We start from the raw sequence: 111,087 nt of genomic DNA on the forward strand, positions 1-111,087 counted from the left end.
GACCAACACCGGCAGCCGCGGCGCGCTGTTCGACACCCCCATCCTCAACCAGCCGCAGGTCGGCATGCTCGGCACCGGCTCCGTGGTGAAGCGCCCGGCCGTCATCGACGACCCGGAGCTGGGCGAGGTCATCGCGGTCCGGTCGATGGTCTACCTGGCGCTGACCTACGACCACCGCCTGATCGACGGCGCGGACGCCGCCCGCTTCCTCGCCACGATCAAGCACCGCCTGGAGGAGGGCAACTTCGAGGCCGACCTCGGCCTCTGACCTCGGCCTCTGACCTCGGCCTCTGACCTGGGCTCCGGGCTCTGGGACCCCGCCGCGCCGGCACGGCCGGCGGGGTCCCGCCCGTCCGGGGAAACGCGGGACCTCGTAGAGAATCTCAGCGTTCACCGGCGCCGCCCGCCTAGGGTGGTGGTATGAGGGTCACCGTCACGGGCTCGTCGGGCCTCATCGGCTCGGCGCTGGTGCAGTCATTGCGGGAGGACGGCCACGACGTCGTCCGGCTGGTGCGGCGGGAGCCCGCGCGGAACGACGAGGCGCGCTGGTCCCCGGCCGACGGATGCGTCGACAAGGAGTCCCTGGAGGGCGCGGACGCCGTCGTCCACCTGGCGGGCGCCGGAGTCGGCGACCGGCCGTGGACGAAGGCGTACAAGGAGAAGATCAGGGACAGCCGGCTGGCCGGCACCCGGACGCTCGCCGAGGCGATCGCGGCGGCGCACCCCCGGCCCCCCGTCCTCGTCTGCGGGTCGGCGATCGGCTACTACGGCGACACCGGCGGCGCGGAGGTCGACGAGCAGTCCCCCATGGGGCGGGGGTTCCTCGCGGCGCTCGTCCGCGACTGGGAGGCGGCGGCCGCCCCGGCGCGGGACGCGGGCGTCCGGGTCGTCCACCCGCGTACCGGCGTCGTGCTGACCCGCGACGGCGGGATCCTCGGGCGGACGCTGCCGCTGTTCCGGCTCGGGCTGGGCGGCAGGCTGGGCGACGGCCGGCAGTGGACGAGCTGGATCTCCCTCGCCGACGAGGTCGCGGCGCTGCGGTTCCTGATCGACCACGAGATCGACGGGCCGGTCAACCTCACCGCGCCGAACCCGGTGACGAACGAGGCCTACACGCGGGCGCTCGGCGGCGTCCTGCACCGGCCGGCGCGGCTGGCGGTGCCGCGGTTCGCGCTGCGGGCGGCGCTGGGCGGGTTCGCCGACGAGGGGCCGCTGATCAGCCAGCGGGTGCTGCCGCGGCGGCTGGCGGACGCCGGGTTCCGGTTCGCGCACGAGCGGGTGGACGAGGCTCTCGCCGCCGTCCTGTGAGTCCCAAGATTCGTCAAAGTCCCGGCCGGCCCCATGCGGTAGCCATACGGTGACATTGGGAGACCTTGGCTCAAGAGGAGAGTGAATGAGCACCGACGGACAGCCGCACATCCTCGCGATCGGCGGGGGCACATTCGTACCGGACGGCCGGGGCGGCGCCGCCCCCAGCCCGCTGCTGCGCTACGCGTTCGACCTGACCGGGCAGGACCGGCCGCGGGTCTGCTTCCTCACCACGGCGGTCGGCGACGGCGCGGAGTACGTCTCCCGCCTCTACGCCGCCTTCGCCTCGATGGACGCCGAGGTCAGCCATCTGGCGCTGTTCCCGATGCCGAACGTCCCCGACGTCCGGGCGCACCTGCTCACCCAGGACCTCGTCTACGTGTCGGGCGGCAGCGTCGCGAACCTCCTCGCCGTGTGGCGGCTGCACGGGCTCGACGAGATCATGCGGGAGGCGTGGCAGGAGGGCGTCGTCCTGTCCGGGCAGAGCGCGGGCGCGCTGTGCTGGCATGTGGGCGGCAACACCGACTCGTTCGGGCCGGAGCTCACGCCGCTGACCGACGGCCTCGGCCTGCTGCCGTACTCGTGCGGCGTGCACTACGACAGCGAGCCGCAGCGGCGCCCGCTGCTGCAGCAGCTCGTCGGCGAGGGGACGCTGCCGGGCGGGTACGCGGCCGACGAGTCGGCCGCGCTGCACTACGTGGGCACCGAGTTCGTCCAGGCCGTCTCGTACCGGCAGGACGCGGGCGCCTACCGCATCGAGCCCGACGGGCCCGGGAAGGCGAAGGAGTCCCGGCTGGAGCCGCGCCTGCTCGCCGCCCTCTGACGGTCGTCCGGCCGCTCGCGGCATAAGCTGGCCGGGTGAGCGATGTGGACGTACGCGAGCTGGTGGTGGTGCACGCGGGGTTCGGCGAGGCCGCCGTCCCCTACGAGGCGGGCTGGGATCTGCAGAAACGCACGCACGCGCTGCGTGTGGACGACGCGATCCCCGACACCGTCCTGCTGCTGGAGCATCAGCCGGTCTACACCGCGGGCAAGCGGACCGAGGCGCTCGACCGGCCGTTCGGCGACCCGGGCGCCCCGGTCATCGACGTCGACCGCGGCGGCAAGATCACCTGGCACGGCCCGGGGCAGCTCACCGGCTACCCGATCGTCCGGCTGCCCGACCCCGTCGACGTCGTCGGCTACGTGCGGCTGCTGGAGCGGATGATGATGGACGTCTGCGCCGGGCTGGGCCTGCCGACCCGCACCGTGGAGGGGCGCAGCGGGCTGTGGGTGCCCGGCGCCCCCGACCGCAAGATCGGCTCCATCGGGATCCGGGTGGCGCGGGGCGTCGCGATGCACGGCTTCATGCTCAACTGCGACAACGACATGGGCTGGTTCGACAAGATCGTCCCCTGCGGGATCAAGGACGTCGGGTCGACCAGCCTCAGCCGGGAACTCGGCCGCGACGTCACCGTCGCCGAAGTCGTCCCGCTGGTCGAACGGCACCTCGCGGCGGCGCTGGGCGCGGCGGAGACGTTCCACCGCACCACGGCGCAACTCGGCGTCTGAGCTGGACGGGTCGGGCCGGCCTCGCCCTGCCCGCCGTCCTGGCGGCCCCCCGCACCGCCGGTGCTCCGCCGGGGGCGCCGGTCAGGCCATGACCTTGTAGACGGCCTGGCCTTCGGCGGCGGCCGCCTTGAAGAACTCCGTCAGGCCCTCGTAGGCGGGCTTGAAGACCTTGTCGCGGGCGGCGCCGTCCAGCCTGCCCGCGTCCTGCACGCCTGCCTTGACCATCGCCGCCGGGTCGTACCGCCCGGCCACCCTGCCGAACGGGGTCGCGGCCAGATGGTCGGCGGTGGGCTTGACGCGTTCCGGCCCCAGGTAGATGACGTCCATGCCCAGCTCGTCGGCGCCGTCCTCGGTGAGCAGCCGGCCGCCGCACACGACGTCGGCCTCGGGCTGCCGCCCGTCCCACGGGTCGCCGGTGACGAGGTAGTGCATCGCCTGCCACGCCCAGCCGATCTCGAACAGTGCCGGCGCGCCGCGGCGGCGCCAGTCGGCGGTACCGAAAATGTGGCGGGCGATGCGGCCGGGATCCGGCTCCCCCTCCAGCACCGGCGGCACCCTGAGGTACGACATTGCCAGACCCACGGCGGTCCTCCTGCTAACGCTGTTGCGTGACGACAGGGAGTCACCCTAGAGAGATCCACTGTCGACCATGGCCGAAACACGCGAATACGCCAGTGAAACGGGGTACTGTCATACGTTCGAGATCGCTCCGATACGGCATTGAGGCCCTGCTCGCCGGGGGGCCGCGGGGGGCGTCCCGGGCGGTGTGCCGCACCGGAGATCGCGACGTAGTCTGGGACCCGTGACGACGGTGACACCTGAGGGACGCAAGCTCCTGCGCGTCGAGGCGCGCAACAGCCAGACCCCGATCGAGCGCAAGCCCGAGTGGATCAAGACGCGGCTGAAGATGGGCCCGCAGTACCGCGAGCTCAGCGGCCTGGTGAAGTCCGAGGGCCTGCACACGGTGTGCCAGGAGGCCGGCTGCCCCAACATCTACGAATGCTGGGAGGACCGGGAGGCCACGTTCCTCATCGGCGGCGACCAGTGCACCCGGCGCTGCGACTTCTGCCAGATCGCCACCGGCAAACCGGAGGCGCTCGACCGGGACGAGCCGCGCCGCGTCGCCGAGTCCGTCGCGAAGATGGGCCTGAAGTACGCGACCGTCACCGGCGTCACCCGCGACGACCTGGAGGACGGCGGCGCCTGGCTGTACGCGGAGACCGTCCGGCAGATCCACGCGGCGATCCCCGGATGCGGCGTCGAGCTGCTCATCCCGGACTTCAACAACGATCCGGAGCAGCTCGCCGAGGTCTTCTCGTCCCGGCCGGAGGTGCTCGCGCACAACATCGAGACCGTTCCGCGGATCTTCAAGCGGATCCGGCCCGGGTTCCGCTACGAGCGCTCCCTGGAGGTCCTCACCAACGCCCGCGCGGACGGCCTCGTCACCAAGTCGAACCTGATCCTCGGCATGGGCGAGACCCGCGAGGAGGTCTCGCAGGCGCTGCGCGACCTGCACGAGGCCGGCTGCGAGCTGGTGACGATCACCCAGTACCTGCGGCCGAGCCCCCGCCACCACCCGGTCGAGCGGTGGGTGAAGCCGGAGGAGTTCGCGGAGCTGTCGGCGGAGGCGGAGGAGATCGGGTTCGCGGGCGTCATGTCCGGGCCGCTCGTCCGGTCCAGCTACCGCGCCGGCCGCCTCTACAAGCAGGCGATCGAGGCGCGGGCGTAGCCGGGGTTGTCGGGTCGGGCGGCCGACCCGACTATCCTTGGATTCATGTCGAAAAAGCCCACGGACGGTGCCCAGGAGCGTCCGGGCCGTCTCAAGCAGATCCGCATGGTCGCCCAGGTGCTCCGCCAGGCAGACCCGAAGGCCCTGCCGATCGTGGTCGCCTCGGCGATCGGCACCCTGGTCGTCGTCATCGTCGTCGGGCTGATCGCCGGCCAGCTGTGGTTCTTCGTCCCTCTCGCCGTCCTGGCCGCGGTCGCGGTCGGCATGATCGTCTTCGGCCAGCTGGCGCAGCGCGCCCAGTACAAGGTGATCGCCGGGCAGCCGGGCGCGGCCGCCGCGATCCTGAAGAACATGCGCGGCAACTGGGCGGTCACCGAGGCCGTCAGCGGCAACCGCAACCTCGACATGGTCCACCGCGCGGTGGGCCGTCCCGGCGTGGTGCTGGTGTCGGAGGGTCCCCGCAACCGCGTCGGCCCGCTGCTCGGCGCCGAGAAGAAGCGCATCTCCCGCGCCGCCCAGCAGGTGCCGATCTACGACGTGCAGGTCGGGGACGACGAGGGCCAGATCCCGGTCAGCAAGCTGCAGCGCCACCTGATGAAGCTGCCCCGCAACCTCAACAAGGGTCAGGTGGCCGAGCTGAACGACCGGCTCCAGGCGCTCCCCCGGTCGATGCAGATGCCGAAGGGCCCCATCCCGAAGGGCGCGAAGATGCCGAAGGGCCCGAAGCCGAAGATGCGTTGAGCCGATCCGCCGGGGAAGAGCGCCCCCGCGGGGGCGCTTTTCTCGTCCGGTCTAGATGTTGACGACGATCGTCCCGGCGGCGCGGTCGTGCAGGCCCCGGTAGTCGCGGTCCCAGAAGAGCGCGGGGAGGACGAGGAGCAGCAGCGCCGTCCTGGCCAGGCTCCGGCCGATCCCGACGAAGGACCGCCCGTCCAGCCGCGCGACGCGGATGCCGCAGAGCCGCTTGCCGATCGTCACGCCGAGGAACGCGGTCAGCACCCACGCCTGCACCCCGAAGATCCCGAGCGTCGCCATGCTGCGCTCGGGCGGATCCCACCCGAGCCCGCGCGCCAGCAGGCTCGCGACCAGCATCGACAGGCCCCAGTCGACGAACAGCGCGACGAGCCGCCGGCCGTAGGAGGCGACGGCGCCGCTGCCGCTCGCCGGCAGCCCGAGCCGCTCGCCGGGCCGGCCGAGGTCGGCGCCCGCCGCCCCCGCGCCGCTCAGCCACGTCTGCGTCCACCGGGGGCGGGCCGCCTGCTGCCGCCCCTTGCCACTGCTCATGGCCCCTACGCTATCCCGTCCCCCGGGGCGTTCCGCCGGACCTGCGCCGCACCGGCCGGGAGTGACGCGTAACACAGCGGAAACATATGGGACACGGCCGGGAAACGGCGCCGCCGTAGCTTTCCGGAGTAGCCGAGATGCGCCTTGAGGAGGCCGGATGTTCAACAGCGCCGAAGAGGTCCTGAGCTATATCAGGAACGAGGACGTGCGGTTCGTCGACTGCCGGTTCGTGGACCTGCCCGGCAAGATGCAGCACTTCACGTTCCCCGTGGAGAGCTTCGGCGAGAGCGTCTTCACCGAGGGGCTGATGTTCGACGGCTCGTCCGTCCGCGGCTTCCAGGAGATCCACGAGTCGGACATGCTCCTGCTCCCGGACCCGTCCACCGCCGTCGTCGACCCGTTCCGGCAGCACAAGACCCTGAACCTGAACTTCTTCGTCCACGACCCCCTCACGGGCGAGCCGTACAGCCGCGACCCGCGCAACGTGGCGAAGAAGGCGCAGGACTACCTGCGCGGCACCGGCATCGCCGACACCTGCTACTTCGGCCCCGAGGCCGAGTTCTACATCTTCGACGACGTCCGCTTCGAGACCAGGCAGAACGCCGGCTACTACTACCTCGACTCGGTCGAGGGCGCCTGGAACACCGGCCGCGAGGAGCCCGGCGGCAACCTCGGCGCCAAGCCCCCCTACAAGGGCGGCTACTTCCCCGTCCCGCCGATGGACCACTACACCGACCTCCGCTCGGAGATGGTGTCGCAGCTGCTGAACGTCGGCATCCACGTCGAGATGCAGCACCACGAGGTCGGCACCGCCGGCCAGGCCGAGATCGACTTCCGCTTCGACACCCTGCTGAAGACGGCCGACCAGCTGCAGCTCTACAAGTACATCGTCAAGAACGTCGCGCGCGCCGCCGGCAAGACCGTCACGTTCATGCCGAAGCCGATCTTCGGCGACAACGGCTCCGGCATGCACTGCCACCAGTCCCTCTGGAAGGACGGGTCCCCGCTCTTCTACGACGAGGTCGGCTACGCGGGCCTGTCCGACAACGCCCGCTACTACATCGGCGGCCTGCTGAAGCACGCCCCGTCACTGCTGGCGTTCACGAACCCGACCGTGAACAGCTACCACCGCCTCGTCCCCGGCTTCGAGGCCCCGGTCAACCTGGTCTACTCGCAGCGCAACCGGTCGGCCTGCATCCGCATCCCGATCACCGGCTCGAACCCGAAGGCCAAGCGCGTCGAGTTCCGCGTCCCGGACCCGTCCTGCAACCCGTACCTGGCCTTCTCCGCCATGCTGATGGCCGGCCTGGACGGCATCCGCAACAAGATCGAGCCCGCCGAGCCGGTCGACAAGGACCTCTACGAGCTGCCGCCCGAAGAGGCCCGCGCGATCCCCCAGGTCCCCGGCAGCCTCCCCGAGGTCCTCGCGGCCCTGGAGGCCGACCACGACTACCTCCTTGAGGGCGGCGTCTTCACCCCCGACCTCATCGAGACCTGGATCACGATGAAGAACGAGTTCGAGATCGACCCGATCCGCCTCCGCCCGCACCCCCACGAGTTCGAGCTCTACTACGACATCTGATCGGCCAGAGGCGCGCTGACGTGGCATCACGTCAGCGCGCCTCTGCCTGTTTCCGGCTCTGTTCCGCTTGGGCGCCGCCGACGTCGTCACCGCCGCCCTTCCCGGGGCCGTCAGGGGGTCGGGGGGTGGGCGGACGGGAAGCGGGGCGCGCGCTTCTCGCGGAGCGCGGCGGCGCCCTCGACGACGTCGGGGCCGAGGAAGCCGAGCATCTCGTACGCGGCGGACTGCTCGAAGATCGGACCGGCCATGCGCAGCCAGCCGTTGAGGGCGCGCTTGGTCCAGCGGATCGCCGGCTGCGAGCCGGCCGCGAGCGTCTCCGCGACGCGCAGCGCCTCCGGCAGCACCTCCGCGCGCGGGACGGCCTTGCTCACGAGGCCGATCCGCTCGGCCTCGGCGCCGTCGATCATCTCCCCGGTCATCAGGTAGTAGCGGGCCTTGGCCATGCCGACCAGCAGCGGCCAGATGATGGCCGCGTGGTCGCCGGCGGCGACGCCCAGCTTCACGTGCCCGTCGCCGATCCTGGCGTCCCGCGCGCAGATGGAGATGTCGGCCATCAGCGCCACCACCGTCCCCGCGCCGACCGCGACCCCGTTGATCGCCGAGACCACCGGCTTCTCGCAGTTGACGATGTTGTAGACGAGGTCGCGCATCTCCCCCAGCATGTGCGACACGCGGTCGTGGTCGCCGGTCATGCGCTCCACCATGCCGAGGTCGCCGCCCGCGGAGAACGCCTTGCCCGCGCCGGTCACCACCGCGACCCGGGTCTCCGGGTCGGCCGACACGTCCGTCCACACGCGCGCCAGCTCGGTGTGCATCCGCTCGTCGGCGGCGTTGTACTTCTCCGGCCGGTCCATCGTGATCAGCAGGACCCCGTCCGCCGGCCGCTCGAACCGCAGGTGCTCGTACTCCGTGTACTTCATCGCTCTGTTCCTCCCTGAGCTCATCGCCGGACCGCCGCGGACACCGGCGGCCTGCCCGGTCACGAAGCCTGCCTCGTCGGACCCCGGGGACGCCACCACGCAAGGGTCCATGACTGCGAACTCGCGAGCCGCGGTGCGGAGTATTCTCCCGGCCGGGACATCTAGTGGTGGCGGCGCTGCGGTCGGGGCGAACGCCCGCGGCCGCAGTGATCCCCTGTGAGCCGCAGGAAGAGTGGATCGGCGAGGGAACGGGATGACGGACGAGGCCAAGGACGTCCTGCGGGGCGGGTACGCGCTGCTGGACGCCGCGCGCGACCTCGTCGCCGACCACCGGCGCGCGCTCGCGGAGGTGCACGCGGCGCTGGCGCCGCTGCGGGCGGAGGCGGCGCGGGAGCAGCTCGGGTCGATCCCGCTGGCGCGGCTGAAGGACGTGACCGACGGGCGGCTGCGGCTCGGGCCGCTGGAGGAGGCCGGGTTCACGAGCGTCGCGGACGTCCTGGCGGCGGCGCCGTACCGGCTCCAGTTGCTGCCGGGCATCGGGCCGCAGACCGCGCAGCAGCTGCACGCGGCGGCGGGCAGCCTGGCGGAGGCGGCGGAGCGGTCGGCGACGGTGCGGATCGACGTCGAGCGGCGGGACGAGGCGATGACGCCCGTCGTCGTCGCGCTGCAGCGGCTGGTGAACGCGGGGCCGGAGCTGCCGCGCGCGCGGATCGCCGCCGAGGAGGTCGACGAGCGGTTCGCGCCGCTGGTGCACGACGCGCGGCCGGCCGGGTCGTGGTGGCGGCGGCTCATCGCCGGGCAGGCGAAGCGGGAGCGGGCGCGGCAGGCCATCGGCGAGCTGGCGAAGGCCCTCGACGGCGAGGGACGGCGCGGCACCAGGCTGCTGATCTCGCAGGCGTCGGTGGATCTGCTGCGCCCCGACGCCTCCCCGGACGAGGCGTGGATCGACTTCGAGCTGCGCGCGTCCGACTACCAGACCCTGCTGGCCGAACTGGCGGCGCTGGACCCCGAGCGGGGCGCCGCCGAGGGGTTCCTGCCGGGCGACCTGGCGGCGCGGGTCAAGGCGCAGCCGCTGGACGACACCCACCGGCGCGTGTCGCTGCGCGGGTACCAGTCGTTCGGGGCGCGGTTCGCGCTCGTCCAGGGCCGGGTGATCCTGGGCGACGAGATGGGATTGGGTAAGACGATCCAGGCGATCGCCGCGATCGCCCATCTGCGGGCCGGGGGCGCCACGCACTTCCTGGTCGCCTGTCCCGCGAGCGTGCTGATCAACTGGGTGCGGGAGATCGAGACGCGCAGCACGATGGCCGCGCATCCGCTGCACGGTCCGGGACGTGCGGCGGCGCTCAAGAAGTGGGCCGGGGACGGCGGCATCGCCGTGACGACGCTCTCCACCCTCCACTCCCTCGACGTTCCGCCGGATCTCCAGATCGGGATGTTCGTGGTGGACGAGGCGCACTACGCCAAGAACCACGAGACCCGCCGTGCGCAGGCCGTCGCCCGCTGGTGCCGGCGGACCGGGCACGTCCTGTTCCTCACCGGCACGCCGATGGAGAACCGGGTGGAGGAGTTCCGCAGCCTGGTCGCCCATCTGCGGCCCGAGGTGGCCGAGCAGGTCCGGCCGAGCGACGCGGCGGTGGGCGCGCGGGCGTTCCGGTCGGCGGTGGCGCCGGTCTACCTGCGCCGCAACCAGCGGGACGTGCTCGTCGAGCTGCCCGAGGTCGTGCACGTGGACGAGCTGGAGGAGTTCAGCCGGGCCGACGCGGCGGCCTACCGGCGGGCGGTGGCGGACGGCAACTTCATGGCGATGCGCCGCGCCGCGTACGCCGTCCCGAAGCGGTCGGCGAAGCTCGACCGGCTGAAGGAGCTGGTGGACGAGGCCGCCGAGAACGACCTGAAGGTGGTGGTGTTCTCCTACTTCCGGGATGTCCTGGCGACCGTCCGGGCCGCGCTCGGCCCGGAGGCGCGCGGCCCGATCGCGGGTGACACCCCGGTCGCGCGGCGGCAGGAGATCGTGGACGCGTTCACCGCCGAGCCGGGGCACGCCGTCCTGCTGGCGCAGATCCAGGCGGGCGGGGTCGGCCTCAACCTGCAGGCGGCGTCGGTGGTGATCCTCTGCGAGCCGCAGGTGAAGCCGACGATGGAGGCGCAGGCGATCGCCCGCGCGCACCGGATGGGGCAGGTCCGGACGGTCCAGGTGCACCGGCTGCTGACTCCGGGCAGCGTGGACGAGCGGATGCTGGAGATTTTGCAGGTCAAGTCCATGCTGTTCGACCAGTACGCGCGGCGCAGCGATCTCGCGGAGCGGACGCCGGACGCGGTGGACATCTCCGAGCAGGCCCTCGCGCGGCAGATCGTCGCGGAGGAGCAGGAACGGCTCGGGACCTAGCGCCGGTCCCGAGCCGTCGTCGGCGCGTCAGCTCCGCAGGAAGTCCAGCAGGTCCTGGGTGAAGCGCTCCTTGTGGCCCGGCACCAGCGCGAGGCCGTGCGAGGCGCCCTCGTAGACCTTCAGGGTGGCGTTGGGAATGATCTGCGCGGTCTTGCGGGCGGTCGCGTCGATCGGGACGATCTGGTCGTCGTCGCCGTGCACGACGAGCGTCGGGATGTCGAACTTGCCCAGATCCTCGGTGAAGTCGGTCTCGGCGAACGCGGTCACGCAGTCCACCCCCGCCTTGATGCTCTCCTGCATCGCCATGAACCAGAACGCGTCCCGGTTGCCCTGGGTCGCCGCGGAGCCGGGCCGGTTCGCGCCGAAGAACACCTCGGAGGTGTCCTTCCAGAACTGCGACCGCTCCGCCAGGATGCCCTTCTTGATGTCCTCGAACACCTGGGCGGGCACCCCTTCCGGGTTGGCGTCGCTCTGCATCATCACCGGCGGGATCGCCGACAGCAGCACCGCCTTGGACACCCGGCTCGTGCCGTGCCGGCCGATGTAGCGGGCCAGTTCGCCGCCGCCCATCGAGTGCGCGACCAGGACGACGTCCCACACGCCGAGCGCGTCGATCAGGTCGCTCAGGTCGTCGGCGAACGTGTCGAAGTCGTAGCCCCGCCACGGCTGGGACGAGCGGCCGTGCCCCCGGCGGTCGTGCGCGATGGCGCGGTAGCCGGCGTCGGCGACCGCCTTCAGATGGTCGTCCCACGCGTCGGCGTTCAGCGGCCAGCCGTGGCTGAAGATGACCGGCTGCCCCTGCCCCCAGTCCTTGTAGTAGATCTCCGAGCCGTCGCGTACCTTGATGTGACCCATCGGTCCCCCCGAAGCGATGATGTCGTGCATTCCGGCGGCGGCCCGGTCTGCGGCCGCCCTACGCCGCGCGTACCCCGTGACCGCCCGTGAAACGCGGATCGGCCGGGGAAGAACGCGCCCGGACGCCGTGTTCACGTGGGCGGACACCGGACGATCAAAGGGGATGCCATGGCCGAGGTCAGGGTGGAGCGCACCGGGGACGGGTTCCAGGCCGTCAACGCGCGGGGTGCGAAGGTCGCCATCGGCGACGGGGACACCGAGGGCGCCTTCACTCCCGTCGAGCTGCTGCTGGCGGCGCTCGGCGGCTGCGAGCTGGTCACCGTGGAGCCGCTGACCGCGCAGCGCGGGCACCGGATGGCGCGGCTCGCCGCGACCGTCCAGGCCGACAAGGTCGCGACGAGCACGCTGGGCACGATCACGGTCGCCTACGACGTCGAGCTCCCCGAGGGCGACGAGAAGGCGGAGGACGTGCTGAAGGCCGTGGCCGCGCGCGTCCACGAGAGGTACTGCACGGTCGGCGAGGCCCTGCGGGAGCCGAAGAAGGTCGAGCAGATCGTCTAGCCGCAGACGGCGCCGGCGGCGGGCAGCGCGCCGCGCAGGAGGTAGGCGTTGACGGCCTCGCGGACGCACGGGTCGCCCGTGTCGTAGGCGCCGTGCCCCTGCCCGCGCAGGGTGAGGAGCGTGGCCCTGCCGCCGAGTTCCCGCGTCAGGGCGGGCGCCCACGCGTAGGGGGTGGCCGGGTCGCCGGTGGTGCCGACGACGAGGATCGGCGCGGCGGACGGCGCCGACACCTCGCGGGCCGCCGCGTCGCCCGGCACCGGCCAGCCGGTGCACTGGAGCAGGCCCCACGCCATCGACGTCCCGAAGACCGGTGAGGCGTCGCGGAACTTCGGCAGCAGCCGGCGGACGTCGGCGGGGATGGGGCGGTCGGGGGTGTCGGCGCAGGTGATGGCGGTGTTGGCGGCCGACAGGCTGCCGTACGTGCCGTCCTGTCCGCGGCCGTTCCGGGCGTCGGCGAGCATCAGCAGCAGCGACCCGTCGCGGCGTTTCAGCGCGTCCACGAGGCCCTGGGCGAGGTACGGCCAGGCGTTCCGGGAGTACAGCGCGGCGGCGACGCCGGTCGTGCCGAGGCTCTGGGTGAGTTCGCGGCCGGACGAGGTGGGGAGCGGCCTCCGGTCGAGCCCGGCGAGGATCCGGCCGGTGGACGCGGCGACCGACGGGCCGTCCGCGCCGAGCGGGCACGCCTTGCGGCCGAGGCGGGCGCAGGCGGCGGCGAAGCCGCCGAGGGCGCGCTGGAACGCGGCGGCCTGCTGCAGGGCGAGGTCCACACTGCCGATCCCGGTGTCGACGGCGCCGTCGAGGACGGCCCGTCCGACGGAGCCGGGGAACTGGTGGGCGTAGACGCCGCCGAGCCAGGTGCCGTAGGAGATGCCGAAGTAGCGCAGCTTCCCGTCGCCGAGCGCGATGCGGATCATCTCCATGTCGCGGGCCGCGTTGACGGTGCCGACGTGGGGCAGCAGGTCGCCTGAGCGTGCCTCGCACTGCCGCACGTAGCCGGCGCGGGCGTTGATGTAGGCGGTCTCCTCGGCGGTGGTGTCGGGGCTGTCGTCGATGGCGGCGAGCTTGTCCAGGCTGCGGTCGCTCACGCACCGGACGTGGGTGCTGCGTCCGACGCCGCGAGGGTCGAAGCCGATCAGGTCGTACCGGGTGCGCAGGTCGCCGTACCGGCCGGCGACCTGCGCGAGGGTGTCGACGCCGGCGCCTCCGGGCCCGCCGAAGTTGAACAGCAGCGAGCCGATGCGGTGCCGCCGGTCCGTCGCCGGCACCTTGACGAGGGCGAGGCCGATCTTCGCGCCGGACGGCGCGGCGTAGTCGAGCGGCACCCGGAGCGTCGCGCACCGGAGGCCGGCCGGCGCGGGTCCGGCCCCCGGCGGCGGGGACGGCAGCCCGGTGCAGCGCTTCCAGGCCGGCGGCCGGACGGGGGGCGCGAGGACGGGCCGGGTCAGGGACACGGTGCGGGACCTGCTGATCGCCGCGCGGGGCGCGCGGGCCGTCGTGTGCCGCTGTCCAGTCGTTCTTGAGAGGGAGATCAGTCCGGAAACGGCCAGCGCAGCGGCGGACAGCAGCGCAATGCCGGATATGGCCCGATACTCGACCATTCGTCCCCCTGTTCGAGTCGCGGGGGGCGATCGGGACCTACCCAGGGCCTCCTATGCTGACTCCTGATCAACTCCATAGGCTCCGCGCGAGGGAAGAGTGAGGAGGGATCCGCCCGGCGTCCCCGAGGCCCCTCCCCCGAAAGTCCGGATGCCGCATCAGGGTCGTACTACTCAAGGCTGAGATGAAGACCATTCATTGCGGTGATCTCATTCAGGGGGCCCCGAGGCAAAGATAGGTAGCATGGCTCAACCCGCCCCCCCAGCAGCCCGCAGAGGCCAGGCCGCCGCGAGAATGCGGTACCGGGTGGTCACCGCGCCACCGGTCTGGCGTGAGCTCCTGCTGGTGGTCCTCTTCTACACCGGGTATACGCTGACGCGCATCGTCCTGGTTCAGGACGGCACCGGCCCGGCGTTCGCCCACGCGGAAGAGATCCTGCGCTTCGAGCAGTACCTGGGGCTGGACGTCGAGCTGCACCTCAACCACACGCTGCTGGCCGAGCCGTGGCTGGCGCGCACCGCCAACATCTTCTACGCGACGATGCACTTCATCGTGACCTTGGGCATCGTCGTCTGGCTGTACCGCTACCGGCCGCAGCACTACCGGTGGCTCCGCGCCTCCATCATGATCGCCACCGGGGTGGCGCTGATCGGCTTCTGGCTCTACCCCCTCGCCCCGCCGAGGTTCCTGCACAGCGAGGGCTTCGTCGATCCGGTGACCGCGCTGCACTCGCTCGGCCTGTACGCCAGCGACGCGTCCGGGAGCCTGACCAACCAGTACGCGGCGATGCCGTCGATGCACGCCGGCTGGTCGCTGTGGTGCGGGATCATCCTGGTCAGGCTGGCGACGCAGCCGTGGGCGAAGATCCTCGGCGCGCTCTACCCGGCGACGACCGTGTTCGTGATCCTGTCCACCGCCAACCACTACGTCCTGGACGCGGTGGCGGGGATGGCGCTGATCGGCGGCGCGCTCTGGGTGTCGTGGCTGCTCTACATGCGCTGCCCCGCGCCGCTCATCATCGCGCGGGCCCGCATCTTGCACCGGCTCGCGCAGCGCACCGGGCGCGGCGCGAGCCGCTCCGGGGCGGCCGGGTCCGCCGCCACGTGCCGGGCCAGCCGGCCGTGACCGGCGTACTCGCCCGGTAGTACGCCTACGACTCTGGTAGTAGTCCCTCACTCCGCCCCGTAGAAGACCCGGTCGACGACGGCCCGCGCGCGGCGGGTGTGCCGGCGGTAGTCCTCCAGCAGGTCCCCCGGCCCCGGATACCCCAGGACGCGGGTGACGGCACTGCGCTCCCGGCGGTGGTCGGTCGGCAGCAGGTCGGACGCGCGGCCCCGCACCAGCATGATCGAGCCCCTGATGCGGGTGGCCAGGCACCACGCCTCCGCGAGGACCTCGGCGTCGCCGGCGTCCAGCAGCCGGGCCCCGACGGCGGCGTCCAGCGCGTCCAGCGTGCGGGTGGTGCGCAGCCCCGGGACGTCGTGCGCGTACTTGAGCTGCAGGAGCTGCGCGACCCACTCCACGTCGGCGAGGCCGCCCGGCCCCAGCTTGGTGTGCAGCCGCCGCTCGACGCCGCGCGGCAGCCGCTCCGACTCCATCCGCGCCTTCAGCCGCCGGATCTGCCGGACGGCGTCCTCGCCGATGCCGCCCTCCGGCCAGCGGACCGGGTCGATCAGCGCCCGGAACCGGTCGCGCAGCCCCGCGTCCCCGATCAGCGGGTCCGCGCGCAGCAGCGCCTGCGCCTCCCACGGCTCCGACCAGCGGGCGTAGTACGCGGCGTAGGACGCCAGCGTCCGCACCAGCGGGCCCTGCCGGCCCTCCGGGCGCAGGTTCGGGTCGATCTCCAGCGGCGGGTCGGGCGCGGGCAGCGCGAGGAGCCGGCGCAGCTCCTCGGCGACGGCGTGCGCGGCGCGCCCGGCGGCCGCCTCGTCCGCGCCGGGCAGCGGCTCGTGCACGAACATCACGTCGGCGTCGCTGCCGTAGCCGAGCTCGTGCCCGCCGAACCGGCCCATCGCGACGACGGCCAGCCGGGTCGGCAGCGGCGACCGCGACTCCATCTCGATCTTGTTGACGGCGGCCTGCAGCGCGGCCTCGATCGTGACGGTCGCGATGCCGGTGAGGGCGTCCCCGACCGCCCGGACGCCGGCCAGGCCGAGCAGGTCGGCGACCGCGACCCGGAACAGCTCCCGGCGGCGCAGCCCGCGCACCACCCCGACCGCCTCCTCCGCCGGCCGGCTCCCCTCGGCATGCCGCCGGACGGCGGCCAGGGCCTCCGCGCGCAGCGCCTCCTCCGGGCGCGGGGCCAGGTCGCCCTCGCCGCCGAGCAGCGCGACCGCCTCGGGGGCGCGCAGCAGCAGGTCGGTGGCATAGCGGCTGGAGCCGAGCACCCACGCCATCCGCTCGGCGACCGTCACCTCGTCCCGCAGCAGCCGCAGATACCAGGGCGTCGTGCCGAGCGCGTCGCTGACCTGCCGGAACCCGAGCAGCCCCGCGTCCGGGTCGGGCGCGTCGGCGAACCAGCCGAGCATCACCGGCAGCAGCGTCCGCTGGATCGCGGCCCGCCGCGAGACGCCCGCCGACAGCGCCTCGATGTGCCGGAGCGCGCCCGCCGGGTCGGCGTAGCCGAGCGCCTCCAGCCGGGTCCGGGCGGCCTCCGGGGTGAGCCGCGCCTCCTCCCCCGGCAGCCGCGCGACGGCCCGCAGCAGCGGCCGGTAGAACAGCTTCTCGTGGATGCGGCGGACCTCGCGCGCGTGCCGCCGCCACAGCGAGGTGAACTCCCCCACCGGGTCGGTGCGCAGGCCGAGCGCCCGGCCGAGGCGGCGCAGGCCGTCCTCGTCGTCCGGGACGAGATGGGTGCGGCGCAGCCGGTGCAGCTGGACGAGGTGCTCCACCCGCCGCAGGAACCGGTACGCCGAGGTCAGCGCCGCCGCGTCGTCGCGCCCGACGTAGCCGCCCCGCGACAGGTCGGCGAGCGCGGTGAGCGTGCCGCGGGCCCGCAGCGTCTCATCGGCGCGGCCGTGCACGAGCTGGAGCAGCTGCACCGAGAACTCGACGTCGCGCAGCCCGCCCGGCCCCAGCTTCAGCTGCCGCTCGGAGTCGGCGGTCCGCTGGTTCAGGTCGGCCTCGACGCGGCGGCGCATCGCCTGGACGTCCTCGACGAAGCTCTCGCCCTCGGCCGCCTTCCACACGATCGGGGTGATCATGTCGACGTAGCGGTCGCCGAGATCGGCGTCCCCGGCGACGGGGCGGGCCTTCAGCAGCGCCTGGAACTCCCACGTCTTCGCCCACCGCTCGTAGTAGGCGCGATGGCTGGCGAGGGTCCGCACCAGCGGCCCGGCCTTGCCCTCCGGGCGCAGCGCCGCGTCGACCTCCCAGAGCGCGCCCTCCTCGGTACTCGCCGAGCACGCCCGCATCATCGCCGACGCCAGCCGCGTCGCGGTGCGCAGCGCGGCGTCCTCGCCCGCCACCCCACCGTCGCGCGGCTCCGCCACCCCACCGTCGCGCGGCTCCGCCACGAAGATCACGTCGACGTCGCTCACATAGTTCAGCTCGCGGCCCCCGGCCTTGCCCATGCCGATCACGGCGAGCCGGCACGTCCCGTGCTCGGGGACGCCGGCGCGGGCGATCGCGAGGCCCGCCTCCAGCGCGGCGGCGGCGAGGTCGGCCAGCTCGGCGGCGACCTCGGCGACGTCCGCCGCGCCGATCAGGTCGCGCCCGGCCAGCGCGAGCAGCCGCCGGCGGTAGGCGACGCGCAGCGCGACGAGGGAGTCCCCGCCGGCCACTGGCTCGTCCGCGGACGGGTCGGCGCCCACGGCGGCCAGCAGTTCCGCGCGGGGGTCTCCCTCCGGTGGCGGTCCGTCGCGCAGCACCCGCCAGTGGTCCGGGTGCCGGGCCAGGTGGTCGCCGAGCGCGGCGCTCACGCCGAGGACGGCGGTCAGCCGCTCCCGCGTCCCCGGCTCGGCGGCGAGGGCCGCGCGCAGCTCACCGGCCACGCCCTTCTCCTCGGCGGACGCGAGCAGGCGCAGCAGCCCGTCCAGCGCGAGGTCGGGGTCGGCGGTGCCGCCGAGGGCGTCGAGCAGCTCATCGGCGGGACGCGACCCGGTGCCGCGCTCGGCGTCCCGCAGCAGCCACTCGGCCCGCGCCGCGTCGGTGAAGCCGAGCCGCGCCAGGCGCCCGGCAAGTGAGGAGGAACGGCGTTCGGGCGTCCGGGACTCGGTCACAGGTCAACCGTAAACCGGAGGGGCGTCGAGCGGTGCTCGTCCGTTGAATGGCGGTGGGTGGGGGCTGGAGGACGGGCGTCGAGCGGTGCTCGTCCGTTGAATGGCGGTGGGTGGGGGCTGGAGGACGGTGGTCAGAGCACCGCCAGCAGCCGCTTGCGCTCGAACTCGGTCACCTGCCGGCGGTAGTCCTCCCACTCCTGCCGCTTGTTGCGCAGGAAGAAGTCGAACACGTGCTCGCCGAGGACGTCCGCCATCAGCTCGCTGCGCTCCATCGCGTGGATCGCGTCGTCGAGGTCCTGCGGCAGCGGCTCGATGCCGAGGGCACGCCGCTCGGCGGGGGTCAGCGCCCACACGTCGTCCTCCGCGCCCGGCGGCAGCTCGTAGCCCTCCTCGATGCCCTTCAGCCCGGCGCCGAGGATCGCCGCGAACGCCAGATAGGGGTTCGCGGCGGTGTCCAGCGACCGGAACTCGATGCGGGTCGAGTGGCCCTTGTGCGGCTTGTACATCGGGACGCGGACGAGCGCCGACCGGTTGTTGTGCCCCCAGCAGATGTAGGACGGGGCCTCTCCCCCCGCGCCGGCGGCCGACCCGACGTTGCCCCACAGCCGCTTGTAGGAGTTGACCCACTGGTTGCACACCGCGGTGATCTCCGCCGAGTGCCGCAGCAGCCCGGCGATGAACGCCCGCCCGACCTTGGACAGCTTGAACTCCGCGCCCGGCTCGTAGAAGGCGTTGCGGTCGCCCTCGAACAGCGACATGTGCGTGTGCATGCCCGAGCCGGGGTGCTCGGTGAACGGCTTCGGCATGAAGGACGCGTTCACGCCCTGCTCCAGCGCGACCTCCTTCATCACCAGCCGGAACGTCATGATGTTGTCGGCGGTGGTGAGCGCGTCCGCGTACCGGAGGTCGATCTCCTGCTGGCCCGGGGCGCCCTCGTGGTGGCTGTACTCCACCGAGATGCCCATCGCCTCCAGCATCATGATCGCGTTGCGCCGGAAGTCGTGCGCGGCGCTGTGCGGGGTGTGGTCGAAGTAGCCGCCGGAGTCGGCGGGCTCGGGCTCGCGGCCGTCCTCCGGCTTGTCGTTGAGCAGGAAGAACTCGATCTCGGGATGGGTGTAGAAGGTGAACCCGAGGTCGGCGGCCCGCGACAGCGCCCGCTTCAGGACGTAGCGGGGGTCGGCGAAGCTCGGCGTCCCGTCCGGCATGAGGATGTCGCAGAACATCCGCCCCACGCCGGGCGACTCCGAGCGCCAGGGCAGCACCTGGAAGGTCGACGGATCCGGCTTGGCGATCATGTCGGCCTCATAGACCCGGGCGAAGCCCTCGATCGCCGACCCGTCGAAGCCGATGCCCTCGCCGAACGCGCCCTCCAGCTCGGCGGGGGCGACGGCCACCGACTTCAGGAACCCGAGCACGTCGGTGAACCACAGCCGGATGAAGCGGATGTCGCGCTCCTCCAGCGTGCGGAGCACGAACTCCTGCTGACGGTCCAATGCCTTCTCCCTCGGTACTGCCCTGCCGGTGTCATGGGGCGGGGGGACGCATGCCGGCCGCGAGAGACGGTCCGGCTACCTCGCAGTATGCCCGGTCGCTGTTACCGCGACGTTACGTCCGGCCTTTCCCGCTGACGGGAAGATATCCGACTACTCGCCCTCCCCGATCCGCGCGGCGGCCGGATCGAGGACGCGGGACAGGAACGTCCTGGTCCGCTCGTGCGCCGGATCGGCGATCACCCGCTGCGGCGGGCCCTCCTCGACGACCACGCCGCCGTCCATGAACACCACCCTGTCGGCGACCTCCTGCGCGAAGCTCATCTCGTGGGTGACGACGAGCATCGTCATCCCCGCCTCGGCGAGAGAGCGCATCACGCCGAGCACGTCGCCGACCAGTTCGGGGTCGAGGGCGGACGTCGGCTCGTCGAACAGCATCACCTCCGGGCCCATCGCCAGCGCGCGGGCGATCGCCACCCGCTGCTGCTGGCCGCCGGACAGCTGCGCCGGATAGGAGCCGACCTTGTCGGCGAGCCCGACCCGCTCCAGGTTCTCCCGCGCGATCTTCTCGGCCTCCGCCTTGTCCCGCTTCAGCACCTTCCGCTGCGCGATCATGACGTTGCCGATCGCCGTCAGGTGCGGGAACAGGTTGAAGGACTGGAACACCATGCCGATGCGGCGGCGGACGGCGTCGATGTCCACCTCCGGGTCGGTGACGTCGGCGCCGGCGACCCGGATCGTTCCGGCCGACGGCTCCTCCAGCAGGTTGACGCAGCGCAGCAGCGTCGACTTGCCCGACCCGGACGGGCCGATCACGCAGACGACCTCGCCCCGCTCGACGTGGAAGTCGATGCCGCGCAGCACCTCGTTCGCCCCGAACGACTTGCGCAGGCCCGTGATCTCGATCGCGTTCGCGTTCGTCCCCGTGTCGAGGGTCGTCATCGCTGCCCCCTGCGCTGCCGCGCCTCCAGCCGCCGGGCCAGCAGGCTCAGCGGGATCGTGATGATCAGATAGCAGATCCCGGCCACGATGATCGGGGTCGTGTTGCCCTGCTCGCCCGCGAGGTCGCGGCCGAACTTGGTGAGCTCGCGCTGCTCCAGCGTGATGCCGAGGAACAGCACGAGCGAGGAGTCCTTGCAGAGCAGCACCAGCTCGTTCGTGAGCGGCGGGATGATGATCCGGAACGCCTGCGGGATGATGATCGACCGCATCGCGCGGGCGCGGGACATGCCGAGCGAGCGCGCCGCCTCCATCTGCCCCTTGGGGACGGCCTCGATCCCGGCCCGGATCGTCTCCGCCATGTAGGCGGTCGCGGCGAGCCCGAGCGCCAGGCCCGCCTGCCCGGCGGCGCCGCCCGGGATGTTCGTGCCGGGGAAGGCCAGCGGCACGCCGACGCCCACGAAAATGAAGATCAGCAGCAGCGGCAGGCCGCGGAAGATCTCGATGTAGGTGGTGGCGAACCACCGGTACGGGGCGACGGACGACAGCCGCATCAGCGCCACGACCAGCCCGCCGCCGAGCCCGAGGCCGAACCCGACCGCGGTGTACACGGCGGTGTTGCGCAGCCCGACGGTGATGATGTCGGGGAACAGGCTCTTCGCGACCTCCCAGTTCGCGAAGTTGAGCCGCAGGGTGCCCCAGTCGGCCAGCAGCACGACCAGGACCACGACCAGCGCGAAGACCCCGTACTGCCCGCCGAGCGACAGCTGCCGGCGGCGCCGGCGGGACATACCGCCCGGCGCCGCCGCCCCGATCGGCTCCGCGGTCACGAGCCGCCGCCGGCGCCCGCGGGCATCGGACCGATCCACTTCTCGTAGATCTTCTTGTAGGTGCCGTCCGACTTGGCCTGCGCGATCACCTGGTCGGTGAGCTTGACCAGCTCGGGGTTGTGGCCCTTGCGCATCCACATGCCGTACTGCTCACCGGTGTTCAGGTTCGCGACGATCTCGTACGCGGAGTTCGCCGGGTCCTTCAGCCAGCCCTTGACGACCGGGTCGTCCTGCACGATGACGTCGACCTGGCCGGTGCGCAGCCCGTTGAGCTCGGCGTTGGAGTTGTCGAACGAGCGCGGGTCGAAGCCCTTGCCCTTGACGTAGTCCTCACCGGTCGTGCCCGCCTGGGAGCCCAGCTTCAGCTTCTTGGCCTTCACGTCGTCCAGCGAGGCGACGCCGCCGCCCTTCTTCGCCATCAGCGACTGGGTGGCGTCGAAGTACGGGTCGGAGACGTCCATGAACTTCACCCGGTCGGGCTTGATCGTCATGCCGCCCATCTGGATGTCGCACTTGCCGGCGTTCAGCGCCGCGCCCGTCTTCATCGTCTCGAACGGGGTGTCGACGACCTTCTGCGTGACGCCGAGCTTCTTCGCGACGAGGTCGATGATGTCGACGTCGAAGCCGACGACCTTGCCCGACTTCTTGTCCTCCGACTGGAACGGCGGGTACGGCAGGTGGGTGCAGGACGTCAGCGCGCCCTTCTCGATGAGTTTCACGCCCTGCACGGTGGCGCCCTCGTCGCCGCCGCACGCCGACGCCGTCAGCGCCAGGGCCGCCAGGCCGGCGCCCAGTGCCCATCGCACGGTCCCTCTGGACACTCTTCCTCCTGTTTTCGGCGTGTTGCTGATCAACGAACTATCGCATGCCGCACCGGCACCCGGCAGGGGCCACCGGACGGGACGGACATGACCGCTCCCGGAGATCCGTTTCCCGGAAATTGACGTGGCGATCATGGTCGCTCGACGAAGTGATCATTAGCGTGGTCAGTGCCGTGGACATCTCTCTTCTTCTCTCGATGAGCGACCGGGTGCCCGCGCTGGCGACCCCGTCGGCGATGCACCCGGAGTCGTGGCGGCTGTGCGCGCAGGTGGAGGCCTGGGCGCGCGGCCGAGGCCTGGTGCTCGGGGATCCGGACACCTCGCCGCTCGGCCGGGCCCGCTGCGAGCGGCTCGCCGCCCGCGTACTGCCGTCCGCCGACCTCGCCGGCGTGGACCTGTTCGCGCGCTGGCTGGTCTGGACGCTCGCGCTGGACGACACCATGGACCATCCGCCGCTCGCCGACAGCGGCAGCGCCGTGCACGCGCTGTACGACGACCTGCTGCGCGCGATGCGGCGCGGCCACGCCCGGCCGGGCGCTCGGCCGCTGGAGGCGGCGCTGGTGGAGCTGTGGCACACCACCTCCAAGGACATGAGCCGCGACTGGCGGCGCAGGTTCATGCTGCAGCTGGAGTCGCACCGGGACGGGTGCGCGGAGGAGTCGGTCAACCGCCGGATCCGGCACGTCCCGACGGAGGCGCAGTACGCGCCGCTGCGCCGCCGGGCGTGCGGGCCGTTCATGTACGACCTGGTCGAGCCCGTCCTCGGCGTCGAACTGCCGGCGCGGCTGCTGCGCACGCCCCGCTGGAAGGTCCTCGCCGACGGCGTCGCCGACGTCGTGGCCTGGTCCAACGACCTCGCCTCGCACGACCTGGAGTCGGCCCGCGGCGACGTCCACGACCTGCCCGCCGTGCTGTCCCGCGCCCGCGGGCTGGACGCCGGCCAGGCCGCCGCCGCGGTCGCCGAGAAGATCGTCGACCGGCTGGAGGAGGCGTGGACGGCGGCGCGGCGGCTGCCGGAGATGCTGGACCGGCTGGAGTTGACCGTCGCGCAGCGCGCCGCCGCCGCGCAGGTCGTCAAGGTGCTGCTGGACACTCCGCGCGCCCACCTCGACTGGCTCGCCGAGTCCGGCCGCTACGAGCGGGAGTCGGCGCCCGGCAGCGGCACGCTGCGGCTGGACGCGCTCGCCTCGCTGCGCTAGCCGCCGGCGAGGGCGTCGCCGGCGGGGGTGCGGGCGTACAGGACGCGGCGGCCCATGCGGTGCCCGGTGACGAGCCCGCAGGCGCGCAGCACACCGAGGTGCTGGCTGACCGCGCCGGGCGTCACGCCCAGCCGCCCGGCCAGGTCGGTCGTCGACGCGGGCCGGGCCAGCGCGGCGAGCAGTTCGGCGCGGCGCCGGCCGACGAGCGCGGCGAGCGCGTCCGACCTGGGCGCGGCCGGCCGGCCGCTCTCCCAGAGCGTCGCCACGCCGCGCGGCGGATAGCTGAGCATCGGCTGGTAGGGCGGCACCATCACCGACACGTCCGGCCACACGAACGCGCTGGGGACGAGCAGCATGCCGCGTCCGGCGAGTTCGCCGCGGAAGCTCCAGGGCCGCTCCACCGACAGCGTCCCCGCACGCCAGGCGACGGTCTGGTGCAGGTCGCCGAACACCCCGGCCGTACCCTGCGCGGTGAGGGCGCGCGTGCGCCGCAGGACGTCGCCCTCCAGCAGGTCGGTGATGCGCGGCCACCACGGCTCGACGGCGGCGGCCCAGTACCGTTCGAGGAGGCCGGCGAGCATCCGGAGGGTGCGCTCGGGGTCGGCGGCCATCGCCGCGCGGCGGCGGCCGGACCGCTGCGCCCGGTCCACCCGCAGCAACTCGGACGCGACCACGTCCGGCGGGGTGGCGAGGACGGTCTCCAGCTCGGCGGCGAGGTCGGGCAGCGGGGTCTCCGGCGGCGGGGTCAGGAAGTCGGGCGCGTACCCGGTGGGCGGGACGACCTCCAGCAGCGGCCCGAGATCGAGGCCGCGCAGCCGGGGCCGGACGGCGTGCACCCACGGCAGGTGCAGCGCGTGCCCGGACGGGTCGCCGAGCACCCGCAGGCTCAGCACCATCTCCCACAGCGGCGAGAACGCGAACCGGACGCGGGCCACGTCCTCCGGCGCGAATACGAACTCGATCATTTAGTCCAGGCTAAATGATTACCGCACATCGCGCGGACCGCCCACCATCGTGCGAGTGACCACTCTGGACGACACTCCTGCCGCGCCCGCACCGGGCAGGATCGCGGCGTTCCTGCGTCCGCGCGTCGGCGGCTTCCCCCGGCCGTTCTGGGTGCTGTGGGCGGGGACCCTGCTCAACCGGCTCGGCACCATGGTCGAGCCGTTCCTCGGCCTCTACCTGACGACCGTGCGGGGGTTGTCGCTGGCGCAGGCCGGCCTGGTGATGGCGGTGCTCGGCACGGGCTCGCTCGGCGGCCAGATCGCCGGCGGCGTACTCGCCGACCGGCTCGGCCGGCGCGCGACGCTGACGCTCGCGACCGTCGGCACCGGCGCGGCGATGCTCACGCTCGGCTACGCCCAGGGGATCGCCGCGATCGTCGCGGCGGCGCTGCTGCTCGGCGTCCTGCTGGACATGTACCGGCCGGCCGCGCAGGCGATGGTGGCCGACATCATCTCCCCCGCCGAGCGCCCGCGCGCGTTCGGGCTGCTGTTCTGGGCGATCAACCTCGGCTGGGCGGTCGCGATGGTCCTCGGCGGGACGCTCGCGCAGCAGGGCTTCCTGTGGCTGTTCTGGATCGACGCGCTCACCTGCGCCGGGTTCGGGCTGCTGGTGTGGCGGGCCGTCCCGGAGACGCGGTCGCGGGACGTCCGCGACGAGCGGCGCGGCGGGTTCGGGCAGGCCCTCCGCGACCGGGTCATGGTCGGGTACGTGCTGGTCACGCTCGTGTACACCTTCGTCCTCATGCAGGGGATGACGACGATGCCGCTGGCCATGAGGGAGGACGGGCTCGGCCCGCAGGCCTACGGCCTCGCGATCGCCGCGAACGGGGTGCTGATCATCATCGTCCAGCCGCTGGTGAACGCGTGGCTGGCCCGCCGCGACCACAGCCTGGTGATGGTCGCCGGGTTCACCCTCGTCGGGGTCGGCTACGGGCTCACCTCGCTGGCCTCGACGGTGGCCGCCTACACCGCGACGATCCTGGTGTGGACGCTCGGGGAGATCACGGCGGCGTCCGTCCTGCAGGCGGTCGTCGCCGACCTCGCGCCCGCGGATCTGCGCGGCCGGTACGGCGGCCTGTACGGGATGGCGTGGTCGGGCGGCTTCCTGCTGGCGCCGCTCGGCGGAACCCAGCTGCTCGGCGCCGGCGGGGCGTCCGCACTGTGGCTGACCTGCGCGGGTCTCGCCCTCGTCGCGGCGGCGGCGCAGCTCGCGCTGGCCCCCGCGGTCAGGCGCCGCAGTGCCGCCGCGCTCGACACGCACTTCTCGTCAAAGTGACGAAACCGCCTCCGGCGTTCTACCCTGGGAGGGTGGCACAGCTCAGGATCGCGCTCGCGCAGGTGAACCCGACCGTCGGCGACCTCGACGGCAACGCCGATCTGATCGTGGAATGGACCCGGCGCGCCGCCGACGCGGGCGCGCACCTGGTCGCCTTCCCCGAGATGATGCTGACCGGCTACCCGGTGGAGGACCTCGCGCTCCGCGCGTCCTTCGTCGAGGCGTGCCGGCGGGCCCTGGACCGGCTCGCCCGCCGGCTCGCCGGCGAGGGCCTCGGCGACCTGCCCGTCGTCACCGGCTACCTCGACCGCCGGACGGTCGGGCTCGTCCGGTCCGGGCAGCCCGCCGGGGCGCCGCTCGACGCCGCCGCGTGGCTGCACAACGGCGAGGTGCTGGTCCGCTCGGCCAAGCACCACCTCCCCAACTACGGCGTCTTCGACGAGTACCGCATCTTCGTGCGCGGCGACCGGCTGCCCGTCGTCCGCGTCCACGGCGTCGACGTCGCCACCGTCATCTGCGAGGACCTCTGGCAGGACGGCGGCCCGGTCAGCGTCACCTCCACGTCCGGCGCGGGGCTGCTCCTGTCCATCAACGCCTCCCCCTACGAGCGCAACAAGGACGACGTCCGCCTCGACCTGTGCGCCGAACGCGCCCGCGAGGCCGGCTGCGCCCTCGCCTACGTCAACATGGTCGGCGGCCAGGACGAGCTCGTCTTCGACGGCGACTCCGTCATCGTCGGCCCCGACGGCACACCGCTCGCCCGCGCGCCCCAGTTCGCCGAGCACCTCCTCGTCGCCGACCTCGCGCTGCCCTCCGCCGACGCGTCCACCGAGCCCGGCCGCACGCCCGTCGACGCCCTGGACGGCACCACGATCACCATCGACCGGCACGTCCTCACCCCGGACCCGCTGCCCGCCTACACGGTGCTGCCGCAGACCGCCGCCGAGCCCATGAACGACCTCGCCGAGATCTACGCGGCCCTGGTCCTCGGCACCCGCGACTACGTCCGCAAGAACGGGTTCCGCTCGGTCGTCCTCGGCCTGTCCGGCGGCATCGACTCGGCGCTCGTCGCCACCATCGCCTCCGACGCGATCGGCCCGGAGAACGTGCACGCAGTCCTGCTGCCGAGCCGCTACTCCTCCGAGGGCTCCGTCGTGGACGCCGAGGAGCTCGTCAAGCGCCAGGGCGTCAACTCCCGCATCGTGCCCATCGCCGACATGGTGGAGGCGTTCGAGAAGCACCTCGACCTGCACGGCCTCGCCGAAGAGAACCTCCAGGCCCGCATCCGCGCCAACGTCTGGATGGCGCTGTCCAACGAGCACGGCCACCTCGTGCTGACCGGCGGCAACAAGAGCGAGCTCGCCACCGGCTACTCCACCCTCTACGGCGACTCCGCCGGCGGCTTCGCCCCCATCAAGGACGTCTTCAAGCTCACCGTCTGGGACCTCGCCCGGTGGCGCAACGCCCAGGCCGGCGCCGGCCTGCCGTTCCTGCACCCGTTCGCGCACGAGCCCATCCCCGAGGCGATCATCGTCAAGGAGCCGTCCGCCGAGCTGCGCCCCGGCCAGCGCGACCGCGACTCCCTGCCCGAGTACGGCGTCCTCGATCCGGTGCTGGCCGACTACGTCGAACGGGACATGGGCCGCGAGGCGCTCATCGCCGCCGGCCACCACGCCGACCTGGTCGACCGCGCCATCCGCCTGGTCGACATCGCCGAGTACAAGCGCCGCCAGTACCCGCCCGGCCCCAAGATCACCCCGAAGAACTTCGGCCGCGACCGCCGCCTCCCCATCACCAACCGCTGGCGCGAAAAGTAGCACGGCCCTCCCTCAGCTCGAACCCCAACCGCCACCACGGGCATGCCCGCGGAGGGCGCCCAGCGCCCGGAGCGGGCATGCCCGCCGAGCCGGGCGACCGCAGCGACACCGGCAAACCCGCACGGTCACAACACACCGAAACAGTGGCGTGAGGATCGACCGGCTCGTGACGGGGTTCCAGGGGGGCGCCCCCTGGGCTAACCGCGGTGGTGGTTTTCGCCGGGCCAGGTCTCCTCGGGCCAGGTGGGGACCTGTTCGGAGGCGTCCGGGTCGACGCCGGGGACGATCTGCTCGCACCAGACGACCTTGCCGGCGGCGGTGCGGCGGGTGCCCCACCGGTGCGCGAGCTGGCTGACGACGAGGAGGCCGCGGCCGTTCTCGTCGTCGTCCTCGGCGCGGCGCAGGCGGGGCAGCGCGGCGGACCGGTCCAGTACCTCGCAGACGAGGGTGCGCTCCATGAGGAGGCGCAGCTCGATCGGGCCGGGAGCGTAGCGGAGCGCGTTGGTGATGAGCTCCGAGGCGAGGAGCTCGGTGGTGTAGTCGAGCTCCTCCAGGCCCCACTCCTCCAGCCGGGACCGGACGAGGCCGCGGGCGCGGCGGACGGCGGCCGGGTCGGCGGGCAGCGTCCAGGACGCGTACTGGTCCTCGGGGAGGCGGCGCAGCCGGGCGATGAGGACGGCGATGTCGTCGCGGTGCTGGTCGGCGTAGACGCCCGCGAGGGTCGCCTTGGCGAGGTCCTCCATGGGGCGGTCGACGGAGTCCGGGCCGAAGATCTTCTGCAGGCGGGCGAGGCCGTCGTCGATGTCGCGGCCCCGGTTCTCGACGAGGCCGTCGGTGTAGATGACGAAGAGGCTGCCGTCCTCGACGGTGAACTCGCGGCTCTCGATGGCGGCGCCGCCCGCGACGCCGAGCGGCGGGGCGGGCGGGACCTGCAGGTACTCGTTGTCGCCGGTCGGGCCGGCGAGCAGCGGCGGCAGGTGCCCGGCGGACGCGATCTCGATCGTGCCGGTGGTCGCGTCGTACACCGCGTACACGCAGGTGGCGAAGTGCGGCTCCTGCTCGCCGAGCTCGATCATCAGCTCGTGCATGACGTGCAGCGCGTCGGCGGGCGGCAGTTCCAGGTTCGCGAGCGTGTGCAGCGCGGTGCGCAGCCGGCCCATGGTGACGGCGGCGCGGACGCCGTGCCCGGCGACGTCCCCGACGATCAGCGCGACGCGGGCGCCGGGCAGCGCGATCGACTCGTACCAGTCGCCGCCGACCTCGACGAGCTTGCTGCCGGGCAGGTAGCGGTGCCGGACCTCGACCGAGGACGGCGCCGACAGCCGCAGCGGCAGCAGGCTGCGCTGCAGCGCGAGGGCGGTGGAGCGCTCGCGGCTGAACTGGCGGGCGTTGTCGATGACGATCGCGGCGCGGGCCGCGAACTCCATGCCGATCTCGACGTCGTAGGCGTCGAACTTGCGGAACCCGGGGACGCGGGTGCAGGCGATGAAGCCGAGCAGGGTGTCGCGCGCGATCATCGGCAGCAGCACCATCGACACGTCGGACAGCAGCTCGCCGGCCGGCCCGCGCCGCCACAGCCGGCCGATCTCGCTCGCCGCGTCCAGGGTGATGTGCGGCAGGTGGACGGGCCGGGCCGTCTCCATCACCTGGCGGTACGGGGTGCCCTCGGGGAACACGAGCACCTCGCCGACGGGGAACGTGGACGTCCACGCCGGGTTGCCGTCGTCGGAGGTGACCGCGATGCGGCGCAGCACCGCCGAGCCGGACTCGCTGTGCACCTCGTCGGAGGCGACCAGGCTCTCCAGCACCAGCACGGACGCGGCGTTGCAGTAGTGCGGGACGACCACGTCGACGAGGCCGCGGGCGGACTGGTCGAGGTCGAGGGACGCGCCGAACCGGGTGAGCTGGTCGTCCATCAGCGCGCGGCGCATGAGGGACGGGTCCTGGTAGCGCTCGCTGGGCGGCAGCTCCACCCGGACGAACAGCAGCGCGGCGGGCGCGGCGGACGCGTCGCCGCCGACCATCGGCTGCACGGTGACGAGGGCGTTGCCGGACCCGCCGTCGGCGCGCAGCACGGTCATCACGCCGTTGCGCTCCTGGTCGCCGACCTCCAGGAGGGCTTCGAGCTCGGCCTTGGCCTCGTCCCCCACCAGGTCGGTGGCGGGACGGCCGATCAGCTCCTCGGGCGCCCGGCCGAGGACCGACCGGGCGTTCGGCCCGCACTGGACGATCCGCCTGGCCCCGTCGATGCCCAGGACCAGGGTCCGGGACGCCGAATCGGTGGCGGGCGCATCGCCTCGCGGCGCCATGACGGATCTCACCTGACGCGCTCCAGACAGCCGGTCGTCTTAGCACTACCCAGCGACAGTATGGGGCATGACACCGTCGCTCGGGGAGAAGATCACGCTTACCGTGCCGAAATCGCGTCGGTTCCGTCGCATGCGTGTCATCGCGCGGCGGAGCCGATGCCGCGCAGGAGGGTGTCGACGACGGCCTCGGCGTGGCCGTCCGGGAAGGACTCCTGCGGCCGCTTCGGGACGAACGAGCCGAGCAGCATCGACATCGCCACCTCGACGTCGAGGTCGGCGCGCAGCTCCCCGTTGTCCACCCCGCGCCGCAGCACCCGGCGGACGATGTCGCGGCGCGGCTCGATGATGTCGCGCTTGTAGCGGGCGTACAGCTCGGGGTGCTTCTCCGCGCTGCCGGCGACGTTCCAGAAGCACCGCGAGTAGCGGCGCTTGCGCTCGTCGGTCAGCGCCCGCGCCAGCTCGGCGAGGTCCTCCCGGACGGACCCGCCGGACGGCTCGGGCAGCGGCGCCTTGGCCGCGCCGAGCGCGTCCAGGATCAGGGCGTCCTTGCTGGGCCAGCGCCGGTAGATGGTCGTCTTGCCGACGCCGGCGCGGGCGGCGACCGCCTCGATGGACAGGCCCGCCACCCCCGGCTCCTCGGCGAGGAGGTCGAGGGTGGCCTCGATGATGGCCTTCTCGGCGCGTTCGCTGCGGGGCCGCCCGCCCTGCCGCCGCTCTGTCTCGGTCATGGCGCGTTCACGCTCTCACACCCCGGCCTTCTCCGGCCGCCGCGGCGCGTCGGTTCCGGCGGCGGGGGCGGCCGGCGCGCGTCCCGGCATCCACTTCAGGACGACCAGCGCGCCGAGGAAGGCGACGGCGGCGGCTGCGACCGACGCGGTGTGCATGGCGTTGACGAACGCCGCGTCGGCGTGCGCGGCGAGCCGGTCCCCGGCGCCGCCCAGCCGGGCCGCGACGGCGTGCGCGCCCTCGATGGAGTCCCCGGCGGCCGCCCGCGCGCCGGCGGGCAGCGCGGCGAGGTCGCCGTCCAGGTCGCGGCGGTAGACGGACGCGACGACGGAGCCGAGCACGGCCACGCCCATCGCGACGGCGACCTGCCGGGCGGTGTTGTTGATGGCCGAGCCGGCGCCCGCCTTCTCGCGCGGCAGCGCCGACATGACCGACTCGGTGGCGGGCGGCATGACGTTCGCCATCCCGGTGCCCTGCACGAAGAAGATCACCCCGAGGATCCACATCGGGGTGCCGGTCCCGACGAACTGGTAGCTCGCCAGCGCGGCGGCGACCAGCAGCAGGCCGGCGGTGCAGACCGCCTTGGCGCCGAAGCGGCGGACCATCTCGGCGCTGCGCGGCGCGAACGCCAGCTGCGCGACCGCGAACGGCAGCACCATCGCGCCGGACTGCAGCGGGGTCAGCCCGCGCACCGACTGCATGTAGAAGGTGGCGAAGAAGAACACGCCGCTCGCCGCGAAGAAGCACAGCGCGATGGACGCGACGGCGGCCGACATCCGCGGGTCCTTGAACAGCCGGACGTCGAAGGCCGGGGACGCGGAGCGGGCCTCGTGCGCGACGAACAGCGCGATGACGGCGACGCCCGCGAGGATCGGGCCGAGCACGGAGAGGGTCAGCCAGTTCCCCTTCTCACCGCCCTGGATGATCCCGTACGACAGGACGACGAGGCCGATGACCGACAGGACGACGCCGAGGGGGTCGAGCCGTCCGGGCGCCGGGTTGCGCGACTCGGGCACCAGGAACGCCATCAGCGTGATGCCGATCGCGATGACCGGCACGTTGACGAGGAAGACCGAGCCCCACCAGAAGTGGGCGAGCAGCAGGCCGCCGGTGAGGGGGCCGATCGCGACGGCGAGGCCGACCGCGCCGGCCCAGATGCCGATGGCGCGGGCGCGCTCCTCCGGCTCGAAGACGTTGGTGATGATCGACAGCGTCTGCGGCATGACCGCGGCGCCGCCGAGGCCCATCAGGGCGCGGGCGTAGATGAGCTGCTCCGGGGACTGCGCGTACGCCGACAGCAGCGAGGCGAGCGCGAACACCGCCATGCCGCCGATCAGCACGCGCCTGCGCCCGATCCGGTCGCCGATCACGCCGAAGGTGAACAGCAGGCCGGCGAAGACCAGCGTGTAGGAGTTGATCGACCATTCGAGCTGGCTCTGCGTGGCGCCGAGCCCCTTCTCCGGGTCGGCGATGGTCTTGAGCGCGACGTTGAGGATGGTGTTGTCGAGCACCACCACCAGCAGGCTCAGGGTCAGCACGCCGAGGATGTACCACCGGCGCCGCTGGATCGTCTGGGGGTCCATGCCGATACGCAACGGTATCGTTTCGGAACTTGTTCCCGGCGGGGCGGGATTCGGGAATCGCCGGGGGTACCCGAATCGTTTTCGAAGTGGCACGATCGGTTCTGTCTGGGTACGCCACCGTGGCGCCTCAAGACCGGAGGTTCTCGCATGTCTTCTTCTGTCGCACCCCCAGCACAGCCGACCGCGCTCTACGGCGGTACGGGCGGGCGCAGGGTGACCGTACGCGACATCGCCGCCGCCAAGGAGCGGCACGAGAAGTGGCCGATGCTCACCGCGTACGACGCGCTCACCGCGCGGATCTTCGACGAGGCCGGGATCCCCGTGCTGCTCGTCGGCGACTCCGCCGCGATGGTCGTCTACGGCTACGACTCCACCATCCCCGTCACCGTGGACGACCTGATCCCGCTGACCGCGGCCGTCGTCCGCGGCTCCAAGCGCGCCATGGTCGTCGCCGACCTGCCGTTCGGCTCCTACCAGACGGGCGTCCCGGAGGCGCTGACGGCCGCCACCCGGTTCCTCAAGGAGACCGGCGCGCACGCGGTCAAGCTGGAGGGCGGCCGCCGGGTCCTCCCGCAGGTCGAGGCGATGGTCGCCGCCGGCATCCCGGTCATGGCGCACCTCGGCCTCACCCCGCAGTCGGTGAACGTCTTCGGCGGCTACCGGGTGCAGGGCCGCGGCCAGGACGGCGACGAGCTGATGGCGGACGCGAAGGCACTGGAGGCCGCCGGCGCGTTCTCCGTCGTCCTCGAATGCGTCCCCGAGGACCTCGCCGCCCGCGTCACCTCGTCGCTGTCCATCCCGACGATCGGCATCGGCGGCGGCAACCAGACCGACGCGCAGGTCCTCGTCTGGCAGGACATGGCGGGCCTCACGCCGCACACCGCGAAGTTCGTCAAGAAGTTCGCCGACATGAACACCCTCCTCGGCGACGCCGCGCGCAGCTACGCCGAAGAGGTCGTCAGCGGCGCCTACCCCGCGCCCGAGCACTCCTACCGCTGAGCCGCCGCACGAGGGCCCGGACGCGCTCCGCTCGCGGGGCGCGTCCGGGCCCTCGTGCGGAGCGCGGCCGGGCCCTGCGTCATCGCCCGGACGGGCCGGAGGCGCCGTCCTCCTCCTCGGCCGAGCCGCGCCGGCGCGGCGAGGAGCGGGCCACGATCAGGCGGTCGCGGGGTTCGAGGGTCGTGCACTCGGGGTGGTCGAACGGCAGCGTCCGGCCGTCCCGGACGACCGCGAGCGCCGGCTCGCGCACCGCGCCGAGCGACCCGCCGACCTCGTCGGGGCGCACCTCCCGCGACACCAGGTCGAGGCCGCTGCCCTGGTCCAGGAGGTCCTCCATGACCTCGCTGACGGCCGGCTGGCTGGTGGACATCCCGAGCAGCCGCCCCGCCGCCTCCGACGAGGTCACCACGTGGTCGGCGCCCGACTGCCGCAGCAGCGGGACGTTCTCCGACTCGCGCACCGACGCCTGGATGCCGGCGTGCGGGTTCAGCTGCCGCGCGGTGAGGGTGATCAGCACCGCGGTGTCGTCGCGGGCGCTCGCCACCACGATCTCGCGGGCCCGCTGCACCGCCGCCTGCTTCAGCACCGAGCTGCGCGTCGCGTCCCCGACGATGCTCACGAACCCGGCCTCCGCCGCCTCGGCCACCACGCGCGGGTCCGGGTCCACGACGACGATCGACGCGCGGTCGACGCCGGTGCTCAGCAGGGTCTTGATGGCGCTGCGGCCCTTCGTGCCGTAGCCGGCCACCACGATGTGGTCGTGCACGCGTGCCCTCCAGCGAGACTTGCGCCAGTCCTCGCGGGTTCGCTCCGCCAGGACCTCCAGGGTCGTGCCCACGAGGACGATCAGGAACAGCACCCGCACGGGCGTGATGAAGACGATGTTGACGAACCTGGCCGCGTCCCCCACCGGCGTGATGTCGCCATAGCCGGTGGTGGAGACGGTCACGGTCGCGTAGTAGAAGGCGTCCAGCAGCGACAGCTTCCCGTCGCCGGTGTCGCGGTAGCCGTCGCGGTCGAGGTAGACGGCGGCCACCACGGCGAACAGCAGCAGCAGGGCGACTCCGACCCGCTTGGCCACCGCGCGCAGCGGCCCCGCCTCGGACGAGGGCAGCAGGACGAGCGGACGCCGCACCGCCTCGGGATCGTTCAGACTCGGCACCGCCCGAGCCTAACGATCAGACATCGGTGATGCGCAGTCCCGCGTGGGCCTTGTAGCGGCGGTTCATGGAGATGAGGTTCGCGGTGAACGCCTCGATCTGGTGGGCGTTGTGCAGCCGGCCGCCGTAGACGCCGCGCATGCCGGGGATGCGGCCGGCGAGGGCCTGGACGAGGTCGGTTGCCTCGCGGTCGTTGCCGAGGACGAGGACGTCCAGCTCCATCTCGTCCACGCCGGGGTCGAGCAGCAGCTTGGCGGAGACGTGGTGGAAGGCGGCGACGACGCGGCTGTCCGGCAGGACGGCGGCGGCCTGCTCGGCGGCGCTGCCCTCCTCGACGGGCAGCGCGAACGCGCCCTTGCCCTTCTCGAAGCCGAGCGGGTTCACGCAGTCCACGACGATCTTGCCCGCCAGCTCGGCGCGCAGCGACTCCAGCGTGGCCTTGTGGCCCTCCCACGGGACCGCGACGACCACCACGTCGGATCCCCCGGCGGCGACCGGGTTCTCCGCGCCGGAGACCGGCAGGCCGGCACCGAGCTCGTCGGCGGCGGCCTGGGCGCGCTCGGCCTTGCGCGACCCGATCGTCACCCGGTGCCCGGCCAGCGCGAACCGCCGCGCGAGCCCCTTGCCCTGGTCGCCGGTGCCGCCGAGGATGCCGATCGACAGGCCGCTCGCGTCGGGAAGGTCGTAGGGCGTCTTCTGCTGCTGCTCAGTCATGGCGCCGAGTCTGCCAAACCCCCGTCCGGAGGCTTCGGCCCGGGCTCCCGCATCACCGGAAACCGCCTGATCAGGGCGCGCGGTGCGGCACCATGGTGCCCGTGGACGCCGAGCAGATCACCATGTTGCGCGAGGTCCTGTCGAGGACGGGCTGGCTGGAGCGGACCCGGGAGTTCGGCCGCGCGCTGCGCGTCACGTCCCGGACGCCGGGCGGGCTGCTGCTGGTCGGCACGCCCGGGGACGACCCGTGGCACCTCGCGGCGCACCTGGACGACGAGAGCCGGCTCGGCGACGCCCCCGGCCTCGCGCCGACGCTGGTGCGCTGGACGCCGCCCGCGGGCGCCCCCGCGCACCTGAGCGTCGGCCTGGAGCGGCTGGAGGCGGCGCGGCGCGGCGAGACGCTGTTCGTCGTCGCCGCGGAGGACGCGCCCGTCCCGCTGCTGGAACGGGTGGACGACGCGCGCCGCACGGGTGCGACCGTCCTCGCGCTGGAGGGCGGCGACCGCGAGCTGCGCGGCCTCGCCCACGAGGCGCTGACCGTCCCGCCGGGTGAGGCGCTCATGTCGTTCGACGGCGCGCAGCACCTCGTCAGCGCGGCGGCCGGGCAGGAGCCCGCGCGGGCACCGCGCGGCCTCCGGCACCGCCTCGCCCGACTCCTCGACGCCGTATCGGGACCGGTCGTCGACTGACGGGCTCAGTCCTCGTTCTGCTTGCGCCAGGCCTCGTTGCGTTCACGGGCGAGGGCGAGGGCGTTCGCGGCCTCGTCCTCGGACGCGTACGGGCCCATCCGGTCCTTGCCGGGGCAGCCGGGCCCGCGCTCGGCCTTCATGTGCTTCAAGCAGAACCACCAGTCACCATCGTCACCGGCCATGGGCACTCCTCTCGATCACGCTCGCACGGGATTCGTTGCCCCGATACCGCTTACTACACTGCATCACTATGACGACCCAGCTGCTCCGGCCCGGACACGTTTCACCGATGCGCAAGGTTCCGTCGAGCATCCCGCGCCCGGAGTACGTGGGGAAGAAGCGGCCGAGGACCGGCGAGCCCGACGTCAAGACGCCCGAGATCATCGAGAAGATGCGGGTGGCCGGGAAGATCGCCGCGCAGGCGCTCCAGGAGGTGGGCCGGCACGTCCGCCCGGGGATCACCACCGACGAGCTGGACAAAGTCGGGCACGAGTTCATGCTCGACCACGGCGCCTACCCGTCCACGCTCGGGTACCGGGGTTTCCCGAAGTCGCTGTGCACCTCGATCAACGAGGTCATCTGCCACGGCATCCCGGACGACACGGTCCTGCGCGACGGCGACATCGTCAACGTCGACATCACCGCCTACATCGACGGCGTGCACGGCGACACCGACGCTACGTTCCTGTGCGGCGACGTGGACGAGGAGTCGCGGCTGCTGGTGGAGCGCACCCGTGAGGCGACCATGCGCGGCATCCGCGCGGCCAAGCCGGGACGCGCGCTGAACGTGATCGGGCGGGTCATCGAGTCGTACGCCAAGCGGTTCGGGTACGGGGTCGTCCGCGACTTCACCGGGCACGGGATCGGCACGACGTTCCACTCCGGGCTGGTCGTCCCGCACTACGACGACCCGCACGCCACGACGATCATCGAGCCGGGGATGACGTTCACGGTCGAGCCGATGCTGACGCTCGGCACCCACGAGTACGACATGTGGCCGGACGGCTGGACGGTCGTCACCAAGGACCGCAGGCGCACGGCGCAGTTCGAGCACACGCTGCTGGTGACCGAGGACGGCCACGAAATCCTCACCCTGCCGTGACACTCCTGTTGATCTAGAGTCCGATTCGCCCCTCCAGCCGGCCGGGAGACCGTGTAAGGATGAACGCCCCAGCGCCGTACGAGCCGCGGGTTCCGTCCGACAGCATGCCGCCGGGGCGGGCCGCGCTGAGCGTGACGTGGGCCGCGCTGCCGATCCTGTCCCTCGGCCTGGCCACGCCGTTCACGTTCGCGGCGGCGGCGCTGTGGCGGCGCAGCCTGCACCTGATGGTCTCCACGGCCGCGTACCTCGGGCTGTTCGCGCTCTGGATGTTCCTGTTGCCGGACATCAGCAAAGAGGGCGGCACCGAGCGCACGGTGGGCGTCCTGGTGTTCGTCCTCGCGGTGGTGGGCTGCGGGCACGCGTTCCTGATCCGGCGCCGGGTGTTCGACCCGCACGGGCTGTCGGCGGTCGACAACGAGGCCGTGGTGGAGCGGGTCAAGCGGCGGCGGCTGCTGCGGGAGAAGGCGCGGGAGCTGGCCGCGGCCGACCCTGGCCTCGCCAAGGAGCTGCGGATCGGGCGCCCCGACCTGCCGCGCCAGTACAACGACGGCGGGCTCGTCGACGTCAACCACGCCCCGGCGGAGGCGCTGACCCTGCTGCCCGGCATCACCGCCGAGCTGGCGGAGAAGATCGAGCGGGTGCGGGCGGAGGCGGGCGGGTTCATGTCCGCCGAGGAGCTGTCCGCCGTCGCGGGACTGCCGCCGTCCCTGACGAACGACGTCGCCGACTACGCCGTCTTCATACGCTGATCTCGGGTATGCACCCTGCGTGGCCCCCGAGAAGAGCACGCCCCCCGAGAAGAGCGGGGACGGCGGCGACCGGCTGGCGGAGTACCGGGACAGGCGCGCCCCGGGGCGGACGCCGGAGCCCGTCCCGGAGGAGAAGGCCCTGCCGCGGGGGAACGACGACACGTTCGTCGTCCAGGAGCACCACGCGACCAGCCTGCACTGGGACCTGCGCCTCGAACGCGACGGCGTGCTCGTGTCGTGGGCCGTCCCGAAGGGCCTGCCGTGGAGCCCGGAGACGAACCATCTCGCCGTCCGCACCGAGGACCATCCGCTGGAGTACGCGACGTTCGAGGGCGAGATCCCGCGCGGCGAGTACGGCGGCGGGGCGATGACCGTCTGGGACCGCGGGACGTACGAGACGGAGAAGTGGTCCGAGCGCGAGGTGAAGATCGTCGTCCACGGCTCGCGCGTCTCCGGCCGGTACGTGCTGTTCCGGACGCGCGGCCGGAACTGGATGATCCACCGGATGGACCCGCCCGCGGACCCGGACGCCGAGCCGCTGCCCGCGTCGCTGCTCCCGATGCGCCCGGCGGAGAGGGCGCGGCTCCCCCGCGACCAGGACGCGTGGGGCTTCGAGTTCGGGTGGGGCGGCAGGCGGCTGGCCGCCTACGTCGAGGGCGGGCGGACCCGGTTCACCGACGGCCGGGGCCGCGCCGTGGACGGCCCCGCCGGGCTCGGCTCCCGGCTCGGCGCCGAGCTGGGCGTCCGGCGCGTCGTGCTGGACGGGGAGCTGGCCGTCCTGGACGGCCGCGAGACCTACATGATCTACGACGTGCCGCATCTGGACGGGCACCCGCTGCTGGACGCCCCGTACCGGGAGCGGCGGGAGCGGCTCGACGGCCTCGGCCTGTCGGGGCCGTCCTGGCAGACGGCGCCGTGGTTCCCCGGCGACGGCGACGCCGTCCGGGACGCGGCCCGCGACCAGGGCCTGCCGGGCGTCCTCGCCAAGCGTCTGGACTCCCCGTACGAGCCGGGCGAGGAGTCCGGCGCCTGGCGCTTCGTCCCGTCCTAGGCCGTGTTCAGTAGGCCACGGTGATGCGACGGCGGACGGCTTCGCCCTTCTCCAGCTCGTCCACCAGCGCGATCGCGTAGTCCTCGGCGCTGATGGCGCTGTTGCCCTCGGCGTCGGTGAGCAGGCGGTCGCCGCCCACCCGGAACGTGCCGGTGCGCTCCCCCGGCTGGATGACGGCGGCGGGCGAGATGTAGGTCCAGTCCAGGTCGCCGGCCTCGGCCCGGACGACGCCGAGCTGCTCCGCCGCCGCGAGCGCCTCGCTCTTGTACATCTCGGGGAACCCGGGGGTGTCCACGAGCCGGACGCCGGGCGCGGCCTCCAGGCTGCCCGCGCCGCCCACGACGACCAGGCGGCGGACGCCCGCCCGCCGCAGCCCGCCGAGCACGCCGCGGGTGGTGGCGAGCAGCGGCCCGGTCGTCTCCGACCCGTCGCGGGGCGGCGGGACCGACAGCACCGCGGCGTCGTGGCCGGCGGCCAGCCCGGCGATCGCGGCGGCGTCGCTCGCCGCGGCCTTGGCCGTCCCCTCGCCGCCGCTGCGGGTGACGCCGGTGACCTCGTGGCCGCGGCGGCGCGCCTCGTCCGCGATCCGGCTCCCCACCATCCCCGTCGCACCGATCAGCAGGATCTTCACAGGACCTCCTCGAACGTCGTCGCCGGTGACAGTATCCATCGGATACTGGTTACTTCAACGTGCCATTGGTACCCTCTGGAAACCATGAAGGGCGACGCATTCGATCCGAACTGCCCCACCCGGCTGATCCTCGACCGCATCGGCGACAAATGGTCGGTGCTGGTCGTGCTCAGCCTGGCCGGCGGGCCGCGCCGGTTCACGCAGCTCCGCGACACGATCGGCGGGGTCACCCCCAAGGTCCTCACCCAGACCCTCCGCACGATGGAGCGCGACGGCCTCCTCGTCCGGACGGTCTTCGCCGAGGTGCCGCCCCGCGTCGAGTACGCCCTCACCCCGCTCGGCCTGTCGCTGCAGCGGCCGATCAAGGCCATCACCGACTGGGCGGAGGAGAACGTCGGGGCCGTCCTCACCGCCCGCGAGGCCAACGCCTGACCGAGGGAACCGGAACGCGGCCCCCCGCATCAAAGGGACGTAGCGCCCGCTTCGGCGCGTCGCCACTGAAACCGATCAGGTGCCGGTTAGAGTCCCGCCCTGAGTACGGGCGGCGGACGCTCTGAAAGGCGGGGGAACGGCACATGATGGGCAAGACGCACGCCCTGAGCGGCGCGCTGGCGTGGCTGGCCGCCGTCCCGGTGCTCGGCTACGAGCGGCTGCTCGGCGAGCACGCGGTGTCGCTGTCGGTGGAGCAGGTCGCGGCGGGCGCGGTGGTGTGCGCCGGCGCGGCGATCCTGCCCGACATCGACCACCACAACGGCCGCATCGCCAACACGTTCGGCCCGATCACCCACCACATGTGCAAGTGGATCGGGAAGCTCTCCGGCGGGCACCGGCAGGCGACCCACTCGATCCTGTTCGCGGTCGGCATCGGCTGGGCGATGGACACCCTCGCCACCCACTACGTCTACGCCTGGTGGGCCTGCCTCTTCATGATCGTCGGCCTCGGGCTGCGCGGCGTCGGCCTGGACTTCGAGGGCAAGGAGCCCCAGTCCGCCCTCGCCGACTGCGCGCTGGCCCTCATCGCCGTCTGGCTCATGCACAACATCGACATGAGCTTCGTGGGGTTCGCCGTCACGCTCGGCTGCCTCGCGCACGTCGCCGGCGACTGCCTGACACCGCGCGGCTGCCCGGTGTTCTGGCCGCTGCCGTGGCGGATCGACGTCCCGGTCGTCCCGAGGACGGACGGCAAGGTCGAGCGCTGGGTCGTGATGCCCGTCCTCACGCTCGGCATCGCCGTCCTCGCCGTCCGGTCCGTGCTCGGCGACGTCACCGCCCAGTGGCTGACGAGGAACTGATCACCTGAGCAGGTCGGCGAACCGGTCGCAGCGCATCGTCTCCGACCGGCCCTCCTCGAACGCGTCCGAGACCCGGACGACCGACACGCCGGGGATCGCCTCCGTGGTGCAGACCACCTGCGCCAGCGCCAGGCGGGACCACTCGCCCCCCGGCCGCACCCGGTCGTCGTCGCCGAACCGGAGGCCCAGCAGCTGGACGCCCAGGACTCCGCGCCGCACCGGGTACACGATCACCCCGGACGTGTCGGTGATCTCGCTGCGCAGGCCCTTGCGGCGCTCTTCCGCGGTGACCGGCACGCCGAGCTGGGCCAGGGGCAGGTAGGGGTGGCCGGCCAGCCCGGGACGGGCGACCCGCTCCAGCCGTTTCCCGTGCACCAGGTAGAGCGTCATGGTGGACGGCTGCCCGTTCACGACCGGGTTGGAGCCCGCGCTCAGGATCCCGGTGGGCCGCACCCCGCAGCCCGCGGTCCCGACCGCGGCGACGGCGACGGCGACCATGACGGCCATGACCGTGCGCCTACTCATCGGGTGCCCGCTCATCGCCCTCGGGCCGGGCGGGCAGCCACAGCGTGAACACCGCTCCCCCGTCCGGGCCGTTGGCCGCCTCCAGCGTCCCGCCGTGCAGGACCGCGTTCTCCCTGGCGATCGACAGGCCGAGCCCGCTGCCGTCGCTGCGGGACCGGGCCGCCTCCGCCTTCACGAAGCGGTCGAAGACCACCGCGAGCAGGTCCGCCGGCACGCCGGGGCCGCGGTCGGCGACGGCGATCTCCACGCCCGGCAGGCCCGCCCGGCGCACCGCGCCGAAGCGCAGCGTGACGGGCGGGGCGCCGTGCCGCAGCGCGTTGCCCACGAGGTTCGCCACGATGACGTCGAGCCGGCGCGGATCGAGCCGGGCGACCAGGTCGTCCGCCCCCTCCACCGCGACCCGGTCCGCGAGGCCGCGCGCCGCCAGCGTCCCCGCGACGGCGTCCGCGAGGTTCACCTCGTCCAGGACCAGCGCGGCGGCGCCCGCGTCGAACCGGCTGATCTCGATCAGATGCTCGATCAGCTGCCCGAGCCGCCGGGTCTCGCCGGCGACGAGCAGCGCCGCGCCGCGGTCCGCCGCGTCCTTCTCCCCCTGGGCGTCCTTCTCCCCCTGGGCCGCGCTGACCGACGCGCCGGCCGCCTCCGCGGCCAGCACGTCGGTCAGCGCGATCAGCGAGGTGAGCGGGGTGCGCAGCTCGTGCGAGACGTCCGCGACGAACCGGCGGGAGGCCGCCTCCAGCGCGCGCAGTTCGGTGACCGTCCGCTCCAGCGCCTCGGCCGTGCGGTTGAAGGTGCGGGCGAGGTCGGCGAGCTCGTCGCGGCCCCGCACCCGCACGCGGCTCTGCAGTTCGCCCTCGCCGAGCGCGCGGGCCGCGGCGGCGAGCCGGCGCACCGGGCGCAGCACGCCGCGGGTCGCCAGCAGCGCGAGCAGCAGCGCGGCGAGCAGCGCGACCGCGTCGGCGGTCGACAGCACCCGGGTGAACACCCGCAGGTCGGACGCCTCGCGCGCGAGGCTCGCCGAGACGAAGACGACCGGCGGAGTGGTGCGCTGCGGCTCGTCCGCCGTCGTCTCGTAGCCCGTGGCGCGCGCGCCGACCAGGAGATAGGGGTGGCTCCGGTTCAGGCTGTCCTTCGCGACGACGCGCTGGAAGACCATCCCCGACATCGCACGCCGCGCGAACTCCCTGCTCACGGGGACGTCCAGAATGTCCGGGCCGGGCCGCGGGACGGAACCGTCCAGCGGCATCCGGACCCACGCCGCGGTGCGGTCCTCGGAGGTGAGCGCGGTCACCAGTTCCGGGCCGAGGGTGTCCAGCGCGTCCGGCGGGAGACGCTGCGGGACGTGCTGGGCGAGGGCGGTCCGCACGTCGGTCAGCACCGCGTCCTGGGCGCGCTGGAGCATCACGCGCCGCATCAGCACGTAGGAGATGCCGGACGCGAGCACCGACGCCAGCAGCGCGACCGCGGTGAACGCTGCGGCGAGCCGTACCCGCAGCCCGGTGAACCGGCGGCGGCGCATCACGGCGCCGCGAACCGGTAGCCGAACCCCCGGACCGTCTCGATCAGCCGCGGCTCGGCCGGCTCGTCCTCGATCTTGGCCCGGACGCGCTGCACGCAGGCGTCCACCAGCCGCGAGTCGCCCGGGTAGGTGTGCTCCCAGACCTCGGCGAGGAGCTGCTGGCGGGTGAGCGCCTGGCCGGGCCGCCGGGTCAGCTCCAGCAGCAGCCGCAGCTCGGTCGGGGTGAGGCGCAGATCGGTCCCCGCCTTGGTGACCTTCAGCGAGGTCCGGTCGATGACGAGGTCGCCGTAGACGGAGCGGTCGACGCGGGTGTGGTCGGCGCGGCGCAGGACGGCGCGGACGCGGGCGTCCAGCACGCGCGGCTCGACGGGCTTGACCACGTAGTCGTCGGCGCCCGCCTCCAGGCCGAGGACGATGTCGAGGTCGTCGCCGCGCGCGGTCAGCAGGATCACCGGCAGCGAGTCCTCCCGGCGGATGCGGCGGCACACCTCGATCCCGTCGATGCCGGGCAGCATCACGTCCAGGAGCGCGATCTCGGGGCGCCGCGCCCGCAGCGCCGCCAGCCCGTCCTCGCCGGTGGCCCGCGACGTCACGGCATGCCCGAGGCGGGTCAGCGCCAGGTCCAGGGCCGCCCGCGCGGACGGATCGTCCTCCACGAAGAGAATGCTCGCCACCCGCACATTATCGGCCGCGAATGATCATTCCTCGGTCTGTGTCACGAAATCCGGACATCTTCGGCACAAGATCATGACAGGCCGCCGGGACGGTGGGGCGCATGACGCTCGCGACCCTCCCGTCCCGGACGGACGCTCCGAACGCATCGCCCCGCCCGCCCCGCGGGCGTCTCCGCGCGCTGCCGTGGATCCTGGCGGCGGGCGTGCTCGCGCAGGTGGCGATCCGGCTCTGGTTCGCCCGCGCCCGGACGGGACCGGTGGCGAACCCCGACGAGACCGGCTACCTCGCCGCGGCCCGGCTGCTGGCCGGCGGGCCGGGCGCCGACCTTTCCGGGAACACCTTCTACCAGGGCGGGTATCCGCTCCTGCTCACCCCGGCGTACTGGCTGTCGCACGACCCGGTGACGGTCTACACGACCGTCCTGGTGATCAACGCCGTGGCGGGCGCGGCGCTGTTCCCGCTCGGGTACGCGGCGGCGCGGCGGTTCGGGCTCGGCCGGCGCGCCGCGCTGCCGCTCGCGTTCGCGGCGGCGCTGCTGCCCGCCACGACGTTCTTCGGCGCGTTCGCGCTCGCGGACGCCGTCCTGCCGGCGCTCGTCCTGGCGTGGCTGCTGCCCCTCGACCGTTTCGCCCGCGGCGGCCGGGCGCGTGACGCGGCCCTCGCGAGCCTGGTCGTGTCCTGCGCCGCGGCGGTCCACACCCGCGGAACGGTGCTGCTCCTCGTGCACGCCCTCACGCTGGCCGCCCTCGCGCTCGGCCGGGGGCGGTGGCGCGGGGCCCTCGCGGGAGGCGGCACGGCTCTCGCCGGGTACGCCGCCGGAGCCGCGCTGAACGGCTGGCTCCGGGCGGAGCTGTACCCGGACGGCGTCCGGGATCTGGCCGGGAACCTCGAAACGAGGCTCACCACGCTTCCAGGTCAGGCGTGGGCGCTGTCCGGGGCCGCCGGGCAGCTCTGGTACCTGATCGTCTCCACCTGGGGGCTGGCCGGGGTGGGGCTGGCGGTCGTGGCCGCGGTGCTGGTGCGGCGGCGCACCCCGATCGCCGACCGGATCATGGCGGCCGCGCTGCTCGCCGCCACCTGCGGGATCGCGTACGCGTCGTCGGCCGCGCTCCCCGACGAGCACCGGGTGGGGAACTTCGCCTACGGCCGCTACCTGGCGTGCCTCGCCCTCGTCTACGCGCTGGCCGGGGCGGCGGCGCTCCTCCGGCCGGGCGCCCGGACGTCCCTCGGGCTGGCGGCGGCGGCCGTCCTCGTCCTGGAGGGGGCCGGGCTCTGGGTCACCGCCTACGCGGGCGAGCGGCTCCGCACCCACGCGTTCATCGCGTTCGACTTCCCCGAGACAACGTTCCTGACCGGCGACCGCGGCGCGATGCATCTGCAGGCGGCCGGGCTCACCGCGATCGGGCTGCTCTGCGCGCTCGCCGTGCTCTCCAGGCTGGGCAGGACGCCCCTGGCGGCCGTCGCCCTGGCCTCGGTCAACCTGGCCGCCCTGACATTCGCCATGGGGCCGTCCCCGCAGCGCGTCCGCCCCGCCCCGCCGCTCCCCGGCCCGGCCGCCGGCGGGGTCGTCGCGGACGTGTCGCTCCACTGGGCGGTCAAGACCAAGGTCGTGTACCCGGTGTGGTGGACGCGCGTCGGCAGGATCGACATCCGCGCCGGCCGCCCGCCCGCGCCCGGCGTCTGCACGGTCCTGGTCCCCCTGCCGGACGGGACGTCCCCGGAGGCGTCCTGGCCCGGGCACCCGGCGGGCTGGCGGCCGCACGCGCGCGAGGACTGGTCGATCGGCTGGGCGGCCTGGCACGACCCGGCCTGCGGGACGGGTCGGTAGCAGGTGACCGGGTCAGTAGCGGGTGACCGGGTCAGTAGCGGGTGAGCAGGTCAGTAGCGGGTGACCAGGGCGATGCGGCCGTGGTCGACGAGGAAGCCGTCGGAGACGAAGGTGACCTCGCCGCCGTACTCCAGCACCGTCTCGATGACGTCGTCCACGGCGTCGTCGACGACGTCCGCGCCCTTGAGGACGCCGGGCATGCCGTCCACCGGGACCAGTTCGCCGCGGGTCTTCACCGCGGGCGCGTAGTAGCCGCGCTCCACGACCAGGTGCTCGCCGCGCCCCGCCTCGGCCAGCGGCGTGACCTCGCACAGGCCGCCCGCGTACCGCTGGATGCTGCGCGCGGCCTCCAGCTCCGCCAGCACGCCGACCTCGCGGAGGTCCTCGTAGGCGGCGAGCGCCGGACGGGCCGCCTCGGCGAGCGCGCCGGCCGCGGCGCCCTCGAAGCTGCCGTCGACGCGTCCCGCCACGGTGATGTGCGGCCCGGCCACCTCGTCGAAGAACGCCTGGTGCCGGGTGACGCCGGCGACGATCAGCGGGCGGCGGTCGCGGGCGAGGACCCGGTCGAGGGCGGCCACCACGTCCCGCATGGCCTGGCGCTGCCGCTCGCCGTCGCCGCCCTGCGCGGCGCGCCGCGACTGCCGCCCGGAGCCGGCCTCGTCGAGCGGCGCGGGCACGATCGGGAACCCGCCGCCGGTGCGCTCGGTCAGCTCCTCGCCGTGGCCGTCCCACAGCCGGGTCCGGTGGTCCGACAGCGACAGCAGCCAGTAGCGCGCGCTGCGGGTGTAGGCGGCGACGAGGTCGCGGGTCGCGAACCCGGTGTCCACGACGACCCGCTCGTCCACGGGCTGGCCGATCGTGAACGCGTGGTGCTCCCCGTCTGGCGCGGCGAACAGCACGAGCCCGTCGGAGGCGTGCCGCAGGTCGACCTCCCCCGCGGCGCGCTCCAGCCCGCGGACGACCTGGTCGGCGGCGTCCGGCGCGACCCGGGAGTCGTCGTGCAGCCGGCGCCGCACCTCGGAGAGGAGGTTGCGCAGCCTGATCGGGTCCTGCCGGTTGTCCGGGACGGACCGGTGCGTCGGCATCAGCACCGACACCGCCGGGTAGGCGCGCGGCTTGCGCAGCTCGGACAGGGTAACGGCGTCCATGATCCCCCGATCGGTCAGCCTTGTTACTTCTTGTCTCATTTGTAGCTACCAGCAGGTAAAACAGGCGTAAGCGGGCCCTCAGCCGGGGGTGATGAAGGACGTTTCGTAGGCGAGGATCACGGCCTGGGTGCGGTCGCGGGCCTGGAGTTTGGCGAGGATGTTGCCGACGTGCGTCTTCACCGTCTGCGGGCTCACGAACAGGTCCTGCGCGATCTCGGCGTTCGAGCGGCCCTTGGCCATCAGCCGCAGCACGTCGCCCTCCCGCTCGGTGAGCCGCTCGTGCCAGCGCGCACCGCCCGCCCCGCCGCCTCCGGACGGGCCGTGCCGCGCGGCCAGCTCCCGGATCGCCGCCGGGAACAGCAGGCTGTCGCCGTGCGCGACCATCCGGATCGCCTGCAGGATCTCCTCCGGCCGCGCCCGCTTGAGCAGGAAGCCGTGCGCGCCGGCCTTCAGCGCGTCGTAGACGTACTCGTCGTTCTCGAACGTGGTGACGACGATGATCCGCGGCGGCTCCGGCACCGTCTCCAGGATGCGGCGGGTCGCCTGGATGCCGTCCAGCCGCGGCATCCGCACGTCCATGAGGATCACGTCGGGGCGCAGCCGGCGCACCTCGCCCGGCACCTCCGACCCGTCGGACGCCTCGCCGACCACCGCCAGGTCGTCCTCGGCGTCGATGATGGCGGCGAGGCCCGCCCGGATCAGCCGCTCGTCGTCGACCAGCAGAACCTTGATCGTCATGTTCCGGACCTTAGCGGCAGCGAGACGCGGAACCGCCAGGCGTCCCCGTCGGCCCCGGCGGTCATGTCGCCGCGCAGCACGGTGACGCGCTCGCGCACCCCGGCGAGGCCCCGGCCGCCGCCGTGGTCGGCGCCGTCGCCCCGGTGCGCGCCGAGCGGGTTGCTCATCTCCATCTCCAGCCTCTCCCCGGCGATGCCGAGCCGCAGCCGCACCGGGACCTTCCCGGCGTGCCGCAACGCGTTCGTCAGCCCCTCCTGGACGATCCGGTACGCCTCCCGCGACACCGCGGCCGGGACATGCTCCACCTCCGGGCCCACCTCCGCGTCGAGCTTCACGCCCGCGATCCGGGTCTGCTCCAGCAGCCGCCCCAGGTCCTTCAGCGTGGCCTGCGGCGCGGGACGGGACGCGTCCTCCCGCAGCAGCCCCAGCACATGGTCGAGGTCCTCCAGCGCGGCGCGGGCCGACTCCTCGATCGCGCCGAGCGCCTCCCGGGCGAACGCCGGGTCGCTGTCGAGGACGCGTCCGGCCGCCCCGGCCTGCAGGGTCACCACGCTGAGCGCGTGCCCCACCGAGTCGTGCAGCTCCCTGGCCAGCCGGTTGCGCTCGGCCAGCTTGACGGCCCTGGCCTCCGCGGCGGCGAGCCGCTCGGCGGCGGACGGGCCGAGGAGCCGCGGCGCGAGCCGGGACAGCAGTTCCCCCGCGGCGACGATGAGCGCCAGCAGCACCGCCAGCGACACCAGCCCGATCAGCGGCGCCGGCCACTGGGGCCAGTCGCGCTGCCACCCCCAGGCGGCCAGGAACCGGGTGTCCCAGGTCACCATCGGCGCGAGGATCACCACGACGGTGAACGGCGGGACCGCCAGGCTGAGTCCGCTGACCACCACGCCGGCGCCGAGGTGCAGGACGAACCAGGCGGCGGCCCTGATCCGGCTCTCCCATGAGCGCGCCGATCCGGGCGCGAGCGCCGCGGCGGGCCCCCCGAGCAGTTCCTTGGCGAGCGAGCCCTCCAGCAGCCGGACCGTCGGGACGAGCCCCGTCACGAACGTCGCCGCCCCCGGCAGCACGAGCAGCATGAGCACGGCGGTCACGACGGTGTTGCCCGTCGGCAGCACCGGGCTGAGGGTCATCGCGAGGAACCAGTACGGCATCAGCAGCGCGCCGCCCACCACGAGGTGGGCCCAGCGGCGCCAGGTCGTCCGCTCGATCAGCGGCCGGAACACGCGAATCACACGACGATCCTGGCAGACGCGGCCCCGGACCCCCTCCCCCGCGAGAGGGAGTGCGGTCCTACGCCCTGCCCTGCTCCTCGGCCGCGGCCTTGTCCCGTTCGGCGAGCTTGGCCAGGCGGGCGTTGTAGACGGCCAGGTCGTCGTCCTCGGAGCGGCCGCCGGGCTTGGCGGCGCGGTCGGCCCTGCGGTCCATGCGCCGCGCCTGCCGCTGGTCGTCGGCGTACCACTGGAACGCCATCACGAGCAGGACGATGAACGTCGGGATCTCCCCGAACCCCCAGGCGATCGCGCCGCCGGTGTGCTGGTCGTGCAGCGTCGTGGTGCCCCACGGCGGGTCGACGGCCCCGTACCAGCCGCGCGCCAGCGCCTGGCTCATGCTCATCAGGGCGATGCCGAAGAAGGCGTGGAACGGCATCGTGACGAACAGCAGGAGGAGCCGGCCGGGGTAGGGCAGCTTCCTCGGCGCCGGGTCGACGCCGAGCAGGACCCAGAAGAACAGCGACCCGGCCGCGAGGAAGTGCATCATCATCGCGATGTGGCCGAGGTGGTTGCGCATCGCCGCCGCGAACAGCGGCGTGAAGTACAGCGCGAAGGTGCTCACCACGAAGATGACGGTCGCGATCCCGGGATGGGCGATGAACGCGAGGTAGCGGCTGTGCAGCAGCGCGGTCAGCCACTCGCGCGGGCCGCGGTCGCCGCGCACCCGGGCGGGCTTCAGCGCGCGCAGCGCCAGCGTCACCGGCGCGCCGACGACCAGGAAGATCGGCGTCAGCATGTTCAGCACCATGTGCTGCGCCATGTGCACGCTGAACAGGATCGGCGCGTACTTGGCGACGCCGGTCTGCGTGACGGCGACGATGGTGACGAGTCCCACGCACCACGCGGCGGTGCGTCCCATCGGCCAGGAGTCGCCGCGCCGCCGCAGCCGGACGACGGCGCCGAGGTAGAGGCCGCCGAGGACGGCGACGAGGGCGGCGAAGAACAGGTCGAACTGCCAGAGCGTCAGCAGCCGCAGCGGCGTGACCTCGGGCGGCATGTCGTAGCCGAGCAGCGACCTGACCGCGGACTCCGGCTCGGCCGGCGCGGGCGGCGCGGTCCGCGCCAGCGCGACGGCGAGGCCCATGGTGGCCGCCATCACCGCGGCCTCGACGGACGCGAACCGGGCGAACGCCCCCGGCTTGCGGTCCTGGAGGGCGGGCAGCGTCCGGGTCCGGTGCCACCAGCCGAACCAGCCGAGCACCCCGAACGCGATGATCTTGCCGAGGGCGAGCCGCCCGTAGTTCGTGGTCGCCAGCTCGGCGGGATCGGGCAGCCGGGCGACCACGTTCACCAGGCCGCTGGCGCCGACGGTGATGTAGCACCACAGGGCCATGCGGCTGAACCGCTCGGCCATGATCGGCAGCCGGTCGCGGCGGAGCAGCGCGTGCACGCCGACGATGGCGAGCCCGCCGACCCAGGGCGCGACGGCGGCGACGTGCAGCGCGACGCCGGTCGTGGCGGTGGCGTGGTTGGCGGCCGAGGCCGAGTGCCCGGTCAGCGGGGCGGGCAGCAGCGCGATCCCGGCCATGGCGAGCAGCCCGAACGCGGCGGCGGGCGTGGTGGTGGTGCGCGCCAGCAGCGCCACCACCACGGCCAGCAGCACCACGAGCATGAGGGCGGTGCCCTGCGGCAGCGAGCCGACGTAGCTGCTCAGCTCGCTGCCGGTGAGGACCTCCCCGGCCGGCTGGCCGAGGACGTCCGCGACGGTGAAGACCAGGGTGGCCGCCGCGGCGGCGGCCCACCCGGCGGCGAGCCAGGACGCGGCGTTCAGGTAGCCGGTCGCGTCCCCGGACAGCCGGGTGGCGCCGCGCCCGCCCTCGAACGGCAGGAACGCGGCGGCGGCCAGCAGGGCGCCGACGGTCAGCGCGGACAGCAGGTCCATGGCCACCCGGGCGGCGGGCAGCCCCCACCGGGTGAGGGCGCCGGCGTCGCCGAGGCCGGGGATGACCTTCTCGGTGACCGAGCCGCCGAGGACGAGCCCGGCCACCAGCAGCGCGGCGGCCGCCGCCGCGGCGGCCGCGGCGGCCCGCCAGACGCCCAGGCTGCCCTTACTCACTTCCGGTTGCCGCCTGGTGCTTGCGCTTGGCGCGGTACACGATGCCGACGCCGATGCCGACGCCGGCGAGGAGGCCGACGATGATCAGCACCCAGAGGACCGCGCCGGAGCCGGAGTCATCCTGCTCGGCGGCCTGCTCCTGGTCGACCTTGAGCGGCTGCTCGTTGGCGGTGGCGGCGTCGCCCGTCTGCTCCTCGACGCCGACCCCGCCGGCGGACGGCGCGGGCGCGGCGGCCTCGCCCCCGGCGGCGGTGAACGTCAGGTCGTCGCTCTCGATCGGGTGCCCGTCCTCGCCGACGACCCGGTAGGCCACCGTGTAGGACCCGTCGGGCAGCGGCCCCGTCAGCCGCTGCGTCACCGTCGTGCCGGAGCGTTCCGCCTCGCCGGACTGGTACGTCTTGTTCTGGGCGTCCTTGACGACCACCTTCGCCAGGCTGATCTTGTCGCTGAAGACCAGCTTCACCTCGGTGACCGACTCCGCCGACGCGCCCTTGCCGGGCGTGCTTCCGACGAGCCGGGTGTGCGCCAGCGCGGGAGGGGCGGTCAGGGCGCCGAGGACGAGGGCGAGGGCGGCGACGACGCCGAGACGGCGCACGGGCCGGCGGGGCTTGTGCATGTTCATGGAGGGCCGGGTTCTCTTGTGAGTTGAAGGGCTTCATCTACCCTACTGAGCCCGCCACCATGGCACGTCCCGGGTCGCCGAGTGCCGCGATCCGGTGAAAACGATCAGCTGCAGTCGCAGCAGCAGCCGTCGCAGCAGTCGCAGTCGCAGCAGTCGCCGCAGTCGCCGCAGCCGCTGCAGCCGTCGTCGCAGTTGCGCGTGCACCAGCAGCGGTCGCCGCACGAGCTCCCGTGGTGCTCGCTCCACTCCGGCTGGAAGACGCCGCAGGTGCCGCACACGAGCGCACCGGTGAAGCACGGCACCGGCCATCCGGGGCGCGGCGGCCGGGGCCCGTGCTTCGACAGGCTCTCCGGGCCGGCGAAGACCCGGTCGACGGAGCGGCCCACCTCGCGGTCCAGCAGTGCCCGGACGAGCCGCGGCCGCTCCAGCTCCAGGTCGGCGAGGGCGAGGCGGAGCCCGTGCAGGGCGTCGTCCGCGTGCCGCCGGGCCTCGCCGAGGGTGGTACCGGTGGCCAGGAGCGGGTTGTAGGCGCCGGCCGCCCGGTCGTCCGCGAGGTCCTCGACCGCGTCGATCAGGTGCGCGAGGCGGCCGAAGAATCGGCCCGCCTCGGCGAGCGTCTCGGCGTTGGCCTCCGCGCCGGCGATGACGGCCGTGTGCGCGAAGACGGCGGCGACGGCGGTCTCCGTGGGCTCGGTCAGGTCGAGCAGCCCGAGGCCGGGCGCCGCCTCCAGGGCGGGCTGGCGCGCGACGGCCTCGCGCAGCACCGACGGGTCGAAGCCGACCGCCGCGCCCGTCCGCTCGCCCGCCGCGTCCCAGCGGCCGGCCATCCGCCCGGCCGCGGCGGCGACCAGGCGGCGCCGGTACGGACCGTCGCCGTCCGCGACATGGTCGCGCGTCTTGCCCGCCGCGAGCAGCAGCGACGCGGCGGCGGCCAGCCGCGCGCCCTGCGCCTTCGCGGTGACGACCTCCGCGGTCTTCATGCCGCGCAGCGCGCACGGCCCGGCCTTGCGGCGCGGCGGCGGCTCCGGCGCCTGCGCCTCGACCAGGACCGACACCAGCAGCCCGTCGTAGTTGGTGACGAGCCGCGCGGCCTGGCCGTGCTCGGCCCGCAGTGTCAGGCACAGCCCGCAGAGATGCGCCATCCAGTCCTTGAACAACGACCCGCACAGGACGTGCCTGCATGGCCGCACCACACCGAACACCCGTATCTCCCCACCTCAGGCAACTCGCAGCATTATGGACGCCGCGGCACCCGGGTCGGTTCGGTCAGACCCCCACGCAGGTGAGCGCGCGGCGGTAGGCGGCCATCCGGGGCTCCTCGGTGGGGCCCGCCCCGGCCAGCACCTCGGCGAGGTCGAACCACGCCTGCGCGGCCTCCCGGGACGACTCCATCTGCTCCAGGCAGGTCGCGGCGCGGGTCAGCACCTCGACGGCGCGGTCCCGGCGGCCGAGCCGCACCGACGCCTCGCCGAGCACGGTCAGCGCCCCGGCGGTGGCCCGGCGCGGGGCGTCCCCGAGCAGGTCGAGGGCCTCCTCGGCGAGGGTCACCGCCTCGGCGGGACGGCCGAGCGCGGTCTCCGCGCGGGCCAGCTCGGTCAGGCACCAGGCGACGTCGATCTCCCCGGAGGAGCTGGCGCTGATCTCGCCGCGCACCCGGGCCAGCAGCTCGCGGGCGCGGGCGGCCTGATCGGGACGCGCGCGCAGCAGCAGCCCGGCGTAGATGACGCGGAGCCGGTTCAGGTCGCGGGGGTCCTCGCCGTCGCCGGCCAGCATCAGCGCCCGCTCGGCCAGCGTGACGCCGTCCTCGTACTCGCCGCGGATCTCCGCGACGTAGGCGGCCTCCCAGTAGGCGACCATCCGCGCCCGGGGGCTGCCGATCCGCTCGGCCCGCTCGACGAGCTGGACGGCGAGCTGGCGGGCCCGGACGAGGTCGCCGCGCTCGATGAACGCGGCGAGCAGCGCCGCGCCGAGGTGCACGGCGGCGTCGGTGGAGTCGGCGCCGGTCGCGATGAGGTGCCGCAGCGCGCTCTCGGCCGCCTCGACGCCGGCGCTGACGTCGCCGCGCTCGCGCAGGCAGCGGCTCAGCGCGACGTGCACCTTCGCCCAGTGGTCGAGGTCGGCCTCGGCGGAGGCCTCCTCGGTCAGCGCCGCCAGCCCGGCGATCGCCTCCTCCAGCTCGCCGGCGGCCCTCAGCGCGAGGGCGTGGCCCCAGCGCGCCTGGTGCAGCATCTCCGGCAGCGCGACCGCGTCGGCGTTCGCGAGGACCTCGGCGAACCGGGCCCGCGCCTCGGCCGCCGCGCCGTTGCTCAGCGCGATCTCGGCGTAGTCGAGCGTGACGCGCAGCTCGTCCACGACGTCCTCGCTGACGCCGCTGACGAGGTAGGTCGCCGAGCAGTTCAGCTTCCCGGCCAGCAGCTCGACCACGCTCGGGGCCGGCACCCGCTTGTCGCTCTCGATCAGCGAGATGTAGCTGTCGGACAGCTCGGGGAACGCCAGCTGCGCCTGGCTCACGCCCTGCCGGATCCGCAGGGCGCGGATCCGCTGCCCCAGTGTCTCCCGATCCATCGTGTGACCACCGCCTACAAGTTTTCACCACAGGGTGCTCGCCGCGCGCCGGGCGAGGAAGAAGCCGACTCGATCCCCAAGTGTGCCGATGTCCCGGCCGGTCAGGCCCGCGATTCGCCGTATTCGGTACCGAAGCGTGTTCGAATTCGCACCAGCGCAGGCTATAGCGGACGCCCCGCCCCCGTCACGCTCCGGAGTCCGCACCGGCTAACCTGTGCCTCGCCCGAATCCGGACCACGCCGCCGGAACAACCGCCGCGCAGAGATGAGCGCCCGCCATGTCCAAGATCAATACCGGGAAGACCGACGAATCGCCGCCGGCCGGCGGGGGCGGGCCGCTGGAGCGGCTGTTCGACCTCCGGGGGCGCGATACGACCGTCGCGCGCGAGCTGCGCGGCGGGGTCACCACGTTCTTCGCGATGGCCTACATCATCCTGCTGAACCCGATCATCCTCGGCGGGGCGAAGGACGTCACCGGCGCGACGCTGTCGATCCCGCAGCTGACCACGATGACCGCGCTGTCCGCCGCGATCGCCACGGTGATCATGGGCCTGGTGGGCAACGCGCCGCTGGCGCTCGCCGCGGGCCTCGGCATCAACGCGGTCGTGGCGTTCCAGGCGGCGCCGGTGATGACCTGGCCGCAGGCGATGGGCCTGGTGGTGATCGAGGGCGCGGTGATCGTGGTGCTGGCGCTCACCGGCATCCGCGAGCGGATCATGAACTCGATCCCGCTGGCGCTCAAGCACGCGATCGCGGTCGGCATCGGCGCGTTCATCGCGCTGGTCGGCCTCTACGACTCGGGGTTCGTCACCTCCAGCGCCACCAGCCCGCCGCTGTCCCTCGGCACCGGCGGCCACCTGGAGACGTGGCCGACGCTGGTCTTCGCGCTCACCCTGCTGCTGATGATCGTCCTCTATGTGCGGCGGGTGCCGGGCGCGATCCTGATCAGCATCATCGCCGGGACGGTCGGCGCGGTGCTCATCCAGGAGAACGCGTCCGTCAAGGAGGGCGGCTGGGGCATCGTCACCCCGAACATGCCCGACAAGCTGTTCGCGGCGCCCGACTTCGGGCTCTTCGGGGAGTTCGACCTGTTCGGCGGGTTCGGCCGGGCCGGGATCATCACCGCGCTGGTCGTGCTGTTCACCCTGGTGCTGTCGGGCTTCTTCGACGCGATGGGCACGATCCTCGGGGTCAGCGACGAGGCGGGCCTGCTGGACGAGAAGGGCCAGGTCCCGCGGCTCGGCCGGATCCTGTCGGTGGACGGCCTGTCCGCCGCGTTCGGCGGCGTCACCAGCTCGTCCGCCAACACGGTGTTCGTGGAGTCCGCGGCCGGCGTCGGCGAGGGCGCCCGGACCGGCCTCGCCAACATCGCCACCGGCGCGCTGTTCGCGGTGACGCTGTTCCTCACCCCGCTCGCCGCGACCGTCCCGGCGCAGGCCGCCGCGCCCGCGCTGGTCGTCGTCGGCGCACTGATGATGACGCAGGTCGCGAAGGTGGACTGGACCGACCTGGAGCTGACGATCCCGGCGTTCCTCACCATCATCCTCATGCCGTTCACGTTCTCGATCACCATCGGGATCGGCGGCGGGATGGTCGCCTACGCGCTGATCAAGCTGGCCAAGGGCAAGATCCGCGAGGTGTCGATCTGGCTGTGGCCGGTGGTGGTGCTGTTCCTGATCTTCTTCGCGATCAACCCGATCGAGCAGTGGCTGAACGTGCGCTGACCACCCCGGGAGAACACGGCTCTGCGGCCATTTGAGACTCTCGGACGCGTTTGCGGGTGTCAAATAGTGCCGTCATGGCGTAAGCAGAAGGTAGGGCTTTACCTCCCGGCGTGAAAGGCGTGGCTGTGGTGTCCGCGGACTCTCCCTCCCGTCCGTCTCCGCCAGGTCACGTCCTGCTGGCGCCTGACAGGTTCCCGGGGGCGCTGACCGCGGCGCAGGCGGCCCGGCATCTGGCGGCCGGGCTGCGCCGCGCCCGGCCGGTGGTCCCGCTGGTGGAGCTGCCGGTGGCCGACGGCGGCGAGGGCACCGTGGAGGCCGCGGTGACGGCCGGGTGGCGGCGGGTCGAGGTCGAGGTGTGCGGGCCGACGGGCCGGCCGGTCACCGCGCGGCTGGCGCTGGACGGCCGCAGCGCGGTGGTGGAGCTGGCCGAGGCGTCCGGGCTGCGCCGGCTGCCGGGCGGCAAGCCGCGCCCGCTCACCGCCTCCAGCCTCGGGACGGGCCAGCTGATCGCGCACGCGGTGCGGCTCGGCGCCCGCCGGATCGTGCTCGGCCTCGGCGGCGGCGCCTGCACCGACGGCGGCGCCGGCCTCGTCCAGGGGCTCGGCGGGCGGCTGCTGGACGCGCTCGGCAAGGACCTGCCGCCCGGCGGGGCGGCGCTGCGCTCGCTGCACGCCCTCGACCTGCGCGGCTTGCCGGACCTGTCGGGCGTCGAGGTGGTGGTGGCGGGCGACTCCGCGGGGCCGCTGCTCGGCCGCGGCGGCGCCGCGGCCGTGGACGGCCCGCGCCGCGGCGCGAGCCGCGACGAGGTGCGGGTGCTGGACGCGGGCCTGCGCCGCTGGGCCGACCTCGCGGAGGCGGCGGCGCGCAGCGCGGCCCGCGACCTGCCCGGCGCCGGGACGTCCGGCGGCGTCGGGTTCGCCGCGCTCACCTTCCTCGGCGCGACGATCGAGCCCGGCCCGGCGCTGCTGCTCGACCTGCTGGGGTTCGCCGGGAAGGCGCGCGGCGCACGGCTCGTCGTCACCGGCGAGGGCACCCTCGACACCCGGTCGCTGCGCGGCACCGCGCCGATCCAGGCGGCCCGCGCCGCCGCGCGGGCGGGCGCACCGGTCGTCGCGGTGGCCGGCCGCCGCGCGCTCACCGGCGAGCAGCTCCGCAAGGCGCGGATCCAGGCCGCGTACGCGCTGGCCGACATCGAGCCGGACGAGGAGCGCCGCGTCCGGCGCACCGGGCCGCTGCTGGAGCAGCTGACGGTCGCGATCGCCGACGAGTGGCTTCCGCTGCGCCCGTAGCGTGCAACGTTCCAGCGAACATTCGCCACTTCCAAGACCATCGCGCGGTCATTCGTTTACCATTCGACCGGCGGCGGACTTCGAGAACTCAACAGCGGCACGAGGCGGGCGCGGTATGACCGAAGAGCAGTACGACTGGGCGTCCCTCGGGATCGACACCACGAAGCCGAGCATCGCTCGGACCTACGACGTGGTGTTGCGGGGCAAGGACAACTTCGAGGTCGACCGGGCCTTCGTCAACGAGATCGTGAAGATCATCCCGGAGATCTACGACGTCGCCGCCTACAACCGGGAGATCCTCGGCCGCGGGGTGCGGTACCTGGCCGGCGAGGCGGGCATCCGCCAGTTCCTCGACCTCGGCTCGGGGCTGCCGACCGTGCAGAACACCCACCAGGTCGCGCAGGCCGCCGCGCCAGGCGCGCGGGTGGTCTACGTCGACAACGACCCGATCGTCCTCGCGCACGGGCGGGCGCTGCTGGCGGAGAACGCGAACACGACGGTCATCACCGCAGACCTGCGCGAGCCGGCGAAGATCCTCGCCCACGAGGACGTCCGGCGGCTGATCGACTTCGACCGGCCGGTCGGCGTCATGCTGGTCGGCATCCTGCACCACCTGCACGACGACGAGGACCCGCAGGGCATCGTCGAGACGCTGATGGACGCGGTGCCGTCCGGCAGCCACCTGTTCGTCACGTGCTTCTGCGCGTCCAGCCAGGAGGCCGTCGACGCCGAGGCGCAGTACCAGGGGCTGCTCGGCACCGGCCGGTTCCGGACGCCCGCGGAGATCAGCCGGTACTTCGACGGCCTGGAGCTCCTCGACCCCGGCCTCGTCCCGCTGCCGCTGTGGCGGCCCGAGGGGGAGGTGCCCGCCGAGCTGACCGTCGGCCACCGCCTCATGTACGGGGGGATCGCCCGCAAGCCGTGACCGTGACGGCGCCGGCCCCGTCACCAGGGGCGCTTTACACGGTGTCGTCGACGGGGTCGATGCGTTGACACACTGCTCATGGCCGGAGGCGCGCTCCGGGCCGCACGCTGGAGGCATAGGTCCTGGTCAGCGCTGACGGAGGAGCCCCCGGTGAAGATCGGTGTGCCGCGAGAGATCAAGAACCACGAGTACCGGGTGGCCAGCACGCCGGCGGGCGTGCACGAGCTGACCCGGCACGGCCACGAGGTGTTCGTCGAGCGGGGCGCCGGCCTGGGGTCGGCGATCCCCGACGACGACTACGCCGCCGCGGGCGCCAAGATCCTGGACGGCCCGGACGAGGTGTGGGCCGAGGGCGACCTGATCCTCAAGGTCAAGGAGCCGGTCGCGCCGGAGTACCACCGGATGCGCCGCGGCCAGGTCCTGTTCACCTACCTGCACCTCGCCGCGTCCCGCGCGTGCACCGACGCGCTGCTGGCGGCCGGCGTCACCGCGATCGCCTACGAGACCGTCCAGCTGCCGGACCGCTCGCTGCCGCTGCTCGCCCCCATGTCGGAGGTCGCCGGGCGGCTCGCCCCGCAGGTCGGCGCGTACAACCTGATGGCGTCCAACGGCGGGCGCGGCGTGCTGCCGGGCGGCGTGCCCGGTGTCGCGCCCGCCAGGGTCGTCGTCATCGGCGGCGGCGTGTCCGGCCTCAACGCGGCGCAGATCGCCGTCGGGATGGGCGCGGACGTGACCGTCCTGGACGTGAACGTCGACCGCCTCCGCCGCATCGACGCCATCTACCAGGGCCGCCTCCGGACCCTCGTGTCCAGCGCCTACACGGTCGAGCAGGAGGCGCGCGCCGCCGACCTCGTCATCGGCGCCGTGCTGATCCCCGGCGCCCGCGCGCCCAAGCTGATCTCCAACGACCTGGTCGCCGGCATGAAGGCCGGATCCGTCCTGGTGGACATCGCCATCGACCAGGGCGGCTGCTTCGAGGACTCCCGTCCCACCACGCACGCGGACCCGACCTACACGGTGCACGGCTCGATCTTCTACTGCGTGGCGAACATGCCCGGCTCGGTCCCGAACACCTCCACCTACGCCCTCACCGGCGTCACGCTCCCCTACGCCGTCCAGATCGCCGGCAAGGGCTGGCAGGGCGCCCTCCGGTCGAACGGCGCCCTGGCCCGCGGCCTCAACACGCACGCCGGCGAACTCGTCTACGACCACGTCGCCGAGGCCCACGGCCTGCCCTACACGCCCCTCGCCTCGATCCTGGACTGACAGATCTCACCCTCGCCCTCCCCCGTCCCGGGGGTTCCGGGACGCCGCCGCGGCGGGTAGACACTCCACCATGGGTGAGCTGATCTTGGTGCGGCACGGGGAGACGGAGTGGAGCCGGGCGCGCCGGCACACGGGGCTGACGGACCTGCCGCTGACGGCGCGCGGCGAGGAGCAGGCGCGGGCGCTGCGCGGGGCGCTCAAGGGCCGGCGCATCGCGCGGACGCTGGTCAGCCCGGCCGAGCGGGCGCGGCGGACCGCCGAGCTGGCCGGGCTCCCCGTGGACGACGTCGACCCCGGCCTGTGGGAGTGGGACTACGGCGGCTACGAGGGGATCAGCACGGCCGACATCCGCAAGGAGCGGCCCGGCTGGTTCCTGTGGGACGACGGGGTGGTCCCGGGCGGCGCCGGCCATCCGGGCGAGACCGTCGAGCAGGTCGGCGCGCGGGCCGACGCGGTGCTCGCGAGGGTGGGGCCGCTCCCGGCGGAGGGCGACGTCGCGCTCGTCGCGCACGGGCACTTCCTGCGGGTGCTGACGGCGCGCTGGCTCGGCCTGGAGCCCGCGCTGGGACGGCTGTTCGCGCTCGCCACCGGGACGCTGTCGGTGCTCGGCACCGAGCACGACCGGCCGGTCATCAGCGCCTGGAACGTCCCGGCGCCGTAGCCCGGGGCCGCGGTCCGCGCCAGCGCATAAGGTACCTGTTGGGGGATGTCCCCCAGGGGTACCCGGGCGTGCGCCCTCGGAAGGATTGCGGAGGACGGCAATGGCGACCAGCGAGACCCCCACCCGCGGGTACACCGCCACGAAGGACCAGCTGCAGACCCGGCTGGCCCGGATCGAGGGACAGGTGCGCGGCATCGACCGGATGGTCGAGGACGACCGCTACTGCATCGACATCCTCACCCAGATCAGCGCCGTCCAGGCGGCCCTCGACAAGGTGGCGCTCGGCCTGCTGGACGGGCACGTCCGGCACTGCGTGGCGGAGGGCGCCGAGGAGGGCAAGGGGGACGCGATGTCCACCGAGCTGATGGCGGCCGTCGGGCGGCTCATGCGCCGCGGCTGATCACTCGCCGGGGCAGCCCGGTCCCCCGCCGCCGGGGGCGCGCGGCCCGCTGCGCTCCATGTTCTCGGCCAGCGTGCGCCAGCCGTGCAGGAAGTGCCGCCGCTCCGTCGGGGTGAGCGTCTCCAGCGTGGTCCGCAGCGGGCGCAGCCGGCGCCAGGCGAACCGCTCGATCGTCTCGCGGTGCGCCTCGGCCAGGCTGACGATCATGCGGCGGCGGTCCCGCTCGTCCGGCCGCCGCTCGACGAAGCCGCCGCGCTGCAGCTCGCCGACCAGCTGGCTGACCGTGGCGGGGCTGAGCGCCATGTGCCGGGCGAGGACGCCCACGGGCGCCGGGCCGTGCAGGACGAGCTGCATCAGCGCGGGCACGTGCCGGGGCCCGAGCCCGGCGGCCTTCACGCGGCGGATGAGGTCCTCGGCCTCGGCGTGCCCGCCCTTCATTCCGCGCACCGTCCGGCCCATGAGCTGGACCATCGCCTCCAGATCGGCGTCGATCGACGCGTCGGTGGCGAAGCGATCCTCGGACATACCTTGAAGTTCAACACATATCGTGATGCACTGCAAAATATTGAACTTCAAGGTGTTTCACGTCTTGAGCCGCGGGGACTCGGGGCTACCGGAACTTCTGGCAAGGGGGACGACCATGGCCGAAAGTCCGTCCACCAAGGTGGCGCCGCCGGGCGGCTCCGGCGGCGGTGAGCGGCTCGACCGGCAGACGATCGTGCTCGGCCTCGTGATCGTGGCCGGCACGCTGATGGCGATCCTGGACACCACGATCGTCAACGTGGCGCTGGAGACCCTCGGGCGCGACTTCGCCACGGACCTGTCCACGATCCAGTGGGTCATCACCGGCTACCTGCTGGCCATGGGCAGCGTCATCCCGCTCACCGGCTGGGCCGTCGACAGGTTCGGCGGCCGGCGGGTGTGGCTGACGTCGATCGTGCTCTTCGTGGCCGGGTCGGTGCTGTCCGGCCTGGCGTGGAACATCGGGTCGCTGATCGTCTTCCGGGTGCTGCAGGGGCTCGGCGGCGGCATGCTGATGCCGACCGGCATGGCGATCCTGACGATGGCGGCCGGGCCGCGCCGGCTCGGCCGGATCATGAGCATCGTCGGCGTCCCGATGCTGCTCGGCCCCGTCCTCGGCCCGGTGATCGGCGGCTGGCTGGTCGAGGACGTCGACTGGCGGTGGATCTTCTTCGTGAACGTGCCGGTCGGTGTGCTGGCCTTCGCGCTGGCCTGGTGGAAGGTGCCGCGCGGCCGGGGCGAGGGCGGCGCGTCGGCGCTCGACCTGCGCGGGCTGTTCCTGCTGCCGCCCGGGTTCGCGCTGCTGATCTACGGGCTGTCCACCGCGGGCAGCGAGGGCGGCTTCGGCAACTCCAGGACGATCGGCTGGCTGGCCGCCGGCGCCGCCCTGGTCGCCCTCTTCGCGCTGCACAGCCTGCGCCTCCGCGAGCGCGCCCTGATCGACGTGCGGCTGTTCACCGACCGGACGTTCGCGACCGCGTCCGTCGCGGTGTTCCTCGTCGGCATCGCGCTGATGGGCTCGATGCTGCTGATCCCGCTCTTCTACCAGACGGCGCGCGGCGAGGGCGCGTTCAACGCGGGCCTGCTGCTGGCGCCGCAGGGAGTCGGCGCGGCGCTCGCGATGCCGCTGGCCGGCGTCATCACCGACCGGTTCGGCGCCGGCCGCATCGTGCCGGCCGGCATCGTCCTGCTGGTGCTCGGCACCGTCCCGTTCACGATGGTGGAGGCGGACACGTCCTACTGGCTGCTCGGCGGCTCGCTGGTCGTGCGCGGCATCGGGCTCGGCTGCACGATGATGCCGACCATGTCGGCCGCGCTCACGACGCTGCGCCGCGAGGCGGTCTCGCGGGCGAGCAGCACGCTGAACATCATCATGCAGCTCGGCGGGTCGGTCGGCACGGCGCTGCTGGCCGTCATCCTGTCCCGCGAGATCGGCGACCGGATCCCGCAGGCGGCCGGGGCGGGCGGCGCGGGCGGCGTCGGCTCGATCCCGGAGCAGGTGCGGCAGCAGATCGCGCCGAAGCTGGCGGACGCGTTCGGCGCCACGTTCTGGGTGGCGCTGATCCTCACCGCCGCGCTGATCGTCCCGGCGCTGCTGCTGCCGCGCCACGGCGCCGAGCACAACGAGAACGTGGACGCGCCCCCGCCGATGGCGTGAGCCCGGTCAGGACGCGATCGACCAGGTGGCCAGGCCCGTCTCGTGCTCGCGCGTGAGGCGCCTGGCCCGCTGGGCGTCCGGCGAGTACCGGTACCGCTCCGGGACGACATGCGAGGTGCGGTAGAGCCCCTTCAGCGTCAGCGTCGCCGCCAGGTCGGACGTGGGCAGCCCCGGCAGCCCGTACAGGCGGCGGGCCCAGCGCGGCAGCGTCGCGACCGTCAGCGTCCCGACGGCGGGCGCGGCGAGCTTCAGCGGCAGCAGGTGGCGCGGGACGGCCGGGCTGAACATGCGGCGCAGCCCCTCGCGCGCCTCCCGGCACGCCCAGATCCGCCGCCGCATCTCCGCGTAGTACTCCCGCATCTCCGCGACCGTCGCGGGCACGTCCGCCGGGTCGAGCCCGACGACCTCGGCGGCGCGGCGCTGCTCGTCCACGAAGGTGTCGGCGTCCCCGGCGGTGAGCGGGACGCCGGCGCGGCGCGCCACGTCCAGGTAGGAGTCGACCTCGCCCATGTGGACCCAGAGCAGGTTCTCCGGGTCGTCGATCGGGAACGTCTCGCCGGTCCGCATGTCGAGGCCGGTGAGCTTGCCGTGCAGCCGGCGCACGCGGCGGCCCACCCGCTCGACGTCCTCCTCCGTCCCGTAGGTGCGGACGCGGACGAACTCGACGGTCCGGGTCAGCCGCGCCCACGCCGCGGAGGGGTCCATGAGCTCGGAGTTCTGCGCGGTGCCCCACATGGAGCGGGGATGGAGGGCCTGCAGCAGCAGCGCCCGGATCCCGCCGACCATCAGCACGGGCTCGCCCATGACCCGCCAGGTCACCGAGCCGGGCCCGAACAGCCCGTGGTCCGCGCCCACCTCGCTCGAGTCGCGCACGTCGACCGCCTTCCCTTCGCCACAAACCGGACATCAAACGTCCGGCCAGGGTAAACAAGAACTTACCCTGCCATGACCCAGGTCACACGGCCAGGGGTCAGTCGTCTTCGGCGAGGTCCTCCACCGCGTCGTCGCGTGCGCCGGGCTCGGTCTGCTCGGTGATCCAGGCGAGGTAGTCCATGCTGCCCGCCACCACCGGGGTCGCGATGATCTCCGGGGTGTCGTAGGAGTGCCCCTCGGTGATCAGGGAGGCCAGCTCGTCGAACCGGTCGGCGGAGGTCTTGAAGAGCACCATCCACTCCTCCGCCGACTCGATCTCGCCCTCCCACCAGTAGGTGCTGGCGATCGGCCCGACCAGTTGCGCGCAGGCCACGAGCCGCTCGGCGACCGCCGACCGCGCGAGCTCGGCGGCCTCCGCCCGGGAGTCGGTCGTGGTCGTCACCTGCACGTAAGAGTGCGCCATGGCACGACTCCTTCCCGCTCACCGTCCGCGCACGCCATCACCGGCTCGATCACCGGGCCGGGTGGACGACCAGCGCGCTGCCGCCGCCGCGCCGGGTCGGCTCCGCGACCGCCTGGACGAGGCCGGGCCGCAGGAACTCCAGCCCGGTCGCGGCGCCGATCACGCCCGCCGGCGGGCCGGGGAAGACCGCCAGCCGGTGCCCCCGCGCGGCGAGGCCGCGGCCGTACCGGTCGATGAACGGCTGCTCGGCGTACACGAGCGGAGTGTTGCGCTGCGTCGCGCGGGGCGCGTCGAGGGCGGCGGGCAGGTCCATGCCGAGGTCGATGCGGTTCATCAGGATCTGCAGCACGGTCGTGATGATCGTCGAACCGCCGGGGGTGCCGAGCGCGAGCTTCGGCCGGCCGTCCTTGAGCACGAGCGTCGGGGACATGCTGCTGCGCGGGCGCTTGTGCGGGCCGGGCAGGTTCGGGTCGGGCGCCTGGCCGGGCGCGGGCGGCTGGAACGAGAAGTCGGTCAGCTCGTTGTTGAGCAGGAAGCCGCGGCCGGGGACGGTGATGCCGCTGCCGCCGAACTGCTCGATCGACACCGTGTAGGAGACGACGTTCCCCCACTTGTCGGCGACGACGAGGTGGGTGGTCTGCGGGCCCTCGAACGCCAGCGCGCGGGTCTGCGTGCCGGGCGGGACGCAGGGCTCGTAGGTCCCGTCGGGCGAGCCGGGCGCGACGGGAGCGGGCGCGGCCCGGTCCGGCCTGATCAGGCAGGCGCGCTCGCGGGCGAACCCGGCGGACAGCAGTTCGTCCAGCGGCACGTCCACCTTGTCGGAGTCGCCGAGGTAGCGGCCGCGGTCGGCGTAGGCGAGCTTGGACGCCTCCAGGTAGTAGTGCAGGGCCGTGACCGGGTCGCGGGCGTCGAGGCGGAAGTTGCCCAGGATGTTCAGCGCCTCGCCGATCGTGGCGCCGCCGGACGACGACGGCGGCATGCCGTACACGTCCGTCCCCCGGTAGGGGACGTGCGTGGGCTTGCGCACCACCGCCCGGTAGGCGGCGAGGTCACCGCGCTCCATCAGGCCGGGGCGGACGTTGCGGGCCGCGTCCGGGTCGACGGGCGGCTCGGCGACCGTCCGGGCGATCTCCCTGCCGAGCCCGCCCCGGTAGAACCAGCCGGTGCCGCGCTTCGCCAGCTGCCGGTAGGTGTCGGCGAGGTCGGGGTTGCGGAAGACCGAGCCGACCTCGGGGACCTTCCCGTCCGGCAGGAACAGCTTCCGGGTGGGGACGATGTCGCGGAAGCGGGCCTCGTTCGCCGCCGTCTGGTCGTGGAATTCCTGGTCGACGACGAATCCGCGGTCGGCGATCTTGATCGCGGGCCGCAGCAGGGCGCCGAGGTCGCGGGTGCCGAAGCGGCGCAGCGCGAGGTCCCACTGGGCGAGGGTGCCGGGCACGCCGACGCCGAGCCCGCTGGTGACCGCCTGGTCGAACGGCAGCGGCGCGCCGGTGGCCGGGTCGATGAAGGAGTCCCGCTTCATGCGCTCCGGCGCGAACTCGCGGCCGTCGAGCGCGTAGACGCGCCGCGTCCGCGCGTCGTAGTAGGTGATGTAGCCGCCGCCGCCGATCGCGGACACGAACGGCTCGGTGACGCCGAGCGCGGCGCCGGCGGCGACGGCCGCGTCCATCGCGTTGCCGCCGTGCTTCAGGACGTCGAGGGCCGTCCGGCTGGCGTCCAGGTCGACGGTGGAGACGGCGCCGCCGACGCCGGTCGCGACCGGCTGCTTGGCCGGCGGCGCCGGACGGCCCGGATGCGGTGCGGGCGCGGCGGACGCGGCGGTGGCCGCGGCGGCGGGGACGGCCAGCGACGCGGCGAGGGCCGCCGCGGCGGCGAGCGCCGTGCGGCGCCGGACGCGGGACGGCCCGGGACGCACGCGGGCGGACGGCTTCGACGGCGTTTTCGAGGGCGCGAGGGAGCGGGACACCTGACCTCCAGACGAACGCGGCGCCCCTACGGTGCCACCGATCTTCGGCCGATGCCACCGTCCGCACCGGCCAGGCCCGGACGCCGTGCGCGAGAAAGATCGTAAGCGCTTTCCCTATTGGAAATTGGGGGTATTCGGTCGGAACGGTCCATGGAAAAAGATCCGGTGGCCGGTCAGCCGAGCGTGAGGACGCCGCTGCGGCATGTCGCCGACCTGCGCTTTGGCAGGATGCGACAACGACAAGACGGCATCGATCCGCGCGAAAACGTTGCGATTATGCTCGTACGTGGTGAATTCTTAGGGACTTCGACAAGCCATCACCTCGCGAACAGCGGCGCGGGTTCTAGGCCTTGGGGGGACCCACCATGACCTTGGACATGCGCATGCGCAACAACATGTTCCGCCGGCTGCCCGTCGAACAGGCCACCGGCCGGCTCTACGGCGGGCGGCACCGGCTCCGCGTGGTGTACCGGACCCGCGATCTCGTCGTGCTCGGCCTCGGCGTCATGATCGGCTCCGGCATTTTCAAGATCGCCGGCGAGCAGGCCAGCTCGACCGCCGGCCCCGGCGTGCTGATCTCCTTCCTCATCGCGGGCGGCGTGTGCGTGCTGGCCGCGCTGGCCTTCGCCGAGCTGTCCTCGATCATCCCGGTGGCGGGCAGCGCCTACTCCTTCAGCTACGTCGCGTTCGGCGAGGTGTGGGCGTGGGTCGTCGGCTGGGCGCTGATCATGGAGCTGCTGCTGGCCGCGTCCGTGCTCGCGCGGGTGTGGTCGCTGTACTTCACGCAGGCGCTGAACGACTTCGGGGTGCCGATCCCGGGCTGGCTCGGCGAGGTGATCGGCCAGGTGAAGGGCCCGGACGTGCTGGCCCTCGGCATCCTGCTGCTGGTCGTGGTGATGCTCGCCACCGGCAGCCGGATGAGCCTGAAGACGCTCTGGTACATGGTGATGGCCAAGGTCATCGTGATCGGCCTCGTCATCGCCACCGGCCTGAAGTTCTTCGACGCCGGCAACCTCACCCCGTTCGTCCCGCCCGCGCGGCCGGCGCCGGAGGCCGCCCAGACGGTCCTGGACGCCCTGCTCGGCGCGGTCGGCGGCGGCACCCCGCACGTGTTCGGCGTCTGGGGGCTGTTCGCCGCCGCCCCGGCCATCGCGTTCGCCTACATCGGGTTCGACCTCATCGCGACCGCCTCGGAGGAGACCGACGACGCACCCCGCAAGGTGCCGCGCGGCATCCTCACCGCCCTGCTGACCGCGATCGTGCTGTACGCGGCGGTCGCCATCGCGCTGGTCGGCATGGTCGGGATGGACGGCTTCGCCAAGCTCGACCCGGACAAGCTGCTGATCGCCGCCGCGTTCGACGAGGTCGGCGCGGGCGCGATGGGCAAGATCGTCGACGTGGGCGCGGTGCTGGCGCTGACCACCGTCATCCTGGTGGTGGTGATCAGCCTGACCCGGGTGCTGTTCTCGATGGCCCGGGACGGGCTGCTGCCGCGCCCGCTCGCCGCGATGAGCCGCTACAAGGTGCCGTCCCGCGCCACGCTGCTCGCGGGCGGCGCGGCGGTGATCATGTCGCAGACGATCGACGTGCTGACGCTGGAGCAGCTTGTGGTGATCGGCACGCTCTTCGCGTTCCTGTTCGTCGCCGCCGCGGTGCTCGCGCTGCGGCACTCCCAGCCCGACCTGCACCGGCCGTTCCGGATGCCCGCGGCGCCGCTGATCGTGATCGTGACGATCTTCGCGGTCGGCTGGCTGATGCTGAACCTCGAGGTGCGGACGTGGGCGTACTTCGCGGTCTGGATGGCCGTCGGCATCGCCCTGTACCTGGTGTACGGCCGCCGGAAGAGCCAGATGAAGCTGCTGCTCGACGCGCCGCCGGCTCCGTCGGTCGCCGCCCGGCTGGGCGCGGCGCCGCCGCCCGGAGCGCTCCCGCCCGAGTCCCCCGGGAGCCTGCCGCCCGGGGTGGTGCCGGTCGGCGGGTCCGCGACCGGCGAGCCGATGCCGTACGAGCCGGGCGCGTGGCCGGGCGACCGGCGGCCCGGCGCGCCGGAGAGTCCCTACCCGACGGGCCGGTACTCGACCGGGCGGCAGCCGGGCGGCCAGTTCGCGCGGGACCCGTACCCGGCCGAGCAGCCCCCGCCCGAGCAGTACGAGCAGTACGAGCAGTACGAGCGCGGCCGGACGCCCGGCCGGTATGCCCCGGGCTCGTACGGACCGGGCCGGGACGCCGACCCGTACGCGGTGGATCCGGGCGTCGCGAACCCGTACGCGTCCGGCCCCTACTCGGCCGGGCCGTACGGTTCCGGCGAGCAGCCCTACGGTGACCGGCCCTACCGCGAGCCCGGGTACGGCGAGCCCGGGTACCGCGAGCCCGGGTACGGCGAGCAGGGCCAGGACGAGGAGCCGCCCGGCGGCCGCCACCACCGCTGAGCCCTCCGCCCGGGACTTCTTCTTTGTGAAGTTCCGCCGAACGCAGCGGGCGCCGCTCCCCCTCGCGGGGACGGCGCCCGCTTCTCGTCGTCCGATCGCACTGGACGCCCCGCCTCCTGCCGGGTATGTTGTTCTCAATTAGAGATGAACTCAACTTGAGACTTACTCACCCCGAGCATGACGGAAGGACGCGGATGACCCCGGAACCGAGGCGCGACGAGGCCGAGTTCCTCGCGAACTACGACCCGCGCGACTACGACCCGGTCGCCGTCACGGTGGACGTGGTCGCGCTGACGATCCGCGACGGCGCCCTCCACGTCCTGCTGGTCCGGCGGGGGGAAGCCCCGTACGCGGGCATGTGGACGCTGCCGGGCGGCTTCGTCCAGGCGGGCGGCCCGCTGCGGGGCACGGACGCCGAGGACCTGCCCGACGCCGCCGTCCGGGAGCTGGCCGAGGAGACCGGGCTCAGCGCCAAGGGCGGCGTGCCCGGCCGTGCCCGCCTGGAGAGGGTCCACCTGGAGCAGCTCGGCACGTACGGGTCCCCGGGCCGCGACCCGCGGATGCGCGTCATCTCCGTCGCCCACCTCGCGTTCGCGCCGGAGCTGCCCGACCCGGAGGCGGGCGGCGACGCGGCCGACGCGGCGTGGGTCCCGGTGGACGCCCTGGGCCTCACCGAGTCCGGGGACCAGCGCCCGGGCACCACCCGCCGGCTGGCCTTCGACCACGCCCGGATCCTGTCCGACGGGCTGGAGCGGGCGCGCGGGAAGCTGGAGTACACCCCGCTCGCGACGGCGTTCTGCGGCCGCGAGTTCACGATCCCCGAGCTGCGGTCGGTCTACGAGGCGGTGTGGGGCGAGGAGCTGCACGCCGGCAACTTCCACCGGAAGGTCCTGTCGGTGCCCGGGTTCGTGGAGGGCACCGGCGCGACGTCCGACCGGGGCGGCCGGCGCGGCGGCCCCCGGCCCCGGCTCTACCGGCCCGGCGACGCCCGCCTCCTGCATCCCGCACTGCTGCGGCCGAGCCGGGAGGAGGAGATCAGATGACCGCGCTGGAGGACGCGCTGGCGCGGCTGGACCGGGCGCGCGTCCCGGCCGACCTGTTCGGCGCGGACGAGGCGGAGGCGGCGCGGCGCTACCGGCGGCTGGCCCGGCTCGTCCACCCGGACGCGACCGGCGGGCGCACCCGTGACGCGTTCATCAGGCTGAACGCGCTGTGGCGCGCCTACAGCCGGGACGACCTCGGCCTGATCACCACCCGCCGCCACGCGTACCGGCTGGACGGCGACCCGATCGGCGGCGACCTCGCCGAGCTGTACCCCGCGCGTCCCGAGGCCGGCCGCGCGGTGCTGCTGAAGATGCCGCGCGACCCCCGCGACAGCGACCTGGTCGAGCGCGAGGCGGTCGCGCTCCGCCAGTTGCCCAAGGACGGGGACGGGACGTTCCTGCCGTACGTCCCGCGCCTGGTCGAGTCGTTCCGGCACCGGGACGCGGCGACCGGGACGCAGCGGCAGGCCAACGTGATCGCCGCGCTGGACGGGTTCCACAGCCTGGCCGCGGTCGGGAGGGCGTACCCGGAGGGCGTGGACCCGCGCGACGCGGCGTGGATGTGGCGCCGGCTGCTGGTCGCCCTCGGGTTCGCGCACCGCGCGGGCGTCCTGCACGGCGCGGTCCTCCCCGACCACGTGATGATCCACCCGGAGAAGCACGGCCTGGTCCTCGTCGACTGGTGCTACTCCGTTCCCGGCTGCTACGCGCACGCCGATCCGTCCGGGCGCGTCCCGGCGATGGTCGGCCGGTACGCCGGCTGGTACGCCCCGGAGGTGCCGGGGCGGCGGACGGCGAGCCCCGCGACCGACATCTACATGGCCACCCGGTGCATGACCGAGCTGATGGGCGGCAAGGCGCCCCCGGCGATGCGCTCGTTCGCGCGCGGCTGCACGCTGCCCGCGCAGAACCGGCGCCCGTCCGACGCCTGGCGGCTGCTGGCCGAGCTGGACGAGCTGCTGGAGCGGCTCTACGGCCGGCGGCGCTTCCGCCCCTTCCACCTGCCCGCACCGAACTGAGGGAGAACACCATGGGAAGCGGACACTGGTCCACCGACGTCTACGCCGCCCGCGCGAGCTACCGCGCGTCCACCGGCGCCAGCGCGTTCGCCTACTCCGACGGCGGCGCGACCGCCGTCCACCCCGACCTCGACCCGCGCGGCGTGACCGCCCGGGAGAGCCGGGACTCCGGCGACCACCCGGAGTCGCTCGCGATCGGCGTCCTGTTCGACGTGACCGGCTCGATGGGGAACGTGCCGCGGACGCTGCAGACCAAGCTCCCCGACCTGCTCGGGCTGCTGCTGCGCAAGGGGTACGCCAAGGACCCGCACATCCTGTTCGGCGCGGTCGGCGACGCGACCTGCGACCGGGCGCCGCTGCAGATCGGCCAGTTCGAGGCCGACAACCGGATGGACGACGACCTCGGCAAGATCCTCCTCGAAGGCGGGGGCGGCGGCCAGATGCGCGAGTCGTACGAGCTGGCCATGTACTTCATGGCCCGGCACACCTCGATCGACTGCTTCGAGAAGCGCGGCAGGCGCGGCTACCTGTTCATGATCGGCGACGAGCTGGCCTACCCGAAGGCGAAGCGGCGCGAGATCGCGAAGGTCATCGGGGACGAGCGGGCGGAGGACGTCCCGGTCGCCGACCTCGTCCGGGAACTGCAGCGCAAGTACGACGTGTACTTCATCATCCCCGAGGGCGCCTACCACTCCGGGAGCCGCGAGCTGGCGGACTTCTGGCGCGGGCTCCTCGGCCAGAACGTCCTCTACCTGGACGACCTGGACGCGGTCTGCGAGACGATCGCGCTGACCGTCGGGCTCGCCGAGGACGCCATCGACCTCGACGAGGGCCTGGAGCACCTGGCGGAGGCCGGGTCGGACGCCGGCGCGTCGGTGTCCCGCGCCCTCGCCCGGCTGGACGCGTCCCGCGCGCCGGCCGCGGTGTCGTCCACGCCGCCGGGGCTGGACGCCTCGGGCCCGTCCGCGACGACCCGCCTCTGACCCCGTGGACCGCGACCGCGGGGACCATGTGATCGTCGTCGACCTCGGCTTCGGGGACGCGGGCAAGGGCACGGTCGTCGACCATCTCTGCTCCGCCGGGGCACCTCCCCTGGGGGGACGACCCCCCAGACCCCCCGGCGAACGGGGGGTGGCGGCGGTCGTCCGGTTCAACGGCGGCGCGCAGGCCGCGCACAACGTCGTCACGGCGGACGGGCGGCACCACACCTTCGCCCAGTTCGGGTCGGGAACGTTCACACCGGGCGTGCGGACGCACCTGTCGCGGTTCATGCTGGTCGACCCGCTGGCGCTCGCCGCCGAGGCCGGCCACCTGCGGGCCCTGGGCGTCGCAGACGCGCTCGACCGGCTCACCGTGGACGGGGACGCGCTGCTGACGACGCCGTACCACCGGGCCGCCAACCGCGCGCGGGAGTCGGCGCGGGGCGCGGCCCGGCACGGGTCGTGCGGCATGGGCATCGGTGAGACGGCGTCCTATGCGCTGGAGCACGGCGAGGCGCCCCGCGCGGGCGACTGCGTGTCGCCCGCGCGGCTGCGGCGCCGGCTCGCCGCCCTCCGCGACTGGTACCGCGGCACGTTCCCCGGCGGGGAGGACGTCCCGGACGCCGGCGCCTGCGCCGACGCCTTCACCGCGTTCGGCGAGCGGGTCCAGATCGTCGGCGGCGATCACCTGCGCGGCCTGCTGCGCGCCGGGAACGTGGTGTTCGAGGGCGCCCAGGGCGTCCTGCTGGACGAGTGGCACGGCTTCCACCCGTACACGACCTGGTCGACGACGACCTTCGACAACGCCGAGACGCTGCTGGCCGAGGCGGGCGGGACCGCGACGCGCCTCGGGGTGCTGCGCGCGTACGCGACCCGGCACGGCCCCGGCCCGTTCGTCACCGAGGACCCGGCGCTGACCGCCGGCCTCCCCGACCGGCACAACGGCGCGGGCCGCTGGCAGGGCGCGTTCCGGGTCGGCCACCTCGACGCCGTCGCGCTCCGCTACGCGCTGGACGCGGCGGGCGGCGTCGACGGCCTGGCGGTCACGCATCTGGACGTCGCGGGGGCGCGTCCGGACCTGCGCGTCTGCCGGGCCTACGACGTGGACGGCGACCGGGTCGGCCGGCTGGCGGCCGGGCCGCCCGACCTGGGCCGCCAGGCCGCCCTCACCCGCCGCCTGCTCCGCGCGCGGCCCGTCTACGCGCCGCTCGGCGACCCCGTCGCGACGGTCGAGGACGCGCTGGGGGCGCCGGTCGTCCTGCGCTCGTACGGGCCCGCCTCGGCCGACAAGGAGGGTGACCACATGCGGACACCCATTGACCTCGGCCTCCGGTGAGACCAAGATCCCGCTGAACGCCGCGGATCTTCCGGAGGTGGACGTTGCGTCTCCCCCAGCGCGCCCTGTCCCGGCGCACGGGACCGGCCCTGCTCGCGATCGCCGCGGCCGCCGCCCTGCTGACCGTCCCGCCGGCGCCCGCCGCCTCGGCCGGAACGGGCGACGGCTGCGATCCGATCGACCCGGCGGCGTGCCTGCTGCCGTTCCCGAGCGACTGGTACACCGTCGCGGACGGGGGCACGGCGACGGGCCGCCGCGTCGACCTGCGGACGACGCTCAAGAACGCGCTGGGCGCCCCGGTGTCGCCGGGCGAATGGAACCGGGCGGACGGGTTCTCCCCCGGCTCGCCGCTGCTCAGCCGCGTCCCGGGCGTCGACCTGACCCGCACCGGCGCCGCGCCGATCACCGACATCGGCTCCTCGCTGCGCGCCGACGCCCCGATCGTGATCGTGGACACCGCGACCGGCGAGCGCTGGCCGTACTGGGCGGAGCTGGACGCGAACGCGCCCGACGACCGGAAGGCACTGATCGTCCGTCCGGCGAAGAACTTCCGCGAGGGCCACCACTACGCGGTCGCCTTCCGCAACCTGCGCGACGCCTCCGGAGACCCGATCAGGCCGAACGCGGCGTTCACCAAGATCCTCGGCCCGGACCTGCCGTCCGCCGACCCCCTCGCGCAGCGGCAGCGGGACGAGCGGCGGGTCCTCGCCGCGCTCCAGGCGAACGGCGTGGGCCGCGACGGCCTCTACCTCGCGTGGGACTTCACCGTCGCGAGCCGGCAGAGCCTCGCCGGGCCCGTGCTGCACATGCGCGACGAGGCGCTCCGCAAGCTCGGCGACCGGTCGCCGTCGTTCCTCGTCACGCAGGTGACGAACGGCGTGGACGACAAGATCGCCCGCGAGGTCAAGGGCGTCGTCTGGGCGCCGGGCTACCTCGACCAGTACGGCGGCCTGCCCGGATCGTCCCTGCACCGGGGCCGGGACGGGCAGCCGGAGCAGCTGCCCGGCAACTCCCAGGCCGTCCCGTTCCAGTGCGAGATCCCGAAGTCGGCGTTCGGCACCCCCGCCCGTCCCGCCCTCTACGGGCACGGGCTCCTCGGCAGCGAGGGCGAGGTCGACGCGGGCAACGTCAAGGCGATGGCCGCCGAGCACGGCTTCATGTTCTGCGCGACGAAATGGATCGGCATGTCCGACGAGGACGTCCCGAACGTGATCACGGCGCTCGCCGACCTCACCCGCTTCGGGACGGTCGCCGACCGCCTCCAGCAGAGCCTGCTCAACTTCACCTTCCTCGGCCGCGCCATGACCCGCGGGTTCGCCCGCGACAAGGCGTTCCAGGACGACGCCGGCAGGTCCCTGATCGACACGGCGGCGGAGCTGACCTACGACGGGAACAGCCAGGGCGGCATCATGGGCGGCGCCCTCACCGCGGTCTCCCCCGACATCCGGCGGGCCGTCCTCGGCGTCCCGGCGATGAACTACAGCACGCTGCTCAACCGCAGCGCCGACTTCCCCGAGTACGCGCAGGTCCTCGACCTGTTCTACCCGGACAAGCTCGACCAGCAGCTCGGCCTCGCGCTGATCCAGATGCTGTGGGACCGCGGCGAGGCCAACGGCTACGCGTGGCACATGACGGACGATCCGCTGCCGAACACGCCGAAGCACCGGGTGCTGATGCACGTGGCGTTCGGCGACCACCAGGTGGCGCCCGTGGCCGCCGAGGTCGAGGCCCGCACGATCGGCGCCCGCGTCCACGCCCCGGCGGTGACGCCGGGCCGCAACCCCGACACGGTGCCGTACTGGGGCATCCCGGTCTTCGGCTCGTCCTACGACGGCTCCGCCATGGTCGTCTGGGACAGCGGCTCCCCGGCGCCGCCGCTGACGAACACGCCGCCCACGCAGGGCCGCGACCCGCATTCGGACCCGCGCAACAACGCCGACGCGCGCCGCCAGAAGGCGGCCTTCCTGAAGACCGGCACGGTCGTGGACGTGTGCGGAGGGGGACCCTGCGTCATCACCCCCTGACCCGCACCTGAGAAGATCGGAGCATGCTCCAGGTCTGCCCGAACGGGCCCCGGACCGAGGGGGTGCCGGTCTCGCCGGAGGAGGTCGCCGCCGCGGTCCGCGCCGCCGCCGACGTCGGCGCGCAGGACGCGCACCTGCATCCGAAGGACGACGCGGGCGCCGACACCCTGGACGCGTTCCGCGTCGCCGAGACGGTCACCGCCGTGCGCGCGACGACCCCGAACATCCGGGTCGGCGTCACCACGGGCGCCTGGACGGCCCCCGACCCGGCCGAGCGCGCCGCGCTGATCCGGTCCTGGACCGTCCTGCCCGACCACGCGTCGGTGAACTTCCACGAGCCCGGCGCCGAACTGGTCGCCGAGGCGCTGATCGAACGCGGCGTCGCGATCGAGGCGGGCATCTTCTCCGGCACCGAGGCCGCCGAGCGGTTCCTGCGCTGGCCGCACGCCGGCCACGTGCTGCGGATCCTCGCCGAGGTGACCGACACCGACCCGGGGACCGCGCCCGGCACGGCCAAGGCGCTGCTGCACGCCATCGGCACCGGGCACGAGCGCCCGGTCCTGCTGCACGGCGAGGACGGCGGCGCCTGGCCGGTGCTGCGCCTCGCCGTCCGGCACAACCTGGACGTCCGGATCGGGCTGGAGGACACCCTCGCCCTCCCGGACGGCTCCCCGGCCGACGACAACGCCGTCCTGATCCAGACGGCCCGCGCCCTGCTCGCCCCGTAGCGCCCGTCCCGTAGCGCCCGTCCCGTAGCGCTCGTCCGCTGGCCGCTCGTCCCGCAGCCGGGTCAGGAGCGGGGGTTGTGGCCGGCGGCGTCCATGCGGGCCCAGTCGGCCTCCCACATCTCGTCGCGGTGCCGGTCGCAGCGGCGGCGGACCAGGGCGTAGCCGAGCAGCACGGGCATCGCGCAGCCGAGGACGGCCGCGGCGCCCGCGTAGACGGCGTCGGTCACCGTCCGGCTGTGCGGGCGGGGGCGCACGGCCGGATCGCCGTGCCGGTCGATCCAGATCGTCCGGTGCGCGCCCGCTTTCGCGTTCTTCCAGCTCGGCAGCGTCCCGACGCGGGGCTCGCCGTTCGGGCCCGGCCAGGTCGCCTGGACGGTCTCATGGATGTAGCGGTCGCCGGAGGAGCCCACGCCGCCGATCGAGGTGACGGTGGCGACCACCTGGTGCCGGTTCGCGCGCTCGGCGTTCTCCGCATGGGTTCCCGCGCCGTAGGACCAGGACGCCGCCAGCGCCGCCAGCGGCGGTGCGGCACCGAGCAGCAGCAGGAGCAGCCCGAGGGCGACCAGCCGCTGGACGCGGTCCACGCGGCGGCGCAGCCCGTTCGGCTCCAGCCCGAGCCGGCGGCGCAGCCTGACCACGGGCCCGCCACCGCGGCGGATGCCTGACCTGCGCATTCGCATTCACCTCCCCGGGGAGCGCCCTCCCGGCAAGAGGCCTTCAGCCTTCTTTACCGAGGATATTCCCGAGTTCGTTGAACGGCACATCGCCGGTGGCCGAATCATTTCCCGAATCGTGTCCGATATGCCGGGTTGATGACCGATTTAGGCCATCGTCCGGACCGTCGGCGTCCCGCCGGGCCCCCACCGCCAGCGCCAGCAGGGCCCCGAGCACGCACATCCCCGCGGTGATCCAGAAGATCTCCTGGTACTCGGTGCGCAGCGCGTCCTGCAACGCGGCGTTGTAGACCTTCATCTGCCGCGCGAACTCGTCCTTCGACATCAGGAACGGCAGCGGCGGCTTCAGATCGGCCGTCAGCGCGTGGAAACGGTAGAACCCCCACGCCGACAGCGCGGACACGCCGAGCAGCATGCCCATCATCCGCGCCACCACCACGGCCGCCGACGCGACGCCGTGCCGCCCCGCCGGGACGAACGCCAGCACCGCCGACGACACCGGCGCGATCACCAGGCCGAGACCGAGACCGGTCACCACGAGATCGACGTCCATCCGCGGGAGCGGCCCGTACGAGGCGTTCGCCAGATCCGCCGGCCAGCCGGCGATCAGCAGGTAGCCCGCCGCGGACACCGCCATGCCCGCCGCCATCGGCCACCGCTCCCCCACCCGCCGGGCGATCAGCCCGCCGGCCACCGCCGCGACGGGCAGCGCCACCAGGAACCTCGTCAGCAGCAGCGCGCCCTCCGTGGTGTCCTTGTGCAGGACGGTCTGCGCCACCAGCACGACGTCCACCAGCGTCACCATCAGCGCCGCACCCGACAGCAGGCTCACGCCCAGCGTCGCCAGCAGCGGCCCGCGCCGCACACCCGAAAGATCGAGGAGCCGCGTCCTGGTCCTGACCTCCCACAGGACGAACACCGCCAGCACCGCGGCGCCCGCACCCAGCACCGGCAGCCCCCACGGCGGCAGCGCCGACTCCTCCGGCTCCGGGTTGTAGACGGCCGCGACCAGCAGCCCGAGGCCCAGCGCCAGCAGCAGGCCGCCGACGACGTCCACGCCCGGCCGCGGCCCCTCCTTGCGCCCGCCGGGCACGGCCACCTGCACGGCGGCCATCGCCACGACCACCAGCGGCACGTTGATCCAGAAGATCGCACGCCAGTCCAGCACCGCCGCGATCCCCGCCCCGTACAGCGGGCCGAGCACGCTGCCGAGCTCCTGCGCGGCCCCCACCGCGCCGAGCACCACCGGCCGCTGCCGCTCCTCCCACAGGTCCCCGGCCAGCGCCATCGTCACCGGCAGCAGCGCGCCGCCCGCGACGCCCTGCACCGCCCGCCCCGCCGTCAGCACCGGCACGTCGTGCGCCAGCGCCGTCACCACCGATCCCACCGCGAAGAACACCAGGCACGCCTGCAGCAGCGGACGCCGGCCGAACCGGTCCGACAACTGCCCGAGCAGCGGCATCGCCGCCACGTAGCCCAGCAGGAACCCCGTCAGGACCGGCGTCACCCGCTCCAGCCGGTTGATCGGGATCCCGACGTCCTTGACCATCGGCACCAGGACCGTCGTCACCACATACGCGTCCAGCGCGGCCAGCAGCACCACCGCGCCGCCGGCCCCGATCGCGACCCGGCGCCGCTCCCTCACCCGGGCCGCCCTACTTCGGCGCGCTGATCTTGTACGGGGCGTCGAACTCGGTGAACGAGATCACCACCGCGCCGCCCTTCGGAAACGTCCCGCGCACCTTCACCAGCCGGTGATCGGCCTTGCGCACCCACACCTGGCCGTCCATGTCCGCGTTGATGCCCGGGATCAGGCCCGCGATCTGCGCCTTCGGCAGCTTCGCGCCCACCCGGTACGCCTCCTCGCCGTCCACCTTCTCCACGGCCTGCGGCTCCGGCGCCTTCGCCGACGTCAGCAGCATCGGGATCCCGCGCTGCGGATCCAGCACCGCCGACGGGTCGTACACGCTCGCGGCGAGGGCCTTCGGCAGCTTCCGCCAGCCGCCCGTCCCCGCGTCCAGGTAGATGCTGTCGCCCACCGCGACGACCTTCATCTCCACGTTCTGGCCCTGCTGCTCGACCGTCAGCGTCCCCTGCGCGTCCCCGCTCCGGAGCAGCTTCATGTCGCCGCCCTTCACGATGACCGGCGTCGTGCCGTCCGACTCCAGCGCGAACCCGACGCTCGTCAAGGCCCCCATGGCCTGCGCCGCCTGCCGGAGCGTCTGCGCCGCGTCGAAATCCGCCTTCTTCGCCGGCTCATCGGACCCGCCATCGCACGCGCCCGCGAACACGAGCGCCAGCAGGACGGGAACAAGGGCCAGTATGCGTCTGGACATACGCGGGACCCTACCGACCGGTCACCACACCCGTCACTCGCCTCCTGGTATGACATGGCCCCGCCGAAAGGAGGACGTCCTCCACGCCCCCACTGCTCACCGCCGCTAAGATTGCACCCGGCAAAACCCCCGCCGTCACCGGGGGAACGGCCGCGGGGCGGTAGCTCAGCTGGTCAGAGCAGAAGACTCATAATCTTCCGGTCGCGGGTTCGAGTCCCGCCCGCCCTACAGCGCGGCGGCGTCCTCGTGCGCCTCCGCTTTCAGTCCCGGCCGGTGCGGTCGCGGGTGAACTTCGCCGTCAGATCGAGCAGGGCGGCCGCAGCGACCACGGCCGTGAGGCCGAGGACGGCCAGTTCAGCCGCGTTGTGGTGGCGGAACAGCTCGACGAGGGCCAGGGTCAGGGACGCGGCGGCCATGATCAGCGCCACCAGGGTGTGCAGGCGGCCGACCTCGGAGTGGGGCCAGTCCGCCGGGGTCGTCTCCGGCGGGGCGGGAGCCTGCCTGCGGTGGCCGGCGAGCGCCCGGCTCGTCCACGCGGAGCTGTCCCTCCGCCCGAGACGGTGCAGACCCAGGGCGGACAGCACTATGACGAGCGCGTAGCAGGCCACGAAGACCGCTTCGAAGCTCATGCCCTCCCCTACCCCTTCGCGTCGGCCGTGGGCTCGGTGACCTCGGTGAACAGGGAGAGGTCCTCGGCCGGAAGGTTCTCGGGGGCTTCGGGATGGCTGCCCCGGTGGCGGACGCCCAGCCACGCCAGCCAGAGGAGCGGGAGCACGCCGCCGACGATGAGCAGGACGTCGCCGGGAAGGCGCAGCCACTCCAGGACGGTATTGGGCTGGCTGCCGACATAGGCGAGCGAGCGGGCCTCGGTGTAGCCGGCGTCCACCGCGCGGTACAGCTGCAGCAGGCCGACCGGGAGCAGCGTCACGAACACCATCCAGGCCAGGCCCGCGTTCAGGGACCAGAAACTGATCGAGGCGAGCTTGTCCGACCAGAGCCGCTCCGGGATGAGATAGCGCAGGGCGAACACCGCGAAGCCGACGGCCAGCATGCCGTACACGCCCATCATCGCGGCATGGCCGTGGTTCGCGGTGAGGATCGTGCCGATCTCGTAGTACGACACGATCGGCAGATTGATCAGGAAGCCGAATATGCCGGCCCCGAGGAAGTTCCAGAAGCCCACCGCGACCAGGAACATCACCGCCCAGCGGTGCGGGAACGACGTCGCGCTCTTCGACTCCTGCCGGGCGCCGAGCCGGATGAAGCTCCACGCCTCGACGGTGAGGAACGTCAGCGGGATGACCTCGAACGCCGAGAAGAACGCGCCCAGCGCGAGCACGGCGGCCGGTGTGCCGTTGAAGTACCAGTGGTGCGCCGTCCCGATGACGCCGCCGGCGCTGTACAGGATGATGTCGAGGAAGACCACGCGCAGCGCGATCTTCTCCCGGACCACCCCGAGCAGCACGAAGATGTAGGCCACCATCACGGTGGTGAACAGTTCGAGGAAGTCCTCCACCCAGAGGTGCACGATCATGAAGCGCCAGAAGTCGCTGACCGCGTACGGGGAGTCGTGCCTGGCCAGAAGGCCGGTCGCGTAGACGACGGGCAGCGCCAGCGCGGCGAAGAAGAACAGCCACGGCAGGTTCCCCCGGCTCTCGGCCCCCAGGCGCTGCCGCATTCCGCGCCACAGGATCACCACCCACACGAACATGCCGAGCGTGAGCAGGATCTGCCAGAACTTGCCGAGGTCCAGGTACTCGAAACCCTGCATCCCGACCCAGCTCCAGAGATCGCCGAACGCGCCGCGCATCCCCGCGAGCTCGCCGATCAAGGAGCCGGCGACGACGACCACGAGGGCGCCCAGCAGCACGTACGCCAGGACTCCCTGCCCCTTCGGGTCGCGCCGCTGGGTGATCATCGGCACCAGGAAGATGCCGGCGGCGAGGAAGCTGGTGGACACCCAGAACAGCGCCAGCTGCACGTGCCACGTCCGGAAGAGGTTGTACGGCAGCCACCGGTCGAGCGGGATGCCGAAGAAGCTGCCGAGGTCCGCCCGGTAGTGCTCGCTCGCCGCGCCGGCGAACGTCTGCACCAGGAACAGCAGCGCCATCACCAGGAAGAACCCGGCCGTCGCCCGCTGGCCGCTGGTCAGGCCCACCGTCTGCGGCGCCCTGAACCGGAGCTCCTGCTGGTCCCGGCCGTGCCAGCCCAGCCAGTTCCAGCGGCCGAACGCGGCGAACAGCGCGCCCGTCCCGCCGATCAGCGCCACGAGGCTGATCACGCTCCACACCACCGTGTCCGCCGTCGGGGCGTTGGCGACGAGCGGCTCGGGCGGCCAGTTGTTGGTGTAGCTGTACTTCTCGCCCGGACGCTCCGCCGACGCCGCCCACGCGCTCCACGCGAAGTAGCTCGTGAGCCGCCGGATCTCGGCCGGATCGGTGATGGCCCTCGGACGCAGGCCCGTCTTGCCCTCCGGTGAGGCGAAGAAGCCCGCGTAGTGCCTGGTCAGCTCGGAGAACGCGGCGGCCCGCGCGGGAGAGATCGTCAACGTGCCGGTGCGGGGGTCGTACCGGTTCCGGCGGTAGTCGTCCTGGACGCGGCGTGTCACGTCGCCCGTCCCGCTGTAGGCGCGCTCGACCAGCCGCGCCGACCGGTTCAGGTAGTCGGCCGTGAAGTCGGGCCCGAGATAGGCGCCGTGCCCGAAGATCGACCCGTACTCCATCAGCCCGTTCTTGAGGAAGACGTCCTGGCCTGCCAAGACGTCGGCGCGCGTGTAGACGGTCTGGCCGGACGTGCTGACGGTGCGCTCGGGGATCGGCGGGCTCGACCGGTAGGTCATGAATCCCATCAGCACCATGACGAACAGGCCGACCAGGATGATGAGCGCCGCGGCCTGAACCCAGCCGCGGCCGATGAGCCGGGCGCGGCGGGCCGGCGGGTCCGTGGACAGTGCCACTGGTCCTCCAAGGCGATGATCTCTGCGAACGAGGGTGAATTCGTTCTCGTGGCGGGAGAAATCAAGCCGAGGAGGGCCCGGGACGGAGAATCCGACGCGCGGCGGCCTTCGCAGACTAGATCATCTGACCGGATATGACCAGTGACGCAGTGTCACGCGGGCCAGGTGGGGCGGCGTTTTTCGAGGAAGGCCGTCATGCCCTCCTGGGCTTCCGGCGTCTGGCTGGACGCGGCCATGACCTCTATCGCGTAGGCGTAGGCGTCCTGTTCGGGGCGGTCCAGCTGGGCGTACATGGCCTGCTTGCCCAGGGCTTTGCTCCGTGGGCTGCCCTGGGTCGCGCGGGTCAGGAGATCGTGGGTCGCCTTCTCCAGGTCGTCGTCGGGGACGGCGTAGTTGATCAGGCCCCAGTCCGCGGCCGTCCGGGCGTCGAAGATCTCGCCGGTCAGGGCCATTTCGGCGGCCCTCTTGCGGCCGATGTTGTGGGAGATCGCGACGAGCGGGGTGTGGCAGAACCAGCCGCCCTTGCCGCCGGGGGCGGCGAAGCCCGCGCTCTCGGCGGCGACGGCCAGGTCGCAGCTGGCGGCCAGCTGGCAGCCGGCGGCCGTGGCGAGGCCGTGGACGCGGGCCACCACCACCTGCGGGACGGACTGGATCGTCCGCATCAGGTCCGTGCAGACCTGCAGGAGGTCGCGGGCGTCGGCGTGCGACGCGCCCGCCATGTCGGCGAAATCGTGGCCGGCGGAGAACACCGGGCCGTTCGCGGCCAGGATGATCCCGCGGGCGTCCGTGGCGCCCGCCTCGGCGAACGCGGCCGTCAGCTCGTGGAGGAATGCCTTGGAGAGTGCGTTGCGGCGCTTCGGGCGGTTCATCGTGATCGTGATGAACGGGCCGTCGCGGTGAACCAGGACGTCCTTGTCTTCGCTCATGCTTTGAACGTTATGTCAGACCCCCGTCGTACGGTTGTCGGGTCCGAGGACCGAGGGGGTATGGCCTTGAAGCTGCTCACCGCCACCAACGCCGGCCAGGGATTGCGCGACAACGACTTCGACTGGTGCGTCGAGGGCGAACTCGTCCACATCGGAATGGTGTGCGCCCGCGACCGCGACGACCCCGACGGAGGATGCGGTTGCGGCCGGTCGTTCGCCGGGCTCAACTCGCACCGCGCCACGACGACCGCGATGGTCCGGGAGATACCCGGGTTCACCGAAGAGGACCATGTGCTGGCGATCCGGTCGAGCCTTGAGCAGCAGGGCTGCGACCCCGCGTTCGCCGAGCACGAGGCGGCGCTGCTGCGGTGCCTCGCGCGCGACTGGCCGGTGGGGGTGATCGTCGAGCGGCGGCTGGATGAGATCGTGGTGAGACAGGTCGTCCAGCCGTAGGGAGGTGCGCGATGCTCGTCGCGTTCTCGGTGACCCCGCTCGGGGCGGGTGAGGAGGTCGGCGAACTCGTCGCGGAGGCCGTCCGGGTGGTGCGGGCCAGCGGGCTCCCCAACCGGACCGACGCGATGTTCACCACGATCGAAGGCGAATGGGACGAGGTCATGGCCGTGGTGAAGGACGCCACCGAGGCTGTGGCGGCGCGGGCCCCCAGGGTCGGCCTCGTCCTGAAGGCCGACATCCGGCCGGGGGTCACCGGCGCTCTCGACGCCAAGGTCGAGTCGGTGGAGCGCCACCTCAGCTGAAGCAGCCCTGCACGCCGTTCTCGCCGCCCCGGGAGAAGCTGCGGAGGCGTTGGACGGCGGTGCCGTGGTCGCCGGGTTTCGTCCAGGCGGCCTTGTCGCCGATGACCTGGAAGGCGTCCACCAGCTCCTGCTCGTCGCCGTCCTCGAACCGCAGCGTGCCGTCGTCGGACGAGCCGTAGAGGACGGCCCCGGCGAGGCAGTCGGCCTGGAGTTCCGCGGCGGGCGACACCAGGCCGCGGCGGAGCCTGGCCTGGACGGCGTGCCCCCACTCGTGCGCGATCACCAGGTAGACCCACGCGTCACCGCGCGCGTAGCCCGAGCGCATGAGGTGCGCGTCCCACGCCACGTAGTCGCCGGACGGGCAGTACGCCGCGTTGTCGGGGGTCAGGCGCTCCTTCCCGCAGAGCGGCGCCGAGCGCGGGTCGCGGCCGTCGTAGAGGCCCACGACGCGCGGTGAGCTGTAGGAGCCGGTGAACAGCCGGTTCCAGTGCCGCTGCCAGTAGTCGTCGGTCGTCGTCTCCGCGGTGCGCAGGTCCTCCTGGAACTCCGACTCGTTGAACGTGCCCGGCGCGCTCGGCGCCTGGGCGGGCGAGCCGGCGGCCGCCGTGCCCTGCGCCGCCGTGCCCTGTGCCGCGGGGCGGGCCTGCCCCGGCGGCGGACGCAGTTCGAACTGGCACGCGCCGGTCAGCGCGAGCAGCGCGGCGGCGGCGGCTCCGGCCCGCCACCGCCGCCGAAGATTCCGTGCGGTCTCCCTCATGACGGGACATACGCACGCGCGCCGCCGGAGGGTCGAACGGCGCCGCCACTGTGCTCGCCGCACAACCCGAACGATGTTCGATTGGACCCCCGCCACGTCTTGCGCGGGGCCTGTAGACGCAGGTCGCAGGCCCATGCTGGGCTGCCCGCCACACGAACTTACGGAGGGGCGCATGGCGAACGGGACCCTCGCGGTCCGCGACCTGTCGGTGAGCTACGGGCGGGCGGTGCGGGCCCTGCGCGGTGTCTCGCTGGACGTCCCGGCGGGCGCGGTCACGGCCGTGCTCGGCGCGAACGGGGCCGGCAAGACGACGCTGCTCCGGGCGATCTCGGGCACGCTGCCGTTCCACCGCGGGGCGGTGGACACCGGCACGGTCCGGCTCGGCGACCGGTCCCTCGTCGGGCTGCACCCGGCCACCGTCGTGGCGGCCGGCGTGGTGCAGGTACCGGAGGGACGCCGGGTGTTCGGCCGGCTCAGCGTGGAGGAGAACCTGCGGGCGGGCGCGCTCGGGGCGCCCGCCCGCGGCGCGGCGGCCAAGGCGCACGAGCGGGTGCTGGAGCTGTTCCCGGTGCTGGCCGAGCGGGCCCGGCAGCGGGCCGGGCTGCTGTCCGGCGGCGAGCAGCAGATGCTCGCGATCGGGCGGGCGCTCATGGCGTGCCCGTCGATGCTGCTGCTGGACGAGCCGACGCTCGGGCTGGCGCCGCTGATGGCCGAGCGGATCGCCGAGACCGTCCGGGAGATCAACCTGCAGGGCACCGCGATCCTGCTGATCGAGCAGAACGCGGCGCTGGCGCTGGAGCTGTCGTCGTCGGCGCACGTGCTGGAGGTCGGCGCGGTGACGCTGCACGGGCCGTCGGCGGAGCTGGCCGCGAGCGACGAGGTCCGGCGGCGCTACCTCGGCGTCGGCGGCGAGGAGGAGGACGGAGGCGGGGATGATTCCGCCCCGCCGCCCTCGCTGGAGCGGTGGGCCGGATGAGCGATCTGGAGGTCGACGGGCTCACGGTGCGGTTCGCGGGGCTGACCGCGCTGGACGGGGTCGGGTTCACCGTCGTGGCGGGCAGTGTCCACGCGGTCATCGGGCCGAACGGGGCGGGCAAGTCGACGTGCTTCAACGTGCTGTCCGGCGTGTACCGGGCCAGTGAGGGCAGCGTCCGGTTCGGCGGCGCGGAGCTGACGTCGCTGCCGCCGCACCGGATCGCGGGCCTCGGCGTCGCCCGGACGTTCCAGAACATCGCGCTGTCGCGGCACCTGTCCGTCGAGGACAACCTGATGCTCGGGCGGCACCGGCTCACCAGGGCCGGGTTCGCGTCGGCGGGGCTGCGGATGCCGTGGGCGCGCCGCGAGGACGCCCGGCACCGGGCGCGGGTCCGCGACATCGCCCGGTTCGTCGGGGTCGACGAGCATCTCGCGGCGCCGGTGGGCCTGCTGTCCTACGGCGTCCAGAAGCGGGTGGAGCTGGCCCGCGCCCTCGCGATGGAGCCCCGGCTGCTGCTCCTGGACGAGCCGGTGGCCGGGATGAACGGCGCCGAGCGCAAGCGGATGGCCGAGGTCGTCGCCCGGGTCCGGGCCGACCTCGGCGTCTCGGTCCTGCTGGTCGAGCACGACATGGGGATGGTCATGCGGCTGGCCGACGAGGTCACCGTCCTCGACTTCGGCCGGCGCATCGCGGGGGGCGAGCCCGAGCGCGTGCAGCGGGACCCGGCCGTGATCCGCGCCTACCTCGGCGGCGCGCACGAGCCGGCGGAACCTTCGGAGGGAAATCCTTGAGCACGTTCATCGAGCTGGTGGTCAACGGGGTCTCGGCGGGGTCGGTGTACGCGCTGATCGCCCTCGGCTTCGTGATCATCTTCAAGGCCACCGAGGTGGTCAACTTCGCGCACGCGTCGCTGCTGCTGGTCGGCGGGTACGTGACGGCGGTCCTGCACGACGACATCGGATTCCTCGCGGCGCTCGGCGCGGGCGTCGCCGCGGCGGCCGCCGTGGGCGCGCTGGTGGAGTTCCTGGTGCTGCGCCGCGCCCGCGTCGAGGACCAGGCGGTGCTCGCGATCGTCACGATCGGCGTCGACATCGTGCTGACGACCGCGCTGACGCGGGAGATCGGCACGCAGGTCCTGTCGATGGGCGATCCCTGGCAGAACAAGATCGTGGACGTGGCGGGGGTCGGCATCGCGCAGACCCGCATCGCGGCGTTCGCGGTCGCGTCCCTGCTGATCGCGGCGTTCCTGCTGGCGTTCCGCTACACCTCGTGGGGCGTGGCGATGCGGGCGGCGGCCGAGGACGGGGAGACGGCGGCGCTGATGGGCGTCCGGCTGACCCGCGTGTCGCTGGCCGCGTGGGCGATCGCGGGCGCGCTCGCCGCGGTCGCGGCGCTGTTCCTGACCGTGTTCCCCACGCCGGGCCTGGACCGCAGCACGTCGTTCGCGGCGATGAAGGCGTTCCCGGCCGCGATCCTCGGCGGGCTCGACTCGACGACCGGCGCGCTCGTCGGCGGCCTCATCGTCGGGCTCACCGAGTCGCTGGTGACCGGCTACCAGGGCGACCTCGCGTTCATGGGCCGCGGCATCGGCGAGGTGGCGCCGTTCGTGGTGATGCTGCTGGTGCTGCTGGTCCGCCCGGCCGGGCTGTTCGGGACGAGGGAGCTGTCGCGTGTCTGAACGTCCGTTCCGCTTCGCGGCGGCGCTCGCCGCGACGGCGGTGCTGCTCGCCATGCCCTTCTACCTGGACGCGTTCTGGCTGCAGACCGGCCTGTTCGCGATGTCGGCCGCGATCGGCGCGATCGGCCTGAACCTGCTGACCGGCGCGACCGGGCAGCTGTCGATGGGGCACGCGTTCTTCCTCGCGGTCGGCGCCTACGGGTACGTGTACCTGGCGTCCGAGGACGGGCCGCACGTCGCGGGCCTCGGGCTGCCGACGCCGCTGGCGTTCGTCGGCGCGATCGTCCTCGCCGGCGTCGCGGGCGGCCTGTTCAGCCCCATCGCGGGGCGGCTGCGCGGCGTCTACCTCGGCATCGCCTCGCTGGCGCTGATCTTCATCGGGCAGCATGTGCTGTTCAACGCCGAGACCGTCACCGGCGGGTTCAACGGACGGGACGTGCCGCCGCTGGAGCTGGCCGGGTTCCGCTTCGACGACTCCCCCGGCCTGGTGCTGTTCAACGTGCCGCTCGGCGCCCTGGAGCGGCTGTGGTTCCTCGCCGTCCTGCTGCTGGTCCCGGCGGCGTGGATCGCGCGCGGCATCCTGCGCGGCCGGCCCGGCCGGGCGATGAACACGATCCGCGACCACGAGACGGCGGCGGCGGTGATGGGCGTGCCGGTGGCGCGCTACCGGGCCGGTGTGTTCGTGCTGTCGTCGATGTACGCGGGGGCGGCCGGGGCGCTGCTCGCGCTGGCGTTCCGCCGGACGGTCCCGGACTACTTCGGGATGTTCCTGTCCCTGGACTACCTGGCCATGATCGTCATCGGCGGGCTCGGCACCGCCGCCGGGGCGATCGCGGGCGCGGTGTTCGTGTCCGTCCTGCCGCAGCTCCTCACCCGCTTCGGCGACGACCTGCCGCTCGTCGCCGCGCCGGGCTCCGGCGGGGTGTCCCCCGCCGAGGCCGCCCGGATCCTGTACGGCGCCGCCGTGGTCGCCGTCGTCCTCTTCCTGCCCGGCGGCCTGGCCGGGATGTGGCCGCGGCTGCGCACCGCCGCGTCCCGGCGCAGGGCCGCCCGTCCCCTCACCCGACTCGAAAAAGAGGAGCAACCAGTATGAAGCGAACGGCACGGCTGACGGCGGTCGCGGCGCTGGCGGTGGCGCTGCCGCTGAGCATGGCGTCCGGCTGCAGCGGCAAGGCGACCGGCGGGTCCGCCAGTACCGGCAAGGACGGTGTGAAGACCGGTCCCGGCGTCACCGACACGACGATCCGCGTCGGCGCCGCGACCGACCTGACCGGCGTGTACGCGCCGCTGGGCAAGAGCCTCACCCAGGCGCAGCAGATGTACTTCGAGCAGGTCAACGCGCAGGGCGGGGTCTGCGGGCGCAAGGTCGAGCTGGTCGTCCGCGACCACGGCTACGACGTGCAGAAGGCGGTCGCCGGGTACAGCGAGATGCAGGCGGACGTCATCGGCCTCGCCCAGTTCGTCGGGTCGCCGATGGTGACGGCGCTCAAGCAGCGGATCACCTCCGACAAGATGTTCGTGATCCCGAACGCGTGGGCGACGACGCTGCTCGGCGACAAGTACATCCAGGTCACCGGCACCACCTACGACATCGACATGATCAACGCCCTGGACTTCCTCACCAAGGAGAAGGGGATCAAGAAGGGCGACAAGATCGGGCACGTGTACTTCGAGGGCGACTACGGCGAGAGCGCGCTCGCCGGGTCCAAGTACGCGGCGGACAAGCTCGGCCTCACCCTCGTCGAGCAGAAGATCAAGGCGACCGACAACGACATGACCGCGCAGGTCTCGGCGCTGAAGGACGCCGGCGTCAAGGCGATCCTGATGAGCGCCGGGCCGAAGCAGTCGGCGTCGCTGGCGGGCGTCGCGCGGGCCAAGGGCATCATGGTGCCGATCGTGGCGAGCAACTCCGGGTTCTCCCCGCAGCTGCTGCAGACCCCGGCCGCGCCCGCGCTGCTGAAGGACTTCTACCTCGCCTCCGCGGGCGCGCCGATCTCGTCCGACCTGCCGGCGATCAAGAAGCTGGCGGACGACTACGGCAAGAAGTACCCGGGGCAGCCGCGCGACAGCGCCGTCGTCAACGGCTACACCGGCGCGGTGATCTTCACGGACGCGCTGAAGAAGGCGTGCGAGGCCAAGGACCTCACCCGCGAGGGCCTCATCACGGCGCACCGGTCGACGACCGCGCACGACGGCGGCTACGGCACCCCGATGGACTTCTCGAAGGTGGACGAGCCGGGCACCCGCAAGACCTACATCCTGCGGACGGACGCCAAGGCGCTCGGCGGGATGGTCGTCGAGCGGGACGCGCAGGAGTCCGAGGCCGCCGAGACCTACAAGGTCCCGTCCGGGGCCTGATCACGCTCTAGGACTCCCCCAGCAGGTGGCGGGCGATCCGGTCGAGGACGGCGAGGTCCTCGGCCGGGAGGTCGTACAGCTCCGGCGGCGGGGTGGCGAGGATGCCCTCGGCCTCCGCCGCCGCGGCGCGCCCGGCGTCGGTCGCGGTCACGAGCTTGGCGCGCCGGTCGGCCGGGTTCGGGGTCCGCTCGACCAGGCCGCGCCCGACCAGGTCGTCGACCACGATGGTGGCGTAGGGGCGGTCGGTGAGCAGCAGCCCGGCGACGTCGCCGAGCGTGAGCGGCTGCGTCGCGGCGGCGATGCGGCGCAGCGCCTTGGTCCGGAAGAAGCTCATGCCGAGCGCCTCGGTGACCTCCCGGCGCACGTCGCTGCGCTCGTGGAACACGATCCCGAGGTTGCGCCAGGCGCGCGCCGCGACATCGGCGGACGGCTCGGCGGAGGGCTCGGCGGACGGCTCGGCGGCCGGTTCGGTCATCGGGCGCTCGCTCCCGTCACGTGAGGTCCGTCAGGGGCCGGGTCGCCGGCGTCGAACAGCCCGGACACGTGCGCGGTGCTGCGCGCGGCCCGCCGGCCGGTGGTGACCGTGCCGAGCACGAGGACGGCGGCGGCGCATCCGGTCAGGATCCAGTATGCCGGGCGGGCGGCGGCCACGAAGGCGCCCGCGTCCGGCGCGCCGGACGTCCCGGCGGCGAGCACGGCGCCGATCACCGCGACGCCGAGCGCCTGGCCGATCTGCCGGCTGGTGGACGCGACGGCCGCGGCGACGCCGGCCTGCGCGCGCGGCATCCCGGACACGGCCGTGTTCGTGATCGGCGAGTTCACCGTCCCGAACCCGATGCCGAACAGGACGTAGGACGCGAACAGCGTGGCGTCGCGGGTCTCGGCGTCGAACGCGGCGACCAGCAGGCAGCCGGCCAGCATCGCCGCCCCGGCGATCTGCAGCGGCAGCCGGGGGCCGCGGGCGCCGACGAGCCGTCCCGACAGCGGGGAGCTCGCGGCGGTCATCGCGGCCATCGGCAGCAGGTACAGCCCGGCGTGCAGGGCCGACAGCCCCCGCACGTTCTGCAGGTAGAGGGTGTTGACGAACAGGAATCCGCCGAGCGCGGCGAAGCTGCTGATCGCGACGAGGGTCGCGCCGGAGAACGGGACGCTGCGGAAGAAGCGCAGATCGATCAGCGGCTCGGGGGCGCGCAGCCCGTGCCGGACGAACCCGGCCAGGGACGCGGCGGCGAGGATCGCGGCCCCGTAGACGGCGGGGTCGCCGAGGCCGCGGCCGGGCGCCTCGATGATCGCGTAGGTCAGCGCGCCGAGCAGCACGATCATGAACGCCTGGCCGGCCGGGTCGGGCCGGCGCGGCCGCGCGGCGCGCGACTCGGGCACGAACAGCGCGGTCAGCGCGAGCGCGGCGAGGCCGATCGGCACGTTCAGCCAGAAGATCGACCGCCAGCCCACGGAGTCGACGAGCAGCCCGCCGACGAGCGGCCCCATCGCCATGCTGAGCCCGACGACGGCGCCCCAGGCGCCGATGGCGCGGGCCCGCTCGCGCGGCTCGGTGAACACGTTCGTGATGATCGACATGGCGACCGGGGTGAGCATCGACCCGCCGACGGCCTGGACGACGCGGGCGCCGACGAGCCAGCCGAGGGACGGCGCGAGGCTGCACAGCACGGACCCCGCGACGAACAGCGTGAGCCCGGTCTGGAACACGCGGCGGCGCCCGATCCGGTCGGCGGTCGAGCCGGACAGGATCAGCAGCGAGGCGAGGACGATCAGGTACGCGTCGATCGTCCACTGCAGGCCGGACAGGGAGGCGGAGAAGTCGCGCTGCAGCGTGGGCAGCGCGACGTTCAGGATGGTGTTGTCGAGGCTGACGACGAGCAGGCTCATACAGCAGATCGCCAGCACGAGCATCCGGCGGCGGCGGCTCAGCTCGGGCACGCGCGAACCCCAATCGTTGTAGAGCTACAAACATTGTAAGCCTACAACGATTATGCGGGGGTTCAGCGCGCGGCGGGGACGCGGGTGCGCGCGGCCGGGATGACGAGCGGCGTCCCGGTCTCCGGGCAGTCGATCACCCGGCACGGCAGCCGGAACACCTCCTCGACCAGCTCCGCCGTGACGACCTCGGCCGGGTCGCCCGCCGCGACGATCCGGCCCTCCCGCATGGCGATGAGGTGCGTCGCGTAGCGGGCGGCGTGGTTCAGGTCGTGCAGGACGGCGACGACCGTGCGGCCCTCCGCGTGCAGCCGCGCGCACAGGTCCAGGACCTCGATCTGGTGGGCGATGTCGAGGTAGGTCGTCGGCTCGTCCAGCAGCAGGAGCGGGGTCTGCTGGGCGAGCGCCATCGCGATCCACACGCGCTGCCGCTGCCCGCCCGACAGCTCGTCCACGTGCCGGTCGGCGAGGTCCCCGACGCGGGTCGCGTCCATCGCCCCGGCGACGACCCGCTCGTCCTCCCGCGACCACTGCCGCAGCAGGCTCTGATGCGGGTACCGGCCGCGCGACACCAAGTCGGCGACCGTGATGCCCTCCGGCGCGATGGACGACTGCGGCAGCAGCCCGAGCGTCCGGGCGAGCTTCCTGGCCGGCCAGTCCGCGATGGGCCGGCCGTCCAGCACGACCCTCCCGGCGGACGGCTTGAGGATGCGGGCCAGCGCCCGCAGCAGCGTCGACTTGCCGCACGCGTTCGGGCCCACGATGACCGTGAACGACCCGTCCGGCACGGCCACGTCGAGGTTCTCGGTGATCGTCCGCTTGTCGTAGGCGAGGGTGAGGCCCGTACCGGTGAGCCGCGCGTTCGCGCCCGTGGTCAGATGGTCCGCCATTCAGATCCGTCCCGTCTTGCGTTCGGTCACGAGGAGCCAGACCAGGTACCCGCCGCCGAGGAGGCCGGTCACGACGCCGACCGGGAGCTGGTGCCCGGGGAAGGCGCGCTGCGCGACCCAGTCGGCGGCCACCAGCAGCGCAGCCCCCATGCACGTCGCGGGCAGCAGGTTGGGGCCGGTCGTGCGGGTGAGGCGGCGGGCGAGCTGCGGCGCGGTCAGCGCGACGAACGCGACCGGCCCGGCCGCCGCCGCGGCCAGCGAGGTGAGCAGCACCGCCGCGGCCAGCATGATCAGCCGGACCCGCTCGATAGGGACGCCGAGCCCGTGCGCGGCGTCGTCGCCCATCTCCAGCATGCGCAGCGCCCGGCCGCAGCCGGCCATGACGAGCGGCCCGAGGACGGCGAGCGCGGCGAGCACCGGCGCCGTGTCCGCCCAGTCGCGGCCGTCGAGGCTGCCGGTCAGCCACAGCACGGCGCGCGCGGCCTCGGTGATGTGCGCCTGGGTGAGCAGGTAGCCGTTCACGCCGGTGAGGATCGCGGCGACGCCGATGCCGACGAGGACGAGCCGCTGCCCGTGCGCGCCGCGGCGTCCCGCCACCGCGTACACGGCCAGGCCGGTGAGCAGCCCGCCGCCCGCCGCGCCGGCCGCGACCGCGGCGGTGCCGCCGCCGGCCAGCACGATCACCGCGAGGACGCCGCTCGCCGCGCCCTGGGTGAACCCGAGGATGTCGGGGCTGCCCAGCGGGTTGCGGGTCAGCGACTGGAAGATCGCGCCCGCCAGCCCGAGCGCGGCGCCGACGGCGAGCCCGGCCGCCGCCCGCGGCAGCCGGATCTCGTTGACGATCAGCGAGTCGGCGGGCGGGCCCCGCCCGAGCAGGGTGCGGACGACGTCGGCGGGGCTCATCGGGAAGTCGCCGCTGCCGATGAGGAGGACGCCCGTCCCGAGCGCGGCGGCGAGGCAGGCCGCCGCGACGGCGAGGGCGCGCGGGCGGAACCGCAGCGACGGCCCGGCGGGCGTCCGGACGACGGCGAAGTGCGGGGCGCGGCTCATTCCGGGCTCTTCCGGGGACGCCGGACGAAGTACAGGAACACCGGCCCTCCGGCCACGACCATCACGATGCCCACCTGGAGTTCGGACGGGCGGACGACGACGCGCCCGAGGACGTCCGCCGCCAGCATCAGCGCGGGCGACAGGATCGCGCAGTACGGCAGCAGCCGGCGCAGGTCGGGGCCGGTCAGCGCGCGGACGAGGTGCGGCACCATCAGCCCGACGAAGACGATCGGCCCGCACGCCGCGGTCGCCGCGCCGCACAGCAGGGTGATCGCGACGATCGCGGCGATCCGGGCGCGCGCCGGGTCGGCGCCGAGCGCGCGGGCCGCGTCCTCGCCCATCGCCATCGCGTTGAGCGGGCGGGCGAGCAGCAGCGCCAGGACGAGCCCGGCGGCGACGAACGGGGCGACGCGGACGACGGTGTGGTCCTGGGCGGCGGCGAGGGAGCCGACCGTCCAGAAGCGCATCCGGTCGAGGGACGCGGTGTCGAGGAGCTGCACCGCGTTCACGTAGGAGAACAGCGCGGCGTTCAGCGCGGCCCCCGCGAGCACGAGCCGGGCCGGCGTGGCGCCGCGCCCGCCGCCGACCGCGTAGAGCAGCACCGCGACCGCGCCGGCGCCCGCGAACGCGAACCACACGAAGCCGCTGAACGAGGTGATCCCGAGGAACGAGACCGCCGACACGACGGCGGCGGCCGCGCCCGCGTTGATGCCGAGGATGCCGGGGTCGGCGAGCGGGTTGCGGGTCAGCGCCTGCATCACCGCGCCGGCGAGCCCGAGCGCCGTCCCGGCGAGCAGGCCGAGCAGCGTGCGCGGGAGGCGCATGTCGTGGACGACCGTGTACGCCGCCGAGCCGGGGTGGAACAGCCCGTCCCACGCCTCGCCGAACGACAGCGGTTTCGCCCCGACCGCGAGGCTGAGCACGACGGCGGCGAGCAGGAACAGCACCCCGCCGAGAAGTCCCGCCGCCTGCCACGGGCCGCGATGAGAGCGCGCGGCCGGCCGCTCCGCGAGCGGCGGCGGCTTGGTCGACAGCACCCGGCGGCCCCCTCTGGACAAGATCTTAGGTTAGGTTAACCTAAGTTTTCGTTCGCCCACGATCCGGCCACCGTAGTTGTTCTAGGGAGAAAGTTCGCATGTCGCACACCGGTGCTCGTCACCTCACCCGCCGCGCCGTCCTGGGCGCGGGCGGCGCCGTCGCCCTCGGGGCGCTGATCAGCGCGTGCGGCGGTGACGACGGCGCGGCCGGCACCGCCTCCCCCGGCGGCGCCTGGACGTTCACCGACGACCGCGGCACGAAGGTCGACGTCGCGAAGCGCCCGCAGCGGATCGTCGGCTACGTCGCGACCGCCGCCGCCCTCTACGACTTCGGCATCGACCGGCAGCTCGTCGGCGTGTTCGGCCCGACGAAGCTGAAGGACGGCAGGCCCGACCCGCAGGCGGGGAACCTCCCCGTCGACCGGCTGGAGATCATCGGCAACGCGTTCGGCGAGTTCAACATCGAGAAGTACGCCGCGCTCCGCCCCGACCTGCTCGTCGACAACATGTTCCTGCCGGGCGAGCTGTTCTACGTCCCCGCCGAGAGCAAGGACAAGATCTACGCGCTGGCGCCGAGCGCCGCGATCTCCGCCGGTTCCGTCTCCCTGCCGAAGCCCGTCGAGCGGACGGCGGCGCTCGCCGCCGCCCTCGGCGCCGACCTGAAGTCGGCGAAGGTCACCGCCGCCAAGGCCCGGTTCGAGAAGGCCGCCGAGTCGGTGCGGGCGGCGGCCAAGGCCAAGCCGGGGCTGAAGGTCCTCGCCGCGTCCGCGAGCCCCGACCTGTTCTACGCGTCCAGCCCGGACATGAACACCGACCTCATCTACTACAAGGAACTCGGCGTCGACCTGATCGTCCCCGGCAACCTCGACAAGAACGGCTACTTCGAGAACCTGAGCTGGGAGAACGCCGACAAGTACAAGGCCGACGTCATCATGCTCGACTCCCGCACGCAGGCGCTCCAGCCGAAGGACCTCGGCTCCAAGCCGTCCTGGAAGGACCTGCCCGCGGTGAAGGCCGGCCAGGTCGTCCCGTGGAACGCGGAGCCCCGATTCTCCTACGAGGGCTGCGCGCCGCTCCTCGAAGCGGTCGCCGCCGCCCTGAACTCCGCGAAGAAGACCGGCTGAAAGGCGGCGCGATGACGACCCCGGCCCACCCCTACGCGTTCTTCGACGTGCACGTACTCCGCTCTGAGCGGCTCGGGCCGTCCATGGTCCGGATCACCTTCGGCGGGACGTCGTTGGACGGCTTCGCCACCGGCGGGCGGGACCAGCGCTTCAAGGTGTTCCTCCCGCACCCGCACCAGGACGCGCCCGTCATGCCGGAGAACAACGACGGCGCCACCTGGTTCGCCGACTGGCGGGCGCTGGACCCGGCCGAGCGCGGCATCATGCGCTCCTACACCGTCCGCGGCCTCCGCCCCGGCGAGCTGGACGTCGACTTCGCGCTGCACATGGACGGCGCGTCCGGGCCGGCCGCCCGCTGGGCCGCGGCGGCCGGCTCGGGCGACCGCGCCACGATCCTCGGCCCGACCGGCCCCGACAACGGCGGCTGCGACTTCCGGCCGCCGCCCGGCGCCCCGGTCGTGATCGCGGGCGACCTGACCGCGCTGCCCGCCATCGCGGGGAACCTCGCCTGGCTGCCCGCCGGGACGTCCGCGCAGGTCTTCGTCGACGTTCCGCACCCGGAGGACCGCCGCGACCTGCCCACCGCCGCCGGCACAGAGATCACCTGGGTCTCCCCCGGCGCCCTCGCGGACACTGTCCGCGACGCGAAGATCCCGGACGGCGCCTACGCCTGGATCGCCGGGGAGTCCGCCGTGGTCAAGGCCCTGCGCCGCCACCTGGTGAAGGACCGCGGCCTGGACCGTCGCGCCGTCACCTTCACCGGCTACTGGCGCCGCGGCGCCACCGAGGAAGACCTCCTGGCCGAGTTCGAGTCCGGCGCCGGCCCTGCCACCGAGGAGTAGGTCGGCGCAGAAGCGGAACGCGGCGGGTCAGCGCAGGTCAAACCCGCCGCTCTTCGCCCGCCTCGCGAACGAGCGCCATTCGGCGGACGCGAACACCAGCTTGGGCCCGTCCGGATCCTTGGAATCCCGCACCCCGACCGCCGCGGCAATCCCCACCACCTCGACACATTGGCCTCCGGTGTCACCGCTGCGGCTGCTCTTCCGCCAAGGAAGGGCCGCCGCCTCGACGCAGTCACCTCCGGTGTTGGTACTGCGGCTGCTCTTCCGCCACTGGATGTTCGACTCGCCACGGCCGCTCATAGATCCTCCAAGATCGTATGAAGGAGCTTCAGGGACTCATCGGTACATAGCGCCGCGCCCCTGATCAAGTCGAAACGTAGCGCATATGCCCGAACCGTGCTTGCGCGCTCGATCAACTGCCCGCCCACGTGGCCCTCCACATAGGCGGCATCCGGCTCCTCATCGAAGCCGAGAATCGTGAACGCACCCATGATCCCCGGATAGGCGCCCTTCGCGCTCGGGACGATCTGCAGCGTGACGTTCAGGCGGTCGGACAGAGCGATCAGGTGCTGTATCTGAGCACGCATGACCTCCGCTCCCCTGACGGGTCTCCTAAGGGCGTACTCGTCGAAGACCACGACGACACGGCATGGATCCTCCCTTTCGAGGATCGATTGGCGAGCGAGCCGTGTCGCGACGAGTTCCTCGGCCTCTTCTGGAGTCCGGCCCGCCTTCAACTGCTCGTAGGCGTACTCCCGCGTCTGGAACACACCCGTTACCGCCATGGCCTCAAAGGTATGCATCACGCGCGCGACGGCCTCGCGCTGGAGGAATTCGGCGAAGCCGGGCGGAAGGAGCTGGAGCTGGCCGACGCGCTGCATCCACTCCCAGATGCGAAGGAATTCCCATTCGTCTCGAAGAACGTGTCGCAGTCCTTCGCGAAGTTCTCGGACGGCGCGCCGTCGCCCCGCTCCACCTGGCCGATTCGCTGGGGCGAGTAACCGAGCTTGGCGGCGAACTGCGGGCATCCAAGGCCCGCCATTTCGCGGTGTGCGCGCAGTTCGGTACCGAAGTATTCGACGGGGGTCTTCGGAATCCCGAGCTCGCGGGGACGGCGGGGCATCATCGCCTCCTGGGGGTGAAAGCGGCGGTGGTTCCGGTCACGCGAGACGGGTGTCGCCACTGCCGCCTCGCTCATTCCGACGATAGAACAATGACGATGACCCGTGAAGCAATTACCCAAATGAAGCAATTAACGAAGGACGGATTACAACCATTACGTCCCGAAATGGCATGGGCGAGCAGTGGGTCAGGGGGCGGAGAGGATGCCGTGCTGCATCGCGGCCATCACCGCGGCGGTGCGGTCGGAGACGCCCAGTTTGGTGAAGATGCGGAGCAGGTGCGTCTTCACCGTCGCCTGCCCGATGTAGAGGCGCTCGCCGATCTGCGCGTTCGTGAGGCCCTCCGCGACGAGCGCGAGCACCTCCGCCTCGCGCGCCGAAAGCACCGGTGGCGCGGGTGCCGTGCCGACCGCCGCCAGGCGCGCCGACACTTCGGGCGACAGCACGCGCCGGCCCGCCGCGACGTCGCGGACGGCCGCGGCGAGGTCGGTGCGCGACGCGTCCTTCAGCAGGTAGCCGGCGGCGCCCACCTCGATCGCGCGGACGATGTCGGCGTCGTCCTGGAACGTCGTCAGCACCAGGATCCGGTGCCCCGGCAGCCGGCGGATGGCGCTCAGCCCGTCCCCTGACGGCATCCGCAGGTCCATCAGGACGACGTCCGGGCGGACGCGGGGCACCAGCGCGACGGCCTCGTCCCCGGACGCGGCCTCCCCCGCCACCTCGATGTCCGGTTCGGCGGCGAGCATGCCGCGCAGCCCCTCCCGGACGATCGGATGGTCGTCGACGATCATCACCCGGAGCACGGGATCACCACCTCGACGACGGTGCCCTCGCCGCCCGAGACGGTGAACGTCCCGCCGGCCTGCTCGACGCGGCTCCGCATGCCGCGCAGCCCGAACCCGCGCTCGACCTCGTCCGGCGCGAATCCGCGGCCGTCGTCGGCGACGGTCAGCCGCACCGGGTCGCCGTAGACCAGCGATACCCGCACCGTGGTCGCGCCGGCGTGCTTGCGGACGTTGGTGAGGGCCTCCTGCGTCACCCGCAGCAGGACGATCTCCACTGCGTCCAAGGGGCGCGGCTCGCCCTCCACGACGAGGTCGGCGGGCAGGTCGAAGTCGCGGGCCATCCGCCGCAGCGCCTCCACCAGAGAGCCGCCGTCCAGCGCGGGCGGCGCCAGCGCCGCGACCAGCCCCCGCGTCTCCGCGAGGTTCTCCCGCGCCGCGCGGGCGGCCAGTTCCAGGTGCCGGTTCGGCCCGACCTCGGCCTCCGCCGCCTGCAGCAGCATCGTGATGGACGCGAACCCCTGCGCGATCGTGTCGTGGATGTCGCGGGCGAGCCGCTCCCGCTCGGCGAGCGTCCCCGCCTCCCGGCTGACCTCGGCCAGCTCGCCGCGCGTCCGGTCCAGCTCCTCGATGAGCCGCATCCGCTCATGGTTCTGGTGGCCCATCCGCCCGATGAACACCGCGAGCAGCACGAGCAGCAGCGCGAACCCGCGCCCCGCCCCGTACATCATGTAGACCTGCGGCGCCAGCGCGGCGAGGCCCGTCGCCGTCACCGGCGCGAGCAGCGTCGCGGGCACGAACATGCAGATCAGCGCGACCGCGTAGACCTTGCACCCGGGCCGTGGCACCTCCTGCGACCGCAGCGCCCTCCGCCCGATCGCGACGTACGCCACGCTCAGCAGGACGAGCAGCGCGATCGCCGCCGACCGCCGGCCGGGCGGCGCCTCGTCGGCGGCCGTCGCGGCGATCGTCCCGACCAGCACCATCGCGAAGTAGGCGTCCCAGAGCGGGTACGACCGCCGCCAGACGTTCTCCGCGCGCGCCACCGGTTCCCCGGCCATGTCCCCCGCATCCCTCTTTGTCCACCGACCGGTGGATACTACTGGCCGCCAGGTCACGACACGATCGTGGTCATGAACAAGAGCGTCGCCCGGCGGGTCCTCTTCGCGCTCACGGTCCTCTACGGGCTCGCGATCGCGCTTCTCGCCATGCTGGACGTGGGGGCCGTCGGCCTCGTCGCCTCCATCGGCGCCGTCGTCATCGGCCTCGGCTGGGGCGGCTCCGGCATGTTCACCCGCCACCGCCCGCAGCCCTGACACCGCCCGCAGCCCTGATCCCGTCCGCAGTCCTGACACCGGAGCGGGCACTCCGCGGGGGCGGGTGCCCGCCGTCCCTCAGGAGTCGCGTTCCCCGGGGTCGGTCTCGTCGAGGGTGAGGGCGGCGGGGTCGACGACGCCGGCGCGGTAGGCGGCGCCGCCGATGGTCTGGGCGGTGACCGGGGCGGTGATCAGCTGGAAGACCGCGACCAGCAGCAGCGGGGCGGCGTCGGAGACCGAGCCGGCCTGCGGCGCCACCCCGGCGAGGATCAGCAGCAGCCCGATCGTCTGCGGTTTCGTCGCGGCGTGCAGCCGCGTGAGCAGGTCGGGGAACCGCAGCATGCCGAGCGCGCCGACCGCGCAGAACGCCGAGCCGGCGAGGAGCAGGACGGCGGTGGCGGCGGCGGCGGCGGCGGTCATGCCCGCTCCTCCCGTTCCCGCCGCTCCGCCCGCGCCGCCGCCAGGTGCGCGGCGCTGACCGATCCGACGAAGCCCATCAGCGCGACCACCACGAGGACCGCGGCGTTCGCGGACTCCTTGTGGACGGCCGCGTGCACCGCGATGCCGCTCACCAGCAGGACCGCGAGGATGTCGCCCGCCATGACGCGGTCGAACGTGGAGGGGCCGCGGACGAGGCGCGCGGCCGTCATCAGGAACGCGGCGCCCAGCAGCGCCAAGGTGACGGAGTAGACGATGCTCATCGGTCCTCCCTGGTGGAGACGTCTTGTTCCGCTGCGTCCTCGGACGTCACGAGGGCGCGCATCAGCCGGTGCTCGGTGTGGAGCACGCCGTCCCGCGCGGAGTCCGCCTGCTTCCGGGAGCGGACCGGCATGGCGTGGATGCGCAGCACGTGCCGGTCCCAGTCGAGGTCGACCAGCAGGGTGCCGGGGCGCAGAGAGATGCTCGTCGTGACGGCCAGCAGGATGAGTTCGGAGCGCGTCCGGGCGTCCACTTCGACGATCGCGCCTCTCACCCGGCGCGGCCGGTAGAGGGCGCGCCATCCGATGACCAGGCTGGAGACGAGCAGGTCCCAGAAGAACTCCAGGCCCGCCACGGCGAGCCACACCGGCCGTACCCGCTTGATGGTCGGGACGGCGGGGAGCCGGCTCAGCATGTAGACGGCGGCTACGGCGACGACGCCGCCGATCACGATGAGGGCGTCGGCCCGTCCCCACAGCAGCAGCCAGACCCCGAAGAGCCACACGCCCATGCCCAACCTGGAGACGATGCGGCGGACGCCCGTGTTCATGGCCGGCCTCCGTCCAGGACGGCGTGCCGGTAGGCGTTCGTGTCGACGAGGTCGCTCGCGGCCTGCCGGCTCCAGGAAGCGAGCGGGCCGGCGAACGCGGCGATGAGGAGCCCGGCGACGACGAGCACCGCGGTCACCGACTGCATGAGCCGCACACCGCCGCGCGTGTAGGAGCCGGACGCGGGCGGCTCCCCGGCGTCCTCCGGGCGTGGACGCCAGAAGCCGAGCGTCCATATCCGGCTCATCGCCATGAGGGTGAGGACGCTCCCCACCACGGCGACGCCCGTGACGGCGTAGGCCAGGACGTTCCCCGAGCCGATGCCCGCCTGGAACAGCGCGAGCTTGGCGACGAACCCCGAGGTGGGCGGCACGCCGCTCACGCTCATGGCGGGGATGAAGAACAGCACGGCGATGAACGCCGACAGGCTCGCGAGCCCGCCGAGCCTGTGCAGCGACGTCTCCCCCGTGTGGCCCTGGATGAGGTCGCTGACCAGGAAGAGCGTCGCCTGCACGACGATGTGGTGGACGAGGTAGAGGATCGCGCCGGTGAGCCCCGCGACGTCGAACAGGGCGAGGCCGAACAGCATGTAGCCGATGTGGCCGACCAGGATGAACGAGAACACGCGGTGGATGTCGTCGTGCGTCAGCGCGCCGAGCGTGCCGACGATGATCGTCCCGGCGGCGAGCACGAGCATCGGCCACGAGCCGTGCTCGCGCGGGAAGACGAGCGTCTCGACGCGGATGAGCGAGTACACGGCGGCCTTCGTCAGCAGCGCCGCGAACACCGCGGTGATCTTCGTGAGGGCGACGGGGTAGCTGTCGGGCAGCCACATGTGCATGGGCACGACCGCGCCCTTGATGCCGAACACCACGAGGAACAGCAGGCCGAGCGCGGTGCGGGTCGCGCCCGGCAGGTCCGGCACCCGCGTCGACAGGTCGGCGAGGTTGACCGTGCCCGCCGCCGCGTAGGTCAGGCCGAGCGAGGTGAGGAAGAGGATCGAGGACGTGAGGCTGACCACGGTGTAGGTCATCCCGGCCCCGACCCGTTCCCCGGTCGGCGTCAGCGTCATGAGGACGTAGCTCGACGCGAGCATGACCTCGAACGCGACGAAGAGGTTGAACAGGTCCCCGGCCAGGAAGACGAGGCTGACCCCGGCGGTCAGCGTCAGGTAGGCGGGATAGAACACGCCCGGCTCGTGCCCGCCGGTCCCGCCGGCGCCCTCCCCCAGGGCGTGCAGCATGATCGCCAGCAGCACCGTGCTGGACACCACCAGCAGCAGCGACGACAGCCGGTCCGCGACGAGCGTGATGCCGAGCGGCGCGGCCCAGCCCCCCAGCTGGACGGCGGCCACGCCGTCGCGGGACACGGCCGCGAGCAGCGCCGCACTGGCGGCGACGCTTCCCGCGGCGGCCAGCGGGCCGAGCACCCGCAGCCACGTCCGCCGCCGCCGGGCGATCAGCGCCAGCGCGGCACCGAACAGCGGCAGCACGAACGGGAGCGGGACGAGGACGTTCATGCGCCGTCCTCCGGCCCGGGGTTCTCCTCTTCCAGGGGCGTGGCGTCCCGTGCCTCGTCGCGGCGGCGCCGTTCCCGGCAGATCCGGCGGTCCTCGACGTCGTCCTGGACCTCGTCGCCGCCGCGGAGCTGCCGGCTCCGGTAGGCCAGCGCCAGCAGGAACGCCGTGACGCCGAAGGTGATCACGATCGCGGTCAGCACCATCGCCTGCGGGAACGGGTCGGCCGTCCGCCCCGGGCCCTTCGCGCCGAGCAGCGGCGGCGTGCCGGCGCGCCCGCCCGCGAGCAGGAGGACGAGGTTGGCGCCGTGGCCGAGCAGCGAGAAGCCGATCACGACCCGGATCAGGGACCGCTGCATCAGCAGGTCGAACCCGGCCGCGAACAGCACGGCGACCACCACGACGAGGACGAGGCCGGGCCCGGTCACGGCCGCTCCTCCGCCGGGACCTCAAGGGCCTCCGGCTCCTCCTCCAGGCTCGCTCCGAGCGTGGTGAGGATCGTCAGCACCAGCCCGAGCACCAGGAGGTAGACGCCCGCGTCGAAGAACAGGTTGGTGGGGACCTCGACGTGCCCGAACACCGGCACCGTGCCCCCGAACTTCCCGGACGCCAGGAACTCCCCGCCGGACGCCCAGCCGCCCGCACCCGTGGCGACCGCGATGCCCAGGCCGCCGCCGAGCAGGACGGCGGGGCGGACGGGCAGCGCGGTGGCGAGCTCCCGCCGGCCGCCCGGCAGGTACCGCAGGACGAACGCCATGCCCGCCACGAGACCGCCCACGAACCCGCCGCCCGGACGGCCGTGCCCGGCGAAGAACAGGTACACCGAGAACACCAGGATCGTGGGGGTCAGCAGCCTCGCCACCGCCTCCAGCAGGACCGACGACCCGCCCAGCGGGGGACGGCCGGGCGTGGCGAGCCAGCGGCTCCGCGGCGCCTCCCCCGCCTCCCCGCCGCCCGGCCGGCGCACCCCCCGCATCCCCGGCCCGGTCAGCACGAGGCTCACCACGCCCATCGCGGTCGCGGCCAGCACCGTGATCTCGCCGAGGGTGTCGAGCGCGCGCACATCGACCAGGATCAGATTCACCACGTTCTTCGTGTGCTCCTGCGCGGCGACCCGGGTGTAGCCGGGCCCGACCGGCTCGGCGCTCCGGCTCAGCACCGCCACCATCAGGAAGAGCCCGGCGAACCCGCCCATGCAGAGGCTGATCACGGCGGTGGCGGCCCGCGCGGGGACCTTCCGCAGCCGCGGCGGGAACCGCTCCGGCAGCCGCCGCAGCACCAGCACGAGCATGAACAGCGTCAGCGTCTCCACGACCACGAGGGTGAGCGCGAGATCGGGCGCGCCGAACGTGGCGAACAGGCCGGTCATCCCGTACCCCGTGCCGGACAGCAGCACCACGGCCGACAACCGGCCGCGCGCCCGCATCGCCGCCAGCGCGCAGACGATCACGACCGCGGCGAGGACGAGCTGCGCCGGGTCGTCCCAGCCCCGCGGCGCCCGCCAGCGCGGCCCGGTGCCCTGGACCAGGCCCGCCACGAGCGCCGACCCCGGCACGACCAGCACCGTCAGCGCGATCACCCCGAGGTACACCGGCAGCGAGCCGATCTGCAGCCGCCGCGTCACCGCGTGCGCCCCCGCCATGACGCCGCCGATCACGGCGTCATAGCCCTTCTGCGCGTCGGGCAGCCACCACCGCGTGGACCGTCCCGGGAACGTCCGGCCGAACGCGCCGTACAGCCCGGCGCCCGCCACGATCGCCACCACCGACATCCAGATCGGCAGCCCGAGGCCATGCCACAGCGCGAGCTCGTAGCCGGGACCATGGGCCGGCAGCGTGTCGGCGTAGGGGCCGATCAGCTTCTGCGGCACCGCGGGGACGAGCCCCAGCGCGAACCCGGCGACGGCCAGGACCACGACCGGCACGACCAGCCCCCACGGGTCTTCCGGCCCCTGATCCGTCGTGCCGGAGAAGGCGCCGTGCAGGAAACGCGCCCCGTACGCCACGGTCAGCGCCGACCCGGCGACCACCCCGGCGAGAACGACGACGTCGAGACCGCCGTGCGCGAACGCCTCGAACGCGGCCTCCTTCGCCACGAACCCGAGGAACGGCGGAATGCCGATCATGGACGCGATCGCCGCGGTCGCCGCGACCGCCAGCACCGGCAGCCGCCACCCCGCCCCCGACAGGTGGTCCGCGCGCCGCGTCCCCGTCTCGTGCTCGACGGCGCCGACCGTCAGGAACAGCGGCGCCTTGAAGAGCCCATGGGCCAGCAGCAACGCGGCGCCCGCGAGTGCCGCCGTCCGCGTCCCGTTGCCGAGCAGGACCATGAGGAAACCGAGCTGGCTGATCGTCCCGTAGGCGAGCAGCCGTTTGAGGTCGTCCTGCCGCAGCGCGACGACGCCGCCGGCCAGCAGGCTGAGCAGCCCCACCGCCAGCACCAGGGGCCGCCACGGATCGAGCCCGGCGAACGCCGGCGCGAGCCGCGCCACCAGGTAGACGCCCGCCTTCACCATCGCCGCCGCGTGCAGGTAGGCGCTCACCGGGGTGGGCGCCACCATCGCCGCGGGCAGCCAGGCGTGCAGCGGGATCTGCGCCGACTTGGCGAACGCGCCCAGCAGCACGAGGACGACACCGACCCGCGCCGAGGTGCCGCCCGGCGGGTCCGCGACCAGCGCCGAGATCTGGTACGTCCCCGCGCCCTGCCCGAGGACCACGAACCCGGCGAGCATGACCAGCCCGAACGCCGTCGTCGTCAGCAGCGCCTGCGTGGCGGCCCGCCGGTCCGCGACCCGGTCCGGACGCGTGTGCCCGATGAGGATGAACGAACTCAGCGTCGTCAGTTCCCAGAACACGTACAGGACGAGCAGGTTGTCGGCGAGCACCAGACCCGTCATCGCCCCGGCGAACGCGACCAGCGTCCCGATCATCAGCCGCTCGGACCGCTCGAAGTACCAGCCCGCGTAGCAGAGGACGACGGCCCCGACCCCGCCGACCAGCAGCAGCATCACCACGGCCAGGGCGTCCACCCGGAAGTCGAACACCAGCCCGAGATCAGCGGCCCAGACGACCTTCGTGCTGAGATCCCCCTGCCCGACCCGGGTCGCCGCCCAGGCGGCCGTGGCCGCGGGCACGAGGGCCGCGGCGCACGCCATCACGCGCCGGTACCGTCCGAGCGCCCAGGGCACGGCGACGGCCACGACGGCATAGATCCCGACCAGCGCCAGCATGCCGCCCGCAGCCCCCTCCCCCCAAGGCACGTCCGCAGGCGATCTACCCGACCAGCGCTCCCGAAACGAAGACGCCCGGGATCAGGGCACCTTCCAGAGCCGCACCTTGTTGTCGAAGCCGTGGGCACTGGCCAGCGTCTTGCCGTCCGGGCTGAACGCCACCGAATAGACCGTCCTGACCCGGGCCTTGAAGGCCGTGGCCTTGTTGGTGGCGAGGTCCCACAGCCACGTCGTGCCGTCGGCGTCACCGGCGGCCAGATACTTCCCGTCGGGGCTGTAGGCGAGCGCCTGGACCATGTTGCGGGGGTCGTCGAACGTGCCGGTCACGCGTCCGGTGGCCACGCTCCACAGGTTCACCTTGCCGTCTTCCCCGCCGCTGGCCACGGTCTTGCCGTCCCTGCTGAACGCGACGGCGAAGGCGGTGCGGTCGTCGAAGTCGGTGATGAGGCGCCGGGTCCGCACATCCCACACCATCTTCGGTGCGCCGTTGCCGGTGGCGGCGAGCATCTTCCCGTCCGGGCTGAACGCCACCGAGTCGCCGGCCCACGCGGGGTTCCCGTACTGGGCGACGAAGCGCCGGCGGGACACGTTCCACAGTCTCACGGTGACATCGACGTCGCCGCCGACGGCGAGGGACGTGCCGTCCGGGCTGAAGGCCAGGTCCCCGACGTGGATGCCGCCGCTCTTGAAACTGGTGATGGGGCGCCTGGTGCGCGCGTCCCACAGCTGCACCGTGCCGCCCATGCCGCCCGCCGCGAGGATGCGGCCGTCGGGGCTGAAGGCCACGGCGCCGACCTTGTCGGGGTACTCGTCGAGGACGGCGACGGGCCGCCGGCCGGCCACGTCCCACAGCCGCACCGTGTGGTCGTCGGAGGCCGAGGCGAGCGTCTTGCCGTCCGGGCTGTACGCCACCGCCAGTACGTCTTCGGTGTGGCCGCTGAGGGCATTGCCGGGCGCCTCCTCGTCCAGGTAGCCCTTCACCAGCACACCGCCGCCCACGGCGGTCGCGCCGCCCACGACGAGGAGCCCGAACAGGAATCCCCGCCGCCCCGGTCCGCGCCGCACCGGCGGCGCCGTCTGCGGCATCCCGCCCATCGGCGGCGGCACCGTCCCGGCGGGCGGCGGAGGCGCCCCCATGCCCGGCGGGAACCCGGGACCGGGCGCACCCCCGGCCGGCCACGGCCCTTGCGCGGCGGCGACGGGCTGCACGAACTGCGGTGCCGCGGCCGCCATGCCCCGCAGCCACTGCGCCACCTCCTCGGCGGAGGCGGGCCGCTGAGCCGGGTCCTTGGCGAGCAGCCCGAGTACCAGCCGATCCAGCTCCGGCGGAATCCCCGCCCTCCGCTGCGACGGCGGCATCGGCTGAACGGTCAGGTGCTGCCGCATCAGCGCCGGCATCGTCTCCCCGTCGAACGGCGCATCACCGGTGAGCAGCGCGTAGAGAGTGCAGCCCAGGGCGTACAGATCGGTCCGTGCGTCGGCGGGCCGCCCCTCATATTGTTCGGGCGCCATATAAGCGGGGGTCCCGAGCATCCCGCCGACCCCGGTGAGGTCACCGACCGCATCGGCGGAGCGTGAAATGCCGAAGTCGCAGATCTTCACACCGCCCTCGGCCAGCTCCATCAGATTGGCCGGCTTCACATCGCGATGAACCACCCCGCGCCGGTGCGCGTAAGCCAGCGCCTCGGCCACGGCCGCACCCGTCTCCAGCACCCGCCCGACGGGTAACCCGCCCGGACTCCGCGCGATGATGGTCGCGTAGTCGGTCCCGTTGAGCAGCTCCATCACGAAGAACGGGTGGCCGTCGTGCTCCCCGAGATCGTGGACGACGGTGATTCCCGGATGCTGCAACTGCCCGGCGTTCTCGGCCTCCCTGCGCAGCCGGTCGATCAGCACGGACGACGACCCCACGTCCGCCAGCAGGATCTTCACGGCGACGCGCCGCCGCAGCTGCGTGTCATCGGCGGCCCAGACCTCCCCCATACCGCCCCGGCCGAGCCGCGTGGTGAGCCGGTACCTCCCCCCGAGCACCGCTCCGGATTCCATGCTCCACCCCTCCTAGGCGACAGGCCGGACGAATCACAGCACTGCCCGACACGCTCCCGCAAACCCCACCGCCCCAGCACCACCCGACACCCTCACCTCTTGGCCGCAACCGGCCACCCGACCCCCCATGACCGGCCCAGTAACCCCTGATCGGACACCGGCGCAATCAGCGCTTGGTCTCGTACCTGGTCAGGAGCACGCCGTCGGGGAACGTCCGGGTCTCCACCAGGGACAGGTTCACCCAGTTGTCCAAGGCTGTGAAGAACGGCTTGCCGCCGCCCACCAGGACCGGATGGGTGACGATCGCGTACCCGTCGATCAGCCCGGCCCGCATGGCCGCCGCGGCGAGTGTGGCACCGCTGATGTCCATGGGGCCGCCGTCGTCGGCCTTGAGCCGGGTGATCTCGGTGACCGCGTCGCCGGTGACCAGGCGGGTGTTCCAGTCGACCGTGCTGGTCGTAGAGGAGAACACCACCTTCGGCATGTCCCGCCAGCGGCGGGCGAACTCGATCGCCGCCGGTGTGGCATCCGGCTGCTTGTCGGCGGTCGGCCAGTGGGAACTCATCGTCTCCCACAGCCTGCGCCCGTACAGCGCCAGGCCGGTCGCCCCCACCCGGTCGGACCACCACTGGAACAGCTCGTCGCTCGGTACGCCCCAACCGAGGTCGTCGCCGGGCGCGGCGATGTAGCCGTCCAGGCTCAGGTTCATGCCGTAGGTCAGTTTCCGCATGGCGTCAGCCTCCTGTGATTCGGTCATCGGCGGACAGACCAGCACGGCGCGGAAAAATCATCGTCAGGCCGCACCGAGGGCCGGTTCACCAGCCGCCGTGATCACGCAGGGTGATGATGCCATGGGCGCGGTCTTCCGGCGTGAGTGGCCGGGTGGCTCCCCCGAAACCACACAGGCCCCTGTTCCTTGATCGGAACTGGGGCCTGACCTTGGGATCTGCTGGGCAGAGAAAAGCTCCCGCGATTGGACTCGAACCAATAACCTGCCGGTTAACAGCCGGCTGCTCTGCCGATTGAGCTACGCGGGATCGTACGTCCGGCGGGGCCTCGGCCCCTGTCGGCGGGTCTAGGTTAGCGCATGTCCGAGGCTGTTCGCGCACCGTTATGGATGGGGGCGTCGTTGGCGGGTATGGGGGGTGTCACGATTCCGCCGTCAGTAGGAGTTGGCATGAAGACGCGCATGATGTTCATGGCGGGCGCCGCGATCGGCTACGTCCTCGGGACGAAGGCCGGGCGCGAGCGGTACGAGCAGATCAAGCGGCTGTCGCAGCAGGTTTCGGAGAATCCGAACGTGCAGGAGGCCGCCGGGATGCTGCGGGCCAAGGGCGAGGAGTTCGCCGGCGCGGCGCGCGGGAAGGCGAACGATCTGAAGGATCGGGTGCCGGAGCAGGTGCCTGGGCGCAAGGCCGGCAAGGAGCAGCCGGAGGTGTACCCCGGCTAGAGGCCGGTCTGGCGGCGCAGTTCCTCCAGGGCCTGTTCGGCCTGGGCGCGTAGGCCCGGGTCGGACGGGTCGAGGCCGGGCTCGAAGACGAAGGTCCAGCGCACGTCGCCGCCTGCGGCGGGGCGGCGGGCGGCGATGCGCACCTTGCCGCCGGGAAGCTGGACCTGGTGGCTGACGGCGATGGTGGCGGTGACGCGTTCGCGGACGGTTTCGGGGACGGACCCGGGGTCGGTCAGCCGGACGCGGTGTTCGGGGCCGGCGTTGGTCTCGTGGACGTGGAGCCCGCCGTCCTTCCAGGTGGCCTGGTCGACGCGTTCCCAGGGGATGCGGGTGAAGCCGCCGGAGGGCGCCGGGATGTGCAGGGCCGTCGTGGTGGCGATGACGTGGGATCCGCCGCGGGTGGGGGCGTTCGCGAGGACGCGTTCGCCGCGTTCGAGGGTGAGCGCGGCGCGGACTTCGGCGGGCACGGAGCCCCTGAGCAGGCGCATGTACACAAGGTAAGCGATCAGGCGGCCTGGGGTGCGCGGCGGGCCCCGAGAAGGTCCAGGACGAGGGCGGCGGACCAGGCGTAGTCGTGGCTGCCGCGGCCGGTGCCGTCGAACGGGTCGAAGAACTCGCGGAAGCCGGACTGGCGGACGAGCCGCATGGTGGAGCCGTAGAGCAGGTCGGCGACGACGGGGAGGCCGTGGCCGAGGGCGCCGTACCAGATGAGCCAGTTGGTGCTGATCCAGGTGGGGCCGCGCCAGTAGCCGGCGCGGTCGAAGGCCGGGGCCTGGATGTCGCAGGTGGGGACGGGGTAGCCGGCGGCCCCGGCGAAGCGGGCCGACAGGAGCAGGTCGACGAGGTTGCGGACGACCGGGGCCGGCAGTTCGGGGTCGAGGAGGGGGCCGAAGGAGCCGACGGTGATGACGGGCAGCAGCCGGTCGTCGCGGAGGTCGCGGGCGCGGAAGCAGCCGGTCTCGGGGTCCCAGAGGCGGTCGAGGACGGCGCGGTGGACGCGGTCGGCGCGTTCGCGGTGCGGCACCGGATCGGCGCCGACGATCTCGGCGATGTCGGCGAGGGCGTGGGTGGAGGCGAGGTAGACGGCGTTGACGAGGGGGTCCTCGACGGCGAACGGGTGCGCTTCGCGGAGGTAGGCGGGCTGGTAGCCGGCCTCCCGCATGAGGGCGACGAGGCGGACGTAGCGTTCGTAGTCCTCGCCGGTGGGGAGGGTGTGGGGGCGCTGCGCGGGCGCGTAGGAGGACGGCGGGAGCCGGAGGGCGCCGAGGGGCCGGTCCCAGGCGGGGCTGTTGTCGAGCCCGGACTCCCAGGGGTGGCAGATGGCGATGAGGCCGCTGGAGTCGAGGTCGCGGGCGCGGGCCAGGTAGCGGTGCTGCGCGGTCAGCATCGGGTAGAGGCGGGCCAGGAAGGCCCGGCTGCTGTCGATGTCGGTGGCGCATTCGTGCAGGCGGAGGGCGGCGAGGGCGTGCAGCGGCGGCTGGGTGAGCCCGGAGGTGTGGACGCCGCGCGGGGCGCCCGGCTGCCGCTCGCTGCGCCACAGTTCCGGGCCGGGGAAGAAGGCGTGCCGGGCGAGGCGGGTGTCGAAGACGATGTGCGGGAGCATCCCGTCGGCCCACTGGCCGCGGAACAGGGAGAGCAGTTCGGCCTCGGCGCGGTCGCGGCGGTGGCGGGCGAGGCCCATGCTGATGAACGCGGCGTCCCAGCTCCACTGGTGCGGGTAGAGGCCGGGCGACGCGGCGGTCGCCGTGCCTGTCCAGTTGGCGTCGAGCACTCGCGCCGCGGCCTTCCACAGCGCGGTCTCGTCGCCGGTCAGACGGGAGCTCATGTGGTCCAGGTGACCTCCTCTGCACGGGAGGGGTTCACTCGTGATTGTCACCTCAGAACGCGGCCACGGCGACCCCTGCGGGTGTGTCGATTCTCAACGCGCGCGGGTGCGGGGCCGTGATTTTCTACGGTGCGGTGGCGCGTTCGAGGAGCCATTCCGCGATCTCCTCGCCTGCGGCGATGCCGCGCGCGGTGGTGACGGCGGCCGTGGGGGACGTCCAGCCGGTGTCGTGCAGTTCGCCGTGGGCGGGACGGATCGACAGGTCGGCGGCTTCGAGCAGTTCGATGTCGAGGAGCGAGTCACCGGCGGCCAGCATCGCGGACGCTCCGGCGCGGCGGGCGACCTCCTCGGCGGCCGCGGCCTTGGTGAGGCAGGCGGGCAGGCAGTAGACCTTGCGGCCTTGCAGGGACGTCCGCCAGCCGCGTTCGGCGCACCAGCCGGTGAGGTCCTCGACCCAGCGTGCGGGCAGTGCAGTCCGGTCGACGACCGTGTAGGCGAACAGGTCCGATGCCGTGCGCTGCTTCAAGACGAAGTCACCGCTCGACTGGACGAGATGGTGCTGGACGTCCGCCAGCGGTGCGCATCCGTCGGCGACCCGTTGCCGGACGGCCTCCGCCCATGCCGGGTCGTCCTCGCCGTCCACGAGGAGGTGGCCGCCGTTGGCGCAGATGGCGTACGGGGGCGGCTTTTCCAGTAGGTGGACGCGCCGGTACTGCTCGGGTGTGCGCGTCGTCGTCGGAACGAAGGCCGCGGCCGTCGACAGGGCTTCGAGGGTGCGCGCGGAAGACTCGGTCATGTAGGAGAGCGGTGCCCCCTGGTAGAACTCCACGCAGAGGAGGCGCGGCATGGCCTCGTCCGGGCCGCCCAAGGCGAAGGCGGCCTGGGAGTAGATGAGCGTGCGGTCCAGGTCCGAGCACACCAGGACGGTCACTGGACGGCTCCCTTGCCGAAGCGGGGATGGATGAACCCCATGCACGCGTAGGGGAACCGGCCGGGCTCGACCTCATGGACGCGCACACCGCGTTCGCCGGCGAGCAGTCGTATGTGCGTGACTTCGGGCCCGGCGTCGGCCCGTACGAGGACCTTCCAGGGGACGCGCCGCAGCAGCACCCGGGTCGTCTCCCCGATGCCCGGTTTGACGAGGTTGAGGTCGTCGATCCCCTCCGCCTCGGCGCAGCGCCGGACGGCCTCCCACCCCGACCAGTCGGGGGCGCGGTCGGCGGCACGGTGATCGGGCAGATCCTTGGCGACGCGTTCGGCCACGTCCGGGAACCGTGCGCACACGGCGTCGAGGAACACGGCCGACACGTCGTCGCCGGCCAGCTCCCGGTAGAACTTCGCGCCGTGGAAGTCGCCCGGCCCGATCAGCGCGGCGTTCAGGACCGTCCGGCTGACCAGGCCGGACACAGTCGAGTTGAGGCAGGCGGACGGGATCAGGTAGTCGTCGCGCGTGCCGTGGAGGGACGTGCACCGACCCGGATCGGCGAGGACCGCGAGGTCGGCGGAGAACGGATGCGCCTCCAGCGCGGCGGCCAGCTCCCGCGTGATCGCCCCCTTGCCCGTCCAGCCGTCCACGAACATGACTGACGCGGGGTCGTGGTGCTCGGCGAGGTACCGCAGCGCCACGGTGTCGATGC

108 protein-coding genes and 2 tRNA genes (2 of these 110 cut by a window edge) are annotated in these 111,087 nt (G+C 73.2%); 47 read left to right on the forward strand and 63 right to left on the reverse strand.

Annotation, left to right across the window (positions count from 1 at the left end; genetic code table 11):
* The 4 genes from sucB to lipB form a co-directional block, all read left to right on the forward strand.
* On the forward strand, positions 1 to 268 hold the final stretch of the coding sequence (gene sucB, locus AL2_RS08145) for a 2-oxoglutarate dehydrogenase, E2 component, dihydrolipoamide succinyltransferase (protein ID WP_067631535.1). 1,226 nt of this gene lie to the left of the window's left edge; only the last 268 of its 1,494 coding nucleotides appear in the window; the start codon falls outside the window, past its left edge; the stop codon is at positions 266 to 268.
* A 152-nt stretch (positions 269 to 420) separates the two neighbouring features.
* Positions 421 to 1,308, forward strand: coding sequence for a TIGR01777 family oxidoreductase (locus AL2_RS08150; RefSeq protein WP_067631537.1), 888 nt, complete (start codon positions 421 to 423; stop codon positions 1,306 to 1,308).
* Between the two features lie 85 nt (positions 1,309 to 1,393).
* Positions 1,394 to 2,131, forward strand: a complete 738-nt coding sequence (locus tag AL2_RS08155; RefSeq protein ID WP_067631539.1) for a Type 1 glutamine amidotransferase-like domain-containing protein — start codon at positions 1,394 to 1,396, stop codon at positions 2,129 to 2,131.
* A gap of 35 nt (positions 2,132 to 2,166) precedes the next feature.
* Positions 2,167 to 2,859, forward strand: a complete 693-nt coding sequence (lipB, locus tag AL2_RS08160) for a lipoyl(octanoyl) transferase LipB (protein ID WP_245666436.1) — start codon at positions 2,167 to 2,169, stop codon at positions 2,857 to 2,859.
* A gap of 81 nt (positions 2,860 to 2,940) precedes the next feature.
* Here the strand turns inward: lipB and AL2_RS08165 are convergent, their stop codons facing one another.
* Positions 2,941 to 3,441, reverse strand: coding sequence for a YfbM family protein (locus AL2_RS08165; RefSeq protein ID WP_067631541.1), 501 nt, complete (start codon positions 3,439 to 3,441; stop codon positions 2,941 to 2,943).
* Positions 3,442 to 3,661: 220 nt separating this feature from the next.
* Between AL2_RS08165 and lipA the strand changes: the two genes are divergently transcribed.
* Positions 3,662 to 4,588 carry a lipoyl synthase gene (gene lipA / locus AL2_RS08170; RefSeq protein ID WP_067631543.1) on the forward strand — a complete coding sequence of 309 codons (927 nt, stop codon included), beginning with the start codon at positions 3,662 to 3,664 and terminating at the stop codon, positions 4,586 to 4,588.
* Positions 4,589 to 4,633: 45 nt separating this feature from the next.
* Entirely contained in the window at positions 4,634 to 5,329 is a 696-nt protein-coding gene (locus AL2_RS08175; RefSeq protein WP_067631545.1) for a DUF4191 domain-containing protein, read from the forward strand.
* 51 nt (positions 5,330 to 5,380) lie between these two features.
* Here the strand turns inward: AL2_RS08175 and AL2_RS08180 are convergent, their stop codons facing one another.
* Positions 5,381 to 5,872 carry an RDD family protein gene (locus AL2_RS08180; protein WP_067631547.1) on the reverse strand — a complete coding sequence of 164 codons (492 nt, stop codon included), beginning with the start codon at positions 5,870 to 5,872 and terminating at the stop codon, positions 5,381 to 5,383.
* A gap of 157 nt (positions 5,873 to 6,029) precedes the next feature.
* Here AL2_RS08180 and glnA point away from each other — a divergent pair, with 157 nt between their 5' ends.
* On the forward strand, positions 6,030 to 7,454 hold the full coding sequence (glnA, locus tag AL2_RS08185) for a type I glutamate--ammonia ligase (RefSeq protein WP_067631549.1): 1,425 nt from the start codon (positions 6,030 to 6,032) through the stop codon (positions 7,452 to 7,454).
* 110 nt (positions 7,455 to 7,564) lie between these two features.
* On the opposite strand, the gene AL2_RS08190 is transcribed toward glnA, so the two are convergent.
* Positions 7,565 to 8,374: an enoyl-CoA hydratase/isomerase family protein gene (locus tag AL2_RS08190; protein WP_067631551.1), complete on the reverse strand. Its 810-nt coding sequence runs from the start codon at positions 8,372 to 8,374 to the stop codon at positions 7,565 to 7,567.
* 253 nt (positions 8,375 to 8,627) lie between these two features.
* Between AL2_RS08190 and AL2_RS39715 the strand changes: the two genes are divergently transcribed.
* The gene (locus AL2_RS39715; RefSeq protein WP_067631553.1) at positions 8,628 to 10,763 is read left to right on the forward strand and encodes a DEAD/DEAH box helicase; all 2,136 of its coding nucleotides are present in this window, start codon (positions 8,628 to 8,630) and stop codon (positions 10,761 to 10,763) included.
* 27 nt (positions 10,764 to 10,790) lie between these two features.
* On the opposite strand, the gene AL2_RS08200 is transcribed toward AL2_RS39715, so the two are convergent.
* Positions 10,791 to 11,618: an alpha/beta fold hydrolase gene (locus tag AL2_RS08200; protein ID WP_067631555.1), complete on the reverse strand. Its 828-nt coding sequence runs from the start codon at positions 11,616 to 11,618 to the stop codon at positions 10,791 to 10,793.
* Between the two features lie 168 nt (positions 11,619 to 11,786).
* On the opposite strand from AL2_RS08200, the gene AL2_RS08205 reads away from it, so the two are divergent.
* Complete coding sequence (locus AL2_RS08205) at positions 11,787 to 12,179, forward strand: OsmC family protein (protein ID WP_067631557.1); 393 nt, start codon at positions 11,787 to 11,789, stop codon at positions 12,177 to 12,179.
* Here AL2_RS08205 and AL2_RS08210 read toward each other — a convergent pair.
* Positions 12,176 to 13,777: an alpha/beta hydrolase gene (locus AL2_RS08210; RefSeq protein WP_083946204.1), complete on the reverse strand. Its 1,602-nt coding sequence runs from the start codon at positions 13,775 to 13,777 to the stop codon at positions 12,176 to 12,178. The two genes, AL2_RS08205 and AL2_RS08210, sit on opposite strands and share 4 nt — an antisense overlap.
* Positions 13,778 to 14,018: 241 nt before the next feature.
* Between AL2_RS08210 and AL2_RS08215 the strand changes: the two genes are divergently transcribed.
* Positions 14,019 to 14,900: a phosphatase PAP2 family protein gene (locus AL2_RS08215; protein WP_245666437.1), complete on the forward strand. Its 882-nt coding sequence runs from the start codon at positions 14,019 to 14,021 to the stop codon at positions 14,898 to 14,900.
* 47 nt (positions 14,901 to 14,947) lie between these two features.
* Here the strand turns inward: AL2_RS08215 and AL2_RS08220 are convergent, their stop codons facing one another.
* The 5 genes from AL2_RS08220 to AL2_RS08240 all read right to left on the reverse strand — a co-directional run bounded on the left by AL2_RS08220 (position 14,948) and on the right by AL2_RS08240 (position 22,075).
* On the reverse strand, positions 14,948 to 17,995 hold the full coding sequence (locus AL2_RS08220; protein WP_067631563.1) for a bifunctional [glutamine synthetase] adenylyltransferase/[glutamine synthetase]-adenylyl-L-tyrosine phosphorylase: 3,048 nt from the start codon (positions 17,993 to 17,995) through the stop codon (positions 14,948 to 14,950).
* Positions 17,996 to 18,126: 131 nt separating this feature from the next.
* The gene (gene glnA2 / locus AL2_RS08225) at positions 18,127 to 19,488 is read right to left on the reverse strand and encodes a gamma-glutamylpolyamine synthetase GlnA2 (RefSeq protein WP_067631565.1); all 1,362 of its coding nucleotides are present in this window, start codon (positions 19,486 to 19,488) and stop codon (positions 18,127 to 18,129) included.
* A 150-nt stretch (positions 19,489 to 19,638) separates the two neighbouring features.
* Positions 19,639 to 20,427, reverse strand: a complete 789-nt coding sequence (locus tag AL2_RS08230; RefSeq protein WP_067631567.1) for an amino acid ABC transporter ATP-binding protein — start codon at positions 20,425 to 20,427, stop codon at positions 19,639 to 19,641.
* Positions 20,424 to 21,293 (reverse strand): amino acid ABC transporter permease, encoded by an 870-nt coding sequence (locus AL2_RS08235; protein WP_245666439.1) that lies wholly within the window; start codon positions 21,291 to 21,293, stop codon positions 20,424 to 20,426. The genes AL2_RS08230 and AL2_RS08235 overlap by 4 nt, the downstream gene beginning before the upstream one ends.
* On the reverse strand, positions 21,251 to 22,075 hold the full coding sequence (locus AL2_RS08240) for a substrate-binding periplasmic protein (protein ID WP_067631569.1): 825 nt from the start codon (positions 22,073 to 22,075) through the stop codon (positions 21,251 to 21,253). Before AL2_RS08240 ends, AL2_RS08235 begins: the two co-directional genes overlap by 43 nt.
* Before the next feature lie 197 nt (positions 22,076 to 22,272).
* Between AL2_RS08240 and AL2_RS08245 the strand changes: the two genes are divergently transcribed.
* Positions 22,273 to 23,274, forward strand: coding sequence for a terpene synthase family protein (locus AL2_RS08245; RefSeq protein WP_210748538.1), 1,002 nt, complete (start codon positions 22,273 to 22,275; stop codon positions 23,272 to 23,274).
* On the opposite strand, the gene AL2_RS08250 is transcribed toward AL2_RS08245, so the two are convergent.
* Positions 23,271 to 24,239, reverse strand: coding sequence for an ArsR/SmtB family transcription factor (locus AL2_RS08250; protein ID WP_067631573.1), 969 nt, complete (start codon positions 24,237 to 24,239; stop codon positions 23,271 to 23,273). The two genes, AL2_RS08245 and AL2_RS08250, sit on opposite strands and share 4 nt — an antisense overlap.
* Before the next feature lie 55 nt (positions 24,240 to 24,294).
* Between AL2_RS08250 and AL2_RS08255 the strand changes: the two genes are divergently transcribed.
* Entirely contained in the window at positions 24,295 to 25,554 is a 1,260-nt protein-coding gene (locus AL2_RS08255) for an MDR family MFS transporter (RefSeq protein WP_157438055.1), read from the forward strand.
* Positions 25,555 to 25,586: 32 nt separating this feature from the next.
* Positions 25,587 to 27,371, forward strand: coding sequence for an NAD+ synthase (locus AL2_RS08260; protein WP_067631575.1), 1,785 nt, complete (start codon positions 25,587 to 25,589; stop codon positions 27,369 to 27,371).
* A 197-nt stretch (positions 27,372 to 27,568) separates the two neighbouring features.
* On the opposite strand, the gene AL2_RS08265 is transcribed toward AL2_RS08260, so the two are convergent.
* From AL2_RS08265 to AL2_RS08275, 3 genes are all read right to left on the reverse strand, one after another.
* Positions 27,569 to 29,680 (reverse strand): SpoIIE family protein phosphatase, encoded by a 2,112-nt coding sequence (locus AL2_RS08265; protein WP_067631577.1) that lies wholly within the window; start codon positions 29,678 to 29,680, stop codon positions 27,569 to 27,571.
* A gap of 137 nt (positions 29,681 to 29,817) precedes the next feature.
* A complete protein-coding gene (locus AL2_RS08270; RefSeq protein ID WP_067631579.1) occupies positions 29,818 to 30,408 on the reverse strand; it encodes a TetR/AcrR family transcriptional regulator in 591 nt (196 codons plus the stop codon).
* Positions 30,409 to 30,423: 15 nt separating this feature from the next.
* A complete protein-coding gene (locus AL2_RS08275) occupies positions 30,424 to 31,989 on the reverse strand; it encodes an MFS transporter (RefSeq protein WP_067631581.1) in 1,566 nt (521 codons plus the stop codon).
* A 147-nt stretch (positions 31,990 to 32,136) separates the two neighbouring features.
* Here AL2_RS08275 and panB point away from each other — a divergent pair, with 147 nt between their 5' ends.
* A complete protein-coding gene (gene panB, locus AL2_RS08280) occupies positions 32,137 to 32,988 on the forward strand; it encodes a 3-methyl-2-oxobutanoate hydroxymethyltransferase (protein WP_067631583.1) in 852 nt (283 codons plus the stop codon).
* A 79-nt stretch (positions 32,989 to 33,067) separates the two neighbouring features.
* Here the strand turns inward: panB and AL2_RS08285 are convergent, their stop codons facing one another.
* Together AL2_RS08285 and npdG are read right to left on the reverse strand one after the other, a co-directional pair.
* Positions 33,068 to 34,150: a potassium channel family protein gene (locus tag AL2_RS08285; protein WP_245666441.1), complete on the reverse strand. Its 1,083-nt coding sequence runs from the start codon at positions 34,148 to 34,150 to the stop codon at positions 33,068 to 33,070.
* Between the two features lie 16 nt (positions 34,151 to 34,166).
* A complete protein-coding gene (gene npdG / locus AL2_RS08290; RefSeq protein WP_067631585.1) occupies positions 34,167 to 34,862 on the reverse strand; it encodes an NADPH-dependent F420 reductase in 696 nt (231 codons plus the stop codon).
* Positions 34,863 to 34,954: 92 nt separating this feature from the next.
* Between npdG and AL2_RS08295 the strand changes: the two genes are divergently transcribed.
* Entirely contained in the window at positions 34,955 to 35,551 is a 597-nt protein-coding gene (locus AL2_RS08295; RefSeq protein ID WP_067631588.1) for a phosphoheptose isomerase family protein, read from the forward strand.
* Positions 35,552 to 35,556: 5 nt separating this feature from the next.
* Here the strand turns inward: AL2_RS08295 and AL2_RS38020 are convergent, their stop codons facing one another.
* The gene (locus AL2_RS38020; RefSeq protein ID WP_168444762.1) at positions 35,557 to 35,733 is read right to left on the reverse strand and encodes a hypothetical protein; all 177 of its coding nucleotides are present in this window, start codon (positions 35,731 to 35,733) and stop codon (positions 35,557 to 35,559) included.
* 68 nt (positions 35,734 to 35,801) lie between these two features.
* Between AL2_RS38020 and map the strand changes: the two genes are divergently transcribed.
* Genes map through AL2_RS08310 form a run of 3 tightly spaced genes read left to right on the forward strand, consistent with a single transcriptional unit; the run spans position 35,802 to position 38,453 of the window.
* Positions 35,802 to 36,653: a type I methionyl aminopeptidase gene (gene map / locus AL2_RS08300; RefSeq protein ID WP_067631590.1), complete on the forward strand. Its 852-nt coding sequence runs from the start codon at positions 35,802 to 35,804 to the stop codon at positions 36,651 to 36,653.
* A 59-nt stretch (positions 36,654 to 36,712) separates the two neighbouring features.
* Positions 36,713 to 37,402: a ComEA family DNA-binding protein gene (locus tag AL2_RS08305; protein WP_067631592.1), complete on the forward strand. Its 690-nt coding sequence runs from the start codon at positions 36,713 to 36,715 to the stop codon at positions 37,400 to 37,402.
* 19 nt (positions 37,403 to 37,421) lie between these two features.
* A complete protein-coding gene (locus AL2_RS08310; RefSeq protein ID WP_067631594.1) occupies positions 37,422 to 38,453 on the forward strand; it encodes a DNA polymerase ligase N-terminal domain-containing protein in 1,032 nt (343 codons plus the stop codon).
* Positions 38,454 to 38,460: 7 nt separating this feature from the next.
* Here the strand turns inward: AL2_RS08310 and AL2_RS08315 are convergent, their stop codons facing one another.
* Positions 38,461 to 39,084, reverse strand: coding sequence for an NAD(P)-dependent oxidoreductase (locus AL2_RS08315; RefSeq protein WP_067631597.1), 624 nt, complete (start codon positions 39,082 to 39,084; stop codon positions 38,461 to 38,463).
* 84 nt (positions 39,085 to 39,168) lie between these two features.
* Between AL2_RS08315 and AL2_RS08320 the strand changes: the two genes are divergently transcribed.
* On the forward strand, positions 39,169 to 39,516 hold the full coding sequence (locus AL2_RS08320; RefSeq protein ID WP_067631599.1) for a winged helix-turn-helix transcriptional regulator: 348 nt from the start codon (positions 39,169 to 39,171) through the stop codon (positions 39,514 to 39,516).
* Between the two features lie 143 nt (positions 39,517 to 39,659).
* The gene (locus AL2_RS08325; RefSeq protein WP_174550820.1) at positions 39,660 to 40,376 is read left to right on the forward strand and encodes a metal-dependent hydrolase; all 717 of its coding nucleotides are present in this window, start codon (positions 39,660 to 39,662) and stop codon (positions 40,374 to 40,376) included.
* Here AL2_RS08325 and AL2_RS08330 read toward each other — a convergent pair whose 3' ends face one another.
* The 3 genes from AL2_RS08330 to AL2_RS08340 are packed head-to-tail and all read right to left on the reverse strand — an operon-like array spanning position 40,377 to position 43,094.
* Complete coding sequence (locus tag AL2_RS08330; protein WP_157438056.1) at positions 40,377 to 40,901, reverse strand: hypothetical protein; 525 nt, start codon at positions 40,899 to 40,901, stop codon at positions 40,377 to 40,379.
* Positions 40,894 to 42,420, reverse strand: a complete 1,527-nt coding sequence (locus tag AL2_RS08335; RefSeq protein WP_067631603.1) for an ATP-binding protein — start codon at positions 42,418 to 42,420, stop codon at positions 40,894 to 40,896. Before AL2_RS08335 ends, AL2_RS08330 begins: the two co-directional genes overlap by 8 nt.
* Complete coding sequence (locus tag AL2_RS08340) at positions 42,420 to 43,094, reverse strand: response regulator (RefSeq protein ID WP_067632500.1); 675 nt, start codon at positions 43,092 to 43,094, stop codon at positions 42,420 to 42,422. Before AL2_RS08340 ends, AL2_RS08335 begins: the two co-directional genes overlap by 1 nt.
* A gap of 101 nt (positions 43,095 to 43,195) precedes the next feature.
* Between AL2_RS08340 and AL2_RS08345 the strand changes: the two genes are divergently transcribed.
* The gene (locus tag AL2_RS08345) at positions 43,196 to 44,923 is read left to right on the forward strand and encodes a hypothetical protein (RefSeq protein ID WP_067631605.1); all 1,728 of its coding nucleotides are present in this window, start codon (positions 43,196 to 43,198) and stop codon (positions 44,921 to 44,923) included.
* Positions 44,924 to 44,973: 50 nt separating this feature from the next.
* Here the strand turns inward: AL2_RS08345 and AL2_RS08350 are convergent, their stop codons facing one another.
* The 8 genes from AL2_RS08350 to AL2_RS39720 all read right to left on the reverse strand — a co-directional run bounded on the left by AL2_RS08350 (position 44,974) and on the right by AL2_RS39720 (position 53,524).
* A complete protein-coding gene (locus tag AL2_RS08350) occupies positions 44,974 to 46,071 on the reverse strand; it encodes a baeRF3 domain-containing protein (protein WP_067631607.1) in 1,098 nt (365 codons plus the stop codon).
* 78 nt (positions 46,072 to 46,149) lie between these two features.
* Positions 46,150 to 46,809, reverse strand: a complete 660-nt coding sequence (locus tag AL2_RS08355) for a response regulator transcription factor (protein WP_067631609.1) — start codon at positions 46,807 to 46,809, stop codon at positions 46,150 to 46,152.
* Positions 46,806 to 48,038 (reverse strand): sensor histidine kinase, encoded by a 1,233-nt coding sequence (locus tag AL2_RS08360; protein WP_245666442.1) that lies wholly within the window; start codon positions 48,036 to 48,038, stop codon positions 46,806 to 46,808. Before AL2_RS08360 ends, AL2_RS08355 begins: the two co-directional genes overlap by 4 nt.
* A 58-nt stretch (positions 48,039 to 48,096) precedes the next feature.
* Entirely contained in the window at positions 48,097 to 50,133 is a 2,037-nt protein-coding gene (locus AL2_RS08365; RefSeq protein WP_067631611.1) for a bifunctional copper resistance protein CopD/cytochrome c oxidase assembly protein, read from the reverse strand.
* Positions 50,126 to 50,755: a copper resistance CopC family protein gene (locus AL2_RS08370; RefSeq protein WP_067631613.1), complete on the reverse strand. Its 630-nt coding sequence runs from the start codon at positions 50,753 to 50,755 to the stop codon at positions 50,126 to 50,128. Before AL2_RS08370 ends, AL2_RS08365 begins: the two co-directional genes overlap by 8 nt.
* A 104-nt stretch (positions 50,756 to 50,859) precedes the next feature.
* Positions 50,860 to 51,957 carry a DUF5685 family protein gene (locus tag AL2_RS08375; RefSeq protein ID WP_067631615.1) on the reverse strand — a complete coding sequence of 366 codons (1,098 nt, stop codon included), beginning with the start codon at positions 51,955 to 51,957 and terminating at the stop codon, positions 50,860 to 50,862.
* Between the two features lie 64 nt (positions 51,958 to 52,021).
* A complete protein-coding gene (locus AL2_RS08380) occupies positions 52,022 to 53,320 on the reverse strand; it encodes a helix-turn-helix domain-containing protein (protein ID WP_067631617.1) in 1,299 nt (432 codons plus the stop codon).
* Positions 53,321 to 53,344: 24 nt separating this feature from the next.
* On the reverse strand, positions 53,345 to 53,524 hold the full coding sequence (locus AL2_RS39720) for a helix-turn-helix domain-containing protein (RefSeq protein ID WP_157438057.1): 180 nt from the start codon (positions 53,522 to 53,524) through the stop codon (positions 53,345 to 53,347).
* A 73-nt stretch (positions 53,525 to 53,597) separates the two neighbouring features.
* Here AL2_RS39720 and AL2_RS08385 point away from each other — a divergent pair, with 73 nt between their 5' ends.
* The 6 genes from AL2_RS08385 (at position 53,598) to AL2_RS08410 (ending at position 59,584) form a co-directional block, all read left to right on the forward strand.
* Positions 53,598 to 55,043, forward strand: coding sequence for an NCS2 family permease (locus tag AL2_RS08385; protein ID WP_067631619.1), 1,446 nt, complete (start codon positions 53,598 to 53,600; stop codon positions 55,041 to 55,043).
* A 125-nt stretch (positions 55,044 to 55,168) separates the two neighbouring features.
* A complete protein-coding gene (locus AL2_RS08390; RefSeq protein WP_439951360.1) occupies positions 55,169 to 56,332 on the forward strand; it encodes a glycerate kinase in 1,164 nt (387 codons plus the stop codon).
* A 115-nt stretch (positions 56,333 to 56,447) separates the two neighbouring features.
* Positions 56,448 to 57,257, forward strand: coding sequence for an SAM-dependent methyltransferase (locus AL2_RS08395; RefSeq protein ID WP_067631621.1), 810 nt, complete (start codon positions 56,448 to 56,450; stop codon positions 57,255 to 57,257).
* Positions 57,258 to 57,407: 150 nt separating this feature from the next.
* The gene (gene ald / locus AL2_RS08400; RefSeq protein WP_067631623.1) at positions 57,408 to 58,523 is read left to right on the forward strand and encodes an alanine dehydrogenase; all 1,116 of its coding nucleotides are present in this window, start codon (positions 57,408 to 57,410) and stop codon (positions 58,521 to 58,523) included.
* 70 nt (positions 58,524 to 58,593) lie between these two features.
* On the forward strand, positions 58,594 to 59,184 hold the full coding sequence (locus tag AL2_RS08405) for a histidine phosphatase family protein (RefSeq protein WP_067631626.1): 591 nt from the start codon (positions 58,594 to 58,596) through the stop codon (positions 59,182 to 59,184).
* A 100-nt stretch (positions 59,185 to 59,284) separates the two neighbouring features.
* Positions 59,285 to 59,584, forward strand: coding sequence for a metal-sensitive transcriptional regulator (locus AL2_RS08410; protein WP_067631628.1), 300 nt, complete (start codon positions 59,285 to 59,287; stop codon positions 59,582 to 59,584).
* Here AL2_RS08410 and AL2_RS08415 read toward each other — a convergent pair whose 3' ends face one another.
* On the reverse strand, positions 59,585 to 60,109 hold the full coding sequence (locus AL2_RS08415) for a MarR family transcriptional regulator (protein WP_067631630.1): 525 nt from the start codon (positions 60,107 to 60,109) through the stop codon (positions 59,585 to 59,587).
* A gap of 115 nt (positions 60,110 to 60,224) precedes the next feature.
* Between AL2_RS08415 and AL2_RS08420 the strand changes: the two genes are divergently transcribed.
* Entirely contained in the window at positions 60,225 to 61,763 is a 1,539-nt protein-coding gene (locus AL2_RS08420) for an MDR family MFS transporter (protein ID WP_067631632.1), read from the forward strand.
* Between the two features lie 6 nt (positions 61,764 to 61,769).
* Here AL2_RS08420 and AL2_RS08425 read toward each other — a convergent pair whose 3' ends face one another.
* The 3 genes from AL2_RS08425 to ggt all read right to left on the reverse strand — a co-directional run bounded on the left by AL2_RS08425 (position 61,770) and on the right by ggt (position 65,065).
* Positions 61,770 to 62,636, reverse strand: coding sequence for an oxygenase MpaB family protein (locus AL2_RS08425; RefSeq protein WP_067631634.1), 867 nt, complete (start codon positions 62,634 to 62,636; stop codon positions 61,770 to 61,772).
* Positions 62,637 to 62,733: 97 nt separating this feature from the next.
* On the reverse strand, positions 62,734 to 63,099 hold the full coding sequence (gene cutA / locus AL2_RS08430; protein WP_067631636.1) for a divalent-cation tolerance protein CutA: 366 nt from the start codon (positions 63,097 to 63,099) through the stop codon (positions 62,734 to 62,736).
* A 49-nt stretch (positions 63,100 to 63,148) separates the two neighbouring features.
* Entirely contained in the window at positions 63,149 to 65,065 is a 1,917-nt protein-coding gene (ggt, locus tag AL2_RS08435; protein ID WP_157438058.1) for a gamma-glutamyltransferase, read from the reverse strand.
* A 365-nt stretch (positions 65,066 to 65,430) separates the two neighbouring features.
* Between ggt and AL2_RS08440 the strand changes: the two genes are divergently transcribed.
* The 7 genes from AL2_RS08440 to AL2_RS08470 all read left to right on the forward strand — a co-directional run bounded on the left by AL2_RS08440 (position 65,431) and on the right by AL2_RS08470 (position 74,624).
* A complete protein-coding gene (locus AL2_RS08440; RefSeq protein WP_245666446.1) occupies positions 65,431 to 67,494 on the forward strand; it encodes an APC family permease in 2,064 nt (687 codons plus the stop codon).
* Positions 67,495 to 67,688: 194 nt separating this feature from the next.
* On the forward strand, positions 67,689 to 68,537 hold the full coding sequence (locus AL2_RS08445; RefSeq protein WP_067631640.1) for an NUDIX hydrolase: 849 nt from the start codon (positions 67,689 to 67,691) through the stop codon (positions 68,535 to 68,537).
* Positions 68,534 to 69,556 (forward strand): serine/threonine-protein kinase, encoded by a 1,023-nt coding sequence (locus tag AL2_RS08450; protein ID WP_067631642.1) that lies wholly within the window; start codon positions 68,534 to 68,536, stop codon positions 69,554 to 69,556. The genes AL2_RS08445 and AL2_RS08450 overlap by 4 nt, the downstream gene beginning before the upstream one ends.
* An 11-nt stretch (positions 69,557 to 69,567) precedes the next feature.
* The gene (locus AL2_RS08455; RefSeq protein ID WP_067631644.1) at positions 69,568 to 70,539 is read left to right on the forward strand and encodes a hypothetical protein; all 972 of its coding nucleotides are present in this window, start codon (positions 69,568 to 69,570) and stop codon (positions 70,537 to 70,539) included.
* A 4-nt stretch (positions 70,540 to 70,543) separates the two neighbouring features.
* Complete coding sequence (locus tag AL2_RS08460) at positions 70,544 to 71,872, forward strand: adenylosuccinate synthetase (protein WP_067631646.1); 1,329 nt, start codon at positions 70,544 to 70,546, stop codon at positions 71,870 to 71,872.
* Between the two features lie 44 nt (positions 71,873 to 71,916).
* Positions 71,917 to 73,896 carry a hypothetical protein gene (locus AL2_RS08465; protein ID WP_245666448.1) on the forward strand — a complete coding sequence of 660 codons (1,980 nt, stop codon included), beginning with the start codon at positions 71,917 to 71,919 and terminating at the stop codon, positions 73,894 to 73,896.
* A gap of 23 nt (positions 73,897 to 73,919) precedes the next feature.
* Positions 73,920 to 74,624: a 3-keto-5-aminohexanoate cleavage protein gene (locus AL2_RS08470; protein WP_067631648.1), complete on the forward strand. Its 705-nt coding sequence runs from the start codon at positions 73,920 to 73,922 to the stop codon at positions 74,622 to 74,624.
* Between the two features lie 62 nt (positions 74,625 to 74,686).
* On the opposite strand, the gene AL2_RS08475 is transcribed toward AL2_RS08470, so the two are convergent.
* Genes AL2_RS08475 through AL2_RS08485 form a run of 3 tightly spaced genes read right to left on the reverse strand, consistent with a single transcriptional unit; the run spans position 74,687 to position 77,634 of the window.
* Positions 74,687 to 75,298, reverse strand: coding sequence for an Rv1733c family protein (locus tag AL2_RS08475; RefSeq protein WP_067631650.1), 612 nt, complete (start codon positions 75,296 to 75,298; stop codon positions 74,687 to 74,689).
* A 43-nt stretch (positions 75,299 to 75,341) separates the two neighbouring features.
* Entirely contained in the window at positions 75,342 to 76,943 is a 1,602-nt protein-coding gene (locus AL2_RS08480) for an MFS transporter (RefSeq protein ID WP_083946208.1), read from the reverse strand.
* A gap of 10 nt (positions 76,944 to 76,953) precedes the next feature.
* A complete protein-coding gene (locus AL2_RS08485; RefSeq protein WP_157438059.1) occupies positions 76,954 to 77,634 on the reverse strand; it encodes an LppX_LprAFG lipoprotein in 681 nt (226 codons plus the stop codon).
* 154 nt (positions 77,635 to 77,788) lie between these two features.
* On the opposite strand from AL2_RS08485, the gene AL2_RS08490 reads away from it, so the two are divergent.
* Positions 77,789 to 77,862: transfer RNA gene (locus tag AL2_RS08490), tRNA-Ile, on the forward strand.
* 32 nt (positions 77,863 to 77,894) lie between these two features.
* Here the strand turns inward: AL2_RS08490 and AL2_RS08495 are convergent.
* From AL2_RS08495 to AL2_RS08505, 3 genes are all read right to left on the reverse strand, one after another.
* Entirely contained in the window at positions 77,895 to 78,263 is a 369-nt protein-coding gene (locus AL2_RS08495; RefSeq protein WP_067631652.1) for a hypothetical protein, read from the reverse strand.
* A gap of 8 nt (positions 78,264 to 78,271) precedes the next feature.
* The gene (locus tag AL2_RS08500; protein ID WP_210748165.1) at positions 78,272 to 80,590 is read right to left on the reverse strand and encodes a nitric-oxide reductase large subunit; all 2,319 of its coding nucleotides are present in this window, start codon (positions 80,588 to 80,590) and stop codon (positions 78,272 to 78,274) included.
* 152 nt (positions 80,591 to 80,742) lie between these two features.
* Positions 80,743 to 81,516: an enoyl-CoA hydratase-related protein gene (locus AL2_RS08505; RefSeq protein ID WP_067631655.1), complete on the reverse strand. Its 774-nt coding sequence runs from the start codon at positions 81,514 to 81,516 to the stop codon at positions 80,743 to 80,745.
* A gap of 60 nt (positions 81,517 to 81,576) precedes the next feature.
* On the opposite strand from AL2_RS08505, the gene AL2_RS08510 reads away from it, so the two are divergent.
* Both AL2_RS08510 and AL2_RS08515 read left to right on the forward strand, forming a co-directional pair.
* Complete coding sequence (locus AL2_RS08510) at positions 81,577 to 81,969, forward strand: DUF7715 family protein (protein WP_067631657.1); 393 nt, start codon at positions 81,577 to 81,579, stop codon at positions 81,967 to 81,969.
* Between the two features lie 11 nt (positions 81,970 to 81,980).
* Entirely contained in the window at positions 81,981 to 82,271 is a 291-nt protein-coding gene (locus tag AL2_RS08515; protein ID WP_067631659.1) for an MTH1187 family thiamine-binding protein, read from the forward strand.
* Here the strand turns inward: AL2_RS08515 and AL2_RS08520 are convergent.
* Positions 82,264 to 83,028, reverse strand: coding sequence for a neutral zinc metallopeptidase (locus tag AL2_RS08520; protein ID WP_067631661.1), 765 nt, complete (start codon positions 83,026 to 83,028; stop codon positions 82,264 to 82,266). The genes AL2_RS08515 and AL2_RS08520 overlap by 8 nt on opposite strands.
* Positions 83,029 to 83,200: 172 nt before the next feature.
* Here AL2_RS08520 and AL2_RS08525 point away from each other — a divergent pair, with 172 nt between their 5' ends.
* The 5 genes from AL2_RS08525 to AL2_RS08545 are packed head-to-tail and all read left to right on the forward strand — an operon-like array spanning position 83,201 to position 88,040.
* On the forward strand, positions 83,201 to 84,004 hold the full coding sequence (locus tag AL2_RS08525) for an ABC transporter ATP-binding protein (protein WP_067631663.1): 804 nt from the start codon (positions 83,201 to 83,203) through the stop codon (positions 84,002 to 84,004).
* Positions 84,001 to 84,795, forward strand: coding sequence for an ABC transporter ATP-binding protein (locus tag AL2_RS08530; RefSeq protein WP_067632513.1), 795 nt, complete (start codon positions 84,001 to 84,003; stop codon positions 84,793 to 84,795). Before AL2_RS08525 ends, AL2_RS08530 begins: the two co-directional genes overlap by 4 nt.
* Positions 84,792 to 85,682, forward strand: a complete 891-nt coding sequence (locus AL2_RS08535; protein ID WP_067631665.1) for a branched-chain amino acid ABC transporter permease — start codon at positions 84,792 to 84,794, stop codon at positions 85,680 to 85,682. The genes AL2_RS08530 and AL2_RS08535 overlap by 4 nt, the downstream gene beginning before the upstream one ends.
* Positions 85,675 to 86,775 (forward strand): branched-chain amino acid ABC transporter permease, encoded by a 1,101-nt coding sequence (locus AL2_RS08540; RefSeq protein WP_067631667.1) that lies wholly within the window; start codon positions 85,675 to 85,677, stop codon positions 86,773 to 86,775. Before AL2_RS08535 ends, AL2_RS08540 begins: the two co-directional genes overlap by 8 nt.
* Positions 86,772 to 88,040, forward strand: a complete 1,269-nt coding sequence (locus AL2_RS08545; RefSeq protein ID WP_067631669.1) for an ABC transporter substrate-binding protein — start codon at positions 86,772 to 86,774, stop codon at positions 88,038 to 88,040. Before AL2_RS08540 ends, AL2_RS08545 begins: the two co-directional genes overlap by 4 nt.
* A gap of 7 nt (positions 88,041 to 88,047) precedes the next feature.
* Here the strand turns inward: AL2_RS08545 and AL2_RS08550 are convergent, their stop codons facing one another.
* From AL2_RS08550 to AL2_RS08570, 5 genes are all read right to left on the reverse strand, one after another.
* Positions 88,048 to 88,515: a MarR family winged helix-turn-helix transcriptional regulator gene (locus AL2_RS08550; RefSeq protein ID WP_067631671.1), complete on the reverse strand. Its 468-nt coding sequence runs from the start codon at positions 88,513 to 88,515 to the stop codon at positions 88,048 to 88,050.
* Entirely contained in the window at positions 88,512 to 89,978 is a 1,467-nt protein-coding gene (locus AL2_RS08555; RefSeq protein WP_067631673.1) for an MFS transporter, read from the reverse strand. Before AL2_RS08555 ends, AL2_RS08550 begins: the two co-directional genes overlap by 4 nt.
* Positions 89,979 to 90,040: 62 nt before the next feature.
* Positions 90,041 to 90,865: an ABC transporter ATP-binding protein gene (locus tag AL2_RS08560; RefSeq protein ID WP_067631675.1), complete on the reverse strand. Its 825-nt coding sequence runs from the start codon at positions 90,863 to 90,865 to the stop codon at positions 90,041 to 90,043.
* Positions 90,866 to 91,915 (reverse strand): FecCD family ABC transporter permease, encoded by a 1,050-nt coding sequence (locus AL2_RS08565; RefSeq protein ID WP_067631677.1) that lies wholly within the window; start codon positions 91,913 to 91,915, stop codon positions 90,866 to 90,868.
* A complete protein-coding gene (locus AL2_RS08570) occupies positions 91,912 to 92,973 on the reverse strand; it encodes a FecCD family ABC transporter permease (protein ID WP_245666450.1) in 1,062 nt (353 codons plus the stop codon). Before AL2_RS08570 ends, AL2_RS08565 begins: the two co-directional genes overlap by 4 nt.
* Positions 92,974 to 93,050: 77 nt before the next feature.
* Here AL2_RS08570 and AL2_RS08575 point away from each other — a divergent pair, with 77 nt between their 5' ends.
* Positions 93,051 to 94,076, forward strand: coding sequence for an ABC transporter substrate-binding protein (locus AL2_RS08575; protein ID WP_067631681.1), 1,026 nt, complete (start codon positions 93,051 to 93,053; stop codon positions 94,074 to 94,076).
* 11 nt (positions 94,077 to 94,087) lie between these two features.
* On the forward strand, positions 94,088 to 94,918 hold the full coding sequence (locus AL2_RS08580; protein ID WP_067631683.1) for a siderophore-interacting protein: 831 nt from the start codon (positions 94,088 to 94,090) through the stop codon (positions 94,916 to 94,918).
* Between the two features lie 27 nt (positions 94,919 to 94,945).
* Here AL2_RS08580 and AL2_RS08585 read toward each other — a convergent pair whose 3' ends face one another.
* The 5 genes from AL2_RS08585 to AL2_RS08605 form a co-directional block, all read right to left on the reverse strand.
* Positions 94,946 to 95,218 carry a DUF397 domain-containing protein gene (locus AL2_RS08585; protein WP_067631686.1) on the reverse strand — a complete coding sequence of 91 codons (273 nt, stop codon included), beginning with the start codon at positions 95,216 to 95,218 and terminating at the stop codon, positions 94,946 to 94,948.
* The gene (locus AL2_RS36150) at positions 95,215 to 95,799 is read right to left on the reverse strand and encodes a DUF5753 domain-containing protein (RefSeq protein WP_245666452.1); all 585 of its coding nucleotides are present in this window, start codon (positions 95,797 to 95,799) and stop codon (positions 95,215 to 95,217) included. The genes AL2_RS08585 and AL2_RS36150 overlap by 4 nt, the downstream gene beginning before the upstream one ends.
* Positions 95,721 to 96,116: a helix-turn-helix domain-containing protein gene (locus AL2_RS40040; RefSeq protein WP_369688485.1), complete on the reverse strand. Its 396-nt coding sequence runs from the start codon at positions 96,114 to 96,116 to the stop codon at positions 95,721 to 95,723. The genes AL2_RS36150 and AL2_RS40040 overlap by 79 nt, the downstream gene beginning before the upstream one ends.
* A 111-nt stretch (positions 96,117 to 96,227) precedes the next feature.
* Positions 96,228 to 96,842 carry a response regulator gene (locus AL2_RS08600; RefSeq protein ID WP_067631691.1) on the reverse strand — a complete coding sequence of 205 codons (615 nt, stop codon included), beginning with the start codon at positions 96,840 to 96,842 and terminating at the stop codon, positions 96,228 to 96,230.
* Positions 96,830 to 97,882 carry a sensor histidine kinase gene (locus tag AL2_RS08605; RefSeq protein ID WP_067631693.1) on the reverse strand — a complete coding sequence of 351 codons (1,053 nt, stop codon included), beginning with the start codon at positions 97,880 to 97,882 and terminating at the stop codon, positions 96,830 to 96,832. Before AL2_RS08605 ends, AL2_RS08600 begins: the two co-directional genes overlap by 13 nt.
* A 72-nt stretch (positions 97,883 to 97,954) precedes the next feature.
* On the opposite strand from AL2_RS08605, the gene AL2_RS08610 reads away from it, so the two are divergent.
* Positions 97,955 to 98,137: a hypothetical protein gene (locus tag AL2_RS08610; RefSeq protein WP_067631695.1), complete on the forward strand. Its 183-nt coding sequence runs from the start codon at positions 97,955 to 97,957 to the stop codon at positions 98,135 to 98,137.
* Positions 98,138 to 98,215: 78 nt separating this feature from the next.
* Here AL2_RS08610 and mnhG read toward each other — a convergent pair whose 3' ends face one another.
* The 9 genes from mnhG to AL2_RS08655 form a co-directional block, all read right to left on the reverse strand.
* On the reverse strand, positions 98,216 to 98,557 hold the full coding sequence (gene mnhG / locus AL2_RS08615) for a monovalent cation/H(+) antiporter subunit G (protein WP_067631697.1): 342 nt from the start codon (positions 98,555 to 98,557) through the stop codon (positions 98,216 to 98,218).
* A complete protein-coding gene (locus tag AL2_RS08620) occupies positions 98,554 to 98,838 on the reverse strand; it encodes an MrpF/PhaF family protein (RefSeq protein WP_067631699.1) in 285 nt (94 codons plus the stop codon). Before AL2_RS08620 ends, mnhG begins: the two co-directional genes overlap by 4 nt.
* Complete coding sequence (locus tag AL2_RS08625) at positions 98,835 to 99,386, reverse strand: Na+/H+ antiporter subunit E (protein ID WP_067631701.1); 552 nt, start codon at positions 99,384 to 99,386, stop codon at positions 98,835 to 98,837. Before AL2_RS08625 ends, AL2_RS08620 begins: the two co-directional genes overlap by 4 nt.
* A complete protein-coding gene (locus AL2_RS08630) occupies positions 99,383 to 100,903 on the reverse strand; it encodes a Na+/H+ antiporter subunit D (RefSeq protein WP_067631704.1) in 1,521 nt (506 codons plus the stop codon). The genes AL2_RS08625 and AL2_RS08630 overlap by 4 nt, the downstream gene beginning before the upstream one ends.
* Positions 100,900 to 101,328, reverse strand: coding sequence for a Na(+)/H(+) antiporter subunit C (locus AL2_RS08635; protein ID WP_067631706.1), 429 nt, complete (start codon positions 101,326 to 101,328; stop codon positions 100,900 to 100,902). The genes AL2_RS08630 and AL2_RS08635 overlap by 4 nt, the downstream gene beginning before the upstream one ends.
* The gene (locus AL2_RS08640; RefSeq protein WP_210748164.1) at positions 101,325 to 104,159 is read right to left on the reverse strand and encodes a Na+/H+ antiporter subunit A; all 2,835 of its coding nucleotides are present in this window, start codon (positions 104,157 to 104,159) and stop codon (positions 101,325 to 101,327) included. The genes AL2_RS08635 and AL2_RS08640 overlap by 4 nt, the downstream gene beginning before the upstream one ends.
* 51 nt (positions 104,160 to 104,210) lie before the next feature.
* Positions 104,211 to 106,175: a WD40 repeat domain-containing serine/threonine protein kinase gene (locus tag AL2_RS39725; RefSeq protein WP_083946210.1), complete on the reverse strand. Its 1,965-nt coding sequence runs from the start codon at positions 106,173 to 106,175 to the stop codon at positions 104,211 to 104,213.
* A 166-nt stretch (positions 106,176 to 106,341) separates the two neighbouring features.
* Positions 106,342 to 106,905 carry a dihydrofolate reductase family protein gene (locus AL2_RS08650; RefSeq protein ID WP_067631711.1) on the reverse strand — a complete coding sequence of 188 codons (564 nt, stop codon included), beginning with the start codon at positions 106,903 to 106,905 and terminating at the stop codon, positions 106,342 to 106,344.
* Positions 106,906 to 107,139: 234 nt separating this feature from the next.
* A tRNA-Asn gene (locus AL2_RS08655) sits at positions 107,140 to 107,212 on the reverse strand.
* A gap of 140 nt (positions 107,213 to 107,352) precedes the next feature.
* On the opposite strand from AL2_RS08655, the gene AL2_RS08660 reads away from it, so the two are divergent.
* A complete protein-coding gene (locus AL2_RS08660) occupies positions 107,353 to 107,625 on the forward strand; it encodes a YtxH domain-containing protein (protein WP_067631713.1) in 273 nt (90 codons plus the stop codon).
* Here the strand turns inward: AL2_RS08660 and AL2_RS08665 are convergent.
* From AL2_RS08665 to AL2_RS38465, 4 genes are all read right to left on the reverse strand, one after another.
* Positions 107,622 to 108,113, reverse strand: a complete 492-nt coding sequence (locus AL2_RS08665; protein WP_067632515.1) for a hypothetical protein — start codon at positions 108,111 to 108,113, stop codon at positions 107,622 to 107,624. The two genes, AL2_RS08660 and AL2_RS08665, sit on opposite strands and share 4 nt — an antisense overlap.
* Positions 108,114 to 108,130: 17 nt before the next feature.
* Positions 108,131 to 109,450: an amylo-alpha-1,6-glucosidase gene (locus AL2_RS08670; RefSeq protein ID WP_067631715.1), complete on the reverse strand. Its 1,320-nt coding sequence runs from the start codon at positions 109,448 to 109,450 to the stop codon at positions 108,131 to 108,133.
* A gap of 124 nt (positions 109,451 to 109,574) precedes the next feature.
* The gene (locus AL2_RS08675; RefSeq protein ID WP_067631717.1) at positions 109,575 to 110,381 is read right to left on the reverse strand and encodes an HAD family hydrolase; all 807 of its coding nucleotides are present in this window, start codon (positions 110,379 to 110,381) and stop codon (positions 109,575 to 109,577) included.
* Positions 110,378 to 111,087, reverse strand: the 3' portion of a protein-coding gene (locus tag AL2_RS38465) for a cysteine protease StiP family protein (RefSeq protein ID WP_067631720.1). Its footprint extends 403 nt past the window's final position; the window shows 710 of its 1,113 coding nt (coding positions 404–1,113); its start codon lies beyond the right edge, outside the window — the gene reads right to left on this strand; the stop codon is at positions 110,378 to 110,380. Before AL2_RS38465 ends, AL2_RS08675 begins: the two co-directional genes overlap by 4 nt.

This window comes from Actinomadura latina NBRC 106108 (genome assembly GCF_001552195.1).
Classification (GTDB): domain Bacteria; phylum Actinomycetota; class Actinomycetes; order Streptosporangiales; family Streptosporangiaceae; genus Spirillospora; species Spirillospora latina.

What these genes read in the sequence shown, in the direction of transcription:
- cutA (WP_067631636.1), bottom strand. Translation starts at nt 63,099, where the DNA reads ATGGCGCACTCTTACGTGCAGGTGACGACCACGACCGACTCCCGGGCG.
- AL2_RS08215 (WP_245666437.1), top strand. Translation starts at nt 14,019, where the DNA reads ATGGCTCAACCCGCCCCCCCAGCAGCCCGCAGAGGCCAGGCCGCCGCG.
- AL2_RS08620 (WP_067631699.1), bottom strand. Translation starts at nt 98,838, where the DNA reads ATGAGCATCGTCTACTCCGTCACCTTGGCGCTGCTGGGCGCCGCGTTC.
- AL2_RS08455 (WP_067631644.1), top strand. Translation starts at nt 69,568, where the DNA reads ATGGGAAGCGGACACTGGTCCACCGACGTCTACGCCGCCCGCGCGAGC.
- AL2_RS08190 (WP_067631551.1), bottom strand. Translation starts at nt 8,374, where the DNA reads ATGAAGTACACGGAGTACGAGCACCTGCGGTTCGAGCGGCCGGCGGAC.
- AL2_RS08265 (WP_067631577.1), bottom strand. Translation starts at nt 29,680, where the DNA reads ATGGCGCCGCGAGGCGATGCGCCCGCCACCGATTCGGCGTCCCGGACC.
- AL2_RS08505 (WP_067631655.1), bottom strand. Translation starts at nt 81,516, where the DNA reads ATGAGCGAAGACAAGGACGTCCTGGTTCACCGCGACGGCCCGTTCATC.
- AL2_RS08440 (WP_245666446.1), top strand. Translation starts at nt 65,431, where the DNA reads ATGACCTTGGACATGCGCATGCGCAACAACATGTTCCGCCGGCTGCCC.
- AL2_RS08305 (WP_067631592.1), top strand. Translation starts at nt 36,713, where the DNA reads ATGAACGCCCCAGCGCCGTACGAGCCGCGGGTTCCGTCCGACAGCATG.
- AL2_RS08450 (WP_067631642.1), top strand. Translation starts at nt 68,534, where the DNA reads ATGACCGCGCTGGAGGACGCGCTGGCGCGGCTGGACCGGGCGCGCGTC.
- AL2_RS08660 (WP_067631713.1), top strand. Translation starts at nt 107,353, where the DNA reads ATGAAGACGCGCATGATGTTCATGGCGGGCGCCGCGATCGGCTACGTC.
- AL2_RS08420 (WP_067631632.1), top strand. Translation starts at nt 60,225, where the DNA reads ATGGCCGAAAGTCCGTCCACCAAGGTGGCGCCGCCGGGCGGCTCCGGC.
- AL2_RS08665 (WP_067632515.1), bottom strand. Translation starts at nt 108,113, where the DNA reads ATGCGCCTGCTCAGGGGCTCCGTGCCCGCCGAAGTCCGCGCCGCGCTC.
- AL2_RS08630 (WP_067631704.1), bottom strand. Translation starts at nt 100,903, where the DNA reads ATGAACGTCCTCGTCCCGCTCCCGTTCGTGCTGCCGCTGTTCGGTGCC.
- AL2_RS08670 (WP_067631715.1), bottom strand. Translation starts at nt 109,450, where the DNA reads ATGAGCTCCCGTCTGACCGGCGACGAGACCGCGCTGTGGAAGGCCGCG.
- glnA (WP_067631549.1), top strand. Translation starts at nt 6,030, where the DNA reads ATGTTCAACAGCGCCGAAGAGGTCCTGAGCTATATCAGGAACGAGGAC.
- AL2_RS08295 (WP_067631588.1), top strand. Translation starts at nt 34,955, where the DNA reads ATGGTGCCCGTGGACGCCGAGCAGATCACCATGTTGCGCGAGGTCCTG.
- AL2_RS08270 (WP_067631579.1), bottom strand. Translation starts at nt 30,408, where the DNA reads ATGACCGAGACAGAGCGGCGGCAGGGCGGGCGGCCCCGCAGCGAACGC.
- AL2_RS08405 (WP_067631626.1), top strand. Translation starts at nt 58,594, where the DNA reads ATGGGTGAGCTGATCTTGGTGCGGCACGGGGAGACGGAGTGGAGCCGG.
- AL2_RS08320 (WP_067631599.1), top strand. Translation starts at nt 39,169, where the DNA reads ATGAAGGGCGACGCATTCGATCCGAACTGCCCCACCCGGCTGATCCTC.
- AL2_RS08550 (WP_067631671.1), bottom strand. Translation starts at nt 88,515, where the DNA reads ATGACCGAACCGGCCGCCGAGCCGTCCGCCGAGCCCTCCGCCGAGCCG.
- map (WP_067631590.1), top strand. Translation starts at nt 35,802, where the DNA reads ATGACGACCCAGCTGCTCCGGCCCGGACACGTTTCACCGATGCGCAAG.
- AL2_RS08200 (WP_067631555.1), bottom strand. Translation starts at nt 11,618, where the DNA reads ATGGGTCACATCAAGGTACGCGACGGCTCGGAGATCTACTACAAGGAC.
- AL2_RS08250 (WP_067631573.1), bottom strand. Translation starts at nt 24,239, where the DNA reads ATGATCGAGTTCGTATTCGCGCCGGAGGACGTGGCCCGCGTCCGGTTC.
- AL2_RS38020 (WP_168444762.1), bottom strand. Translation starts at nt 35,733, where the DNA reads ATGGCCGGTGACGATGGTGACTGGTGGTTCTGCTTGAAGCACATGAAG.
- AL2_RS08565 (WP_067631677.1), bottom strand. Translation starts at nt 91,915, where the DNA reads ATGAGCCGCGCCCCGCACTTCGCCGTCGTCCGGACGCCCGCCGGGCCG.
- AL2_RS08380 (WP_067631617.1), bottom strand. Translation starts at nt 53,320, where the DNA reads ATGGATCGGGAGACACTGGGGCAGCGGATCCGCGCCCTGCGGATCCGG.
- AL2_RS08330 (WP_157438056.1), bottom strand. Translation starts at nt 40,901, where the DNA reads ATGAGTAGGCGCACGGTCATGGCCGTCATGGTCGCCGTCGCCGTCGCC.
- AL2_RS08205 (WP_067631557.1), top strand. Translation starts at nt 11,787, where the DNA reads ATGGCCGAGGTCAGGGTGGAGCGCACCGGGGACGGGTTCCAGGCCGTC.
- AL2_RS08495 (WP_067631652.1), bottom strand. Translation starts at nt 78,263, where the DNA reads ATGAGCTTCGAAGCGGTCTTCGTGGCCTGCTACGCGCTCGTCATAGTG.
- AL2_RS08445 (WP_067631640.1), top strand. Translation starts at nt 67,689, where the DNA reads ATGACCCCGGAACCGAGGCGCGACGAGGCCGAGTTCCTCGCGAACTAC.
- AL2_RS08625 (WP_067631701.1), bottom strand. Translation starts at nt 99,386, where the DNA reads ATGAACACGGGCGTCCGCCGCATCGTCTCCAGGTTGGGCATGGGCGTG.
- AL2_RS39715 (WP_067631553.1), top strand. Translation starts at nt 8,628, where the DNA reads ATGACGGACGAGGCCAAGGACGTCCTGCGGGGCGGGTACGCGCTGCTG.
- AL2_RS08155 (WP_067631539.1), top strand. Translation starts at nt 1,394, where the DNA reads ATGAGCACCGACGGACAGCCGCACATCCTCGCGATCGGCGGGGGCACA.
- AL2_RS08580 (WP_067631683.1), top strand. Translation starts at nt 94,088, where the DNA reads ATGACGACCCCGGCCCACCCCTACGCGTTCTTCGACGTGCACGTACTC.
- AL2_RS08355 (WP_067631609.1), bottom strand. Translation starts at nt 46,809, where the DNA reads ATGACGATCAAGGTTCTGCTGGTCGACGACGAGCGGCTGATCCGGGCG.
- AL2_RS08275 (WP_067631581.1), bottom strand. Translation starts at nt 31,989, where the DNA reads ATGGACCCCCAGACGATCCAGCGGCGCCGGTGGTACATCCTCGGCGTG.
- AL2_RS08415 (WP_067631630.1), bottom strand. Translation starts at nt 60,109, where the DNA reads ATGTCCGAGGATCGCTTCGCCACCGACGCGTCGATCGACGCCGATCTG.
- AL2_RS08175 (WP_067631545.1), top strand. Translation starts at nt 4,634, where the DNA reads ATGTCGAAAAAGCCCACGGACGGTGCCCAGGAGCGTCCGGGCCGTCTC.
- AL2_RS08510 (WP_067631657.1), top strand. Translation starts at nt 81,577, where the DNA reads ATGGCCTTGAAGCTGCTCACCGCCACCAACGCCGGCCAGGGATTGCGC.
- AL2_RS08520 (WP_067631661.1), bottom strand. Translation starts at nt 83,028, where the DNA reads ATGAGGGAGACCGCACGGAATCTTCGGCGGCGGTGGCGGGCCGGAGCC.
- AL2_RS08410 (WP_067631628.1), top strand. Translation starts at nt 59,285, where the DNA reads ATGGCGACCAGCGAGACCCCCACCCGCGGGTACACCGCCACGAAGGAC.
- AL2_RS08605 (WP_067631693.1), bottom strand. Translation starts at nt 97,882, where the DNA reads ATGGCCGGGGAACCGGTGGCGCGCGCGGAGAACGTCTGGCGGCGGTCG.
- AL2_RS08150 (WP_067631537.1), top strand. Translation starts at nt 421, where the DNA reads ATGAGGGTCACCGTCACGGGCTCGTCGGGCCTCATCGGCTCGGCGCTG.
- AL2_RS08395 (WP_067631621.1), top strand. Translation starts at nt 56,448, where the DNA reads ATGACCGAAGAGCAGTACGACTGGGCGTCCCTCGGGATCGACACCACG.
- AL2_RS08545 (WP_067631669.1), top strand. Translation starts at nt 86,772, where the DNA reads ATGAAGCGAACGGCACGGCTGACGGCGGTCGCGGCGCTGGCGGTGGCG.
- AL2_RS08370 (WP_067631613.1), bottom strand. Translation starts at nt 50,755, where the DNA reads ATGAACATGCACAAGCCCCGCCGGCCCGTGCGCCGTCTCGGCGTCGTC.
- AL2_RS08325 (WP_174550820.1), top strand. Translation starts at nt 39,660, where the DNA reads ATGATGGGCAAGACGCACGCCCTGAGCGGCGCGCTGGCGTGGCTGGCC.
- AL2_RS08245 (WP_210748538.1), top strand. Translation starts at nt 22,273, where the DNA reads ATGAGCGACCGGGTGCCCGCGCTGGCGACCCCGTCGGCGATGCACCCG.
- AL2_RS08350 (WP_067631607.1), bottom strand. Translation starts at nt 46,071, where the DNA reads ATGGACGCCGTTACCCTGTCCGAGCTGCGCAAGCCGCGCGCCTACCCG.
- AL2_RS08385 (WP_067631619.1), top strand. Translation starts at nt 53,598, where the DNA reads ATGTCCAAGATCAATACCGGGAAGACCGACGAATCGCCGCCGGCCGGC.
- AL2_RS39725 (WP_083946210.1), bottom strand. Translation starts at nt 106,175, where the DNA reads ATGGAATCCGGAGCGGTGCTCGGGGGGAGGTACCGGCTCACCACGCGG.
- AL2_RS36150 (WP_245666452.1), bottom strand. Translation starts at nt 95,799, where the DNA reads ATGCAGCGCGTCGGCCAGCTCCAGCTCCTTCCGCCCGGCTTCGCCGAA.
- AL2_RS08530 (WP_067632513.1), top strand. Translation starts at nt 84,001, where the DNA reads ATGAGCGATCTGGAGGTCGACGGGCTCACGGTGCGGTTCGCGGGGCTG.
- AL2_RS08470 (WP_067631648.1), top strand. Translation starts at nt 73,920, where the DNA reads ATGCTCCAGGTCTGCCCGAACGGGCCCCGGACCGAGGGGGTGCCGGTC.
- AL2_RS08650 (WP_067631711.1), bottom strand. Translation starts at nt 106,905, where the DNA reads ATGCGGAAACTGACCTACGGCATGAACCTGAGCCTGGACGGCTACATC.
- AL2_RS08335 (WP_067631603.1), bottom strand. Translation starts at nt 42,420, where the DNA reads ATGCGCCGCCGCCGGTTCACCGGGCTGCGGGTACGGCTCGCCGCAGCG.
- AL2_RS08515 (WP_067631659.1), top strand. Translation starts at nt 81,981, where the DNA reads ATGCTCGTCGCGTTCTCGGTGACCCCGCTCGGGGCGGGTGAGGAGGTC.
- AL2_RS08585 (WP_067631686.1), bottom strand. Translation starts at nt 95,218, where the DNA reads ATGAGCGGCCGTGGCGAGTCGAACATCCAGTGGCGGAAGAGCAGCCGC.
- AL2_RS40040 (WP_369688485.1), bottom strand. Translation starts at nt 96,116, where the DNA reads ATGAGCGAGGCGGCAGTGGCGACACCCGTCTCGCGTGACCGGAACCAC.
- AL2_RS08210 (WP_083946204.1), bottom strand. Translation starts at nt 13,777, where the DNA reads ATGGTCGAGTATCGGGCCATATCCGGCATTGCGCTGCTGTCCGCCGCT.
- mnhG (WP_067631697.1), bottom strand. Translation starts at nt 98,557, where the DNA reads ATGACCGCCGCCGCCGCCGCCGCCACCGCCGTCCTGCTCCTCGCCGGC.
- AL2_RS08180 (WP_067631547.1), bottom strand. Translation starts at nt 5,872, where the DNA reads ATGAGCAGTGGCAAGGGGCGGCAGCAGGCGGCCCGCCCCCGGTGGACG.
- npdG (WP_067631585.1), bottom strand. Translation starts at nt 34,862, where the DNA reads ATGACTGAGCAGCAGCAGAAGACGCCCTACGACCTTCCCGACGCGAGC.
- AL2_RS08610 (WP_067631695.1), top strand. Translation starts at nt 97,955, where the DNA reads ATGAACAAGAGCGTCGCCCGGCGGGTCCTCTTCGCGCTCACGGTCCTC.
- AL2_RS08575 (WP_067631681.1), top strand. Translation starts at nt 93,051, where the DNA reads ATGTCGCACACCGGTGCTCGTCACCTCACCCGCCGCGCCGTCCTGGGC.
- AL2_RS08230 (WP_067631567.1), bottom strand. Translation starts at nt 20,427, where the DNA reads ATGACGACCCTCGACACGGGGACGAACGCGAACGCGATCGAGATCACG.
- AL2_RS08525 (WP_067631663.1), top strand. Translation starts at nt 83,201, where the DNA reads ATGGCGAACGGGACCCTCGCGGTCCGCGACCTGTCGGTGAGCTACGGG.
- AL2_RS08560 (WP_067631675.1), bottom strand. Translation starts at nt 90,865, where the DNA reads ATGGCGGACCATCTGACCACGGGCGCGAACGCGCGGCTCACCGGTACG.
- AL2_RS08485 (WP_157438059.1), bottom strand. Translation starts at nt 77,634, where the DNA reads ATGTCCAGACGCATACTGGCCCTTGTTCCCGTCCTGCTGGCGCTCGTG.
- AL2_RS08345 (WP_067631605.1), top strand. Translation starts at nt 43,196, where the DNA reads ATGACGCTCGCGACCCTCCCGTCCCGGACGGACGCTCCGAACGCATCG.
- AL2_RS08475 (WP_067631650.1), bottom strand. Translation starts at nt 75,298, where the DNA reads ATGCGCAGGTCAGGCATCCGCCGCGGTGGCGGGCCCGTGGTCAGGCTG.
- panB (WP_067631583.1), top strand. Translation starts at nt 32,137, where the DNA reads ATGTCTTCTTCTGTCGCACCCCCAGCACAGCCGACCGCGCTCTACGGC.